Annotated in this window: 100 protein-coding genes and 1 riboswitch (1 of these 101 running past the window's edge); of the genes, 38 read left to right on the top strand and 62 right to left on the bottom strand. The window is 71.2% G+C overall.

Annotated features, from left to right (window positions below):
• From ACZ60E_RS38135 to ACZ60E_RS38090, 10 genes are all read right to left on the bottom strand, one after another.
• A protein-coding gene (locus ACZ60E_RS38135; protein WP_469446523.1) for an ABC transporter permease crosses the window boundary here: on the bottom strand, window positions 1-325 show its beginning. 938 nt of this gene lie to the left of the window's left edge; only the first 325 of its 1,263 coding nucleotides appear in the window; the start codon lies at window positions 323-325; its stop codon lies beyond the left edge, outside the window.
• On the bottom strand, window positions 322-1,449 hold the full coding sequence (locus tag ACZ60E_RS38130) for an ABC transporter permease (protein WP_384800163.1): 1,128 nt from the start codon (window positions 1,447-1,449) through the stop codon (window positions 322-324). Before ACZ60E_RS38130 ends, ACZ60E_RS38135 begins: the two co-directional genes overlap by 4 nt.
• On the bottom strand, window positions 1,446-3,110 hold the full coding sequence (locus ACZ60E_RS38125; protein ID WP_453791995.1) for an ABC transporter ATP-binding protein: 1,665 nt from the start codon (window positions 3,108-3,110) through the stop codon (window positions 1,446-1,448). The genes ACZ60E_RS38130 and ACZ60E_RS38125 overlap by 4 nt, the downstream gene beginning before the upstream one ends.
• A gap of 292 nt (window positions 3,111-3,402) precedes the next feature.
• On the bottom strand, window positions 3,403-4,452 hold the full coding sequence (locus ACZ60E_RS38120) for a BMP family lipoprotein (protein WP_384800170.1): 1,050 nt from the start codon (window positions 4,450-4,452) through the stop codon (window positions 3,403-3,405).
• A gap of 485 nt (window positions 4,453-4,937) precedes the next feature.
• Complete coding sequence (locus tag ACZ60E_RS38115; RefSeq protein ID WP_469446520.1) at window positions 4,938-6,017, bottom strand: BMP family lipoprotein; 1,080 nt, start codon at window positions 6,015-6,017, stop codon at window positions 4,938-4,940.
• Between the two features lie 234 nt (window positions 6,018-6,251).
• Window positions 6,252-7,502 (bottom strand): amidohydrolase, encoded by a 1,251-nt coding sequence (locus ACZ60E_RS38110; RefSeq protein WP_453791993.1) that lies wholly within the window; start codon window positions 7,500-7,502, stop codon window positions 6,252-6,254.
• A gap of 346 nt (window positions 7,503-7,848) precedes the next feature.
• Entirely contained in the window at window positions 7,849-9,090 is a 1,242-nt protein-coding gene (locus ACZ60E_RS38105) for a hypothetical protein (protein ID WP_469446518.1), read from the bottom strand.
• Between the two features lie 64 nt (window positions 9,091-9,154).
• Window positions 9,155-10,093 carry an N-acetylneuraminate synthase family protein gene (locus tag ACZ60E_RS38100; RefSeq protein WP_107015790.1) on the bottom strand — a complete coding sequence of 313 codons (939 nt, stop codon included), beginning with the start codon at window positions 10,091-10,093 and terminating at the stop codon, window positions 9,155-9,157.
• Window positions 10,094-10,107: 14 nt separating this feature from the next.
• Window positions 10,108-11,406 (bottom strand): cytidylyltransferase domain-containing protein, encoded by a 1,299-nt coding sequence (locus ACZ60E_RS38095; protein WP_469446516.1) that lies wholly within the window; start codon window positions 11,404-11,406, stop codon window positions 10,108-10,110.
• A 145-nt stretch (window positions 11,407-11,551) separates the two neighbouring features.
• Window positions 11,552-12,919, bottom strand: a complete 1,368-nt coding sequence (locus ACZ60E_RS38090) for a DUF6716 putative glycosyltransferase (protein ID WP_469446514.1) — start codon at window positions 12,917-12,919, stop codon at window positions 11,552-11,554.
• 198 nt (window positions 12,920-13,117) lie between these two features.
• On the opposite strand from ACZ60E_RS38090, the gene ACZ60E_RS38085 reads away from it, so the two are divergent.
• The 3 genes from ACZ60E_RS38085 to ACZ60E_RS38075 are packed head-to-tail and all read left to right on the top strand — an operon-like array spanning window position 13,118 to window position 16,604.
• Window positions 13,118-14,095, top strand: coding sequence for a glycosyltransferase family 2 protein (locus ACZ60E_RS38085; RefSeq protein ID WP_366784352.1), 978 nt, complete (start codon window positions 13,118-13,120; stop codon window positions 14,093-14,095).
• Entirely contained in the window at window positions 14,092-15,426 is a 1,335-nt protein-coding gene (locus tag ACZ60E_RS38080; protein ID WP_453791990.1) for an alpha-2,8-polysialyltransferase family protein, read from the top strand. The genes ACZ60E_RS38085 and ACZ60E_RS38080 overlap by 4 nt, the downstream gene beginning before the upstream one ends.
• Window positions 15,423-16,604, top strand: a complete 1,182-nt coding sequence (locus ACZ60E_RS38075; RefSeq protein ID WP_469446513.1) for an acyltransferase family protein — start codon at window positions 15,423-15,425, stop codon at window positions 16,602-16,604. Before ACZ60E_RS38080 ends, ACZ60E_RS38075 begins: the two co-directional genes overlap by 4 nt.
• Window positions 16,605-16,836: 232 nt before the next feature.
• Here the strand turns inward: ACZ60E_RS38075 and ACZ60E_RS38070 are convergent, their stop codons facing one another.
• Both ACZ60E_RS38070 and ACZ60E_RS38065 read right to left on the bottom strand, forming a co-directional pair.
• Window positions 16,837-17,076 (bottom strand): hypothetical protein, encoded by a 240-nt coding sequence (locus ACZ60E_RS38070; protein ID WP_469446511.1) that lies wholly within the window; start codon window positions 17,074-17,076, stop codon window positions 16,837-16,839.
• A complete protein-coding gene (locus tag ACZ60E_RS38065) occupies window positions 17,063-17,704 on the bottom strand; it encodes a TetR/AcrR family transcriptional regulator (RefSeq protein ID WP_469446510.1) in 642 nt (213 codons plus the stop codon). Before ACZ60E_RS38065 ends, ACZ60E_RS38070 begins: the two co-directional genes overlap by 14 nt.
• A gap of 93 nt (window positions 17,705-17,797) precedes the next feature.
• Between ACZ60E_RS38065 and ACZ60E_RS38060 the strand changes: the two genes are divergently transcribed.
• Window positions 17,798-19,303 (top strand): FAD-dependent oxidoreductase, encoded by a 1,506-nt coding sequence (locus tag ACZ60E_RS38060; RefSeq protein ID WP_469446508.1) that lies wholly within the window; start codon window positions 17,798-17,800, stop codon window positions 19,301-19,303.
• A 35-nt stretch (window positions 19,304-19,338) separates the two neighbouring features.
• Here ACZ60E_RS38060 and leuE read toward each other — a convergent pair whose 3' ends face one another.
• The gene (gene leuE, locus ACZ60E_RS38055; RefSeq protein ID WP_469446507.1) at window positions 19,339-19,992 is read right to left on the bottom strand and encodes a leucine efflux protein LeuE; all 654 of its coding nucleotides are present in this window, start codon (window positions 19,990-19,992) and stop codon (window positions 19,339-19,341) included.
• A 119-nt stretch (window positions 19,993-20,111) separates the two neighbouring features.
• Here leuE and ACZ60E_RS38050 point away from each other — a divergent pair, with 119 nt between their 5' ends.
• Complete coding sequence (locus ACZ60E_RS38050) at window positions 20,112-20,960, top strand: L,D-transpeptidase family protein (RefSeq protein ID WP_384800206.1); 849 nt, start codon at window positions 20,112-20,114, stop codon at window positions 20,958-20,960.
• A 209-nt stretch (window positions 20,961-21,169) separates the two neighbouring features.
• Here ACZ60E_RS38050 and ACZ60E_RS38045 read toward each other — a convergent pair whose 3' ends face one another.
• Both ACZ60E_RS38045 and ACZ60E_RS38040 read right to left on the bottom strand, forming a co-directional pair.
• Window positions 21,170-22,342 (bottom strand): hypothetical protein, encoded by a 1,173-nt coding sequence (locus ACZ60E_RS38045; RefSeq protein ID WP_469446505.1) that lies wholly within the window; start codon window positions 22,340-22,342, stop codon window positions 21,170-21,172.
• Window positions 22,342-23,031, bottom strand: a complete 690-nt coding sequence (locus tag ACZ60E_RS38040; protein ID WP_384800212.1) for an RNA polymerase sigma factor — start codon at window positions 23,029-23,031, stop codon at window positions 22,342-22,344. The genes ACZ60E_RS38045 and ACZ60E_RS38040 overlap by 1 nt, the downstream gene beginning before the upstream one ends.
• Window positions 23,032-24,257: 1,226 nt before the next feature.
• On the opposite strand from ACZ60E_RS38040, the gene ACZ60E_RS38035 reads away from it, so the two are divergent.
• The gene (locus ACZ60E_RS38035; protein WP_469446503.1) at window positions 24,258-25,154 is read left to right on the top strand and encodes an S-4TM family putative pore-forming effector; all 897 of its coding nucleotides are present in this window, start codon (window positions 24,258-24,260) and stop codon (window positions 25,152-25,154) included.
• The gene (locus ACZ60E_RS38030) at window positions 25,151-28,756 is read left to right on the top strand and encodes an ATP-binding protein (protein ID WP_469446501.1); all 3,606 of its coding nucleotides are present in this window, start codon (window positions 25,151-25,153) and stop codon (window positions 28,754-28,756) included. The genes ACZ60E_RS38035 and ACZ60E_RS38030 overlap by 4 nt, the downstream gene beginning before the upstream one ends.
• On the opposite strand, the gene ACZ60E_RS38025 is transcribed toward ACZ60E_RS38030, so the two are convergent.
• The 5 genes from ACZ60E_RS38025 to ACZ60E_RS38005 form a co-directional block, all read right to left on the bottom strand.
• The gene (locus ACZ60E_RS38025; RefSeq protein WP_469446500.1) at window positions 28,753-29,040 is read right to left on the bottom strand and encodes a helix-turn-helix domain-containing protein; all 288 of its coding nucleotides are present in this window, start codon (window positions 29,038-29,040) and stop codon (window positions 28,753-28,755) included. The two genes, ACZ60E_RS38030 and ACZ60E_RS38025, sit on opposite strands and share 4 nt — an antisense overlap.
• An 871-nt stretch (window positions 29,041-29,911) precedes the next feature.
• Window positions 29,912-31,417 (bottom strand): AAA family ATPase, encoded by a 1,506-nt coding sequence (locus tag ACZ60E_RS38020; RefSeq protein ID WP_469446498.1) that lies wholly within the window; start codon window positions 31,415-31,417, stop codon window positions 29,912-29,914.
• 369 nt (window positions 31,418-31,786) lie between these two features.
• On the bottom strand, window positions 31,787-32,530 hold the full coding sequence (locus tag ACZ60E_RS38015; protein WP_469446496.1) for a hypothetical protein: 744 nt from the start codon (window positions 32,528-32,530) through the stop codon (window positions 31,787-31,789).
• A gap of 39 nt (window positions 32,531-32,569) precedes the next feature.
• A complete protein-coding gene (locus ACZ60E_RS38010) occupies window positions 32,570-33,187 on the bottom strand; it encodes an RNA polymerase sigma factor (RefSeq protein WP_469446495.1) in 618 nt (205 codons plus the stop codon).
• A gap of 128 nt (window positions 33,188-33,315) precedes the next feature.
• Window positions 33,316-33,855: a hypothetical protein gene (locus tag ACZ60E_RS38005; protein WP_469446493.1), complete on the bottom strand. Its 540-nt coding sequence runs from the start codon at window positions 33,853-33,855 to the stop codon at window positions 33,316-33,318.
• 279 nt (window positions 33,856-34,134) lie between these two features.
• On the opposite strand from ACZ60E_RS38005, the gene ACZ60E_RS38000 reads away from it, so the two are divergent.
• A complete protein-coding gene (locus tag ACZ60E_RS38000) occupies window positions 34,135-36,915 on the top strand; it encodes an FG-GAP-like repeat-containing protein (RefSeq protein WP_469446492.1) in 2,781 nt (926 codons plus the stop codon).
• A gap of 117 nt (window positions 36,916-37,032) precedes the next feature.
• Here the strand turns inward: ACZ60E_RS38000 and ACZ60E_RS37995 are convergent, their stop codons facing one another.
• From ACZ60E_RS37995 to ACZ60E_RS37985, 3 genes are all read right to left on the bottom strand, one after another.
• Entirely contained in the window at window positions 37,033-37,623 is a 591-nt protein-coding gene (locus tag ACZ60E_RS37995; RefSeq protein WP_385834268.1) for a hypothetical protein, read from the bottom strand.
• Window positions 37,624-37,721: 98 nt separating this feature from the next.
• Entirely contained in the window at window positions 37,722-38,237 is a 516-nt protein-coding gene (locus ACZ60E_RS37990) for a hypothetical protein (protein ID WP_469446579.1), read from the bottom strand.
• 153 nt (window positions 38,238-38,390) lie between these two features.
• Window positions 38,391-40,022: a beta-N-acetylhexosaminidase gene (locus ACZ60E_RS37985; protein WP_469446490.1), complete on the bottom strand. Its 1,632-nt coding sequence runs from the start codon at window positions 40,020-40,022 to the stop codon at window positions 38,391-38,393.
• Between the two features lie 383 nt (window positions 40,023-40,405).
• Between ACZ60E_RS37985 and ACZ60E_RS37980 the strand changes: the two genes are divergently transcribed.
• The 5 genes from ACZ60E_RS37980 to ACZ60E_RS37960 all read left to right on the top strand — a co-directional run bounded on the left by ACZ60E_RS37980 (window position 40,406) and on the right by ACZ60E_RS37960 (window position 44,584).
• Window positions 40,406-40,870 carry a 2-oxo-4-hydroxy-4-carboxy-5-ureidoimidazoline decarboxylase gene (locus tag ACZ60E_RS37980; RefSeq protein WP_469446489.1) on the top strand — a complete coding sequence of 155 codons (465 nt, stop codon included), beginning with the start codon at window positions 40,406-40,408 and terminating at the stop codon, window positions 40,868-40,870.
• 277 nt (window positions 40,871-41,147) lie between these two features.
• The gene (sdhC, locus tag ACZ60E_RS37975) at window positions 41,148-41,528 is read left to right on the top strand and encodes a succinate dehydrogenase, cytochrome b556 subunit (protein WP_210880708.1); all 381 of its coding nucleotides are present in this window, start codon (window positions 41,148-41,150) and stop codon (window positions 41,526-41,528) included.
• An 8-nt stretch (window positions 41,529-41,536) separates the two neighbouring features.
• Window positions 41,537-42,031 (top strand): succinate dehydrogenase hydrophobic membrane anchor subunit, encoded by a 495-nt coding sequence (locus tag ACZ60E_RS37970; protein ID WP_107015771.1) that lies wholly within the window; start codon window positions 41,537-41,539, stop codon window positions 42,029-42,031.
• A gap of 19 nt (window positions 42,032-42,050) precedes the next feature.
• Entirely contained in the window at window positions 42,051-43,805 is a 1,755-nt protein-coding gene (gene sdhA, locus ACZ60E_RS37965) for a succinate dehydrogenase flavoprotein subunit (RefSeq protein WP_469446487.1), read from the top strand.
• On the top strand, window positions 43,805-44,584 hold the full coding sequence (locus ACZ60E_RS37960) for a succinate dehydrogenase iron-sulfur subunit (RefSeq protein WP_210880711.1): 780 nt from the start codon (window positions 43,805-43,807) through the stop codon (window positions 44,582-44,584). The genes sdhA and ACZ60E_RS37960 overlap by 1 nt, the downstream gene beginning before the upstream one ends.
• A gap of 93 nt (window positions 44,585-44,677) precedes the next feature.
• On the opposite strand, the gene ACZ60E_RS37955 is transcribed toward ACZ60E_RS37960, so the two are convergent.
• From ACZ60E_RS37955 to ACZ60E_RS37940, 4 genes are all read right to left on the bottom strand, one after another.
• The gene (locus tag ACZ60E_RS37955) at window positions 44,678-44,938 is read right to left on the bottom strand and encodes a TM2 domain-containing protein (protein WP_210880712.1); all 261 of its coding nucleotides are present in this window, start codon (window positions 44,936-44,938) and stop codon (window positions 44,678-44,680) included.
• Window positions 44,939-45,197: 259 nt separating this feature from the next.
• On the bottom strand, window positions 45,198-45,608 hold the full coding sequence (locus ACZ60E_RS37950; RefSeq protein ID WP_469446485.1) for a DUF2752 domain-containing protein: 411 nt from the start codon (window positions 45,606-45,608) through the stop codon (window positions 45,198-45,200).
• Entirely contained in the window at window positions 45,601-46,116 is a 516-nt protein-coding gene (locus tag ACZ60E_RS37945) for a TM2 domain-containing protein (protein ID WP_384800238.1), read from the bottom strand. Before ACZ60E_RS37945 ends, ACZ60E_RS37950 begins: the two co-directional genes overlap by 8 nt.
• Before the next feature lie 146 nt (window positions 46,117-46,262).
• Window positions 46,263-46,718, bottom strand: a complete 456-nt coding sequence (locus ACZ60E_RS37940; protein ID WP_469446482.1) for an ATP-binding protein — start codon at window positions 46,716-46,718, stop codon at window positions 46,263-46,265.
• A 190-nt stretch (window positions 46,719-46,908) separates the two neighbouring features.
• On the opposite strand from ACZ60E_RS37940, the gene ACZ60E_RS37935 reads away from it, so the two are divergent.
• From ACZ60E_RS37935 to ACZ60E_RS37920, 4 genes are all read left to right on the top strand, one after another.
• Window positions 46,909-47,775, top strand: coding sequence for a helix-turn-helix domain-containing protein (locus ACZ60E_RS37935; protein ID WP_469446481.1), 867 nt, complete (start codon window positions 46,909-46,911; stop codon window positions 47,773-47,775).
• Complete coding sequence (locus ACZ60E_RS37930; protein WP_469446479.1) at window positions 47,772-47,969, top strand: DUF397 domain-containing protein; 198 nt, start codon at window positions 47,772-47,774, stop codon at window positions 47,967-47,969. Before ACZ60E_RS37935 ends, ACZ60E_RS37930 begins: the two co-directional genes overlap by 4 nt.
• 136 nt (window positions 47,970-48,105) lie before the next feature.
• On the top strand, window positions 48,106-48,435 hold the full coding sequence (locus tag ACZ60E_RS37925) for a hypothetical protein (protein ID WP_469446477.1): 330 nt from the start codon (window positions 48,106-48,108) through the stop codon (window positions 48,433-48,435).
• A 30-nt stretch (window positions 48,436-48,465) separates the two neighbouring features.
• Entirely contained in the window at window positions 48,466-49,404 is a 939-nt protein-coding gene (locus ACZ60E_RS37920) for a M48 family metallopeptidase (protein WP_469446475.1), read from the top strand.
• Window positions 49,405-49,425: 21 nt separating this feature from the next.
• On the opposite strand, the gene ACZ60E_RS37915 is transcribed toward ACZ60E_RS37920, so the two are convergent.
• On the bottom strand, window positions 49,426-50,064 hold the full coding sequence (locus tag ACZ60E_RS37915) for a Uma2 family endonuclease (protein ID WP_469446473.1): 639 nt from the start codon (window positions 50,062-50,064) through the stop codon (window positions 49,426-49,428).
• Window positions 50,065-50,227: 163 nt separating this feature from the next.
• Here ACZ60E_RS37915 and ACZ60E_RS37910 point away from each other — a divergent pair, with 163 nt between their 5' ends.
• The 4 genes from ACZ60E_RS37910 (at window position 50,228) to ACZ60E_RS37895 (ending at window position 52,556) form a co-directional block, all read left to right on the top strand.
• Window positions 50,228-50,638, top strand: a complete 411-nt coding sequence (locus tag ACZ60E_RS37910; RefSeq protein WP_469446471.1) for a VOC family protein — start codon at window positions 50,228-50,230, stop codon at window positions 50,636-50,638.
• Between the two features lie 130 nt (window positions 50,639-50,768).
• Window positions 50,769-51,176, top strand: coding sequence for a hypothetical protein (locus tag ACZ60E_RS37905; protein ID WP_469446469.1), 408 nt, complete (start codon window positions 50,769-50,771; stop codon window positions 51,174-51,176).
• Window positions 51,173-51,715 (top strand): thiol-disulfide oxidoreductase DCC family protein, encoded by a 543-nt coding sequence (locus ACZ60E_RS37900; RefSeq protein ID WP_469446467.1) that lies wholly within the window; start codon window positions 51,173-51,175, stop codon window positions 51,713-51,715. The genes ACZ60E_RS37905 and ACZ60E_RS37900 overlap by 4 nt, the downstream gene beginning before the upstream one ends.
• Before the next feature lie 73 nt (window positions 51,716-51,788).
• On the top strand, window positions 51,789-52,556 hold the full coding sequence (locus tag ACZ60E_RS37895; protein ID WP_469446577.1) for a TetR/AcrR family transcriptional regulator: 768 nt from the start codon (window positions 51,789-51,791) through the stop codon (window positions 52,554-52,556).
• 12 nt (window positions 52,557-52,568) lie between these two features.
• On the opposite strand, the gene ACZ60E_RS37890 is transcribed toward ACZ60E_RS37895, so the two are convergent.
• Window positions 52,569-55,031, bottom strand: a complete 2,463-nt coding sequence (locus tag ACZ60E_RS37890) for an MMPL family transporter (protein WP_469446575.1) — start codon at window positions 55,029-55,031, stop codon at window positions 52,569-52,571.
• 186 nt (window positions 55,032-55,217) lie between these two features.
• On the opposite strand from ACZ60E_RS37890, the gene ACZ60E_RS37885 reads away from it, so the two are divergent.
• On the top strand, window positions 55,218-55,907 hold the full coding sequence (locus ACZ60E_RS37885) for a response regulator transcription factor (protein ID WP_384800265.1): 690 nt from the start codon (window positions 55,218-55,220) through the stop codon (window positions 55,905-55,907).
• Window positions 55,904-57,355 carry a sensor histidine kinase gene (locus ACZ60E_RS37880; RefSeq protein ID WP_469446465.1) on the top strand — a complete coding sequence of 484 codons (1,452 nt, stop codon included), beginning with the start codon at window positions 55,904-55,906 and terminating at the stop codon, window positions 57,353-57,355. Before ACZ60E_RS37885 ends, ACZ60E_RS37880 begins: the two co-directional genes overlap by 4 nt.
• A gap of 568 nt (window positions 57,356-57,923) precedes the next feature.
• Here the strand turns inward: ACZ60E_RS37880 and ACZ60E_RS37875 are convergent.
• From ACZ60E_RS37875 to ACZ60E_RS37865, 3 genes are all read right to left on the bottom strand, one after another.
• On the bottom strand, window positions 57,924-58,358 hold the full coding sequence (locus ACZ60E_RS37875) for an ATP-binding protein (RefSeq protein WP_385834252.1): 435 nt from the start codon (window positions 58,356-58,358) through the stop codon (window positions 57,924-57,926).
• Between the two features lie 345 nt (window positions 58,359-58,703).
• Entirely contained in the window at window positions 58,704-60,029 is a 1,326-nt protein-coding gene (locus ACZ60E_RS37870) for a metallophosphoesterase (protein ID WP_469446464.1), read from the bottom strand.
• 53 nt (window positions 60,030-60,082) lie between these two features.
• A complete protein-coding gene (locus ACZ60E_RS37865) occupies window positions 60,083-60,331 on the bottom strand; it encodes an SCO4848 family membrane protein (RefSeq protein ID WP_384800277.1) in 249 nt (82 codons plus the stop codon).
• Window positions 60,332-60,482: 151 nt separating this feature from the next.
• Here ACZ60E_RS37865 and ACZ60E_RS37860 point away from each other — a divergent pair, with 151 nt between their 5' ends.
• On the top strand, window positions 60,483-61,799 hold the full coding sequence (locus ACZ60E_RS37860) for a D-alanyl-D-alanine carboxypeptidase family protein (RefSeq protein WP_385834249.1): 1,317 nt from the start codon (window positions 60,483-60,485) through the stop codon (window positions 61,797-61,799).
• Here ACZ60E_RS37860 and ACZ60E_RS37855 read toward each other — a convergent pair.
• From ACZ60E_RS37855 to ACZ60E_RS37840, 4 genes are read right to left on the bottom strand one after another with little or no spacing between them, the layout of a single operon-like run.
• Entirely contained in the window at window positions 61,753-62,685 is a 933-nt protein-coding gene (locus ACZ60E_RS37855; RefSeq protein WP_384800283.1) for a YihY/virulence factor BrkB family protein, read from the bottom strand. The two genes, ACZ60E_RS37860 and ACZ60E_RS37855, sit on opposite strands and share 47 nt — an antisense overlap.
• Window positions 62,673-63,134, bottom strand: a complete 462-nt coding sequence (locus ACZ60E_RS37850; RefSeq protein WP_385834247.1) for a GtrA family protein — start codon at window positions 63,132-63,134, stop codon at window positions 62,673-62,675. Before ACZ60E_RS37850 ends, ACZ60E_RS37855 begins: the two co-directional genes overlap by 13 nt.
• Window positions 63,095-64,069 (bottom strand): decaprenyl-phosphate phosphoribosyltransferase, encoded by a 975-nt coding sequence (locus ACZ60E_RS37845; protein WP_453791970.1) that lies wholly within the window; start codon window positions 64,067-64,069, stop codon window positions 63,095-63,097. Before ACZ60E_RS37845 ends, ACZ60E_RS37850 begins: the two co-directional genes overlap by 40 nt.
• On the bottom strand, window positions 64,062-64,583 hold the full coding sequence (locus tag ACZ60E_RS37840) for a phosphatase PAP2 family protein (RefSeq protein WP_384800290.1): 522 nt from the start codon (window positions 64,581-64,583) through the stop codon (window positions 64,062-64,064). The genes ACZ60E_RS37845 and ACZ60E_RS37840 overlap by 8 nt, the downstream gene beginning before the upstream one ends.
• Window positions 64,584-64,725: 142 nt before the next feature.
• Here ACZ60E_RS37840 and ACZ60E_RS37835 point away from each other — a divergent pair, with 142 nt between their 5' ends.
• Complete coding sequence (locus ACZ60E_RS37835) at window positions 64,726-66,081, top strand: FAD-binding protein (RefSeq protein WP_385834245.1); 1,356 nt, start codon at window positions 64,726-64,728, stop codon at window positions 66,079-66,081.
• Window positions 66,082-66,129: 48 nt separating this feature from the next.
• Window positions 66,130-66,885 carry a decaprenylphospho-beta-D-erythro-pentofuranosid-2-ulose 2-reductase gene (locus ACZ60E_RS37830; RefSeq protein ID WP_384800296.1) on the top strand — a complete coding sequence of 252 codons (756 nt, stop codon included), beginning with the start codon at window positions 66,130-66,132 and terminating at the stop codon, window positions 66,883-66,885.
• 129 nt (window positions 66,886-67,014) lie between these two features.
• Here ACZ60E_RS37830 and ACZ60E_RS37825 read toward each other — a convergent pair whose 3' ends face one another.
• Both ACZ60E_RS37825 and trpS read right to left on the bottom strand, forming a co-directional pair.
• Window positions 67,015-67,593, bottom strand: a complete 579-nt coding sequence (locus ACZ60E_RS37825; protein WP_384800304.1) for a 2'-5' RNA ligase family protein — start codon at window positions 67,591-67,593, stop codon at window positions 67,015-67,017.
• A 149-nt stretch (window positions 67,594-67,742) separates the two neighbouring features.
• Complete coding sequence (gene trpS / locus ACZ60E_RS37820; RefSeq protein WP_469446460.1) at window positions 67,743-68,735, bottom strand: tryptophan--tRNA ligase; 993 nt, start codon at window positions 68,733-68,735, stop codon at window positions 67,743-67,745.
• Between the two features lie 176 nt (window positions 68,736-68,911).
• Here trpS and ACZ60E_RS37815 point away from each other — a divergent pair, with 176 nt between their 5' ends.
• The 3 genes from ACZ60E_RS37815 to ACZ60E_RS37805 all read left to right on the top strand — a co-directional run bounded on the left by ACZ60E_RS37815 (window position 68,912) and on the right by ACZ60E_RS37805 (window position 71,601).
• On the top strand, window positions 68,912-69,607 hold the full coding sequence (locus tag ACZ60E_RS37815) for an RNA polymerase sigma factor (RefSeq protein WP_469446458.1): 696 nt from the start codon (window positions 68,912-68,914) through the stop codon (window positions 69,605-69,607).
• On the top strand, window positions 69,600-70,571 hold the full coding sequence (locus tag ACZ60E_RS37810; protein ID WP_469446457.1) for a hypothetical protein: 972 nt from the start codon (window positions 69,600-69,602) through the stop codon (window positions 70,569-70,571). The genes ACZ60E_RS37815 and ACZ60E_RS37810 overlap by 8 nt, the downstream gene beginning before the upstream one ends.
• 388 nt (window positions 70,572-70,959) lie before the next feature.
• The gene (locus ACZ60E_RS37805; protein WP_469446574.1) at window positions 70,960-71,601 is read left to right on the top strand and encodes a hypothetical protein; all 642 of its coding nucleotides are present in this window, start codon (window positions 70,960-70,962) and stop codon (window positions 71,599-71,601) included.
• Window positions 71,602-71,670: 69 nt separating this feature from the next.
• On the opposite strand, the gene ACZ60E_RS37800 is transcribed toward ACZ60E_RS37805, so the two are convergent.
• The 3 genes from ACZ60E_RS37800 to ACZ60E_RS37790 form a co-directional block, all read right to left on the bottom strand.
• On the bottom strand, window positions 71,671-73,116 hold the full coding sequence (locus ACZ60E_RS37800; protein WP_469446455.1) for a glycine hydroxymethyltransferase: 1,446 nt from the start codon (window positions 73,114-73,116) through the stop codon (window positions 71,671-71,673).
• A 31-nt stretch (window positions 73,117-73,147) separates the two neighbouring features.
• Window positions 73,148-73,234: riboswitch (ZMP/ZTP riboswitch) on the bottom strand.
• 90 nt (window positions 73,235-73,324) lie between these two features.
• A complete protein-coding gene (locus ACZ60E_RS37795; protein WP_469446454.1) occupies window positions 73,325-74,512 on the bottom strand; it encodes a glutathionylspermidine synthase family protein in 1,188 nt (395 codons plus the stop codon).
• A gap of 60 nt (window positions 74,513-74,572) precedes the next feature.
• Window positions 74,573-74,929, bottom strand: coding sequence for a hypothetical protein (locus tag ACZ60E_RS37790; protein ID WP_384800323.1), 357 nt, complete (start codon window positions 74,927-74,929; stop codon window positions 74,573-74,575).
• Between the two features lie 124 nt (window positions 74,930-75,053).
• On the opposite strand from ACZ60E_RS37790, the gene ACZ60E_RS37785 reads away from it, so the two are divergent.
• The gene (locus ACZ60E_RS37785) at window positions 75,054-75,935 is read left to right on the top strand and encodes a DMT family protein (RefSeq protein WP_469446452.1); all 882 of its coding nucleotides are present in this window, start codon (window positions 75,054-75,056) and stop codon (window positions 75,933-75,935) included.
• A 118-nt stretch (window positions 75,936-76,053) separates the two neighbouring features.
• Here ACZ60E_RS37785 and pdxR read toward each other — a convergent pair whose 3' ends face one another.
• Window positions 76,054-77,463, bottom strand: coding sequence for a MocR-like pyridoxine biosynthesis transcription factor PdxR (gene pdxR / locus ACZ60E_RS37780; protein WP_469446450.1), 1,410 nt, complete (start codon window positions 77,461-77,463; stop codon window positions 76,054-76,056).
• A gap of 47 nt (window positions 77,464-77,510) precedes the next feature.
• Here pdxR and ACZ60E_RS37775 point away from each other — a divergent pair, with 47 nt between their 5' ends.
• Entirely contained in the window at window positions 77,511-78,008 is a 498-nt protein-coding gene (locus ACZ60E_RS37775) for a carboxymuconolactone decarboxylase family protein (protein WP_384800332.1), read from the top strand.
• A 258-nt stretch (window positions 78,009-78,266) separates the two neighbouring features.
• Here the strand turns inward: ACZ60E_RS37775 and ACZ60E_RS37770 are convergent, their stop codons facing one another.
• From ACZ60E_RS37770 to ACZ60E_RS37750, 5 genes are all read right to left on the bottom strand, one after another.
• Window positions 78,267-79,238 carry an ABC transporter substrate-binding protein gene (locus ACZ60E_RS37770; protein WP_469446448.1) on the bottom strand — a complete coding sequence of 324 codons (972 nt, stop codon included), beginning with the start codon at window positions 79,236-79,238 and terminating at the stop codon, window positions 78,267-78,269.
• Window position 79,239: 1 nt separating this feature from the next.
• Window positions 79,240-81,237, bottom strand: a complete 1,998-nt coding sequence (locus tag ACZ60E_RS37765; RefSeq protein ID WP_469446446.1) for an ABC transporter permease — start codon at window positions 81,235-81,237, stop codon at window positions 79,240-79,242.
• The gene (locus ACZ60E_RS37760) at window positions 81,237-82,442 is read right to left on the bottom strand and encodes a quaternary amine ABC transporter ATP-binding protein (RefSeq protein WP_469446444.1); all 1,206 of its coding nucleotides are present in this window, start codon (window positions 82,440-82,442) and stop codon (window positions 81,237-81,239) included. The genes ACZ60E_RS37765 and ACZ60E_RS37760 overlap by 1 nt, the downstream gene beginning before the upstream one ends.
• Complete coding sequence (locus tag ACZ60E_RS37755; protein ID WP_469446442.1) at window positions 82,442-84,013, bottom strand: GMC family oxidoreductase; 1,572 nt, start codon at window positions 84,011-84,013, stop codon at window positions 82,442-82,444. Before ACZ60E_RS37755 ends, ACZ60E_RS37760 begins: the two co-directional genes overlap by 1 nt.
• 68 nt (window positions 84,014-84,081) lie before the next feature.
• A complete protein-coding gene (locus tag ACZ60E_RS37750; RefSeq protein ID WP_384800347.1) occupies window positions 84,082-85,593 on the bottom strand; it encodes an aldehyde dehydrogenase family protein in 1,512 nt (503 codons plus the stop codon).
• 170 nt (window positions 85,594-85,763) lie between these two features.
• Here ACZ60E_RS37750 and ACZ60E_RS37745 point away from each other — a divergent pair, with 170 nt between their 5' ends.
• Complete coding sequence (locus ACZ60E_RS37745) at window positions 85,764-86,681, top strand: GNAT family N-acetyltransferase (protein WP_469446440.1); 918 nt, start codon at window positions 85,764-85,766, stop codon at window positions 86,679-86,681.
• Window positions 86,682-86,932: 251 nt separating this feature from the next.
• Here the strand turns inward: ACZ60E_RS37745 and ACZ60E_RS37740 are convergent, their stop codons facing one another.
• The 4 genes from ACZ60E_RS37740 to ACZ60E_RS37725 form a co-directional block, all read right to left on the bottom strand.
• Window positions 86,933-87,922, bottom strand: coding sequence for a malate dehydrogenase (locus ACZ60E_RS37740; protein ID WP_384800353.1), 990 nt, complete (start codon window positions 87,920-87,922; stop codon window positions 86,933-86,935).
• Window positions 87,923-88,583: 661 nt separating this feature from the next.
• Window positions 88,584-89,789, bottom strand: coding sequence for a helix-turn-helix domain-containing protein (locus tag ACZ60E_RS37735; protein WP_469446439.1), 1,206 nt, complete (start codon window positions 89,787-89,789; stop codon window positions 88,584-88,586).
• A gap of 732 nt (window positions 89,790-90,521) precedes the next feature.
• Complete coding sequence (locus ACZ60E_RS37730) at window positions 90,522-91,160, bottom strand: DUF3017 domain-containing protein (protein WP_469446572.1); 639 nt, start codon at window positions 91,158-91,160, stop codon at window positions 90,522-90,524.
• A 220-nt stretch (window positions 91,161-91,380) separates the two neighbouring features.
• The gene (locus ACZ60E_RS37725) at window positions 91,381-92,235 is read right to left on the bottom strand and encodes a bifunctional methylenetetrahydrofolate dehydrogenase/methenyltetrahydrofolate cyclohydrolase (RefSeq protein ID WP_384800359.1); all 855 of its coding nucleotides are present in this window, start codon (window positions 92,233-92,235) and stop codon (window positions 91,381-91,383) included.
• A 297-nt stretch (window positions 92,236-92,532) separates the two neighbouring features.
• Between ACZ60E_RS37725 and ACZ60E_RS37720 the strand changes: the two genes are divergently transcribed.
• Window positions 92,533-93,180: a hypothetical protein gene (locus ACZ60E_RS37720; protein ID WP_384800362.1), complete on the top strand. Its 648-nt coding sequence runs from the start codon at window positions 92,533-92,535 to the stop codon at window positions 93,178-93,180.
• A 124-nt stretch (window positions 93,181-93,304) separates the two neighbouring features.
• Here the strand turns inward: ACZ60E_RS37720 and purH are convergent, their stop codons facing one another.
• Window positions 93,305-94,912, bottom strand: a complete 1,608-nt coding sequence (gene purH / locus ACZ60E_RS37715; protein ID WP_385837984.1) for a bifunctional phosphoribosylaminoimidazolecarboxamide formyltransferase/IMP cyclohydrolase — start codon at window positions 94,910-94,912, stop codon at window positions 93,305-93,307.
• The gene (gene purN / locus ACZ60E_RS37710) at window positions 94,909-95,538 is read right to left on the bottom strand and encodes a phosphoribosylglycinamide formyltransferase (RefSeq protein WP_384800368.1); all 630 of its coding nucleotides are present in this window, start codon (window positions 95,536-95,538) and stop codon (window positions 94,909-94,911) included. The genes purH and purN overlap by 4 nt, the downstream gene beginning before the upstream one ends.
• 341 nt (window positions 95,539-95,879) lie before the next feature.
• Between purN and ACZ60E_RS37705 the strand changes: the two genes are divergently transcribed.
• Window positions 95,880-96,674, top strand: a complete 795-nt coding sequence (locus tag ACZ60E_RS37705; RefSeq protein WP_469446437.1) for a hypothetical protein — start codon at window positions 95,880-95,882, stop codon at window positions 96,672-96,674.
• 24 nt (window positions 96,675-96,698) lie between these two features.
• Here ACZ60E_RS37705 and ACZ60E_RS37700 read toward each other — a convergent pair whose 3' ends face one another.
• Window positions 96,699-99,050 (bottom strand): cell division protein PerM, encoded by a 2,352-nt coding sequence (locus ACZ60E_RS37700; RefSeq protein WP_469446435.1) that lies wholly within the window; start codon window positions 99,048-99,050, stop codon window positions 96,699-96,701.
• A 114-nt stretch (window positions 99,051-99,164) separates the two neighbouring features.
• On the opposite strand from ACZ60E_RS37700, the gene ACZ60E_RS37695 reads away from it, so the two are divergent.
• Window positions 99,165-100,043: a SigE family RNA polymerase sigma factor gene (locus ACZ60E_RS37695; RefSeq protein ID WP_469446434.1), complete on the top strand. Its 879-nt coding sequence runs from the start codon at window positions 99,165-99,167 to the stop codon at window positions 100,041-100,043.
• An 84-nt stretch (window positions 100,044-100,127) separates the two neighbouring features.
• Here ACZ60E_RS37695 and sucD read toward each other — a convergent pair whose 3' ends face one another.
• The 7 genes from sucD to ACZ60E_RS37660 form a co-directional block, all read right to left on the bottom strand.
• Window positions 100,128-101,012: a succinate--CoA ligase subunit alpha gene (sucD, locus tag ACZ60E_RS37690; RefSeq protein ID WP_107015729.1), complete on the bottom strand. Its 885-nt coding sequence runs from the start codon at window positions 101,010-101,012 to the stop codon at window positions 100,128-100,130.
• Window positions 101,013-101,033: 21 nt separating this feature from the next.
• A complete protein-coding gene (gene sucC / locus ACZ60E_RS37685; protein WP_384800380.1) occupies window positions 101,034-102,212 on the bottom strand; it encodes an ADP-forming succinate--CoA ligase subunit beta in 1,179 nt (392 codons plus the stop codon).
• A gap of 457 nt (window positions 102,213-102,669) precedes the next feature.
• Window positions 102,670-102,867, bottom strand: a complete 198-nt coding sequence (locus tag ACZ60E_RS37680; RefSeq protein WP_469446431.1) for a hypothetical protein — start codon at window positions 102,865-102,867, stop codon at window positions 102,670-102,672.
• 30 nt (window positions 102,868-102,897) lie between these two features.
• Complete coding sequence (locus ACZ60E_RS37675) at window positions 102,898-103,893, bottom strand: hypothetical protein (protein WP_469446429.1); 996 nt, start codon at window positions 103,891-103,893, stop codon at window positions 102,898-102,900.
• 310 nt (window positions 103,894-104,203) lie between these two features.
• Complete coding sequence (locus ACZ60E_RS37670) at window positions 104,204-105,490, bottom strand: vWA domain-containing protein (RefSeq protein WP_469446427.1); 1,287 nt, start codon at window positions 105,488-105,490, stop codon at window positions 104,204-104,206.
• On the bottom strand, window positions 105,487-107,997 hold the full coding sequence (locus tag ACZ60E_RS37665) for a DUF5682 family protein (protein ID WP_469446426.1): 2,511 nt from the start codon (window positions 107,995-107,997) through the stop codon (window positions 105,487-105,489). Before ACZ60E_RS37665 ends, ACZ60E_RS37670 begins: the two co-directional genes overlap by 4 nt.
• Entirely contained in the window at window positions 107,994-109,184 is a 1,191-nt protein-coding gene (locus ACZ60E_RS37660; RefSeq protein WP_384800392.1) for an ATP-binding protein, read from the bottom strand. Before ACZ60E_RS37660 ends, ACZ60E_RS37665 begins: the two co-directional genes overlap by 4 nt.
• A gap of 134 nt (window positions 109,185-109,318) precedes the next feature.
• Here ACZ60E_RS37660 and ACZ60E_RS37655 point away from each other — a divergent pair, with 134 nt between their 5' ends.
• Window positions 109,319-110,671, top strand: a complete 1,353-nt coding sequence (locus tag ACZ60E_RS37655; RefSeq protein WP_469446425.1) for an SWIM zinc finger family protein — start codon at window positions 109,319-109,321, stop codon at window positions 110,669-110,671.
• A gap of 97 nt (window positions 110,672-110,768) precedes the next feature.
• Window positions 110,769-112,427 (top strand): DUF5691 domain-containing protein, encoded by a 1,659-nt coding sequence (locus ACZ60E_RS37650; RefSeq protein ID WP_469446423.1) that lies wholly within the window; start codon window positions 110,769-110,771, stop codon window positions 112,425-112,427.
• A gap of 149 nt (window positions 112,428-112,576) precedes the next feature.
• Here the strand turns inward: ACZ60E_RS37650 and ACZ60E_RS37645 are convergent, their stop codons facing one another.
• The gene (locus ACZ60E_RS37645) at window positions 112,577-112,987 is read right to left on the bottom strand and encodes a cobalamin B12-binding domain-containing protein (protein WP_469446422.1); all 411 of its coding nucleotides are present in this window, start codon (window positions 112,985-112,987) and stop codon (window positions 112,577-112,579) included.
• A gap of 531 nt (window positions 112,988-113,518) precedes the next feature.
• On the opposite strand from ACZ60E_RS37645, the gene ACZ60E_RS37640 reads away from it, so the two are divergent.
• On the top strand, window positions 113,519-114,433 hold the full coding sequence (locus ACZ60E_RS37640; protein ID WP_384800404.1) for a lipase family alpha/beta hydrolase: 915 nt from the start codon (window positions 113,519-113,521) through the stop codon (window positions 114,431-114,433).
• The last annotated feature ends 214 nt before the right edge of the window (window positions 114,434-114,647 follow it).

The raw sequence follows: 114,647 nt of genomic DNA, 5'->3' as shown, positions 1-114,647 counted from the left end.
CACCGGTCCACGGGCCCCACTGGAAGCCGGCCCAGGCACCGAACCAGGTGCCGAGGATCATCATGCCTTCGAGGCCGATGTTGACGACGCCCGCGCGCTCGGCCCACAGTCCGCCGAGTCCGGCGAGGCCGATCGGTACGGCCAGGCGCAGCGCGGTGGACATCTGGCCGGTGGAGGTGATGCCGTTCGCGTCGGTGACGAGGCGGACGACGGAGACGAGGACCAGCAGGCCCGCGACGAGCAGGAGCAGGACCGGGAGCGAGATACGGCGGCGGCCCCGGGCGGGCTTCGGCGCCTGCGGCTTGGCGACGGTCGAGGTGCTCATCGGGCAGCCACCTCCTTCTTGGAGTTGTCGTTGGCGGCTGCGGCGGCGGCCAGTTCGGCGCCGACTCGGCGCTGCTGGCGGCGCAGGCCCCAGACGCGTACGGCCTCGTAGGAGACGACGACCGCGATCACGATGAGACCCTGCATGATCACCGCGATCTCCTTGTCGTACGCCACCGGGGTCGCGTAGTCGAGGGCGGGCGAGGCCTTGTCGAGGAAGGCGACCAGCAGGGCGGCGAAGGCGATGCCGACCGGGTTGTTGCGGCCGAGCAGCGCGATGGTGATGCCGGTGAAGCCGAGGCCCGTCGGGAAGGACAGGCTGTAGGTGTGGGCGTCGCCGAGGAGGATCGGCAGGCCCGCGAGGCCCGCCATGCCGCCGGAGATCAGCATCGCGGTGAGGACCATGCGCTTGGCGTCCACGCCGGAGGCGGCGGCAGCGGTCTCGGAGGCGCCGGTGGCACGCAGGTCGAAGCCGAAGCGGGTGCGGTTGAGGACCAGCCAGTACAGGACACCGGCGAGTACGGCGATCAGGGTGAAGCCGTAGATCTCGCCCGCGTCGCCCATGTCGAAGCCGGGGAACCAGCCCGACTCCTTCATCACGCCGGTGGTCTGGTTGTTGCCGAGCGGCTGGCCCCAGACCTCGGTGAGGGTGAGGTAGCCGATGAGGCTGGTGGCGATGGCGTTGAGCATGATCGTCGCGACGACCTCGCTCACTCCGCGGGTCACCTTGAGGACACCCGCGATGCCGGCCCAGAAGGCGCCGGTGAGCACGGCGATCAGCATCAGGAACGGGATCTGCAGGGCGGCGGGCAGCGAGACGTGCGCGCCGACGACCGCGGTCATCATGGCGGCGAGGCGGTACTGGCCGTCGACGCCGATGTTGAAGAGGTTCATGCGGAAGCCGACGGCGACCGCGAGGGCGGCGAGGTAGTAGACGCCGGCCTGGTTGATGATCAGGACCTGGACGTCGGCGAAACCGGCCTGCTCGAACATCAGGGTGTACGGCTCGATCGGGCTCTTGCCCGAGGCGAGCAGCACGAACGAGGTCAGCACCACGGCCGCCACGAGCGCGATGACCGGTCCGGCCACCGCGAGGAGCACTCGCTCCTTGTCGAACTTCTTCATCGGGCCTCGTCCTCCGGGGCTTCCACTGCCTGCGCTGGGTGCTCTTCGCTCGCTGCCTGCTCCACGTGCTCCAGGTGACCGGAGGCGGCGCCCGTCATGGCCGAACCCAGCTCCTCCGGAGTGATGGTCGCCGGGTCGGCGTCCGCGACGAGCCGGCCGTTGTAGATCACCCGGAGGGTGTCGGAGAGGCCGATCAGCTCGTCCAGGTCGGCGGAGATCAGCAGCACCGCCAGGCCCTCACGGCGGGCCTCGCGGATCTGGTCCCAGATCGCGGCCTGCGCGCCGACGTCCACACCGCGGGTGGGGTGGGCGGCGATCAGGAAGCGCGGCTTGTGGCTCATCTCGCGGCCGACGATCAGCTTCTGCTGGTTGCCGCCGGACAGGGAGGCCGCCGTGACGTCGATGCCGGGCGTCCGGACGTCGTACTCCTCGACGATGCGGCGGGTGTCGGCCTGGGCGCCCTTGATGTCGAGCCACATACCGCGTGTGCCCCGCGTGTTGGGCTTCTCGGTGACGTGGCCCAGGATGCGGTTCTCCCACAGCGGGGCTTCGAGGAGCAGGCCGTGCCGGTGGCGGTCCTCGGGGATGTAGCCGACGCCCTGCTCGCGGCGCTTGCGGGTGGGCCAGGAGGTCATCTCCTCGCCGATGAAGCGGATGGTGCCCGAGTCGGCGTTCTTGAGGCCGATCAGGGCGTCGACCAGTTCGGTCTGGCCGTTGCCCTCGACCCCGGCGATGCCCATGACCTCACCGGCGTGGATGGTGAAGGTGACGTCGTCCAGGACGCGCTTGGCGTCGCCGCCGGCCGCGTCGCCCGCGAGGGATCCGGCGGCCGGGGTGTCTCCGACGGTGCCGGTCTCGCCGAGCGAGGCGCCGCCCGCGGCGTACACGGTGAGGCCCTCGACCTGGATGACGGGCTTGTCGGTGACCGTCGACTCGGCGGTCTCGGGGGTGGGCAGTTCGCTGCCGACCATCATCTCGGCGAGCTGCCGGGAGGTGGTCTCGGCGGGAACGGCCGTGCCGACCGTGGTGCCGCGGCGGATGACAGTGATCTCGTCGGCGACCGACAGGACCTCGCCCAGCTTGTGGGAGATGAAGATGACGGACAGGCCCTCGGCCTTCAGCTCGCGGAGGTTGTCGAAGAGCGCGTCGACCTCCTGCGGCACGAGGACGGCGGTGGGCTCGTCGAGGATCAGGATGCGGGCGCCGCGGTAGAGGACCTTGAGGATCTCCACGCGCTGGCGGTCGGCGACACCGAGGTCCTCGACGAGGGCGTCCGGGCGGACCCCGAGGCCGTACCGCTCGGAGATCTCCCTGATCTTGTCTCGGGCGCCGCCGCCGATCCCGTACAGCTTCTCGCTGCCGAGGACGACGTTCTCCAGGACGGTGAGGTAGTCGGCCAGCATGAAGTGCTGGTGGACCATGCCGATGCCGCGCGCGATGGCGTCGGCGGGGCTGGCGAAGGTGACCTGGTCGCCGTCGACCGCGATGGTGCCCTCGTCCGGCTTCTGCATGCCGTAGAGGATCTTCATCAGGGTGGACTTGCCTGCCCCGTTCTCGCCGACGAGGGCGTGCACGGTGCCCTTGCGGACGGACAGGTGGATGTCGTGGTTGGCGACGACACCGGGGAAGCGCTTGGTGATCCCCGCGAGTTCGACCGACACGGGCGACTGCGACGGGGACGGTGACTGTGCGGCGAGCGGCGGGCTGCTGGACGCGTCGATGGCGTACTCCTTGGAAAAGGGGCCGATCTACGCGCGTAGCGCCCCTGCTTCGACTACTACTGCGGAGTCGGATGTTCCGGGCACATCCAGGCATATCCATGCCTCCCGGACAGACCCGGGTCATCCGCCGCGCGAACGGGGCGCGGGAAGGCCATCCTTCCCACACCCCGTTTTCGCGACCGTAACGCTGCCATTACAGCGCCCGATTGACCATGGTTACCGCGGACGGTTACTACGAGGTCTTGACCTTGATGGTGCCGTCGTTGATGCCCGTGGTGGCCTTCTCCAGGGCCGCCTGCAGCTTGGCGTTGCCCTTGAAGTCGGGGTTCGAGTCCGCGAGGCCGACACCACCGGTCTTGAGGGAGGCACGCACGACACCCGTCTCGGGCTTGCCGTCCTGGACCGACTTGGCGAGGTTGTAGACCGCGCCCGCGACGTCCTTGGTGGCCGAGGTGAGGATGAACTGCTTGTACGCCTTGAGGGCGTCCTGGCTGTACTGGTCGGAGTCGACGCCGATCGCCCACACCTTGGCGGCGGAGGCGGCCTCGATGACGCCCTGACCGGACAGGCCCGCGGCGTGGTAGACCACGTCGGCGCCGTCCTCGATCTGGCCCTCGGCGGCCGTCTTGCCCTTGTCGGGGCTGGCGAAGCCGCCGTCCTCGGCCTTCTCGGTGAGGAACTGCGAGACGACCTTGACCTTCGGGTTCGTGTCCGCGACGCCCTGTTTGTAGCCCGCCTCGAACTTGTGGATCAGCGGGATGTCCACGCCACCGACGAAGCCGACGGTGTTGGACTTGGTGGTGAGGGCCGCGGTGACGCCCGCGAGGTACGAGGACTGCTCCTCGTGGAAGACCATGTCGGCGACGTTCTTCTTGTCGATCGTCTCGTCGTCGACGATGCCGAACGTGATCTTCGGGAACTTGGCGGCGACCTCGGCGACGGCCGGCGCGTAGGCGTAGCCCACGCCGACGACCGGGTTGTAGCCCGCCTTGGCCAGCGTCTGCAGGCGCTGCACCTTGTCGGCGTCGGACTCGCCGTCGGTGGGCTCGACGGCCTTGGAGCCGTACTTGAACTCCGCGGCGGCCTTCTCCATTCCGGCGGTCGCGGCGTCGTTGAAGGACTGGTCGCCCTTGCCGCCGACGTCGTACGCGAGGGCGATGCCCTTGCTCTTGCCGTCGCCGCTGTCAGCGGCGTCGTTGGACGTGCCGCCGCAAGCAGCGAGGGCGGCGGTGAGGGTAGCGGTCGCAACGCCCGCGACAGCGATTCGGGACACCCGGCGCATGGAACGTGACTCCTTTGTGCAAGCGCCCATACCAGGCGCTGGTTCCGCCGCAGCGTAACGCGCGTAGACCAGACGGAAAACCCCTTCTGTCCGGTCCGTTATCGAGCTGTGGCCACAGATGCCGTACAGACTACGGAACGTGGTACACCCCTTGCGGGAGGCAAGGGGTGTACGTGTCCCTCAGCGGGGGCGGGGTGGTGGGGGCGCATGGTCGGCTGCGGCCCGGTGGGGGCCGTTCGCGCAGTTCCCCGCGCCCCTCCGGAGCGGGGCTACGCCCCGACCCCGGCCACCGGCCGTCGACCGACGACGCACGCCCGCCACCCCAAGGGGCGCGAGGAACTGCGCGGCCGACCCCCACCGGCCGTCAGCCGACCATGCCACCGTCGCCAGGGCAGGGGCGCAGCCCGGCCCTGAAGGGGCGCGGGGAACTGCGCGGCCCACCCCCGCCGGGCCGCAGGCGGGAGCGCACCCCACAGGTCAGGACGTCAGTCGGTCTTGACCGTGACCGTGCCGCTCACGATGTCCTCCTTCGCCTTCTCCACCGCCTCGACGACGTCCGTCATCTCCTTGTACTTCGGGTTGGAGTCCGCGAAGCCCACCCCGCCCGACTTCAGGTCACCCCGGTGCTCACCGGACAGCGGCTTCCCGTCCACGACGGACTTCGTGACCTCGTACACCGCGCCGCCGACGTCCTTGAGCGCGGAGCCGAGGATCCAGTCCTTCGACGCGGCGAGCGCCTTCTGCTGGTACTGGTCCGAGTCGACCCCGATCGCCCAGACCTTCTGCGCCGCGGCCTCCTGGATGACGCCCTGGCCGGACAGGCCGGCCGCGTGGTAGATCACGTCGGCGCCGGCCTCGACCTGCCCGCTGGCGGCCTCCTTGCCCATGCTCGGGTTGGAGAACCCGCCGTCCTCGGGCTTCTCGGTGAGGTACCGCTTCTCGATCTCGATCTTCGGGTCGACCGACTTGACCCCCTGGACGAAGCCGTCCTCAAACTTGTGGATGAGCGGGATGTCGACCCCGCCGATGAAGCCCACGTGGTCCTTCTTCGTGGCCTTGGCGGCGGCGACACCGGCCAGGTAGGAGGCCTGCTCCTCGGCGAACACCATGTCGGCGACGTTCTTCGCCTGCACCTGGGCGTCGTCGATGACGGCGAAGGTGATCTTCGGGTACTTGGCGGCGACCTCCTTGACCGCCGGGGCGTAGATGTAGCCGACGCCGACGATGGGGTTGTAGCCGGCCTTGGCCATCTGGGTCAGCCGCTGCACCTTGTCGGCGTCCGACTCGCCGTCGCTCGGCTCGATGTCGTTCCCGCCGATCTTGAATTCCTTGCGGGCCTTCTCGTACCCGGCGTACGCGGCGTCGTTGAAGGACTGGTCTCCACGGCCGCCGATGTCGTAGGCGAGCCCGATGCCCTTGCCCTTGTAGCCGGAGCCTGAGCCGGACTCGGTGTCGCTGCCCGAGGAGTCGCTGCTGGTCTCACCGCAGCCGGCGGCCGCGACGACGACGACCGCGACGGCGACAGCGGCTTGAGAAAGCCTGGTTCTCCGAGAAATCCGACGCATGAGAGAGCACCCCTTACATTCCCCAACGGCGCCGTTGCCGACGCTGACTGCGGCGCACAGTAACGCGCGTAGAAGGGGAGGGGAACGGGGTTCTTCACTGCCGTTATCGATTCGTGCCGACGGCCCGTTACGAACGCCCGCCGCCGGTTACGTACGAGTGACACAAGGGGACGAAGGGGTGCCGAACGGGGCACCCCTTCGTCCGTGGATCACCGGCTGCCCGGCGTCGCCTCGTCAGCCGCGGGCGTGCAGCAGGGCGGCGGCGGTGAACATCTCGACGCCCACCGTGATGGCCGACTCGTCGGCGTCGAAGTCCCCCTGGTGCAGGTCCCGCACGGTGCGCTCGCCCGGCGTGCGCACCCCGAGCCGGGCCATGGCGCCGGGCACGTGCTCCAGGTACCAGGAGAAGTCCTCCCCGCCGAGGCTCTGCTCGGTGTCCTCCACGGAGTTCGCCCCGAGCCGGGCGGTCATCGCCGCGCGCAGCAGATCGGTGGCGCCCGGCTCGTTGACGACCGGCGGCACCCCGCGTACGTAGCTGATCTCGGACTTCGCCCGGTGGAGCGTGGCGACCTCGTCGATCGCGGCGTGCACCAGGTCGGGGGCGGCGTGCCAGGCGGCGAGGTCCAGGCACCGTACGGTCCCGGAGAGTTCGGCGTGCTGCGGGATCACGTTGCAGGCGTGCCCCGACTCGATGCGCCCCCAGGTCAGGGAGAGTCCGGAGCGGGCGTCGACCCGCCGGGCGACGACGGCCGGCACGTCGACGGCGACCCGGGCGGCGGCGGTGACCAGGTCGGTGGTGAGGTGCGGCCGGGCGGTGTGTCCGCCGGGTCCGTCCAGGGAGACCTCGACCCGGTCGCAGGCGGAGGTGATGGGCCCGTACCGCAGGCCGATGCGCCCGGCGTCGACCCGCGGGTCGCAGTGGACGGCGACGATGCGGCCGACGCCGTCGAGGCCGCCGCTCTTGATGACGTCGGGGGCGCCGCCGGGCAGTACTTCCTCGGCGGGCTGGAAGATCAGGCGTACGGCCCGGTCGAGCAGGCCCCGCTCGTGGAGGTCGGCGAGGACGAGGGCGGCGCCCAGGACGACGGTCGTGTGCACGTCGTGTCCGCAGGCGTGGGCGCGGTCGGGCACGGTCGAGCGGTAGGCGCAGCCGCTCTTCATGTCCGGGATGGGCAGGCCGTCGATGTCGGCGCGCAGGGCGAGCATCGGAAGTGCGGGGTCCGGTACGCCGATGTCGCAGATGAGCCCGGTTCCGGTGTCGAGCACGCGGGGCCGCAGACCGGCCCGTTCCAGCCGCTCCTTGATCGCGGCGGTGGTGCGGAACTCCTGGTTTCCCAGCTCGGGGTGCATGTGCAAGTCGCGGCGGAACGCGACGAGTTCGGCGCGGAGCGCCTCCGACAGCACGCCGGGAAGCGCTGCCCCCTCGGACAACTCCTCCCCGATCGACGCTTCCCCGGACGAATCGGCCTCGGACTCTTGCGACATCAGTTGGTTCACCCTCTGAAGGGTAGGGCGACGCGACGACCGACTGCCCTGAGATCAACAAAACTTCAACGCGTTCGGGACAGGAAATCTAGCCGCGTGGCGCATACAGATTGACTGGCTTGGGTACACTCGCCCGGCTTTCTGGACCGGCGGCTCCCACGCCTGCCCAGGCGGATACCGGATCCGGCCTTCCTTGTGGGAAAACCTCCGAGCGGCGACGCCCATTCCCGGGTCCCCGGAAACAGGCTCTCTACGCATACCACGCATACGGGCACCTGATCGGTTCCGTTCAGCTGCCGGACACCCTGCCGGACAGCACCACGGCAGGGCTCCGCCGCCCGTCCCCTCAGGTGGCCGTGATCGTCGACAGCCGGTGGGCGTCGCGGGCCGTGTCGGTGACGCCCGAGAGGAAGCCCTGGGCCCGGGGTGAGGCGTTCTCCGTGAGCCAGGACGGGTCGATGTCGAAGACGGCGACCTTGACGTCCGTGCCGGCCAGTGCGAGCGGCAGGGTGTGGACCACGGTGGAGGGGAAGCTGAGGATCATGCGGCCGATGGGGCCCCGGCGGGCGATCAGTTCCAGCGGGAGGTCCGGGCGGACGATCTCCAGGCCGGTCTCGACGGCCAGCCGGTGCAGCTTCTCGGGGCTCTCCCTGCGGTGGGCGAAGTAACGGGTGGCCCCGTAGGTGCCGGCCAGCCCCTTCACCGCTTCGACATAGCGGTCGGGGTCGACGACCCCGGTCTCCACCAGGGACGTGCCGACCAGGTCGGCGCCCTTCGTGATGCGGGGCGGGCCGAAGCGGGCCCGGGTCCACGCGAAGTCGTTGGCCGAGACGTCGACGCCCTCGGGCGTCTCGTCGATCGGCATGGAGGAGAAGATCTCCACCCGGCGTCCGGCGCCGGGGGTGAGCCGGCGGCGGGCCCGGGCCGAGACCGGTGCGAAGACCAGGTCCCGGGCCCCGGGGCGCCCGCCGCGCCGGTGCCAGCGCACCAGCCGTTCACCGCGCGCCAGTTGGGAGACGAACTCCATGGTCGCGGTCCCGTCGTCCACGACGACGAGGTCGCGGGCGCGGGTGATGGTCAGCAGCAGCTGCACGTACCGCGAGAAGGGGTCGCCCATCACGATGCGCCGTGCGCGCCGCAGCAGCGGCGCGAGTCCGCCGACCGTGTGGAAGGGCGCGGTCGTGCCGCCCCGCGCCTCCTCCCACCGCACGTCGTACCCCTCGTCCCTGGCCAGCTCGGCCATGCGTCTGAGCTGCCCGCGGGTCATCGGGTCGGTGGGCGACAGGACGACGAGGGTGAGGCCGGTACCGGCCTCTCCCGGCCTTGCGTCCTCAGTCCTGCCGGGCCCGCCGGGCCTGCCCGAACCGCCGGGCCTGCCGGAGCGCCCGAACCTGCCCGTTCCGCCGGGCCGGCCGGCTCCCAGTTCCGGACCCGGGGGTCCGGAGGTCTCGCCGGTGCTCCTGAGGGCCGCCGCCTTCAGGGCGTGCGCGTGCGCCCACTCCAGGACGTTCAGGAGCTGCACCGGGCTTTCCACGAAAGCCAGCGTGGCGGGTGACTGGGGGCCGGTGGACCCGGCACGGGGACTCATCGACGTACGACCGTCGCTTCCCTGGAATCGGAAGGGGTGGGAGTGACGAAGGGTGGGGAGTGGATCAGACGGCGACGGGCTCGCCCGCGGCGGCGGCGATCTCGGCCTCGGCGACGACGCCCGAGACGCGGCGCAGCTTCTTCATCGGGCCCAGCTCGGACTCGTAGACCTTCTTGACGCCGTCGCCGAGGGAGGCCTCGATGGTGCGGATGTCGCGCACCAGGCGGGTCAGGCCCTGCGGCTCGACGGAGGCGGCCTGGTCGGAGCCCCACATCGCGCGGTCGAGGGTGATGTGACGCTCGACGAAGGTGGCGCCGAGGGCGACCGCGGCGAGCGTGGTCTGCAGGCCCGTCTCGTGACCGGAGTAGCCGATCGGGACGTTCGGGTACTCGGCCTGGAGGGTGTTGATGACGCGGAGGTTGAGCTCCTCGGCCTGCGCCGGGTAGGTCGACGTGGCGTGGCACATCAGGATGTTGTCGCTGCCGAGGACCTCGACCGCGTGGCGGATCTGCTTCGGCGTCGACATGCCGGTGGAGAGGATGACCGTGCGGCCGGTGGCGCGCAGCGAGCGCAGCAGCTCGTCGTCGGTCAGGGAGGCGGAGGCGACCTTGTGGGCCGGGACGTCGAACTTCTCCAGGAAGGCGACGGCCTCGGTGTCCCACGGGGAGGCGAACCAGGCGATGTTCTTCGACTTGGAGTACTCGTCGATCTGGCGGTACTCGTCCTCGCCGAACTCCACGCGGTGGCGGTAGTCGATGTAGGTCATCCGGCCCCAGGGGGTGTCGCGCTCGATGTCCCACTGGTCGCGCGGGGTGCAGATCTCCGGGGTGCGCTTCTGGAACTTCACGGCGTCGCAGCCGGCTTCGGCGGCGGCGTCGATCAGCTTGAACGCGTTCTCCAGGTCGCCGTTGTGGTTGATGCCGATCTCACCGACGACGTAGACGGGGTGGCCGGGTCCTGCGGTCTTGGAACCGAAGGTGCGCAGACGGGAGTTGGAGCTCATGGTGGAGACGTTCCTTACTTGTCGAGGGAATCGAGAGAGGGGCCGAGGATCCAGCTGGCGATCTCCCGGATCGCGCCGTCGCCACCGGGGACGGTGGTGACCGCGCGTGCGGCGCCGCGTACGACGTCGTGGGCGCTCGCGACCGCCACGGGCCAGCCGACGAGGGCGAAGCACGGGAGGTCGTTGACGTCGTTGCCGACGTAGAGCACGCGCTCGGGCGCGATGCCCTGTTCCTCGCACCACTGCTTCAGTGCGAGGTCTTTCCGGTCGATGCCGTGCAGCACGGGGATCTTGAGCTTCCGTGCGCGGGCGGCGACGACCGGGTTCTGTTCCGTGGAAAGGATCAGCATCGACAGGCCGCTCCTGCGGAGGGCCGCGATACCGAGTCCGTCACCGCGGTGCACGGAGACGAACTCCTTTCCGTCGGAGTCGATCAGCACCCTGTCGTCGGTCTGGGTGCCGTCGAAGTCGAGGACGACCGCGTCGATGTCGGCGGCGGTCGGGAGCGTGCCGGGCCGGTTCGCGTCGAAGAGCGGCGCGAGGGCCCGGGCGCGGGCGAGGTCGTGCGGGTCGTCGATCTCCAGGACCCGCGCGGGGTCGGTGCGGACCAGTTCCGTCCGGCCGAAGAAGCGGTGCTTGTGCTCGCGCAGGCCAGCCGCGTTCATGGCGTAGGCGGCGCCGGTCTCCAGGAGGTCCTGGGGGCGGTCCTGGCGGCGCGGGCGGAAGGACTTGTCGTGGTTGACGCCGTAACCGCCGTCGGTGGCCGTGGCGTTGGCGAGGGCGGTGGCGCCGCCGACGGACCGGGTGCGCTCGGTGTCTACCGGCGCCGGGTCGTCGTCGGCGTCCCGCCACACGAACCCGTGGAAGGGCGCCACGGTCAGCGCGGTGTCCGCGCCGTTCTCCACGACCGCGCCGGCCACTCCGTCGATGTCCTCGCGGACGATGAAGGGGCTGGTGCACTGCACGAGGAGTACGGCGTCGACGGCGGAGCCGTGCAGGGCCTCGTGGGCGTCCATGGCGTGCAGGACGGCCGCCTCGGAGGTCGCCGTGTCACCGGCGATGGCGGCGGGCCGCAGCACGACCTCGGCGCCCGCCTCACGGGCGGCGGAGGCGATCGCCTGGTCGTCGGTGGAGACCACGACGTCCGTCACCAGCCGGGCCGCACGGCACTCGCGCACCGCACGGGCGACCAGCGGCACACCGCCGACGGGGAGGAGGTTCTTGGAGGGGACACCCTTGGAGCCGCCCCGCGCCGGAATCACCGCGAGCACACGGGGCACCGACTTCAGCCGTCCCGCTTCCGAGTTGGTCATTCGCTGTACTCCTTGGTTGGCAGTCGCGTGGAAGGGGCCCGCCGTACGGCGCCCCCGAAGGGGCGCGGGGAACGGCGCGCCCAGCCACGACGAACCCGCAGGTTCAAGACGGCAGTGGGCCGCTGGGCCTCCGGCGTGGAGGAGCTCACAACTCCCCCATCCGCCGGATGACCGGAGCCACTCGCTGCACCCCGTGTCGGTAGGCACCGCGTGCGGCGCGCCGCACGATCTGCCGCACGGGCCCCGGCTCCCGTTCGGCGTCGGGCGCGCCGGGCAGCGGGCTGCCGTCCGGGGCGAGGTGGTGGCGGGCGAGGATGCCGGGCAGGTAGCCGGGCGCGGTGACGGGCGTGTAGTAGGGGGCGAGGTCGGGCAGCGTGCCCCCGGCGAGCAGCCCGGCGATCCGCTCGCGGGCCGCGTCGAAGGCCGTCTCGTACGAGCCGCCCTCGGCCGGTGAACTCCCGGCGTCGGACCCTCCGGCGGCGACACCCTGCCGGGCGACCCACCGTTCGTCGGGCGACGGGATGTGTCCGTCGTCCAGCTGGTCCCAGGAGGCGAGGCAGCCGGAGCCCACGAAGTGGTGGTTGCCGAGCGACTCGCGCACCCCGAGGTCGGTGAGGACCACGGTGGGGATCCGCCGGTGCAGTGATTCGAGCGCCGCCGTGGAACTGACGGTGACCAGCAGGTCCGTACGGTCGAGGACCTCGCCCATGTGCCCGTACACGAGGCGGAAGTTGGCGGGCAGGCCGCCGGGGATCCGCTCCGCGAGGCGCTGGTAGGGCTGCTCCTCGATGTGGGTGGTGTGCTCGCCCGGCTTGGACCGCAGCTTCAGCAGGACCTCGCGGTCCGGGTGCAGCCTGGCGTGCTGGACGAGCCGGTTCAGCAGGTACGTACGGTCCTTGCGGCTCTCCGGCACGGAGGGCTGCGCGGCGAAGACGACCGTGCAGGGGTCGTGCTTCTCGTACGGGTCGCCGCCGAGGAACGGCAGGGCGACCTCGGTCACCGAGGAGGCGTCGGCGCCCACTCCCTCGTACACGGCGGTGAAACGGTCCGCGTCCTGGCGGGAGTTGGCGAGGACGAGGTCCGCGCCGTGCCGCAGGAGCAGTCCGTCGGCGAGCTTCTCGTAGACGACGCCGACATAGCCGGTGACGACCACGGGCCGCTTCGTGCTGCCCGTCGCCGCGCGCTCCCGCCACTGGTGGGAGAGCCCGTGCAGCATCGCCTGGACACCGCCCCCGACGAGGGACAGCACGAGGACGTCGTACGCGGACTCCTCGCGGGCCATCTCCCTGAGGAACTCGACGGCGGTGACCTCGCGGAGGGAGTCGGCGCGTACGCCGACCTCTTCGAGCTGACGGGCGGTGGGGGTCGCACGGCCCCTCAGGAGGTAGCCGTCGAGCCTGATGTCCGAATCGGCCGGTGCGATACGGTTCGCGGTGAGCGCGCCCCATTTCCACCGGGTGTCGGAATCGGCGAGGACGGCCACTCGCAGGGACTTCGTGGTACTTGCTGGCACACCGAAGACGCTAGGAAGCGATTCCGATCACCGGCCCAACCGGAATACAACAAAGGGTTAACAGCACACCGCCGAATGGCGATGCGACCCCCGATCCGCCCGCAATAAGGCCCGGTTCACCATTCCGCCACGTGTCGTTCACCTGACATCTCACCGGCGGTCAAGACGAATGCCGGGCCGCCGCCTAACGTCACGTGGGTGGTCAAGCTCTCCGTCATCGTGCCGTTCTACAACGTGCAGCAATATGCGCCCGACACCCTGAAGAGTCTGCGTGCGAACGCACGCGACGACTTCGAGTTCATTCTCGTCGACGACTGTTCCCGCGACGAGACGCCGGACATCCTCGCGCGCGCGGAGCGCGAGCTCCCGGGCGCGGTGCATGTCAGACACGAGCAGAACGGAGGACTGGCCACCGCGCGCAACACCGGCATCGACGCGGCACAGGGCGAGTACCTCACGTTCCTCGACGGGGACGACTGGCTCGCCCCCGGCTATTACGAGCAACTGCTCGCCTCCATCGAGGGGTTGGGCTGCGACTTCGTGCGCACGGACCATGTCCAGTGCACCGCGCGGGCCCGCACCATCCACCGCGTGCCGTACGGCAGGCGCGGTGTCGTCCTCGATCCGCGCGAGGCGATCCTGCCCGCCGACCGCTCCACCTCCGTCGACTACGCGTACGCGTGGGCCGGCATCTACCACCGCAGACTGGCCGACCGGGGCCTGCTGCACTTCACCGACGGGCTGCGCACGGCCGAGGACCGGCCGTGGATCTGGAAGCTGCACCGGGAGGCGGAATCGTTCGCCACGGTGGGCCTGCTCGGGGTGTTCTACCGGCGCGGTGTCGCCTCCTCACTGACGCAGATCGGTGACGTACGGCAGCTGGATTTCATTCGCGCGTTCGACCAGGTGGTAAGCGAAACGGCACAGGACCGGGACGCCGATAAACTCCTGCCGAAGGCCGTGCGGACCTACTGTGCGATTATTTCCCATCACCTGGGATCCATCGAAAGGTTCGAGCCGCCAGTGGCACGAAAACTGAAGTCGATGAGTGCCGTCGCATTGCGGCGTATGCCGCAGGACGTCCTCGATGACGCCCTCGACTCCATGGACATACAGCGCGCGACGCGACTGCGTCGGCTGCGTCGCCGGCCGGCGGCCGCGGGGGTGTCCGCGTGACCACCCAGATCTTCATGGCGTCGACGCTGTACGGCACGGCGACGCTCGCCGCCGCCGTCGACGCCGAATGCTTCCGCCCCGCGGACCGGCGTGTCCTGCTGGTCTCCAACAACGCGGCGACACCCGAGACGACACCCGGCGTCGACGAGATGCCCGGCTTCACGCAGCTGCGCGGCCGGTTCGACGACGTGATCTCGTGGAACGAGACCATCTCCCCGTTCCACCCGGGCGGTTGGGCCCCGCGGCTCGACGACGTACCGCTGTGGGAGCGGCATCTGCGGCTCGCCTGGGGGCTCGGCGACGACGACGTCGAGCTGATCGTCGAGTCGATCCAGGTGAACCCGGCGCTCGGCCTCACCCAGATCTTCACGGGCGCCCCCGTCACCGTCTACGCCGACGGCCTGATGAGCTACGGCCCGACCCGCAACAAGATCGACCCGCTGGTCGGCACACGGATCGACCGGCTCCTCCACCTCGACCTGGTGCCGGGCCTCACTCCGCTGCTGCTCACGGAGTTCGGTGTCGGACCGGAGATCGTGCCGACCGAGGTCTTCACCGACGTCCTGGCCGAACTCGTCAAGACGGGCGACGAGTTGCCCGCAATCGACGAACCGGCCCTGCTGCTCGGCCAGTACCTCTCCGCCCTCGGCATCCTCACCGCCGAGGAGGAGGAGGACCTGCACGTACGGATGCTCAAGGGCGCCGTCGCACTCGGGCACGCCCGGATCGTCTTCAAGCCGCACCCCAGCGCGCCGGCCCGCTGGTCGCGCGCCCTGGAGAAGGAGGCCGAGCGGATCGGCGCCGACCTCACGGTGCTCGACACCCCGGTCCTCGCCGAGGTGCTCTACCAGCGGATGCGTCCCGCGCTGGTGGTGGGCTGCTTCTCCACCGCACTGCTCACGGCCTCCGCGCTGTACGGCCTCCCGGTCGCCCGCATCGGCACCGAACCCCTCCTGGAACGCCTCACCCCGTACGAGAACAGCAACCGCGTCCCCGTCACGATCGTGGACGCGCTGCTGCCGGAGCTGACGGACAGCGCGGCCGTCACCGGACAGCGCCAGGGCATGACCGCCGAGGAACTGTCCGAACTGGTACGGGCCGTGGGCTTCGCGATGCAGCCCAAGATCTACCCGGACACCCGGCCGGGCGCCGAGCAGTATCTGACCCGGCGTCTGAACGCCCACACCTGGCGTTACTTCAAGCGGCGGCGCCTCACCTCGCTGGGACTGCCCGGCGCGGTACCGGCGCAGCTCGCCTTCATCCCGCGCAACGCGACGGTACGTCGTGTGGCCAAGCGCGCCCGATCCCTGAAGAGGGCCACTCTCGGATGAGCACCGTGGATTCTTCGCCCGCCCTCACGTCCTCTCCGGGGACGGACTCCTCTCCCGGGGCGGGTGCCTCCACCGAGGCGGGCGACAGCGCTCCTGTCCCACCCCGGATAGTCCCCAAGAAGCACGCCCCGCGCCTGCGCGCGCTGGACGGGCTTCGGCTGATCGCCGCCCTCATGGTCGCCGCGTACCACTACGGCGGCCGGGACGGCGAGGTGACAGGGGCCTGGGGCACCTCGCCCCAGCTCCAGTTCCCCACGCTCCACACCTGGTTCGCGTACGGCTGCCTGGGCGTCCAGATCTTCTTCGTGATCAGCGGCTTCGTGATCTGCATGAGCGGCTGGGGACGGAGTCTGCGCTCGTTCTTCGCCTCGCGGGTCTCCCGGCTGATGCCGGCGTACTGGGCGGCGATCGTCATCGTCACGGCCGTCTTCGCGCTGCCGGTGGTCGCCTACCACGCCGTCTCGCCCAGTGACGCGCTGGTGAACCTGACGCTGCTGCAGCAACCGCTGGGCGTCGACCGGGTGCTCGGCGTCTGCTGGACGCTCTGGGCCGAGGTCCGCTTCTACGCCCTGTTCGCGCTCTGCGTGGTCCTGCCCGGGGCGACCCGGCGGCGCGTGATCCTGTTCTGCGCGAGCTGGACCCTGGCCGCGGCGATCGCCCAGGCGGCGCACGAGCCGCTGCTCGACCTGATCCTGATGCCCGAGTACGCGCCGTTCTTCATCGGCGGCATCGGCCTCTACCTCGTGCACCGCGACCGGCGCGACGCGTACGCGTGGGGCATCGTGCTCGTGAGCTGGCTGATCGGCCAGCACTACGCGGTGGCGCGGCTGTGGCACGCGCCCGACCCGCAGTTCTTCTCCAACCGCAGCTCGACCGGGATCGTCCTCGTCGTCACCCTGGGCTTCGTGGCGGTCGCCGCGGTCGCGCTGGGCTGGCTGAACCGGGCGAACTGGTCCTGGCTGACGGTGGCCGGGGCGCTGACGTACCCCTTCTACCTGGTCCACGAGCACCTGGGCTGGGTCGCCATCAAGGCCTACCACCAGAGCCTGGGCCTGCCGTCGTACGCGACGGCGCTGCTGACGGTCGTGACGATGCTGGCCCTGGCCTGGCTGCTGAACCGGCTCGTCGAGGACCGGCTGACCCCACGGCTGCGCTCGTCCCTGTCAAACCCACGCTGAACTTCACACGCCTGCCGCGCCTGCCGCGCCTGCCAGGGCCTGTCTGACCATTCCCGTCGTCGCCCGCAGGGCGGCCGGGCGGCGTCAGGTGCGTGCTCTGGGGGTCCCCCCGGCCGGAGGCTGGGGGAGTGCCGGGCGCAGAGCCTCGTACTGGACGTACTTGGCTCTGTGCCCGGTGCGGCGAGAGTGCGTGCATGGCGTCGCCAGGCAGACGGGAATGGTCAGACAGGCCCTAGTCCCGCCGCAGCCGCTGAACGTCCTGGAGGATCTCGCCGAGCGCGTCGCCGGCCTCGTCGATGAGGTCGGCGAGCTCGGACATCCGGCGGGCGAGTTCGGCACGGGCGGCGGGGTCGGGGACGAAGTCGACGAGGCCCTCGACGCGCTCGGGCACCTCGGCCGCCCCGCCGTCCTCGACCGCCCCCGTATCGGCCGGTTCCGGGCCGGGCCGGCCGCTCGGTTCAGCCGATTCCACAGCGTGCCTCGATCCCGGCCAGGAGCAGTTCGAGCCCTTCCTCGAACCCCTCGTCGTACCCCTCGAAGATCACCGAGCCCGCCGCCGCCGACAGGGGGTGGTCGGCGAGCATCTCGGCGCGCGCGTCCACGTCGTAGCCCTCGCGGCGCTCCCCCGGCAGCGGATACACGCCCTGCTCCTCGGTGACGAAGCCCAGCGTGTACAGATACGCGGTGGTGAAGGCGCGTACCCCCTGCCGGAGGGTGAACCCGGCGTCCACGAAGGCGCGCAGGTTCCCCTCCATCTGGGCGGCGTGCTCGGTGCCGGTGAAGCGTGAGCCGCTGAAGACCTTGGCCCCGTCGCGGTAGCTCAGCAGCGCGGCCCGCAGACCGCGGTTGGCCACGAGAAGCCGCTCGCGCCAGTCCGTGCCCGGCGGGATCGAGGTACTGGCGATCATCCGCCGGTACATCTCCGTCGCCATCTCGTCCAGCAGCGCCTGCTTGTCCTTGAAGTGCCAGTAGAGGGCGGGCGCCTTGACGTCCAGCTCCTTGGCGATGACGCGGAGGCTGAGGCCGTTGAGGCCGACCTCGTTCAGCAGGCGCAGCGCCGTGTCGGCCACCAGCGCTCGGTCGATCTTCCCTACAGCCACGGTCGCACCCTATCCGGAGGTCTCTCCTTGACAGCTTAACGGCGTTAAGTGCATCCTCGACCCAAGTAACTTAACGACGTTAAGGAGATCGCCGTGGACACCGAAACGCATGCCGCCGGGGACACCACCGTGGACACCGCCGCCGTACCAACCGAGACCGACGTCCTGATCGTGGGCGCCGGGCCCACCGGACTCGCCCTCGCGCTCGACCTCGCCCGGCACGGCGTACGCGCCCTCGTCGTGGAGCGGTCCGCCACCCTCTTCCCCGGCTCGCGCGGCAAGGGGATCCAGCCGCGCACCCAGGAGGTCTTCGACGACCTCGGCGTACTGGACGCGCTCCGGGCGGGCGGCGGCACGTACCCCGTCGGGATGGTCTGGAAGGACGGGCAGCGGCAGGGCGAGCACCGGATGTTCGACGAGGTCGAGGCGACGGAGGCCGACCCGTACGCGGGCTTCGCGCTGATGGTGCCGCAGTGGAGGACACAGGAGATCCTGTACGCGCGCCTGGCGGAGCTGGGCGGCGGCGTCGCCTTCGGCCGGGAACTGGTGGGCCTCGCCCAGGACACCGAAGGGGTGACGGCGAGCTTCGCCTCCGGCGCCCCGGTGCGCGCCCGCTACGCCGTCGCCGCGGACGGCGGCCGGTCGGCCGTGCGGCGCGCGCTGGGCATCGGGATGACCGGCGAGACCGTGGACCCGGCTCCGGCGCTGGTCGCGGACATCCGCGTCACCGGGCTCGACCGCGACAACTGGCACTTCTTCCCGCCCACCGAGGCCGGGCCCGGCCTCCAGGGCGGCTTCCTGGGGATCTGCCCCCTCCCGCACACCGAGGACTTCCAGCTGGCGGCCGGTTTCGCGGACCCGTCCGCCGAGCCGGACCTGTCCCTCGACGGCATCCGCAAGCTGGTCGCCACGCGCACGCATCTGTCCGCGGACGACGTGACCGAGGTCCGCTGGGCCTCCGAGTTCCGGCCGCGGGCCGCGATGGCGGACCGGTTCCGGGACGGTCGGGTCTTCCTTGCGGGTGACGCGGCCCACGTCCACTCGCCCGCGGGCGGCCAGGGCCTCAACACCAGCGTCCAGGACGCCTACAACCTGGGCTGGAAGTTCGCGGCCGTGCTGCGGGGGTCCGCCCCGGCCGCCCTCCTCGACTCGTACGAGGAGGAGCGGATGCCCATCGCCGCGCAGATGCTGGGCCTGTCCACCGGCGTCCACCGCGGCGAGGTGCGGCGCGGTGCGGCCACCCAGCAGCTCGGCCTCGGCTACCGGGGTTCGGCGCTGGCGGTGGAGACGCGTACGGACCTGCCCGAGGAGGCTCTCCGGGCAGGCGACCGCGCACCGGACGGCACCCGCGCCGGAACCCGCCTCTTCGACGCCTTCCGGGGCCCGCACTGGACCCTGCTCACGGTCGGCAGCACGGACAGCGGGGTGCCGGACCTCCCGGGCGTCCGCACGGTCCGCTTCCCCGCGTACGAGGCGTACGGAACCGGGGTGTTCCTGGTCCGCCCCGACGGTTACGTGGGCTGGGCGGGCGGATCGGGCGAACCGGGCGGGTCGGCGCAGGGCCTGGCGGAGTACGCGGCGCGCGTGGGCGCCCTCTAGGACCGCCAGGACTACCAGGGCTGCTTCAGGGGCCCTCAGACGGAGCTGGCGAGCGACAGCTTCACGGCGAAACCCAGGAAGAGCGCGCCGGCGGCGGAGGTGGCCCCCGCGGAGAGCCGCCTGCGCCGCGTGAAGGCCGCCGCCAGCTTCGTCCCGCCGAATATCAGCGCGCTGAGGTAGAGGAAGCTCGCGACCTGGGCGAAGGCGCCGAGCACGACGAACGACAGGGCCGGATACGCGTAGCCGGGGTCGACGAACTGCACGAAGAAGGCGACGAAGAACAGGATCGCCTTCGGGTTGAACAGGCTGATGACGAGCGCCCGCCGGAAGGGCCGCTCCTCGACGGCCTGCGGGACGGTCTCCTCGGCCTCGCCCCGCTCCCGCCGGGTCCGCCACATCTGCCACGCGGCCCGCAGCATCCCGAAGGCCAGCCAGGTGAGATACCCGGCGCCCGCGTACTTCACGATCCCGAACAGCAGGGCGTTGGCCTGCAACAGGGACGCGACACCGGCCGCGGACAGCGTCATCAGCACGGCGTCGCCGCACCAGACACCGGCGGAGGCCTGATATCCGGTCCTGACACCCCGCCGCGCGGCGACGGACAGCACATAGAGCGAGTTCGGCCCCGGCAGCAGAACAATCAGCACGAGGCCCACGAGATAGGTGGGGAGATCGGTTACGCCAAGCATGAGAGGCAGTGTCGCATCCGGGTATGACAGCGCAGGATGGAGTTCCGCGGGACGAGACGGCCGCTCGGATGTCACCACGGCACCTCGGTGACCGGATCGATGAGCGGCGGGGGGTTCAAATGCGTACACCAGGTGTGTGGAGATCGGTCGCGGCGGCGACGGCACTGGCAGCGCTCACCGTGGTGAGCGGGTGCACCATCCAGCCCGCGGGCCCGCCGGGCACCTCACCCTCCGGCTCGCCCGCCGCCGGTACGGCGCCGTCCTCCGGTGCGTCCTCACCGGCCGGCCGCTCCCCCGGTGACGCCAAGCCGCCGAGTTCCGCAGGGCGGTCCGCGGCCAAGGTCCTGTGGTCGCCGGGCGACCGGGGCGGGGACGTACGGGAGTTGCAGGCCCGGCTGCGACAGGTGCTGTGGCTCTACGAGGGGCCCACGGGCACGTACGACGCCTCGACGGTCTACGCGGTCAAGGGTTTCCAGGGCAAGCGCGGCCTGCCGAAGACGGGCACCACGGACGCGGTGACCTGGCAGCGGCTGCTGGGGATGACCCACGCGCCGGGCAAGTGGGACCTGTACGCGTCGGGCGGCCAGCCGGCCGCGAAACCGGACCCGCGCTGTATGACGGGCCGGGTGCTGTGCATCAGCAAGACCAGCCGCACCCTGCGCTGGATGATCGACGGCCGCACGGTCTCCGTGATGGAGGTGCGCTTCGGCGCGCAGTACACGCCCACCCGCGAAGGTGTCTTCGACGTCTACTTCAAGTCGCGTCATCATGTGTCGACGCTCTACGACTCACCCATGCCGTACGCGATGTTCTTCAGCGGCGGCCAGGCGGTCCACTACTCCGCGGACTTCGCGGGGACGGGCTACTACGGCGGCTCGCACGGCTGTGTGAACGTACGGGACGAGGGGAAGATCGCGGCGCTGTTCGCGCAGGTCAGGGACGGCGACAAGGTCGTCATCTACTGGTGAGCGCCGTACGGCGGAGAAGGTGTGCGGGCGCGGGCGGGACCGGGGGAACGTGTCCCGCCCGCGCCTTTTGTGCACTGAGCCGTGAGTACGGGGGGAACCCCGGCTCGTGCGACAGCCGATGACCAGTCGGCTCGCTTAGTACTGCGTCGGGGCGGCTGAAAACGTCACACCGGGACGGCACACGCGTGTAGACGGAACGGAATCGCAGGTCAGAGGCGACCGGTCGGCGCCGTGAGGGCACTGATCCCCGGGGTCGGGGCCGCCTTGCCCCCGTCGCCCCGGAACGTGCCCGTCCCTATGTGGCCGCGGTCGTCACCGCCGTGGCCGTCACCACCGCCGTTGCCGCCGCCGTCACCGCTGCCGCCGCCGTTTCCGCCGCCGTCGCCACCGTCGCCGCCGCGGTCGTCGCCCTTGCCGTTGTCGCCCTTGCCGGGATCGTTGTGCCCGGAACCGTCGCTCCAGTCGTCGTCGGAGTCGCCGTGGTTCCAGGTCCTCAGGATGCTCCTGCAGTACTTCTGCACCTGCTCGGCGCCCCGGGCCGCGTCCTCCAGGGTGCGTCTGCGCCCGTCGTCGAGGTCCTTGCCGTCGCGGATGTCACGGCAGGCCGAGGCGATCCTGGCCCAGCGCTGCGCCTGCCGGTTCTGGCGGCCGGTGTCGTCGGAGTCGGGCTGCGCGCCCGTACCCGTGTCCTCGGGGGTTTCGCCGCCCGGGGCCAGGTTCCCGCCGGTCGGTGCGCCCGCGCTGCCCTCGGGCCGCGGGTCGTCGCCGCGGCTGGTCGCCTCGGGGGACGGGGTGCGGAGCGGGTGGTCCCGGGTGGCGTCGGCCGTCGCGGAGGCGCCCGGTTCCGGTCCGCCCCCGCCGAAGGCCAGGACACCGGCGGTGGCGGCCACGGCGACCCCGCCGATCATCCCGGCGGCCAGCGCGGCGGCGAGGCCGAAGCGCACCGGGCGGCCCCACGGGGAACGGGTGCGGTGGTCCGGGGTGAAACGGCCCAGCCGGACGAGTCCCGCGTCCAGGGAGGCCCCCAGGGACGTGGAGGCCGACGGGGAGGGGAAGGGTGCCGAGGACCGCGTACGGGAGGGTCCGGCGAAGGCCGACTCCGCGCTCCGGCCGGAGCGCGCCGAACGGAAGGCGGCCAACGCGGCTTCCTCGCCCGGGAGTTCGGCACTCCGGTCACCGGCAGCGCCGGCCGGCGCGAACTCGGCACCGGTCGCGCCCAGTTCTTCGAGCGCCTCGGCGAGCCGGTCGGCCTGGGCGCGGATGTCGGCGTCGACGGCTTCGAGCGGTTCTCCGCGCAGCAGCCGTTCCGCCGCGTCGCGGTCCAGCCACCGGCCGGGCGGCGTGGGATCGTCCCCCGGGAAAACAGAGCGCTCGTCGGCCATCACATGTCCTTCTGCGTACGCGAAGGCGTATGCGTCACACCGGCCGACGTCACCGCACGGGTCCGCGGCTCCGTGTGCGGGGGTCTCTGCTGGGGTACCGAGGCCAGGGAGCCCACGGATTCCGGAGCAGCCGCCTCCGGGTCCGCGCCGAGCAGTTCCGCGAGGCGCTTGAGTCCGCGGTGGGCCGCCGTGCGGACGGCGCCGGGCCGTTTGCCGAGGGTGTCCGCGGCGGTCTTGGCGTCGAGGCCGACGACGACCCGCAGCACGACGGCTTCCGCCTGGTCCTGCGGGAGCTGGGCGATGAGGGAGAGGGTGCGGCCCGTGGCGAGCGCCTCCATGGCCTCACCCGCGGTGTCGGACTCGGCCGCCCTGCCGGTCAGTTCGCTCTCGTCGCCGCCTATCGCGGGGCGCCGCCCGCGCATGCGTATGTGGTCGAGCGCGCGGTTACGGGCTATCCGGGCCGCCCAGCCGCGGAAGCGGTCGGCGTCTCCGCTGAACCGTTCGAGGTCGCGGGCGATCTGCAGCCAGGCCTCGGACGTCACGTCCTCGGCGTCCGGGTCACCGACCAGCGTCCGCACATACCCCAGGAGCCGTGGATGCACGGCTCGGTACACAGTCCGGAACGCGGTCTCGTCTCCGTACTGTGCGGCAAGCACCGCGGCGGTCAGCTCCGCGTCGTCCCCCAGCACCGCGCCCCTTATTGCGCCCAGCCGGCGCCGCTCTCGCGGGCCGGGTCATCTCCGTCGTGGTCTCTCGGTCGATGGTTGCGGTCCTGCCCCGCATCCGGCGCGAAATGCACGTTACGGCTTGAAACCGGGGCGCGTCCATGTCCGTACAACATGCAACTAACTCGTTGCGGCCTCAGGTGTGACACAAAACGCACCGGCGGCGCTGAGGAGAGTACGGGCCGCCGCGCGGCCCGTGCCGCGCGACGGCCGGGGCCTCTCCTGTGGGGGGTGGCGGCCCCGGCCGTTGCCATCGGCGGAGCCGGTGCCTCTTCCCGTCAACCGTCCTCATTCTTCTTGCTCTTTGCGCTTTTCGCGCTCTTTGTGGCTGTGCGCCAAGTACCGGCTCAGACGCCGGTGCTGTGGGCCCCTCCAGCACAGTGCTCGCCTCACGGCCGCGGCGTAGCCTTCTGAGCAGCGCCTCACATTCACGGAGACCCTCACCGGATTCTCCAGCGAACACTCTTTCCAAAGGATCACGGCATGCGGGGGCATGTTCAGCGAGCACTACAGGCCGCAGGCGCCAGTCCGCCAAACCCGATCCACCACCCCCCGGATTTGGTGCTGCGCAACCACCCCATCGGCAGCCTGCTGCCGTGGGGCGCCACGGAACAACTCACAGCGAGGAAACCGCCGCCAGCTTGGCGAGGCCCGCCGCGTCCAAGTCGTCCTGTTGAGTACCTCCGCCATGGCCAACTAAGGCTCGCCGCCATCATCAGCGCGTTACACGGCGGCACCGGCTCCTGGGACACCGCCTACAACCTGGCAGAGGAGCGCTTTCCCCACGTACCCCGGCGAGCCCGGCCGGGAGTGCTTATCATCCCCATGCAGAAGGTGAGATCGGACCTTCGAGTGCGGCTGGGGGAGGCAGCCCCCGTCGTTTTCCCCGCCTAGCCGTCTCAACGTGAAGTTGCGCGCGGCGTACGTGACAAGCGCGACCAACACACTACCCGCGAACCGGACACGCACTGGTTCCCGTTCGGCACGATGCGCTGAACCGTCGCCGTCGATGGGCTCCCGGCCCCTTCCCTGCTCGACCACCCGCCGTACTGTGCCGACGTGACTCCTGTCGGCAACAGAGAGAGGGACAGCGGAAGGGCACACCTCAGCCGCGAATGCGACGGACAGTACCGCCAAGGCCGCAAGGCGTGTGACACTCATCACGCCGATGCGTACATGGGGGAGGGACGTTGACGAGGACGCATCCCATCGTAGATCAACAGGAAAGCGTTGCGGCCGTGCGTCTGCTCAAGGCCGTCGCCGTGTCCCACCTCCGCAACCAGCGAGCACAGACCCTGAGCGTGAGCGTCTCGGTCGTCTTCGCGGTGGCCGGCCTGCTGACCGCCCCTGGTTCGCGGTACGGCACCGCCGTCACCCTCGGCGGCACGTTGTGGGCTGCGCTCTACATAGCGGTGATGGCGCCTTGGGCCGAGCGATACCTGCGGACTGCCGCGACTCTTCAGGAAATGTTCGACGCCGACGTACTCGGCCTACCGTGGAACAACGTGGCGGTCGGAAACCGGATCGGCAACGACGAGGTGAGTCGACTCAGCAGAAGCTTCCGCGGCAGCGAGGTCCGGCTGCGAGGCTACTACCTGGTGGTGGAAGCCGCCGCACCGTACGACGTGCTTTTCTGCTTGGAACAGAACTTGGCCTGGGGATCACGAATACGGCTTCGCTACGCCCAGCTCATGCTGGGCGTACTGGTGCTCTGGTCCACAGCGGGCATCCTGCTGGCACTGACTACCGGTGGCACGGTGAGCCGACTGATGACCGGGTGGTTCATTCCCTCGCTCGGCCTGCTGCTCCTGTGTCTGCAGACCTATCGCACGCAGATGACAAGCATTCAGCAGCGGCTGCGAATCCTCAGTCTGGTGCGTTCAGTCATCGATGAGCCCGCGTCGCCGGTAATAACCGCACCGGACGCGCTGCCCCGCTTCGTCCGTCAGGTCCAGGACGCGCTCTTTCAAATGAGACGTCTCCAACCGCGCCTGCCGACCTGGTATTTCCGCCGCTACCACGACCAGGACAAGAGCGATTTCCAGATCAGAATGCACGAGCTGGAATCGAGGTTTCCCCCGCCATGACCGCTCTGGAGGAGCTGACTCACGAGTTCGGGGACGCCGCTGTCGCTTCTGCCATCATCGAGTCTCTGCGCGACAACGGGCGCAAGGTTCTCAGCGGCACCATCGGAGGACGCAGCCACGGCTACAGCGGGGCGCAACTGGTAAGGGCACAGATAGCACATGCCTCGGGACTGCCCCGACCGCATTGGTGTGTGATCAAATATTGTCCCTCGGCTCCGTCGAAGCACCAGCGGGAGAATCGACGGCACTCGGCGGCTCTGGAGGACGCGCCCAGTGAATTCCGTCACGAACACCTCACGGAAATCGCATTTCCGACGGTCCCATGTCCTCATGACGGCTACGTAGTAGGCCAGTTCCTGGCGGGCGGTGTCCCACTGGGGAATGTGGACCTCAACCGACTCGCCGACTGCTGCGAGACGGTCGGGTACGCGCTGCTCCATGAGTGGACCGGCAACGCATACCGCAGTGCGCAGGCGACGGTGGCCGAGTTGCTCATGTCCGAGTTGGGCGACGCCTTTCGCACCGACGGGTGGCTACGCGACTGGGCGCGATCGCGCGGTCTTCTGACAACCGACCTCCTCCAGTTGCCGGGCGAGCGCGAGCCGTTGCCCAACCCGTGGCGGCTGCTCGCCGAGGGCACGCTTGCGCCTCTGGAGAAAATCCATTACCTGGTGGGCCGGACACACGGCGATCTACACGGGGACAACGTTCTCGTGCCCGAGCGCAACAGGGTTCCCGATCCCGACCGCTTCCAGCTGATCGATCTGGCCACCTATGACGCGCAAGCACCCCTCAGCCGGGATCTCGCCACGCTGCTGATCTCGCTCTGCTGGCGGCACATCGGGGAGTCGTCCACGGACAGCCAGGAGACGTTCCTCGCCTATCTGGAGCACGACGAGCGCGACGAAGACCTTGCGGAAGGCATACCGGCCAGAGTGCGGAAGATCATCGACGCACTCAGGGAGCCGGCGCTCCGGTTCGTCGTCGACAAGCACGGCGACACAGATCACTGGCACAGGCAGTTGAAGATCTCACTGCTGGCCCAGGCGATGCTGCACAGTGCGTACGAACGCGGTACGCCGGACGCCCGTCGCTGGTGCGCGCGGCTGGCAGGGCGTCTCACCCGACTTCTTCTCGGATCCGCGCACTCGTGGGTGGCTGGGCCGAAGGCTTTCGACGCCGGGGAGGAACCGGGAAGGGCCGACACGGTGGCAGCACCGACGATCGGCCGGCCTGCCCGGGGCGGCTCTGCCTTCGTCGACCGCACCGTTCCACGGGGCCTCCTCCGGGCGGCGCTGGACGATCGGGTCACCGCTGTCGTCGTGGTCAGCGGCCCGGCCGGGATAGGCAAGACGGCTTTGGTGCGCGAGGTGCTCATGGACCTGTCCAGGGTTGATACGGACGACGAGACTGCGGCGCTCTTCTGGCACGATGCCACTCCGTACGGCGACATCGGCGTGGCAACCTTGGTGGAGGCCATCGAACCGACCGGGCTGGGCCAGGCGGCCGGACCCTACGCACGGGCCCGTCTCGAAATGGCCCTGGACGGCCACCACGCATCCGCCGGATCCCGGCCTGTCGTCGTGATCGACTCGGCGGAGAACCTGCTGAACGACGGCCATGCGTTGCACGACTCGGAGCTCGACCTGGCGTTGGACACCGTGCAAAGCCGACCCCACCCGGTCATCAAGGTCGTTCTCGTGACACAGCACGTGCCCAGGGCCACGACAGGCGTAGCGTGGCCGGAGACCGCCGTCCACATCAGACTGGAAGGACTTGAACCGCTCAGCTTGAAGGAGCATTTCGCCGCACTCGACCCGCGCGACATGTACGGGCTCGCCGCTCTGCCGGACGACGATCTGCGGCGCGTTCACGGCCGTCTGGCCGGCAACCCGCGCCTGGCCGAGTTGCTTTCCGCGATCACCAGCAGCAGATCGGCAAAACTGCAGGCCCACGAAGTCGGCTCGTGGCTGTCCTTCATGCCGGAGAGCGAGGTCCATCATCGCCTGGTGCGCAAATTCATCGACCACCTCCCCGCCGAACAGCAGCGAGTGGTGGAGGGACTGGCGGCACTGGGCATTCCGGCCGACACCGAGTCCGTCATCGGAGTAATGGAGCCTTACGTGCCGGCGCCCCGGGTCGAGCCGGTGTTGCGAGCGCTCGTGGAGGTCCGCCTCGTCCTGGAGCGCCGAGACGGCCGACGGTACGTGCGAAAGAGCGAGATCGATGCGGTTCTCAGCCGTCTGACGGACGGCGACCGGCAGATGGAGCGGGGCGAAGCACCGACCCGGCGTTCGCTCCTCCTGAGAGCGGTCGCGGCGTTGCAGGACATGCAGAAGGACAAAGCCGATATCCACGGCCTGGTCGACCTGGAAGCTCACTTCGCGCGCGTCGATGTCTGGCTTCGGGCAGGCTTGTACGACTACGCGCACTCCCTCATCGATTCGATGAACCTCCTGGTGTGCCGTTGGAGCAGTGGGGTCGAGTTGCGGACCCAGCGGGAAGCCGTGCGCGGGCGGCTCAGTGAGGACGGGGCCGAGATGGTGAATCTCGCCGGGCTGGGAAACATCTACTCTTTCGATGGTGACTTCACTGCTGCCAGGTCCGCGTACGAATGCGCGCTCACTATGGCCCAGCAAAAACAGGACCGTGAGGCGATACGTGGCATCCACATCGGCATGGGCGTCATGTTCGGGGAGCACAGTCATGTCGCGAAGGCCGAGCAGCACTACGCGTGGGCGTGGGCACTGGCCTGCGAGGACGACGCCGACGTAGACCGTGCGAACGCATTGACCGGACTGGCCGTCTGCCGACAGCGGCGCGGCGACTATCGGCAAGCGATCGAGAACGCGCTCTCAGCTTTTGGAGCCGCCCGCGACAGCGATGCCGAATGCGCGTTCGGCGCGGCCCTGCGGTTGGTCCGATGGTATGCCGAGTTGAACGAGATCCGATACGCGCGAACGATGCTGGCCAGGTGTGACGAACTGGTCATAGCCCACCCCGATCCCTCGATGCAGGCGGACCTGCTCTGCGCGAAGGCCGAGCTGTACCTCTGGCAGGACAGGTACGGCGAGGCACGGAGGACGGCCGAGCATGCAATCAGTGTCGCGCGCGACTACCGGTACCCGGTCAATCTACGGCGGTCACTCACCGTACTGGCCACCGCTCATGTGCACATGAGCGACCTCCCGGCGGCCCAGAAGGCGATAGAGGAGGCGGCCCGCTACCGAGTGGCGGGCAAGGAGACAGTGGAATTGGCATTGCGAGGAATCGTCGCACACCGCTCCGGGCTCCCGGGCACCGCGGGAGATCTCTTCCAGCAACTCCACGATGAGACCGGTCGGCGCACCGGAGCAGACGAGACCGACCTGATGGCTTGGGACTTCACCGGCATCGCCCGGTGTTACTCGGTACTCATCGACGAGGAGGAACCCGCGACGGCGCTGGAAGCGTTCAGGCAAGCTCGGCCTGAACACGCCACACAGACACCCGGGCTGGATGACCGGCTGAGATTCTTGCTAGAGATCTTGGCCAACGGTGACCCACGACTCGAACCGGTACTCAGGGAGCTGGCCCGCATGCGGCCAGGCCGCACGGGCTAGTCCCCGAGCCAGCCCATGTCGTACGCCAGCATCACGGCCTCCATGCGGGTACTGACGCCCATCCTCTGGTAAAACGCCCTGAGCAGTCGGTACATGGCCCGCTCCGAGTAGCCGGAGACCGAGGCCAGCCGGGACACGGTCCAACCGTCGGCCAGCCGACTGAGCCAAGCGATCTCGTCACCCGTGGGCTCCGGACCGCGCGGGGCTCGGCCGCCCCGGCCTGTCAGCAGGAGGTCGGCGACCTCGGTCGGCATCACCGCCTCGCCGTTCAACGTTGCGGACACCGCCCGCTGTAATGCAGGCGCTGTCGCCTCACGCGTCGCCACTGAGCGGGCACCGGCCCGCATCGCCCGGGCGCCTAGGGACGCGTCGTCGGCAGGCGACAGCGCAACTACGAGCGGGCGGGGTCGTAGGCGGCACAGAGCGGTCAACCGATCCAGGTCCTCCGCGCAGCACAGAGTCAGCAGCACAAGCCCTCCCGGACGCTCACGCAGCCAGGTTTCGGCGTTCGGAGGCTCTTCCACGAGGTGGCCCAAGCTGGACAACGACGCCGCAACGCCATGCCGGAACATCGGCAGGGGATCCAAGACCGCGACATGAACGGTTGCCGTGGCCTGCCCCTCTCTGTGACCGCCGCGCTATCGGTCGGAAAGCAGCCGACAGCTTAGAGCGTGACAGCAACCTGCCGACGAAGGGGCATGGTCACGCCACGATCCGTCGTGGACCTGCACCGTTGCGCTCACCTAGCTTCAGCTCATCCATCGACGTCAAGGGGGCGCGAGATGTATTCCGACAATCCCGGTCGCCGTATCCATCGGCCCGTCACGCTCCGCACCTCGTCAGTCGGCGGCGGGCCCCCCGAAGACGCCAAAACCCGATACATCCGTGAAGTCGCGGCACGCTACCCGAACCTCACGCCTGACGAGGTGCACGGCATGATCCACCTCGACTACAACCGCCATGACATATCGAAAGACATGGTGCGCGCGGTACTCGCCCCTCCCCGCCCCGAACTACAGCCCCGTCCCCGGTCGCAGGCTCGCCCCGAACCACAGCCTCGTTCGCAACGGCAACCTCGCCCCAGAATGTGACTGCTGTGCCTCGGCTCTTGCCGATCGCGCCGCCGTTGGGAATCCGGCGCGGGCTGCCCAGCTGTCAGTCGCCGTACAGCACGCGCAGATCGACCAGTAGTACGTCGCCACGCCGGTCGGCCAGTTCGACCAGGTCGGGATAGAAGCCGTGCAGGGAATACAGGGCCAGAGCAGTGGCCTCGGTGTCGTGCCCCTGATCCGTGAGCAGGGTACGAATACGGTCCAGTCGCTCCAGGTCACCGGTCCCACGGCGCGCGGCAGTCGCCTTGGCCTCGCCAAGCAGCGCGATCCTCGCGCGGGGAGCCTGCGGGCGCTCGCCGGCGGCCAGGGCGATGACATCTACCTCGTGCTTGGTCCTGGCGGCCTGGTCGGCGACCTCGGTGGTACCGACCGGGCCGGGCAGTCCACTGGGCAACAGGGTGTGAGCGTAACGACGGGTGAAGTCGCGGGCCAGGTCCTCGAAGTGCGGCCCGAGGATCTTGGAGTTGAAGGTCGGAGCGGCCTGCTGCCATACCTGCTCGGCGAAACCCTGCTCCACCGCGGCGGCCTGCGGGAGGGTGATGAGCTGATTGAAGCGGATCACTGGGTCGGCGAGGGTGATGACAGGGTGCTTGGAGCGGAGGATGTCCTGTTCACGCCGGATGTAGCCAGTGGATTCCAGGACTCCGAGAGGGTGGGCGACGGCGTTGCGCGGACGTTCAAGAGCGGCACCGATCTTGCTGGGTGTGGTGGCGCCGTTCGCAATCGCGGTGAGGGTGTCGTAGTACAGCGTGTGTTGCGTGATCCTCGGGTCTTCGCGCAGCAGGTATTCGGTCTCGGTACGCGAGAACACCGCCCGCCCCGGATCGAGCAGCGTCCGGCTGAGCCAGGTGTCGAAGCCGTCGTCCGGATGCGGCCGGGCAGCCACCGGCCGGTAGCCGGGAGCTCCCCCCAGGACCGCGTGCACCTTGAGCGCGGTCAGTGGGTCGGCGATCTGCCAGAAAGCCCGGCTTTCCCGATAGTCGAAAGCACCAAGCCGTAGATCGACCACGGCACGCCCCCTCAGCGGCTTGGTTCCAGAGAGCAGTTCATGCATGACGCTCATCGCCGAGCCGCACAGGATCAGACGCGGACCTGGCCCAGCACCGGGCCGGGCACCCCGCTGGCGCTCGTCGTAGAGCTGTTGCAGCAGCCCCGGGATTTCGGGCGAGTGCTGGAGCAGGTACGGCAACTCGTCGATCACAAGGAGCGGGTACGACGAACGGGCGGTCACCTCAAGGGCGTTGGACAGGACGTCACGCCAGTCGGTGAGACGCAGGCTGCCCTGCCGCAAGCCAGCATAGGCGGCGACCGCGTCACTGAATCGCTGGATCGCAGGCAGCCGCCCCTCTTCCCGTACAGCTGTGACGTACAGGCCACCGACCTGCTCGGATAGGGCCTGCAGAAGGTACGACTTCCCGTGCCGCCGCCGCCCCGACACAATGCCGAGCCGCATCGCCGGATCCGGGTCGGTGAGGAACTCCGCGAGCAGATCCCACTCCCGATCCCGGCCGACCACGTCGTCCGGCTTGATCAATAAGCTCTTCTTCACTCACCGCTCCTACACATCGACTGCGACAGTTTCCGTCTAAGTGTACTTCGACGGTATACGTCATACTCAGGCTCGTCGATGCCCTTGGCGTCCGAACCCAGGGGGCCCATCGGAATGCTTGGGCAGACGCACGATGACGCCCACCCCTTCGCGAACGGGTCCTTGTCACGCAGATCGCTGCACGCCGCAGCCCTCGGCCCGACGGGATATCCACTTCTGGCGCGACAGCCCGCCGGGCCGACCTCGACCGCTGGGCACATGACCGGTGCGTGTCCAGTGGCGGTCGGAAACAGCCGCAACACCTAGATGAGAGCCGATCTGGACAGAAAGAGAGGACCTGCTCCAGGAGAGCAAATGCGCTCCCTCCCCTCAGCTGCTCTCACCCTTCGCGCTCTTTGTGGCCTTCGGGCTTTTCGTGACGCCGTTGCCCGGCGCCTTCGACGGTTTGGCCGAATTACCACCCTCGGCCTTCGCCGCTTTCCCGGCCTTCCCGGCCTTCTCGGCTTCCTTGGCGCTCTTGCTGTTCTTGCTGTTCTTGCTGTTCTTCTTCTCCTTCGCCCCGGCCGACCGCGCCGCGCAGTACGCCGCCACCTCGTCCTCGCCGCCCGCGGCCCGGACCAGCCGCTGCCAGGCGGTCGGGTCGAGGGCCTTGCCCCGTTCCTTCGCGGAGTCGTACGCGCGGCAGTGGGCCTCGGTGTCCCGCGCGGTGGAGGGCCGGTCGGGCCCGGAGTCCGCGGGTCCGCCGACGCCGGCCGGGGCGCCGGGGTCGGCCGCCGCACTGCTCGACGGCCGCCGGGGGCCGTCCCGCTCGCCCCCGTCGTCCCGTCCGCCCACGCCCGAGCCGATGGCCGCCACGGCCACCCCGCCGAGCGTCACGCTCGCCGCCAGCGCGAGCAGCGTCGCCCGCAGCGACCAGCCGCGCCGTTCGCCCGCGGGCCGCCAGTCGTCCCGGCGCCGGGTGCGGACCGCCGCGTGCGCCCCCTCGTCCCGGGCGTCCCGGAACGCGGCGAGGGCCCGCTTCTCCGCGTCGGGGTCCGCTTCCCCGCCCCGTACGGCGGCGGCGAGGAGGACACCGAGGTCCGGGCGGGTGCTGTCGCCCTCTCGTTCAGCCATGTCCGCATCCACTTCCGCCGCCGGAGGACCGTCTGCCGTTCATCCCGACTCCCCCAGCGTCCGGGGCCCGTCTTCCGTCACACCTTCGGCGTCGAGACGGCGGGCCAGCCGCTTCAGACCCCGGTGGGCGGCGGTGCGTACCGCGCCGGGACGTTTACCGAGGACCCGCCCGGCCGCCGGGCCGTCGAGCCCGACGACGACCCGCAGCAGGACGGCCTCCGCCTGGTCGCGCGGCAGGGTCGCGAGGAGTTCGAGGGCGTACTGCGTGCCGAGGGACTCCAGGGCCTGGTCGTCCGTGCTCTGGGCGGCGGGCAGGTCGAGCACGTCCTGTTCCAGTTCGGACGCCCGCGGCCGTACCTTCTGCCGGCGCAGATGATCGAGCGCCCGGTGTCGGGCGATGGTCGCGGTCCAGCCGCGGAACCCCGCCCCGTCCCCGCGGAACCGGCCCAGATCCCGGGCGATCTCCAGCCACGCGTCCGAGGCCACGTCCTCCGCCTCGGCGCCGACCAGGCCCCGCAGATACCCGAGCAGTCCGGGCTGCGCGATCCTGTACGCGACCGCGAAGGCGTCCTCGTCCCCCTGCTGCGCCCGCGCGACGGCCAGGCCCAGCTCCCCGTCGGACGACCGCACGCGGCGGGACTCCCCTCCCTGGCCCAACACTGCCTCGTTCGCACCGGGTGCGGACCACCGTGGTGAACCTCTGTGGCGGACCTCCGTGGCGGACCTCTGCGGCCGCACGGGGTCGCACACCCTCAAGGCCATCTGCGCCGGGCGGCGCAGAAACGTCACAGCCCGTCGGTCGCGCCGCCCGCCTCCACGCATCCGGACCGCCCCGGCGGTCCGGGCGGTCCGGGCGGTCCGGGCGGTCCGGGCGGTCCGGTCCGCGCCCGCCCGTGCAACTGCAGATAGAACGTGCGCAGCGACTCCCGCTCGCCCGCCTCGAACCGCTTCACGACCTTGCCCAGCGGATTCCACACCCGCCCGTCCGGCATCCGTACGCCCACCGGCTGGCCGAACAACTCCCGCTGCCCCTGGTCGAAGTCGACCCACGCGGCGCCGGCCCGCCGCACCAGCACCTCTCCCGCGTACACCCCGAGCCCGTACAGCACCCGGCCCACGGCCGCGTGGTCCCGGCCGCTCCTGCGCAGCCCGTCGACGATGAAGTCGACGACGCGCAGGCTCGCGACGGAGTAGTCCAGCGGCAGCCGGTTGCGGGCCGTGACGTCCTGGACGAACCGGGCCGCGTGCTGCCGCATCCGCAGGTCGGCCGAGAGCCCGCGGGTCCCGCGCGGGGGCCCTCCCGACTCCGCGCTCGTCCCCGTCACGCCTGCGCCCCCTCACTCGGTCACGTCCGGGCCGCGCGAGCCGCGGCCGGTCCGCAACACCAAGCGGGCCGGGCGACCCGAACATCACACGTCCCCATGGTGACAAAGGTCACGCGGCAATTCACCGGAATCCGTACAACCATCTGCTCCCTCAAGCGTCCGGCCCGCCCCGAAGTGACGGACCGCACAGCCCCGTTGGGTGATGTTTCGTCCGGAGTTGGCGCTGAATTAAGAAGCCACTCTTGTGACGGGTGGGTTTTTTGTGCCGCTTTCCTAGGGGTGGGGTATTTGAGTCGCCGGACGACCCATGCGTACAAACCGCTGAGTCTGAAGCGGAGAGCGTGGCTGACGACAGGTGCCGTCGTACTGGCCGGGGCGGGCGCCGTGACGTACGCGGTCGCGAACCCGGGCGACGGCCCGTCGGCGGACGCCGCGCGCAGCAAGCGGCCCGTGAAGGTCCACGAGCTCGCGATGAGCAGCGACGGCACGGGCCGCCGTGAGGTGGAGCGGACGGGCACCGCCCAGTTCTCGCTGCTCGGCATCTCCTGGGCCGGCGCGAAGGCCGAACTCGACGGCACCGCCCAGGTACGGACGCGCGCGCTCGGCTCGGACGAGTGGACCGGCTGGCAGAACCTGGACCTGGAATTCCACCCGGTCGACAAGGCGGAACCGGGCGCCAAGGAGGCGCGCGGCGCGTCCGATCCGTTGTGGGTCGGCCCGAGCGACGGTGTCGAGGCGCGGGTGGTCGCAGCTGGGGGGTCGGCGAGTTCCGGGCTGCCCAAGGGACTTGAGCTGAGTCTCGTGGACCCGGGCGTGACCTCGGCCGAGGCGAAGAACGAGGCGCTGGGCACGGCCACCGGTCTCTCGTTGGACAGCGCGGCCTTCGTAGCCGAGGATCCGACCGGCTCCCCGTCCGACGCCGCCTCGGCGTCCGCGTCCCCGGCGGATTCGGCGGGCGCGGAGCCCACGGGTGCGGCCGACACGACCGGCGCTCCCGCGTCACCCGCCGAAAGCACGTCTCAAAGCGCCTCCGGGAGTGCGTCGGAGAGCGCTTCGGCCTCCCCGACGCCCGACCCGGTCCCGTCCCCGCCGCCGTCCACCGTGACGCAGCCGCCGATCGTCTCCCGCGCCCAGTGGGGTGCCGCCGAGTCGACGGTCAAGGATCCGCCGGAGTACATCGAGAAGGTCAGCGCGGTCTTCGTCCACCACACGGTCGGTACGAACGACTACAGCTGCGCCGAGTCCCCGGCGCTGGTGCGCGGCATCATGGCGTACCACGTGCAGACCGAGCTGTGGAACGACATCGGCTACAACTTCCTGGTCGACAAGTGCGGCCGGATCTTCGAGGGCCGCGCGGGCGGTGTCGATCTCCCGGTGCGCGGCGCGCACACCTACGGCTTCAACGGCGACTCGGCGGGCATCGCCGTCCTCGGTGACTTCGAGGGCGCCGCCGCCACCTCCACCACCGCGGCGAAGGCCGCGGGCAGGCCGACCCGGGCCGCCCTGGAGTCCGTGGCGCGCGTCGCCGCGTGGAAGCTCGGCCAGTACGACGGCAACCCGAGCGGCCAGGTCACCCTGACCGCCGCCGACGACACGGGTGTCTGGAAGGCGGGCCAGCAGGCCACGCTGAACACGATCTCCGGTCACCGCGACGGCTTCGCCACCGAGTGCCCCGGCAAGAACCTCTACTCGAAACTGAGCGAGATCCGCCGGTACGCCTCAAGCCCGGCCAGGAACTCCGCGGTCCCGACGGCCGACTTCAACGGCGACGGCATCAGCGACCTCGTCGCCGCCACGCCCAAGCAGGGCAGCGGCTGGCTCACCCTCGTGCCCGGCGGTGTCAACGGCCCCGTGTCCGCCGCGAAGGTGAAGCTCAACCAGGGCACCGCCAACGTTCCGGGCGCCGCCGAGTCGGGCGACCAGTGGGGCGCGGCCACGGCCCTCGGTGACATCAACGGCGACGGCTACGCGGACATCGCGATCGGCGCCCCCGGCGAGGACGACACGACCGGCCACGCGGACCGCGGGGCGGTGACGATCCTGTACGGCCCGAAGTTCGACCTCGGCGCGGACACCATGGCGCTGGGCGACGACTACGAGCCGTCCGGGGCACGGTTCGGCGCGACGGTCGCGGTCGGCGACTTCAACGCCGACGGCAGGGCGGACGTCTTCACGGCGGCCACCGGCACGGGCGGCAACTGGGCGGCCCGCTTCGACGACGGCCACGAGGTCGCCGGCGACCTCACCACCGCCTCCGGCGCCCTCGCGTACGCGGACGCCACGACCGGTGACTTCAACCGGGACGGCTACGCGGACGTGGCGCTCAACTACCGCGACGCGTCCGGCGCCGGCAAGGTCACCTGGTTCAAGGGGTCCAAGTCGCTGGGCCTGTCGAAGGTGTCCACGCTCTCCGTCAAGGGCGGCCGCTCGATCGCCGCGGGCGACGTGAACGGCAACGGCTACGACGACATCGTCATCGGCCAGCCGTACGCCTCCGAGTCCGGCGCGGTCTCCGGCGGCCAGGTCACGATGGTCCCGGGCACGTCCACGGGCTTCACCACCACCGGGCTGACGAAGATCACCCAGAGCACGGCCGGGGTCGAGGGCGCCAACGAGTCCGGTGACGCGATGGGCACCTCCGTCTCCGTGGGCGACTTCAACGCCGACGGCTTCGCGGACGTCCTCACCGGCGCCCCGAACGAGGACATCACCCGCAGCGGCGCCAACAAGGCCAACGCGGGCGCGGTCTGGCTCCTCAAGGGCGCCTCGACCGGCCTCACCGGCACCGGGTCGCTCTCCTTCTCCCAGGACACGACGGGGGTCCCCGGGTCCACGGAGAAGGACGACAAGCTGGGTTCGGCCGTCTCGCTGACGGACTTCTCCGGCCACGGCCGCGCGCACCTGCTCATCGGCGCGGAGGGCGAGGACGCGTACAACGGCACGCTGCTGTACCTCCCGAGCACCGCCTCGGGGGTCTCCGTCGCCAGGTCGGCGTACTACGGCGTCACCCAGCTGGGCACGGCGACGGCCATGCGACTGGGCCAGGTCCTGACCCCGTAGACAGCACGAGACACACGCACAAGGCCGGGACCCTGTACGGAACAGGGTCCCGGCCTTGCGCGTACGCGCGGGCGGTCGCGAGCGGGTTCAGGCTTGCGGGTTCGGGCCTGCGGGCGCTCAGGCGCGTCCGCGGGCCCGTCGGGAGACCACGGCGCGCAGGACGCGGCGGCCCTCGGTGGTGAGTTCGCGCGCCTGGCGCAGACCACCCGGACCGTGCGCCGACACCAGTTCCAGCACGCTGACCTGGCGGCGGAGTTCGGCGGCGACGAGCGGCGACATGTCCTGCGTACGGCCCTCGCGCCGGTCCCGTGCCGAGGCCGCGCCGTCGGACTCGGCACGGGCCGTGGCGTCCAGCAGGCCGTGGATCTGGAGTGCGGCGACCGAGCAGGCGTCGGCCCACTCCCGCAGGTTCGCGGCGGTCCGCTCCGCCGGGGCCCCGCCGAGCATGCGGTGCGCCAGCGCGACGGCCTCGCCCTCGGCCGACGCGGGGTTCTCCGGGCCGTCCGCCACATAGAGCTTGGCGCGCACCTGCTCGACGCACTCGCCCCAGTCGCGGAACCCCTCCTCGGACTCCGCGAGACTCGCCCACAGGGGGCGCAGGATCTCGTCGTCGCCGCCCAACAGGGGCACGCACCTGTCCAGGCACGCCAGACCGCCGGCCGCGAGACCCAGCTCGTCGGCCTCAGCGGTCAGTTCCACCAGGCTCATCACGCCTCCCTCGGTGGGCCGCCGCTGGTTGCGGAGCCCGCACTTCCCCTTACTGCGTGCACGGTGGCCGGAACGTCACAGTGCGAAGTGGCGGAAATCTACATGGGGATGACGCCCAGCCGGTCCAGGAACCGGAAGAACAGCATCTCGGCCGAGGGGCTCGCATCGGAACTGAGCACATCGAGGAGACGTTCCTCCGACGCGTCACGGCCCGACTCGGCGGCCCAGGCGAGGGCCCGTAGGACGGCGTCGCGCGGTTCCAGGAAGAAGTCGTCGACGGCCAGTCCGTCCTCGTTCCCGCCCAGGTACCCGGCCATCGCGTCCCTGGCCAGACAGGTCGTCCAGGCCCCGCTGTCGGGCGCCGCCGCCTCGACGACCACGCAGTCGCTGTCCATGACGTATCCGAAGAGCGCGGGCGCGCCCGTCTCCTCCGCGAGGTCGTTCATGTTCCCCACGTCCGAGGCGCCCCCGTCGGGAGCGTTCGGGTACTCCCAGACCTGCCAGCCGCCGTCCGCCGTCTCGTGCAGCGTCATGCCCGCCGCACCCGACAACGCGCGTAGCTCGGCAAGCGGCTGCTCGCTTCTGCCCACGACGAAATACCCCCAGTAGCCCATGCCGCTCCCCCCGGTGTATCGGTCGGCCAGCGCCGAATACACCACACGGGCACAGTAGTTCGCCACCGGAACACGCAAGCCGTCAGAAACTGCACAGTCACGGCCGGGGCGACTGCGCAGTCTCGGCCGGGGCGCCGCCACGGGCCGTCCCGCTCAGTCCAGCTTGCCCGCCAGCGCCTTGAAGTCGGCCCACGACGACGCGGGCTTGCGCGGGTCCCACAGCTTCTGTGTCAGCGCCCGCAGCGGCATCCGGATGCCCGCCGCCACCTGGGCCTGGGTCTGGGAGTTCGAGAGGTCGCACCAGACGGCGAAGGACGCGCCGAGGATCTGGTCGTCGTACTCCTTGGACACCGGGCTCGTGCCGCGTACGACGAGGGGCGTCCACTGCTCGTAGATGCGCTGCCCGGTCGGGTAGACGAAGGTGTTGGGCTGGCCGAGGACGTAGTACAGGTACTCGTCGTTGTAGTTGAGCAGCTCGCGGCCGGACCGCAGGTACTCCGTCGGCTGCCGCGCGCCGATCTCCTTGCCGGTCCAGTACGCGACCTTCAGGTCCTTGTCGGCCTGGACGGTGCCCCCGGCGAAGATCCCGTCGTTCCAGGCGCGCACGGTCCGGTCGTGGCCGCGCATGGTGTCGGCCCGGTCGTTGAGCCACCCGGTCGCCAGGTCGGCGATCCCGGCGCCGGATCCGTACGCCTTCGTCGCGGCGGTGGCCAGCTGCGGGTACGAGGCCGCCGGGTTCGCCACCGTCAGCGCCTGGTACTCGTCGGCGCCGAGGTGCCAGTACGGCCCGGGGAACAGGTCGGCGTACTCGTTCAGCAGTTCGTCGACGATCTTCGCGGCGGCGGGCTTCGAGATGTCGAGCGCGCCCTTGGAGGCGACACCCGCGGTGTTGCGGAGCTGGAGGTCCGGATGGGCGGCGATCACCGCGCCGAGGTGTCCCGGTGAGTCGATCTCGGGCACGACGGCTATGTGGCGGCTCTTCGCGAGGGCGAGGATGCGGCGCACCTCGGCCTTGGTCAGGTGTTCCTTCGAGACGATCTCGGGGTGCGAGTCGGAGGCTATCCGGAAGCCCTGGTCGTCGGAGAAGTGCAGCCCGAGCTGGTTGTACTTCAGATCGCCCAGCTCACGGATGCGGTCCTCGATCCAGGCGGCGGTGAAATGCTTGCGCGCGATGTCCAGCATGAACCCGCGCTGCGGTTTGGCCGGCGAGTCGCGTACGACCCCCTCGGGCGCCGTGGCGTTCCCGTGGACCTCCTGCTTGAGCGTGCGGGTGCCGTAGAAGACGCCCGCCTCCTCCGTACCGCTGATCCGCACCCGCCCGTCGGCCACCCGCAGCGTGTACGACTCGGCGTTCGCGTCCTCGTCCGTGAGGTTCAGCCCGACGTCCCCGGCGCGCGCCTCGCCCCGGCCCGCGTAGGACAGCCCCAGCTCCTCGGCCAGCAGCCGTCCCTCGTCGGCGAGCGCGTCGTCGCCCACGACCACCCGGCCGCCCTTCGCGGGCCGCCAGCCGGGTCCGCGGGCGGGGGTGTGCTCGCGGACCGCCGGAATCGTCCGGGGCGTCCGTGACATCGGATACGTCCGATCGGGTGACGGGGTCGGGGAGTCCGCCGGTGCCAGGGCGCTTCTCTCGCCGGAGGGCCGCCCGGTCGAGGGCCCGCCCGAATCGCCGCTCGGCCAGAGCCCGACGGTCAGCGCGGCGCCCGCCACGACCACCACGACACCCGCGCCGACCAGCAGGGGCTTCTTGTGGACCGATGCCGGCCCTTTGCGCCTACGCCCGCTCACCACAGACCACTCACTCTCCCGATCACTCCCCCGCGTCCGTCCCCGTACGCTGTACCTCCGCTGTGAACCTAAGCCCCGGCGCCCGGTGCCGCCGTCCACCATCTGTCCTGAAACTCTCCCTTACGGGTGAAGTTCGGGCATCTCTCGGACAGCTACCGCCAAGCCTCGATAGCGTGAAACCACACCTCTCACTTCATTCCCTTGTCTCTCATGTAGCTCCTCCTGATCCCCTGCCGAATCCCGCGTGGCGCGCCTCCCCGCGCCGCCGAACCGCCGAGGAACCCACGCTGCCCGCGCACCGTCCTTCCCGTCTCCCCGGCCAGGCCGTCGCCACACCGGAGCCGCCCGGACACCGCCCCACCGGCCTGGCCCGGTTCAACGCCATGCCCGCGGACGAGGCCGAGCGCGCGCTCCTGGCCTGCTGCGGCAGCTCCCACTGGGCCCGCCGGGTCGCCGCGCACCGCCCCTATCCCGACCTGGACGCCCTGCTGGCCGCGTCCGACGAGGCGGCGTACGACCTGACGTCGGCCGATGTCTCCGAGGCCCTGGCCTGCGAATCCCTCACGCTCCTCCCGGACGGCGCGTACTCCGCCGCGCACATGGCCCTGAGCGCCGCCCACGCCGCGTACGAGAGCCGTTTCGGCCATGTCTTCGTCATCTGCCTGGACGACACGCCCCAGGAGGAGTCCCCCGACCTGGTCCTGACCGAAATCAGCTCCCGCCTGGCCAACGACCCGGACAAAGAACTGACACTCGCGGCAGAAGAACTACGCCGCCTGACCAGAGGCCGCCTGACGAGATCCCTGGGAGCCGCCCCAAGGGGCGCGGGGAACGGCGCAGTCGTTTAGCGTTTCAGGGGCGCGGGAAACGGCGCAGTCTTTCGCCTTCAGGGGCGCGGGGAACTGCGCAATCCCTGAGGCCGGCCACGACGCACCCGCACCGGACCCCACCCGCAATAGCCCATACGTACCCCTTTGCCTGCCAGTTCGATCACATCGGTAGGCCCGCCGTAAACGTTCCGACAACACGTCGCTACGATGGCCAGGGCCGGTGGACCGTACCCGGCCGGGCCAGGTCGACATCGAAGCCGGCAGGCCCCAATCCCCGCTCCCGGAGGGTTCTTCCGTGCCGGCTGGAACGCTGTACCGCGGCCGGGAAGGAATGTGGTCCTGGGTGGCTCATCGAGTCACCGGCGTCCTCATCTTCTTCTTCCTGTTCGTACACGTGCTGGACACCGCTCTTGTCCGTGTCTCTCCCCAGGACTACGACAAGGTCGTAGCCACCTACAAGACGCCGATCGTCGCGCTGCTGGAGTACGGCCTCGTCGCCGCCATCCTCTTCCACGCGCTCAACGGCCTGCGGGTGATCGCCGTCGACTTCTGGTCGAAGGGCCCGCGCTACCAGAAGCAGATGCTCTGGACCGTTGTCGGCATCTGGGTCGTGCTGATGATCGGGGCCCTGTACCCCGTCCTCGGCCACGCCGCTCGTGAAGTCTTCGGGAGCTGACGCGCAAGATGTCGAACAACACAGGCACCACCGAGAAGACCGCGCCCGGCATCGGCCCCGTCGAGGGCGCGTCCCTCTACGACGTCGACAACCCGGCGCCCCTCATCGAAGCCCCGCGCAAGCGGACCAGGAAGACCCCGAAGTCCACCCGCGGCAACTTCGAGATGTACGGCTGGCTGTTCATGCGGCTGTCCGGCGTCGTCCTGGTCGTCCTGGTCCTCGGCCACCTGCTCATCCAGCTCGTCCTCGACGGCGGGGTCTCCAAGATCGGTTTCGCCTTCGTGGCGGGCCGCTGGGCCTCCCCGTTCTGGCAGGTCTGGGATCTGTTGATGCTGTGGCTGGCGATGCTGCACGGCGCCAACGGCCTGCGTACGGTCATCAACGACTACGCGGAGCGCGCGGACACCCGGCTGTGGCTCAAGGGCCTGCTCTACACCGCCACGGTGTTCACCATCCTGCTGGGCACGCTGGTGATCTTCACCTTCGACCCGAACATCCGCTAGGCACGGGGCTGCGAGAATCATGAAGATCCACAAGTACGACACCGTCATCGTCGGCGCCGGCGGCGCCGGAATGCGCGCGGCCATCGAGTCGACGAAGCGCAGCCGGACCGCCGTGCTGACGAAGCTCTACCCCACCCGCTCCCACACGGGCGCCGCGCAGGGCGGTATGGCCGCCGCGCTGGCGAACGTGGAGGAGGACAACTGGGAGTGGCACACCTTCGACACGATCAAGGGCGGCGACTACCTGGTCGACCAGGACGCCGCCGAGATCCTGGCGAAGGAGGCCATCGACGCGGTCCTCGACCTGGAGAAGATGGGCCTGCCGTTCAACCGGACCCCGGACGGCACCATCGACCAGCGCCGGTTCGGCGGGCACTCCCGCAACCACGGCGAGGCCCCGGTCCGCCGGTCCTGCTACGCGGCGGACCGCACCGGCCACATGATCCTCCAGACGCTCTACCAGAACTGCGTCAAGGAGGGTGTGGAGTTCTTCAACGAGTTCTACGTCCTCGACCAGCTGCTCGTGGAGGTCGACGGCGTCAAGAAGTCGGCCGGCGTCGTCGCCTACGAACTGGCGACCGGTGAGATCCACGTCTTCCAGGCGAAGGCCGTGATCTACGCGTCCGGCGGCACCGGCAAGTTCTTCAAGGTGACGTCGAACGCGCACACGCTGACCGGTGACGGCCAGGCCGCGGTCTACCGCCGTGGCCTGCCGCTGGAGGACATGGAGTTCTTCCAGTTCCACCCGACCGGCATCTGGCGCATGGGCATCCTGCTGACGGAGGGCGCCCGCGGTGAGGGCGGCATCCTCCGCAACAAGGACGGCGAGCGCTTCATGGAGAAGTACGCGCCGGTCATGAAGGACCTCGCGTCCCGTGACGTCGTGTCCCGCTCCATCTACACGGAGATCCGTGAGGGCCGCGGCTGCGGTCCCGAGGGCGACCACGTCTACCTCGACCTCACGCACCTGCCGCCGGAGCAGCTGGACGCCAAGCTCCCGGACATCACGGAGTTCGCGCGTACGTACCTCGGCATCGAGCCGTACACGGACCCGATCCCGATCCAGCCCACCGCGCACTACGCCATGGGCGGCATCCCGACGAACGTCGAGGGTGAGGTCCTGTCGGACAACACCACGGTCGTCCCGGGCCTGTACGCGGCCGGTGAGGTCGCGTGCGTCTCCGTGCACGGCGCGAACCGGCTGGGCACGAACTCGCTGCTCGACATCAACGTGTTCGGGAAGCGCGCGGGCATCGCGGCGGCGGAGTACTCGGCCACGGCCGCGCACGTCGAGCTGCCCGAGGACCCGGCCTCGCTGGTCGTCGGCCAGATCGAGCGGCTGCGGGCGGCCACGGGCAACGAGCGCGTGGCGGACATCCGCCGTGAGCTGCAGGAGTGCATGGACGCCAACGTCATGGTGTTCCGCACCGAGCAGACGATCAAGACGGCCGTCGAGAAGATCGCCGAGCTGCGCGAGCGCTACCTGAACGTGTCCGTCCAGGACAAGGGCAAGCGGTTCAACACCGACCTCCTCGAAGCCGTCGAGCTGGGCAACCTGCTCGACCTCGCCGAGGTCATGGCCGTGTCCGCGCTCGCCCGCAAGGAGTCCCGCGGCGGTCACTACCGCGAGGACTACCCCAACCGCGACGACGTCAACTTCATGCGCCACACCATGGCGTACCGCGAGGTCGGCGACGACGGCACCGAGTCGATCCGTCTCGACTACAAGCCGGTCGTGCAGACCCGCTACCAGCCGATGGAGCGTAAGTACTGATGGCAACCCCGACCCTGGACAAGGCCGACGCGGCCGGCACGGCCGAGCCCGGCTTCGCCGACTCCCCGTACATCACGGCCACGTTCCGCATCCGCCGCTTCAACCCCGAGAACTCGGCGGAAGCGGTCTGGGAAGACTTCCAGCTGGAGATCGACCCCAAGGAGCGTGTCCTCGACGCGCTGCACAAGATCAAGTGGGACCTGGACGGCACCCTGACGTTCCGCCGGTCCTGCGCGCACGGCATCTGCGGCTCGGACGCCATGCGGATCAACGGCAAGAACCGTCTCGCCTGCAAGACCCTGATCAAGGACATCAACCCGGCCAAGCCCATCACGGTCGAGCCCATCAAGGGCCTCACCGTGCTGAAGGACCTGGTCGTGGACATGGAGCCCTTCTTCCAGGCGTACCGCGACGTGATGCCGTTCCTCGTCACGAAGGAGACGAACGAGCCGACGCGCGAGCGTCTGCAGACGGCGGAGGACCGGGAGCGCTTCGACGACACGACGAAGTGCATCCTGTGCGCCGCGTGCACGTCCTCGTGCCCGGTGTTCTGGAACGACGGCCAGTACTTCGGCCCGGCGGCCATCGTGAACGCCCACCGCTTCATCTTCGACTCGCGTGACGACGCCGGAGAGCAGCGCCTGGAGATCCTCAACGACAAGGACGGCGTGTGGCGTTGCCGCACGACGTTCAACTGCACGGACGCCTGCCCGCGCGGTATCGAGGTCACGAAGGCGATCCAGGAAGTGAAGCGGGCGCTGATCACGCGCCGCTTCTGATCCTCCGGTACTCCGGTACCACCGCACGTACGCACACAAGAGGGGCCCCACTCCCGCCGGAGTGGGGCCCCTCTTGCCGTGCACCTGGCGACATCAGCCACGCAGTACGCGGCCCTGCTTGTCGGTGCGGTCGTTGCTGGTGAGGAACAGGATGCCGTCGATCAGCGCCCAGAAGCCCAGGCCACCGCAGGTGAGGAGCTGGGCGACACCGACGCCGACGGAGCCGACGTAGAAGCGGCCGATGCCGAGCGTGCCCAGGAAGATCTGGAGGATGCCCGCGACGATCTTCGACTTGTCCGAGTAGGGACGGCCCTGCGGGTCGACGCCGTACGGGGTGGCAGGGGGGACGGTCATGAGACGTGCTCCTGGATGACTGGATGAATCCGAATGCTTCATCTGAATGGCTTAGACAGACACCGGAGCGGGGGCGGCCCGCTCCGGGACATCACCAGGAGGGACCTCCGACGGAGAAAGAAGCCCGTCCGAGATCGCATAGCGGCATGGCCGCGTACACGTCATCCCCCCTGTGCCGTGTGAGCGTACGGAGAAGGGAGGGGCGGTTGGGAGGGTAAACAGTCTATTGTTCCCATCCCGTGATCAAGTTATACCTAAATCAGTTCCAAATATTGCGAACCACGGTCCACGCCACGGCCAGCGACAGGATCAACACCTGTACGCGGGGGCTGAGTTCGGGCCGCCAGCGACGCCCGCGCAGCCCCTCCACGATCCAGCGCGCCAACAGCGCGAGGGCGAACGGCGAGGCGAGCAGCAGCGCCCGGTTGTCGAGCCAGGCCGCACCGAACTGACCGTGCATCAGGTCGTACGTCATCCGGGTGCCGCCGCAGGCCGGGCAGAGCAGCCCGGTGACGAACCGGAACGGGCACGCGGGCAGCACGTGGCCGGGCTCGTGCGGGTCGGTGCCGTACAGATAGCCCGCGCCGACGGCCCCGGCGACGAGCACCGCGAGGGGTGCGGTCGCCGGGCGCCGCAGCAGTTCCGCGCGCACGGGGCCCGTCTCAGCCACGCAGGGGGCGGCCCTGGGCGTCCGTGGCGTTGTGCCCGGTCAGCAGCATGATGCCGTCGATGAGGGCCCAGATGCCGAGCCCACCGCAGGTGAAGAGCTGGGCGAGCCCGATCCCCACGCTGCCGATGTAGAACCGCCCGACACCGAGGCTCCCCAGGCAGAGCTGGAGGACACCGGCGACGATCTTCGACTTGTCGGAGTACGGGCGCCCGTAGGGGTCGTACCCGTACGGGGCGTTGGGGTCACCGGTGAAGGTACCGGGAGGGTACGCGCCGGCCGGGGCGTAACCGCCGGGGGGCGGATACCCCGGCCCCTGCTGATACCCGGACTGCGGAGGCCCGTACGGCTGCCCCGGCTGGCTGCCGCTCGCGTACGGGTTGCCGTCGCTGGGCGGGACGGAGCCCGGGTTCGGATAGCCGTAACCGGGAGGCGTCTCCCCGGAGTTCGGATAGCCGTAGCCGGGCGGCTGGTTCGGGGGCTGCTGCGGCTGAGACGGCTGCTCGCTCACGGTGACTGCTCCTGGGGACGGGGATGACGTATGAAAAGAATCAGGTCAGGACATCTTGCCGGAGAGGACGGCGGATAGAGAAGCCGGTTCGGCCGTGGTGTTGTGCACGGATGCGGCAAGTGTCACGAAGCGGGGCTCGGCCGAGCCTACGCACCGGGGGCGCGCCACTCGGCCCAGACCTCCTTGCCGCCGCCGTTGCGCCGCCCGTTGATCACGAGGTAGTGGCCCCACTCGTCGGCGCACGCCTGTGTCAGCCAGAGCCCGCGCCCGCTCTCGTCCTCGGGCCCCGCAACCGCCCCCGGCGGACGCGGTGGAGGATACGGGCTGCTGTCCCACACGCTGAGCCGCAACCGGCCGCCGGTGCGCATGAGACGCACGGCGACGGAGTCCCGCGTGCAGGAGAGGGAGTTGGTGACCAGCTCCGACGCGACGAGTTGGGCGTTGTCGAGGACGCCGGAGTCCACCTGGTACCGGGTGAGCACGGCCCGCACGTGGGCGCGGACGATGCCCGGCCCCAGGGGCGAGTGGGGGATGCGGAGCGCGTACTCCCAGTCGCCGTCGAGCGGCGAGTGGGCAGGGTGATGCAGGGCGAGTTCGGTCATGGCCGTAACTCCTCTGTGCGATACAGGGGTTGATGGATGCAGTCAGATGACGCGGGCGGTGGCTCTGTCGCTGGTGCGGTGCGCTTCCGATACTCCTGCGCCACTTTGAGTGACTGACCGCACACTGAAAGTAGAGCACTCGACTGCAATACTGCTACCGAACACGGCAACTTATTGGAGTGAAGCCGCAATGCCACCAAGGCCTACGGCCACCGTCAGGCAACAGCGCCTAGGCGCTGAACTGCGCAAACTCCGTGAGCGCGCGGGCCTCAACTCCCGCGAGGCGGGGCAGAAACTGGGTATCGATCCGGCTCGAATCAGCAACATCGAGTCCGGACGGTTCGGCGTCAGCGCGGATCGCGTTCGAGCATTCGCCCACGGGTACGAATGCTGCGATGAGCCCTACATCGACGCGCTCGCGGCCATGACGGCTGGACGCTCCCGCAACTGGTGGGACGACTACCGGGATCTCCTCCCGCCGGTCCTGCTGGACCTGTCGGAAATGGAGGAGCACGCGAAGGCGCTGCGTACGGTTCAGTTCACGCATCTGCCCGGGCTTCTCCAGACCGCGGACTACGCCCGCCTGGTCTTCCAGCAGAATGTGCCCAGCCTGCCGCCCCCGAAGATCGAGCACCGTCTGTCCCACCGCATCAAGCGCCAGGGAATTCTCTACAGCGGCACCCCGACGCAGTACGCCGGGATCATCCACGAGGCGGCTCTGCGGATGCGGTTCGGGGGCCCCGGCATCATGCGCGACCAGTTGGCGCACATTGCGCAGATGAGCGAACGCGAGAACGTGACGGTCCTCGTGCTCCCTTTCTCGGCCGGCATCTTCCCCGGCGCAGGCCAGACCGTGGTCATCGCCGACGGTCCGCACGCACAACTGGACACCGTGCAGCTGGACACGGAACACGGCTCCGAATTCCTGCACGCAGAAGCCCAGCTGGAGAAGTACCGAACAATCATGGGCCGCATGGAGCAGCTCTCACTCACCGCCGCAGAATCGCGCGACTTCATCCACGGACTGATCGCAGATCTACGAAAGGACCCGTCATGACCGAACTCCGCTGGCAGAAGTCCTCATTCAGCAGCGAGGCCAGCAACTGCCTGGAACTCGCCACCACCCCCGACGGCCAACTCCGCCTCCGCGAGTCCGACGATCCGGCCACCACGCTCTCCGTCCCCCCGGCGGGCCTCCGCTCGCTGTTGGCCGCCGTTCGTCAGGAGATAACCGGGCGCCCCTGCCGGTGAAGGCGTTCGCGCGCTCGTCGCGGTATCCGCACGTCAGGGGCCCAAAAAGGCTTTACGTGGTGGCCGTGGAGTGATCAGCTGTGGCGTCGCGAACGGAGCGGCCTCTGGGGAGGGGTCGGGGAGAGGGAGACGTCACGTGAGTACCAGCGTCGGGACCGCCGGGCAGACCGGAGAGACAACGCAGCCGTGTCCGCAGTGCGGGGCCGAGATCCGGGCGGACGCGCGGTTCACCACCTGGTGTGCCGGGTGCGACTGGAACGTGGATCCGGAGCGGCCCGGCGAGGAGCCGGGGCGGCTGGAGAGACGGCGGCGAAGACTCGCCCGCCGTCACGGCGAGCGCCTGGCCACCGAGGTGGCCGCCGGAGAGACGCTGCGCCCGCGCCGCGACGCCGCCGGCCTCGCGGCCTACCTGATCGCGCTCGCGGTGCACGGCGTCACCGTGGCCCTGGCCGTCGGCGCGGTGTGATTCCTCGTCACCGGATGGGGCGGCGCCGGGATGGTCCTCGGCCTGGTTCTCGCGGTGCTCACCTGGACGTTGCGGCCGCGCTTCTCCGAACTGCCCGACGACCAGCCCCTGCTGACCCGCACCGACGCGCCCGCGCTCTTCGCACTGATCGACGAGGTCGCCGTCGTCGCGGGCACCCGTGGGGTGGACACGGTCGCCGTCAGCGCCGAGCTGAACGCGAGCGTGACGACGTACGGGATACGCGGTCGCCGGCTGCTGACCATCGGCGTGCCGCTCTGGGAGATCCTCACCCCGCAGGAGCGGATCGCCCTGCTCGGCCATGAACTCGGCCACTACAGCAACGGGGACACCCGGCAGGGCCTGATCATCGGCAACGCGCTCCGCTCCCTCAGCACTTGGCGCTACTACGTCGGCCCCACGCCGAACCCGACGATCGTGGAGGCCTTCGTCAACCTGGTCTTCGTTCTGCCCCGCGCCCTGATCCAGGGGCTGTTGATGCTGCTGGACCGGCTGACCCTGCGGGCGACACAGCGTGCCGAGTACCTCGCCGACTCGACGGCCGCGCGCGCCGGGTCCACCGACGCGGCCGCGTCGATCATGAACCGTTTCCTCGTCCTCGACTCGGCCGAGACCATGCTGCGGCGCGAGGCCAACGCCCAGCAGGTCGGCCGGCGCGGCCCGGCGGGCCGGGAGCCCTGGCTGGGCCTGTGGGAACGCCTGGGCGCGCACATGGACTCCGTTCCGGCGAGCGAGTACGAACGCCAGCGCCGCGCGGCGGTCCTGCGAGGCCACAGCGTCGACACGACCCACCCCCCGACGCACCTGCGCCACCAGTGCCTCCTCGCCGTCCCGCCCCTCCCGGCGACCGTCACGACGGACGACGGCACGGAATCCCGAATCACCGCCGAACTGGCCACCCCGGCCCGGACGGTGGCCCAGCGCATCGTGAAGGAGGGGCTCGGTCACTGACCAGGGGGCGGCCTCCGGTGGTCAGCCGCGTGCCGCGTCCCCGGAAGTGCCCCGGCGTCGGCCTACCGCGTTGAGGTCGATCTCGATGTCGAAGGGTGCCGTGGTCTTGAGGCGGTCGTGGAAGATGCCGGTAAGCCCGTAGGACTTTGTGGCGGGGTCGAGTTCGTACACGTAGACGACGGGAAAATCCTTCTCCTGGTCCTTCTCGACCCGCCAGAAGTGCGGCACCCCGGCTTCCGCGTACTTGCGGGGCTTGACCTCGCGGTCCCGCTCCCGGGAATCGGGAGACACGACCTCGACCGCCAGGAGGACGTCCTGCGGTCGATACCAGGTCTGGTCCGTCCCGGTCACCGCTGATGCCTCGAAGACCAGGATGTCCGGCTCCAGCCGGTTCTTCGAATCAAGCTTGATCGTCATCTCTCGGTCGACGTCAAGGTGATCCGGCGCCTGATCCAGAAGGGCGTTGTCCAACAGACGCATCGTGCGTGAGTGGAAACGAGTCTGCGGACTCACGAAAACCAGGCTCCCGTCGATCAACTCCGTATGCGGCGGGAGGCCCGGAATCCGGTCGAGATCGTCCGCGGTCCAACCCTCCGGGGGCGGGATCGGCCAGCGGTACTCAGGCTCGTCGTCGAGCCCGTTCTCGAATGCGGCGCTCATCATTGCTCCCATGGGACGGAGTCTCGCCTGTGGGTTCAGCGTACCCAGGGGCAATATCGCCGTGCTCAGCCGAACGAGTGACCGGGGCGCCACACGGGTGACCGCCCCGCCCTCCCCCCGTCGCCTCCCCCGCCCCTCACCCCCGGAGACCTAATCTGACGACATGTCAGACGAAGAGTCGTACGAACTGCTCGGATTCGACAACGTCCTCCTCCCCGTCGGCAGTCTCGACGAGGCCGTGGACTTCTACCGGCGGGCCGGGTTCACGGTCGGGTTCCGGCTCGACGAGGCCGGGATCGCCGTGCTGAAGGTCGGCAAGGAGACGCCCGGCGTGCTGCTGCGGCTGGAGGACGAGCTGGGGCACCGGCCGCCCTCCTGGGCCTCGCCCCGGATCTGGCTGGAAGTGCGGGACGCCAGAGGCATGGCCGACACCCTCGCCGCCGCCGGTGTGCAGCCCCTCGACGCACCCCTCTCCGTCGCCACCGGCTGGACCGTCGAGGTCGCCGACCCCTGGGGCAACGTCATCGGGTTCACCGACTACACCAAGCGGCCGGAGCTGGCCCGCACCGGATGAGCCCCCCGCCCCCGCACGTCTGAGCCGCACGTCACACCCGTACCGCCGACGCTCTACTTGAACGTGTTCAAAAACAGGTCTACATTCTCTCTCGAAAGACTTTTGAACACGTTCAAGAAGGGGCGGGGACATGGACCTCACGGTCGTTGCGTATGTCATATATCTACTGATCAGCGTCGCGCTGACGGTCTGGGTGGCACGGACGCTCAGCCACAACGGGCGGATCTTCCTGGCCGATGTACTCCAGGGGAACGAAAAACTCGCGGACGCCGTCAACCACCTCCTGGTGGTCGGCTTCTACCTGGTGAACCTCGGCTTCGTGGCGCTCTATCTCAACCAGGACGACGAGATCGCCGACGCCCGCGGGGTCTTCGAGGCCCTGTCGACGAAGCTCGGCGTGGTGCTCCTGGTGCTCGGCGCCATGCACCTGGGGAACGTGTACGTGCTCAACAAGATCCGCCGCCGGGGCGTCATGGAGCGCGAGCAGCAGCCGCCCGTGCCGCCGCAGGGCTGGGTCGCGCCGACGGCCAGGGCGTGACCCCGGTGGCGACCGCCGCAGGCCCGGACCGGGACGCCGTACGCGTCCCGGTCCGCGGGCTCACCGTCCTGTACGACGCCCGGTGCTCGCTCTGTGCCTTCCTGCGCGACTGGCTCGTACGGCAGCGGCAGTTGGTGCCCCTGGAGCTGGTGGCCGCCGGATCGGCGGAGGCCACGCGCCGCTACCCCGGGCTCGACCACGCCGCGACGCTCGACGAGATCACCGTGATCGGGGACGCGGGCCAGATCTACCGGGGCACCGCCGCCTGGGTCGTCACCCTGTGGGCGCTCGCCGACCACCGCCCGATGGCCCACCGGCTCAGCACCCCGGCCGGGGCCCGGCTGGCCCGGGGCGCGGTGCTCGCCGCGGCCAGGTGGCGCGAGGGACAGCGGGCCCGCCGGGAGGGGTACTGGGACGGGCGGAACGGACAGTGGGGCGGGCGTACGTACGTCGCGGCCGACGGCTGGACGTACGACCAGACCGTGGGCTGGGTCCACGAGCCACCCGCCTGCGACAGCGGCACCTGTCCGCCTCGTTAGGCTCTGTCCCGTGCCAGCAGCGAACGACAGTGCCCCCAGCCCGGACGGTCCCGCGGTGCCCGAAGGCCACGCCGTGCCCGAGGGCGCCGCGGTGCCCGAAGGCCCCGGCGCCCCGCGAACGCCCGCCAAGAGCGAGCAGACCCGGGCCCTGATCCTGGAGACGGCCATGCGCCTGTTCCAGGAACGGGGTTACGAGAAGACGACGATGCGGGCCATCGCCAAGGAGGCCGGGGTCTCCGTAGGCAACGCGTACTACTACTTCGCAGGCAAGGAGCACCTGATCCAGGGCTTCTACGACCGCATGGCCGTGGAGCACCGCGCGGCGGTCCGTGAGGTCCTGGACCACGAGCGGGACCTGGAGAAACGGATCGCCGGGGTCCTGAAGGCGTGGCTGGACGTGGCGACGCCCTACCACGAGTTCGCCGTGCAGTTCTTCAAGAACGCCGCCGACCCGGACAGCCCGCTCAGCCCGTTCTCGCCCGAGTCGGAGCACGCGCGCGTGGAGGCCATCGGCGTCTGCAGCGAGGTGCTGAGCGGTTCGAAGGCGAAGATCCCGGAGGAGCTGCGGGAGGTGCTGCCCGAACTGCTGTGGCTCTCCCAGATGGGCCTGGTCCTGTACTGGATCTTCGACCGTACGGAGGGGCGCGAGCGCAGTTACCGGCTCGCCGAACGCGGCGCCCGCCTCACCTCGCTCGGCGTCTCGCTGGCCCGCTTCCGTGTGCTGCGGCCCCTGGTCCGTGAGGTGCACGAGCTGTTCACGGACTTCCTGCCGGGGATGACGAACGCGCTGCCCGATCCCGCCAAAGCCGCCAGGAAGTCCACGAAACAGTCCTCGGAATAGCGCCTCGCGCGGTCAGTTCACCGCGTCCACCTCGTCCTCCGCCAGCTCCACGTCGTACACCAGCGGTTCCGCGCCGACCGTTACATGGCGGGCCCGCGAGGGGTGCTCCCGGGCCGTCACTGCCAGCAGGTACGCGCCCGCGGACGGGACCGAGACGATGTACGAGCCGTCGGCCAGCGAGGTCACCCGGTCGAGCTGACGGCCGCCCTTCGAGAGCAGGGTCAGCGCGGCACCCTCGACGGGCGCGCCGTCCGGGGTGCGGACGAAGCCGTGGATCACGGTGGAACCGCCGCCGCCGGTGCCTGTGCCGGTACCAGTGCCGGTGCCGGTGCCGGTCCCGGCGTCGGCCACGCGCGCGTGGGGCTCGGCGACGGTCTCCTCGCGGGGCTCCACCGCCAGGTGCGGCAGCCGCTTCTCCAGGCCCGCGGGCAGCCACCAGTTGGAGTTGCCCAGGAGGTGCATCGCGGCCGGCACCAGGGCCGTACGCAGGATGAACGCGTCGAGCGCGACCGCCGCCGCGAGCCCGATGCCCGCCATCGCGCCCTCCATGTCACCGCTGAGCACGAACGCGGAGAACACACAGATCATGATCAGGGCCGCGCAGTTGATGACCCGGCTGGTCTCGGCGAGGCCGACCCGGACCGCGCGCGCGTTGTCCTTGGTGTGCACCCACTCCTCGTGCATACGGCTCACCAGGAACACCTGGTAGTCCATCGAGAGCCCGAAGAGCAGCGACAGCATGATGACCGGCAGGAAGGCGGTGATCGGCCCCTCCTTACCGATGCCGAGGAGTTCCGTGCCCCAGCCCCACTGGAAGATCGCGACGAGCACTCCGAAGGAGGCGGCTGCCGCGATGAGGTTCATCAGGGCCGCCGTCAGCGGCACCACCAGGGAGCGGAAGGCCACCATCAGCAGCAGGAAGCCGAGCGAGATGATCGCCGCGACGAAGTAGGGCAGCCGCTCCCCCGTGACGGCCGCGAAGTCCTTGAAGACGGCGGTCACACCGCCCACATGGGCCTGGGCCCCGGACTCCGGGATCACGTCGTCGCGCAGCCGGTCGATCAGCTGGTCCGTCTTCTCGGACTGCGGTGACGTGGTGGGCACCACCTGGATGACCGTGATGCCCTGCGCGGGCGGCGCGGCGGCCACCTGCGCGACGCCGTCGGTCGAGCGGATGGTGGAGACGAGCGCGTCGGCGTCCCCGCCGTCCACGACCACCTGGAGAGGGCCGTTGAAGCCGGGCCCGAACCCTTCGGCGAGCAGGTCGTACGCCTGCCGGGTGGTCGTGGAGTCCTGGTGGTTGCCCTGGTCGGTGGCGCCGAGCCGGATCGACAGGACGGGCAGCGCCAGGACCATCATCACGAGGAACGCCCCGGCGGCGATCGACCTCGGCCGCTTCTGTACGAAGGCGGACCAGCGGGCGGCGAGTCCGCTCGCCTCCTCCGACTCCGGTCCCTCGGCGGCGAGCCTGCGGCGCTGCTTGCGGCTGAGCACGCGCATACCGAGCAGTCCCAGGAGCGCGGGCAGCAGGGTGGTCGCGGCGAGCACGCTCAGCACGACCGTCAGCGAGGTGGCGACGACGACACCGTCCAGGAAGCGCATGTTCATCACCAGCATCCCGGCGAGCGCGATGCACACCGTGCCGCCGGCGAACAGGACCGCGCGGCCCGAGGTGTTGAGGGCCGTGACGGCGGACTCCTCGGGCTTCATGCCGCGCAGGATGCCCCGGCGGTGCCGCGTCACGATGAACAGGGCGTAGTCGATGCCGACGCCCAGGCCGATCAGCGAGCCGAGCAGCGGCGCCACTTCGGGCACGTCGGTGACATGGCTGAGCAGTGAGGTCGCCATCAGGCCGGTGCCGAGGGCCGCGATCGCGACGACGAGCGGCAGCAGCATCGCGAAGAGCGAGCCGAAGGCGAGGAAAAGGACGACCGCCGCGGCCAGGATGCCGACCATCTCGGCGATGCCGGTGGGCGGTTCCTGGGTGCGGGTGATCGCCTGGCCGCCCAGCTCCACCCGGAGCCCGGCGCGTTCGGCGTCCTGCGCCGTGTCGACGACGTCCTCCACGAGCGCCTTCGGCACACCGTTGGCCTGCTCGGTGAAGGTGATCTGGGCGTACGCGATCCGCCCGTTCCCGCTGATCTGCGTGGCCCCCTGGGCGGCGTACGGGCTGCTGACCTCGCCGACGCCCTTCATGCGCCCGATCTCCTCCAGGGCGGGCTCGATCCGGGAGCGTACGGACGCGTCCCGTACCGTCCCGTCGTCGACCTTCCACACCACCGTGTCCGTGTCGCCGGACCGCTCCGGGAAGGCCTTCTCCATCAGGTCGTACGCGCGCGTGGAGTCCGTGTTCGGAAGAGTGAAGGTGTCCGCGTAGTTCGTGCCCGCGGCGGAGCCCGCGAAGCCCAGCCCCAACAGCGCCCCCACCCACAGAATCAGGACCACCAGCCGGTGCCGATAGCACCACCGTGCCAATGTCGTCACGCCTCAACGCCCCTTAGTCGCTCGATTGTTCATCGGGTCGATCGGTTGGTCCCCCAGGTCCTGGGCCACAGCATCGGGCGCGGCGCGGGCCGCGGGACATGACCTGGCCATGACTCACAAGGAACTCCAAAGGGCGAGTCGGCCCCGTTGTCAGTGGTCGCGCCGATACTGGGAGGCATGACCGCTCACGAGGGGGCGACCGTGCTGGTCGTCGAGGACGAGCCGAGCATCGCGGACGTGCTGACCATCGCCCTGCGCTACCACCGCTTCGAGGTGATGACGGCCGGGACCGTCCGCCAGGCGCTGACGCTGGCCGAGCGCACGCGCCCGGACGCGGCGCTCCTCGACGTGATGCTCCCGGACGGCGACGGCCGGGCGCTGGGCCGCGAACTGCGCGTGAAGCAGCCCGACCTGGCGCTGGTCTTCCTCACCGCGCGGGACGCGCCCACGGAGATCGTCGGCGCGCTCTCCTTCGGCGACGACTACATCACCAAGCCGTTCAACATCGACGAGGTGATCGCCCGCATCACCGCCGTGCTGCGCCGCACCCGCCCCGCCGACGTCCTGCCCGAGCGCCCGCCGCTGCGCTACGGCGACCTGGAGCTGGACGAGACGACGTACTCGGTGCACCGCGCGGGCCGCACGGTCGAGCTGACCCCCACCGAGTACGCGCTGCTGCGCTTCCTCGTGCGCAACGGCGGCCGGATCGTGCCCAAGGAGCAGCTGCTGCGGCACGTCTGGCAGTACGAGCACCCGGCGGAGTCGACCGTCGTGGAGACGTACATCAGCTATCTGCGGCGCAAGCTCGACGCCCTCGGCGCCCCGGTGATCACGACCCGGCGCGGTGTCGGATACGGGCTCGCATGATCCTCCAGCGCTGCCGCGAGCACGGCATCCACTCCCTGCGCGGCAAGCTGACGGTCGCCAACGTGGGGCTGCTGGCGCTCGGCATCGTCGTGGCGACGGCGGTGAGCCTGATGGGCATGCGGTACTACCTCGTGGACCAGGTCGACTCGGAGCTCCTCAGGATGCGGGACTCCCTGGAGAGTACGCAGCTGACCGCGCGGCAGATCGACTCGCTGAGCGCGCTGGCCTTCGTCCGGGAGGGGCGGGCGCCGGAGACGCTGGGCCCGCCGGACGCGGACTCGCTGTTCGCGGTGGTCGACTCCGGGGGCCGGGCCCTCACGCTCGGCACGTTCGAACCGACCGCGAACCAGCGTGCGCTCGCCTCCGCGGTGGGCGATCCGCGCGCGCTGACCGGCGACGCGGACCCGCGCGACGTGTCGGTGGACGGTTCGCCGTTCCGGGTGATCGGCGCGTCCCTGCCCGACGGGTCCGTGATCCTGGTCGCCGGCTCGACCGACGCGCTGCACAAAGGCATGGCCAAGGCGCTCAAACTCGATCTGTTCTTCGGGGTGCTGCTGCTGGCACTGCTCGCCGTACTGACGATGCTGAGCGTGGGCCGGCGGCTGCGGCCGCTGGAGGACATGGTGGAGACGTCGTCGGCGATCGCCGAGGGGGATCTGGCCCGCCGGGTGCCGTCCAGCCACCACCCGACCCAGGAGGTCGAGCAGTTGCGGCTCGCCCTCAACTCGATGCTCCAGCAGGTCGAGGTGGCGTACCGGACGCGGGAGCGGAGCGCGGCCCAGCTGCGGCGGTTCGTCGCGGACGCCTCCCACGAGCTGCGTACGCCGCTGTCCGCGATACGCGGCTATCTCCAGCTGTACGACAAGGGCATGCTGCGGGAGCCTGCCGAACGCAAACGGGCCTGGGACCGGATGACCGGGGAGGCCGACCGGATGGGACGGCTCGTCGACGAGCTGCTCACCCTGGCGCGCCTCGACCAGCAGCCCGAACTGCGCTTCCGGAACGTCGACCTGAGCCGTCTTGTGCGGGACGCGGCGGAGGATCTGCGGGCCCAGCAGCCGGGCCGGCCGGTGTCGGTGAGCGCCGAAGGGGCTCTCCTCGTACGGGCCGACGAGTCGGGCCTGCGGCAGGTGCTGGGCAACCTCGTGGCGAACGTACGCACGCACACGCCCGCGGATGTCGCGGTCGCCCTCGATCTGGAGCGGGTCGACGGGGTGGTGCGGGTGCGGGTCGCCGACGAGGGGCCGGGGCTCGCGGAGGAGGACGCCGCCCGCATCTTCGACCGGTTCTTCCGGGCGGGCGGGGGTGCGGGGAGCGGGCTGGGGATGGCGATCGTGCAGGGGGTTGCGGCGGCGCACGGGGGTGAGGTGACGGTCCGCACGTCCCCGGGCTCGGGCCTGACGGTGACGCTGACGCTGCCGTCGGGGCTGTGCGAGATGTCTTCCTGACGGGAGGAGGACCGGGTGGTTGCCAGGGTGCGGGCCGGTGGGGGCTGGCCGCGCAGTTCCCCGCGCCCCTTACGGGGCTGGGCCCGCTGCTATCCGACCTGCGGGCCGGTGGGGGCTTGTCGCGCCGTTCCCCGCGCCCCTCAAAAGCGGGGCTGCGCCCCGGCTTTTGCCGCGCGAGAGGCGCAGCCGTCAGGGCCGCGGGCACGGCCGACGCCCGTCAGGGGTGCGGGAAACTGCGCCCCCCGAGCCCCTTCAGGGGCGCGGGGAACGGCGCGACAAGCCCCCACGGCCCCGCAGAGTCATACCCGACGGTCACCCCTTCCAGGGGCGCGAGGAACGGCGCGAGCAACCCCCACCGACCCGCAGACGAAGAACGGCGGACCCAGCCCCGTAAGGGGCGCGGGGAACGGCGCGAACAGCCCCCACCGACCCGCAGACGAAGAACGGCGGACCCAGCCCCGAAAGGGGCGCGGGGAACTGCGCGAACAGCCCCCACCGGCCCGCAGACAAAAACGGCGGGCCCAGGCCCGGAAGGGGCGCGGCGCGGTCGGCCCCAGCGGGCCGCACGTCACCCCGTCCACCCCCGCCCGGAGGGCTCCGGTGTCGGGGCCGGGACCAGCGCCCAGACCGTCTTGCCGTGGCGGCCCCGGCTCCAGACCCCCCACGCCGTGGTGAGGCTCTCGACCAGCCGCAACCCCCGCCCGGACTCCTCCTCGTACTCCCCGACCGACCGCAGCCGCGGCTGCGCGGCGCTCTCGTCGGAGACCTCTATGAGACACGACCCGTCCGCGAGCGTGGTCACCGCGACCTCGAACTCCCGTTCAAGCAACGGCGCATGCCGCACCGCGTTCGTCGCCAGTTCGGACACGAGCAGCACCACGTCCTCGAAGGCCTGCTCCCCCGAACTGTGCCCCCAGTTCGACAGATGATCCCGCACCCGGCGCCGCGCGAGCCCGACGGAAGCCGGGTGTCTGGGCAGCCGGAAGGAGTTGCGTCTCAACACGTTTGCTCCTCACCCCGCGCACGCCTCCGTCACATCATGCTGCGTGACGCGGCCCCGATGCGTCACTCGCGCAATTGCAACCCTGTATGAACGCGACAGGCCCTCGACGGGCCGATCCCGTGGGGGCTACACAACCGGAAGACCGCCCGCCGCCCGACGCGTACCCCGGCCCCTCGCGTCCGCACTGCTCAACCGGCGATTCATCCCCTGACGCCACACGCCGCCGGGCGCCCGCAGGTGACGGTTCACCGGATCATGTGAAGGTTCCCGGCCGTACGGCCACGGCAGGCGCCCCGCCGACTGACCAGAATCAGCTGTTCGACGCGCCGCGTCAGACGGCCCGCATCAGGCCTGCTTGGAGGCCAGCTCCACGACCGTGATGTCCGACGGCGCCCCCACCCGCGTGGGCGGCCCCCACGCACCGGCGCCCCGCGACACGTACAACTGCGTGTCCCCGTACCGCTCCAGACCCGCGAGCGTCGGATTCGCGAGGTCCGCGATGAAGTTGCCGGGCCACAACTGCCCGCCGTGGGTGTGTCCGGAGAGCTGGAGGTCCACCCCGTGGTCCACGGCGTCATGGATCTGTACGGGCTGGTGGGCGAGCAGGACACACGCCCGGGCGCGGTCCCGGTCGCCGAGGGCCTTCGCGAAGTCGGGCCCCTGGCCCTCGTCCTCCCCGGCGATGTCGTTGACGCCGGCGAGGTCGAAGTGGGCCAGTTCGGTGCGGGCGTTCTCCAGCGGGTTCAGCCCCAGTTCACGTACGCGCGCGACCCACTCCTCGGCGCCGGAGAAGTACTCGTGGTTCCCGGTGACGAAGAACGAGCCGTGCCGTGCCCGCAGTTGCGCGAGCGGCGCGGCGGCGGGCCCGAGGTCCTTCACACTGCCGTCGACGAGGTCGCCCACGACCGCGATCAGGTCGGGCTGCGTCGAGTTGATCGTGTCGACGACCTTCTGGGCGAAGCCGCGCCCCAGTACGGGCCCGAGGTGGATGTCGCTGACGACGGCGATCCGGTACCCGTGGGCGGCCCTCGGGAGCTTGGCCAGCGGCACGGTGACCCGCTTGACCTTGGGCCCGCTGAGGACGCCGTACGTCCCGTACCCCACGGTGCCCACGGCGGCGACTGCCGCGGCCCCGCCCACGACCCGGGAGATGAGGAGCCGTCGCGAGGGGCCGACGGACGCGGGCGCGGGTGTGGGTGCCGGTGCCTCCGGGGGCCGCTCGGCCTCCCGGGCCGGTGCCTCCCCGGCCGCGGACGCGCCCGCCGGGACATGCGCGGCCTCGCGCACCTCGGCCGGTTCGACCGCGGACCCGACCGCGGACGCGGCAACCGGCTCGGCCCCGGGCGCCGTACGCCGGTCCAGGACCTTCCGCAGCAGCGGCCGTACGGCCTCGCCGATCAGCAGCGCCAGCAGGAGGTAGATCGACAGCGCCATCCACAGGAAGCCGGGCCAGGCCAGCACCTGCTGCAGCCAGAACGGCGCGCCCGTCCGCTCGGACGTGACCGCGGCGAACATCAGCAGCGGCCCGCCGATGATCACGGCCGTGCCCACCCGCCGGGACACCCCGGGACGGGCCGTCGTGTCCCGCACCAGCCGGCGCCACAGGTACCAGTGCAGCCCCCCGAACACGGCCAGGGCCAGCACCACGACCACGACGAACACGATGACCACGCGACGACTCTCCCGTTATGACGTGATGACGTTGTGCGTTACGACGTTGTGCCTTACGACGACGGCGTGTGGCGCAAGGCCCGTACACCGCGCAACCCGATGCCCCCGACAACCGTCCCCAAGACAAAGGAGACAACGGCGAGCGTCAGGTGCACCCAGAAGTACCCGGTCGGATCGCCCGCGTCGTCGAAGGCGAGCCCGCTGCCGTCCTTCCAGAGATTTTTGATGAAAGTGACCCAAATGACCCAGCTCCACACCCCGAAGGCGAGCAGGAACCAGGAGACGGGACGGCTGAGCTTCATGGGTTCAGTATCGCCGTCCTCGAACGGAACCGGCGCCCGGGGTGGGTCCGACCACGGCACACGGCACGGTGGCGGAAAAGCCCCTGGCGGAAAGGGCCCCGATGAGGAGGCCCCGGCGACTTCCCTCCCCACGCCCTGTACGTTCTCGACCGTGCCCGCCATGAAAAAGACCGCCAAGTCCTCCTTGCTGGTCACCTCCGCCACCCTGTTGTCGTTCTCGCTCGCGCTCACGGCGACGGCCACCGCGCCCGCCGCCGCAGCCGCTGCCGCCTTCGCGGCGGACAAGCCGAAGCCGAGCCCGTCGGCCAGCCCCTCGGCCACCCCACCGGCGGACATGTCGTCCGTGGGCGGCGCCCTGCTCGCGCAGCCCGGGACGCAGGCGAACCTCGGCACCGGAGCGCCGGTCCTCCCGAAGGATCTGAGCGCCCGCTCCTGGATCGTCGCGGACGCCGAGTCCGGCGATGTCCTCGCCTCGCACAACGCGCACTGGCGGCTGCCTCCGGCGAGCACCCTGAAGATGCTGTTCGCCGACACCGTGCTGCCCAAGTTCCCCAAGAAGCAGAAGCACAAGGTCGTCCCGGCGGACCTGGCGGGCATCGGCTCGGGCTCCAGCATGGTGGGCGTCAAGGAGGACGAGACGTACACGGTCCACGATCTGTGGCTCGGTGTCTTCCTTCGCTCCGGCAACGACGCCGTGCACGTCCTGTCCGCGATGAACGGCGGCGTCGACCAGACCGTCGAGGACATGAACGCGCGCGCCGAGGAACTCCAGGCGCTCGACACGAACGTGGTCAGCCCGGACGGCTACGACGAGAAGCGCCAGGTGTCGTCGGCGTACGACCTGACCTTGTTCGCCCGCTCCGGCCTGCAGAACGAGGACTTCCGGGAGTACTGCTCGACGGTCCGCGCGAAGTTCCCCGGCGAGACCAGGAAGAACAAGAAGGGCAAGACCACCCGCGGGTCCTTCGAGATCCAGAACACCAACCGGCTACTGACGGGCGACTACGGCCTCGACGCCTACCAGGGCATTGCGGGTGTGAAGAACGGCAACACCACGAACGCGGGCGCGACCTTCACCGGGGTCGCCGAGCGCGACGGCCGGGTGCTGCTCGTCACGGTCATGAACCCGGAGAAGCAGGAGCACGACGAGGTCTACAAGGAGACCGCCAAGCTCCTCGACTGGGGCTTCAAGGCCTCGGGCAAGGTCACCCCGGTGGGCGAGCTGGTGCCGCCGAAGAGCGCGGACACGGGCGCGCAGCCGGGCGCGAACGCCTCCGGTGAGGCGGGCGGTTCGGGTGACGGCGGGGGCAAGTCGAAGACGGTGGCCGCCGCGTCGAAGGCGGACGGTTCGGGCGGTGTCGGGATCGCCCTGGCGATCACCGGCGGCGTCCTCGCCCTGCTCGCCGCCGGTGTCTTCCTGATCAACCGCCGCTGGCCGCTGCCGGAGCTGATGCGTCGCCGCCGTTGAGGTCCGCGGAGTCGTCCGTCCCGGCCGGCTCCGCCGTCTCCTTGTGCTCCGTCGCCGTCCAGGACGCGCAGAAGAGCAGCAGCTTGGACGTGAAGTTGATCCACAGCAGCAGCGCGACGGGCACCCCGAACGCCCCGTACATGCTCTTCGCCGCGACTCCCTGGATGTAGCCGCTGAGCAGCAGTTTCAGCAGCTCGAACCCGGCGGCGCCGATCAGCGCGGCGACGACGAGGCGGCGCCGCTCGGGCTGGACGCCGGGGAGCAGCGTCAGGACGTACAGGAGCAGCAGGAAGGCGGCGAGGACGGCCACGGCGAACGCGGCCACCCGCAGCAGCACCCCGCCCCAGCCGCCCTCGTCGATGCCGAGCTGCCGGGTGGTCCAGCCCACGGCGGTCGACGCGAGGGTGGACGCGGCGATCGTGACGAGCGCGGCGCCGCCGAGGCCGACGAGTACGCCGCCGTCCACGAGCTTGCGCAGGATCGGGTTCTCCTCCTCGTCCGGCAGCTCCCAGACCGCGCGCAGGCACTCGCGCATCGAGCCGACCCAGCCGATGCCGGTGAACAGCAGCAGGGCGCCCGCGATGAGTCCGACGGTGCCCGCGTTGTCGACGAGGGCACCGATGTCGAGCTGTTCGGCGATGCCGGGGATCTGCTCGGCGATCTTGTCCTCAAGCGTCTTCACCCCTTTCTCGTCGAGGGTCGCGGCGGCGATCGCGGCGGCCACGGTGATCAGCGGGAAGAGCGCGATGAAGCTGATGAAGGTCATCGCGGCGGCGAGCCGCGTCCACTTCACCCGGTCCAGCCGTTCGTACGAGCGCCAGGCGTGCGTGAGCATCAGCCGTGCGACCAACGGGCCCACGACGGGGAGCTTTTTCAGCCAGTCCATGATCCGACTCTGCCCTCGCCTCGGAAAACCAATGTCCTCGTACCCCAAAAGCGCAGGACCGTGGCGAGCGCCATGCCGATTCCCGCGCCCGACACGGTGTCCGCGCGCGGGGAGGTGAGCCCGAGTCCGTAGTGGCTCACGAGGATGCACAGCAGCTGTACCAGGGCGCCCGCGATGTTCACTCCGAAGAAGATCCCGTACTGGAGCAGGCTCGTGGTCGTGTGCCGGTACGTACCCAGCGCGTTGCCCGCGTACGCGACCGAGCAGCCCGCCACGAACGACAGGGCCTTGGCGGTCAGCGGGTCGAGCCCGGCCGGGCCGCGCAGCCAGAGGAAGAGGGCGAGGTCGGCGGCGTACGCGAGGAGGCCCGCGGCGGCGAAGCCGAGCAGTTCCCTGCGGTGCGGCCGGGTCACCAGTTGGCCACCGCCAGGCCGTACATGGCGAGCCATGCCACGCCGATGAGGGCGAGCGCGCGGTCGCGCAGGACCACGTCCTCGGGTTCGCCCGCGGTGCCCCGGTCGGCGAAGACCGCGTACCGCAGGACGGCGAGGATGAAGGCGACCATCGACAGCTGCCGCCAGGGCAGCACGCTGGTGTGCGGCAGGCCGCCCTCCTCCAGGGCCCACAGGCAGTAGCCGAGGACGGCTACGGAGGCGGCGAGCTGCCAGACGAAGCGCAGGTAGCCGACGGTGTACTCGGTGAGCAGCGCGCGCGTGGCGCCCGCTTTCCCGGCCATCTGGACGGCTTCGGAGTAGCGCTTGGCGGACACCATGAACAGCGCGCCGAAGCCGGTGGTGATCAGAAACCAGCGCGACAGCGGGATGCCGAGCGCGAGCCCGCCGATCATGGCCCGCATCAGGAACCCGGTGGTCACCACGGCGAGATCGACGACCAGGACGTGCTTGAGGCTGATGCAGTACGCGAACTGCATCCCCAGGTAGGCGGTGAGCAGCGCCGAGGTGAGCGGCGAGCACACGAAGGCGGCCACGGTCGGGGCGACGACGGCGAGAACGATCCCTACGGAGTAGGCGACCGGGACGGGCACCACGCCCGCGGCGACCGGCCGGTGGCGCTTGACCGGGTGGGCGCGGTCGGCGTCGGCGTCGCGTGCGTCGTTGACGAGGTAGACACTCGCCGCGCAGGCCGTGAACAGGACGAAGACCAGGGCGACCTGGATGAGGGCGTGCCGTGAGAAGAGTTCGCCGGCGGCGGCCGGGGCGGCGACGACGAGGACGTTCTTGACCCACTGTTTCGGACGGGCGGTCCTGATGATCCCCTTCAGGAGGCCACTTTTCGGCGGGGCGGGCCGCTCTCCCCGTGTCCCCTCCGCGGTACCCGGGCTCCCCGGACTCTTCGCACTCCCCAGAAGGACCGTCTCAGCCATGGTCACGGCCTCCTGTCATCCAGCGGGCGCCCAGCCGGGCCGTCACCGCGCCGAGGGCGGCGCCCGCGGCGACGTCCGAGGGGTAGTGGACGCCGACGACCACCCGCGACACGCACATCGCGGCGGCCAGCGCGGGCACCACGCGCGCGCCGAGCGCGCCGAAGGCCACGGCGGCGGCCACCGCGGACGTGGCGTGCGAGCTGGGGAAGGAGTGCCGGCCCGCGGTGCGGACCAGCGGCTCGACATGGCCGGGACGCGGACGGCGTACGAGCCGTTTCACGCCCATGCTGGCGAGGTGCGCGCCCGCGGTCAGGGCCGTGCCGCGCAGCCAGGCGCCGCGCCGCTCCCGGTCGGCGGCGGCTCCCGCGAGGCCCGCCGCGAGCCACAGCGCGCCGTGCTCGCCTACCAGGGACAGGGTCCGCGCGGCGGCGGCGACTCCGGGTCCCGTGCCGCGTGCGTGGAGGGCCGTGAGGATCCGGTGGTCCAGGTCAGGGCGCTCGTCGTGGTGGTCCATGGGGACTCACTGTTCACGTCAACAGGGCTACAGCTCCGGCAATATTGAGCGACATCCCATTAATCACCCATTTCGGGGAGGAAAGGGATGTAAGTGGATGTTAGGTAACTAAAGGCAACTTCCGCTCGATACGGTCACTGGTATGCCTACCGACACGGTTTCCGTCACGGGGTGGGGCCGCACCGCTCCCACCGCAGCCCGCCTGGTGCGCCCCCGTTCGTACGAGGAGGCCGTGGCGGCCGTCCGTGACTGCGGGGCCCGGGGAGGCATCGCCCGGGGCCTGGGACGGGCGTACGGGGACGCGGCGCAGAACGCGGGCGGGGCCGTGTTCGACATGACGGGGCTCGACAGCGTCCACGCGGTCGACGTGGACGGCGGGACCGTGCTGTGCGGCGCCGGTGTCTCCCTGCACCGCCTCATGGAAGTACTGCTGCCGCTGGGCTGGTTCGTGCCGGTGACGCCCGGGACCCGCTATGTGACGGTCGGCGGGGCGATCGGCGCGGACATCCACGGCAAGAACCACCATGTGTCCGGCTCGTTCGCCCGTCACGTCCTGTCCTTCGAACTGCTGACGGCCGACGGGCAGATCCGCATGGTGGACCGGGGAACGCCCCTGTTCGACGCCACGGCGGGCGGGATGGGCCTGACCGGCGTCATCCTGACGGCCACCGTCCGGCTGCAGCCCGTCGAGACGTCGTTGATGTCCGTCGACACGGAACGCGCCACGGACCTGGACGACTTGATGGCCCGCCTCACGGCCACCGACCACCGCTACCGCTACTCGGTCGCCTGGATCGACCTGCTGGCCCGGGGCGCGTCCATGGGCCGCTCGGTGCTGACCCGGGGCGACCATGCTCCCCTGGAGGCGCTGGACGGCCGCACACGCGCGCGTAGAGCCCCGCTGGAGTTCCGTCCGGGGCGTCTGCCCGCCGCGCCCTCCTTCGTCCCCGAGGGCCTGCTCGGCCGTACGACGGTGGGCCTCTTCAACGAGCTCTGGTACCGCAAGGCGCCCCGCGCGCGGGTGGGCGAACTCCAGCGGATGTCCACGTTCTTCCATCCGCTCGACGGCGTGCCGCACTGGAACCGCGTCTACGGACGCGGCGGTTTCGTGCAGTACCAGTTCGCCGTCGGCTACGGGCAGGAGGAGACCCTGCGCCGGATCGTGCAGCGCATCTCGCAGCGCCGCTGCCCGTCCTTCCTCGCCGTCCTCAAGCGGTTCGGCGAGGGCGACCCGGGCTGGCTGTCCTTCCCGATGCCCGGCTGGACCCTCGCCCTCGACATCCCCGCGAACCTGCCGGGACTCGGCGGCTTCCTCGACGAGCTGGACGCGGAGGTCGCCGCGGCCGACGGGCGGGTCTACCTCGCCAAGGACTCCCGGCTGCGGCCCGAACTGCTCACGGCGATGTATCCGCGGCTCGGCGAGTTCCGGGCGCTGCGCGAGGAGCTGGACCCGCGGTCCGTCTTCACCTCCGACCTGTCCCGGCGCCTCGGGCTCTGACGCCGGCCACCTGCCCTGTCGGCCCTCTTCCCATAGGAGTTCGGTCCCATGAAGGACGCCTTCGGCATCCCCCAGTCCCTGCTCGTCCTCGGCGGCACGTCCGAGATCGGGCTCGCCACCGCACGGCGGCTGATCACGCGCCGCACCCGCACGGTGTGGCTCGCCGGCCGCCCCTCCCCCGGCCTGGAATCGGCCGCCTCAGGGTTGCGGGAACTCGGCGCGGACGTCCGTACCGTCGACTTCGACGCGCTCGACCCGGACGCCCACGAGGCGGCCCTCGGCAAGGTGTTCGCCGAGGGCGACATCGACATGGTCCTGCTCGCGTTCGGCGTCCTGGGCGACCAGTCGCACGACGAGAACGAGCCCGGCGCCGCGGTCCGGGTCGCCCAGACCAACTACACGGGCGCCGTGTCGTCGGGACTGGTGTGCGCGCGGGCGCTCCAGACGCAGGGCCACGGCTCCCTGGTGGTGCTCTCCTCGGTGGCGGGCGAGCGGGCCCGCCGCGCCAACTTCATCTACGGCTCCAGCAAGGCGGGCCTCGACGCGTTCACCCAGGGCCTGGGGGACGCGCTGTACGGCACGGGCGTCCACGTGATGGTCGTACGCCCCGGCTTCGTCCGTTCCAAGATGACGGAGGGCCTGGAGGAGGCCCCCCTCGCGACAACCCCCGAGGCGGTCGCCACAGCCATCGAGACGGGCCTGCGCCGCCGCTCCGAAACGGTGTGGGTACCGGGGGCACTCCGGGTGGTCATGTCGGCACTGCGGCACATCCCGCGGGGGGTTTTCCGCCGCCTGCCGCTGTAGCGGACGGGTCCTTGTCGGGGCTGCGCCCCTGCGGGGGCACCCCTTCAGGGGCGCGGGGAACTGCGCGACCAGCCACGACGGGCCCGCGGACGAGAACCCGACCTCAGGCCCCCGCCCCCGAGCGCCCCGTCAGCACGCCGGGAGCGGGCCCCGTTCCACGTGGGTCGCCTGAGGCGGTACGACCGCGCCTCCGAAAACGTAGTCGCGCAGCCTGCGCCACACGCCGTCGGGCCCCTGCTCATAGAGCGCGAAGCCGGTGCACGGCCAGTGCGCCTCGTACTCCGCCAGTTCCTCGAAAGCCCGGTCCATCGCCTCGTCGTCGATGCCGTGCGCCACCGTCACATGGGGGTGGTACGGGAACTGCAGCTCGCGCGCCACGGGCCCGGAGGCGTCCCTGACCTGCTTCTGCAGCCAGGTGCAGGCCTCGGCACCCTCGACCACCTGCACGAACACGACCGGGGACAGCGGACGGAACGTTCCCGTGCCGTTCAGCCGCATCGAGAAGGGGCGGCCGGCCGCCGCGACCTCCACGAGATGCGTCTCGATCGCGGGCAGCGCCGACTGTTCGACCTCGGTCGGCGGCAGCAGCGTGACGTGGGTGGGAATGCCGGAAGCCGCGGGGTCGCCGAAGCCCGCGCGCCGCTCCTGGAGCAGGCTGCCGTGTGGCTCCGGGACCGCGATCGACACACCGATCGTTACGGTCCCCACGTCGTCTCCTGTCGTTGTGCCGGTGTTCTTTTCCACCGTGTCGGCGTTCCGGTCGGGCGAGGTCTGCCGCCGGTTCGGCTATCGACTGTACGGCGGTGCGGGCCCGTTCCGGATGTCGTGCCGGTGTTGTCCTGGTCTCGTCCCGGCGATCAGTGCTTGGCGGGGAGGAAACCCACCTTGTCGTACGCCTGGGCCAGCGTCTCCGCCGCGACCGCGCGAGCCTTCTCAGCTCCCTTGGCCAGGATCGAGTCGAGCGTCTCCGGGTCGTCCAGATACTGCTGGGTGCGCTCCCGGAAGGGCGTCACGAAGTCGACCATGACCTCCGCCAGGTCCGTCTTCAGCGCACCGTAGCCCTTGCCGACGTACTTCTGCTCCAGTTCCGCGATACCGGTGCCGGTGAGGGTGGAGTAGATGCTCAGCAGATTGCTGACGCCCGGCTTCTCCACGGGGTCGAACCTGATCACCGTGTCCGTGTCGGTGACCGCGCTCTTGACCTTCTTCGCGGTGGCCTTCGGCTCGTCGAGGAGGTTGATGAGGCCCTTCGGCGTCGACGCCGACTTGCTCATCTTGATCGCCGGGTCCTGAAGATCGAAGATCTTCGCCGTCTCCTTGAGGATGTACGGCTTCGGAACCGTGAACGTCTCCCCCAGGCGGCTGTTGAACCGCTCGGCGAGGTCACGCGTCAGCTCGATGTGCTGACGCTGGTCCTCGCCCACGGGGACCTCGTTGGCCTGGTACAGCAGGATGTCCGCGACCTGCAGGATCGGGTACGTGAAGAGGCCGACGGAGGCGCGGTCGGCGCCCTGCTTGGCGGACTTGTCCTTGAACTGGGTCATGCGGGCGGCCTCGCCGAAGCCGGTGAGGCAGTTCATGATCCACGCGAGCTGGGCGTGCTCGGGGACATGGCTCTGGACGAAGAGTGTGCAGCGCTCGGGGTCGAGCCCGGCGGCCAGCAGCTGAGCGGCGGCGAGCCGGGTGTTCGCGCGCAGGTCCGCGGGGTCCTGCGGGAGGGTGATCGCATGCAGGTCCACGACCATGTAGAAGGCGTCGTGGGACTCCTGCAGGGCCACCCACTGGCGGACGGCGCCGAGGTAGTTGCCGAGGTGGAACGAGCCTGCGGTGGGCTGGATTCCAGAGAGCACACGCAAATCAGACTGCGGCGCGGAGCCCCCCGTTTGAGGGCGGGGGTGGGAGACGGGCGGGCGGTCAGAAGCCATGCTCACCATTCTCTCAGGTGTCGGGGCCCACTCCGGAACTGGTCGGAAACAGGTGGGAACCGATCTGTCTCCGGCGGTGTAACAAGAGTGTGAGGACGAGCGTGGGGGCGCGGGAGGGGGGCCGCATCGTCGATGAGGACGCGGTCATCGCACGGGTGCGCGCCGGAGAGCCGGAGGCGTACGCGCAGCTGGTGCGTGCCCATACGGGCCTCGCGCTCAGGGCCGCCGCGGCGCTGGGTGCGGGGGCGGACGCGGAGGACGTGGTGCAGCAGGCCTTCTTCAAGGCCTACTGCTCGTTGGGGCGTTTTCGGGACGGCGCGGCGTTCAGGCCGTGGCTGCTCTCGATCGTCGCCAATGAGACGAGGAACACAGTGCGGACGGCGGTGCGCCAGCGGTCCCTGGCCGGCCGCGAGGCCGCGCTGGTGGAGGCCGAGCCGCTGATACCGGAATCGGCGGACCCGGCGACCGCGGCGCTGGAGACCGAGCGCAGGACGGCGCTGCTGACCGCCCTGGAGAGCCTCGGCGAGGAGCACCGCCTGGTCGTCACCTACCGCTATCTGCTGGAGATGGACGAGTCGGAGACGGCCCAGGCCCTGGGCTGGCCGCGCGGGACGGTGAAGTCCCGGCTCAACCGCGCCCTGAGAAAGCTGAGCAGACTCCTCCCGGACTTCGAACCACCCCGGGAACGGCCCGGGGACGAGGAGAGGCGGGAGGCGCTGGGGACGCGGCGGGGGCTGGGAAAGCAGCGGGCGCCGCAGGATCAGGGGTCACGGAGAGGAGGTGATGAGCATGAGTGAGCGGTACGAGGACGGGGGCGGCGAAGTCTCCGGTGACGGGGGGCGGCATGGGCAGGAGCAGGGGCAGGGGCAGGGGCAGCGCGACGGGTTCGGGAGTGGGAGTGGGCCCGGGATTGAGCGCGAGCGTGTCTCGCGGTTGACGGAGGAGTTGCGGGCGCTCGGGCGGTCGATGGACCGGCCCGGGGACCCGGGCGGCGAGTCGATGGTCGAGCGGGTGCTGGAGCAGATACTCGCCGAGCGGGTGCCGCCCCCGGTGACCGAGCCGCCGACCCCGGCCGAGCGGCTGCGGGTGATGCGCCGCTGGGTGCGGTCACGCGGGCGCGTGCTGAGCGCGGGTCTGTGCGGTCTGCTGACGGTCCTCGTGCTCACGCCTCCGGTGCGCGCCGCGGTCGTCGACTGGTTCGACTTCGCCGGGGTCGAGGTGCGGCACGACCCTTCGGTGAAGCCGTCGCCCGGCGCGGAGGTGCCCGGCTGCACAGGCCCGTCGCTCACGCTCGCCGAGGCCGGGCGGCGGGCCGGGTTCGCACCCCGCACGCCGCCCGCCCTCGGGCCTCCGGACGCGGTGACGGTGGCCCGGGAGCCGAAGGAGCGGTTCCTGGTGAGCCTGTGCTGGCGCAAGCGGGGGCACACGATCCGGCTCGACGAGTACGCGGCGTCCCTGAGCCCCGGCTTCGCGAAGGTCGTGCCGAAGCCGCCGGAGTACGTCCCGCTGGACGAGGACGCGGAATTCGCCGGCGGCCGGGCGCTGTGGTTCTCCGAGCCGCATCTGCTGCGGCTCTGGCTGGTGGACTCGGACGGCGACTTCACCCGCTCCGTCCGGACCGCCGGGCCCACGCTGCTGTGGACACACCGGGGTGACACGACGCTCCGGCTGGAGGGCGTGGCGTCGAAGACACGGGCGGTGGAGATCGCGCGGTCGTTGGAGCGGGAGCGGGAGCGGGGCCTCGAGCGGGAGCGGGAGTAAGGGTCTGCCGGGTCGGATTTTTGGTGGACGCGGAGTGGGAACCCCGGCGGGTCGGGCGGTGTACCAGAAGTGACAGACGGTCGCGGGCGGATCGCACCGGGCCGTGGGGGGTGGCGCTGGCGGGCGCGGGCGCCGGGGAGCTGGGGCGGGGCAGGGATGCGAGGAGGGGTGGGGATGCGAGGAGGAGTGGGCACAGGGTGGCCGGGGCCGGGGCCGGGGCCGGGGCCGGGGCCGGGGCTGGGGCTGGGGCTGGGGCTGAGCGATGGTTGAGGGGGCGGTCCGGCCGGGGACGGGGATGGCTGTCGTCGCCGCGTTCAGAGTGGTCGTGGCGGTCACCGCTGTCGGCGCGTTTGGCGCGGTCGCCGTCGTCGTCGGCGCCGCGCTCGCCATGGTCGTCGTGTTCGGGGCGGCTCGGGCTCAGGCGGCTGTCCCGGGCGCGGAAGGCGGCTCGCCGAATCTCGCGGTCGTCGTGGCGGGCGACGGTACGGGACGGACCACGAGCGTGCGGTCCGGGGAGCCGGACTTCGCCCGGCTCTGGCAGTTGACGGGGCCGACGGCCACCGGCACGGAGAAGGTCCCGCAGGACTGGCTCGAAGGGCGTTACCCCGCCGTGCGGGCCACGGTCGTCTGGGGGACGACCGGAGTGGGCGGCTGGCCGGAGACGGACCGTGCTCCCGGGGGCGACATCTTCATGGGCCGCCAGGACCAGGTGTTCCTCGCGAAGGACGGCACACCCTGGATCCGGTCCGACCCGGCACTCGATGTGAACGACGACGACATCCGCTGGCACCGGGCGCCCCGGTCGGTCTATGACCACTTGCGGCAACGGGAGTTGTTCGGCTCCGGACCCGTCGTGGGTGGAGGGTCCCGTTCCGGGGACCGGGCGTGGTGGGCGGCGCCGGGGGTCACGACGGGCCTGGCGGCGGGGATCGTCCTCGGCTCCGGCGGCACTCTGCTGATACGCCGCGCGGCGGCCGGGCGTGAGCCGGGGCCGCCGCGGGAGTCACGACAGGAACTGATCGACTTGTGAGTCGACCGGCCGGGGTCGGATGACCGGGGCCGGGTGGCCAGGGCCGGCCGGGCCCCGGTGGCCGGGGACTCAGCCGAGGTCGATCTCCGGGTACAGCGGGAAGCCGGTGAGGAGGTCGGTCGCGCGGTGGGAGATCTCGTCCGCGATCTTCGGGTCGAGGATGTGCTGGGCCTTGGAGGGGGCGCCCTTCTTGGTGGTGCCCGGTTCCGTGGTGGTGAGGACGCGGTCGATGAGGCCCGCGATCTCGTCCATCTCGGTGGCCCCGAGGCCCCGGGTGGTCAGCGCGGGCGTGCCGATCCGGATGCCCGAGGTGTACCAGGCGCCGTTCGGGTCGGCGGGGATCGCGTTGCGGTTGGTGACGATGCCCGAGTCGAGCAGGGCCGACTCGGCCTGGCGGCCGGTGAGGCCGTAGGAGGAGGCGACATCGATGAGGTTGAGGTGATTGTCCGTGCCGCCGGTGACCAGCGTGGCACCGCGCCGCATCAGGCCCTCGGCGAGGGCGCGGGCGTTGTCGACGACGGCCTGGGCGTAGTCGCGGAACTCGGGGCGGCGGGCCTCGGCGAGGGCGACGGCCTTGGCGGCCATGACGTGCGGAAGGGGGCCGCCGAGGACCATCGGGCAGCCGCGGTCGACCTGGTCGGCGAGCGAGGAGTCGCACAGGACCATGCCGCCGCGCGGGCCGCGCAGCGACTTGTGGGTGGTCGTGGTGACGATCTGGGCGTGCGGTACCGGGTCGAAGTCCCCGGTGAGGACCTTGCCGGCGACGAGACCGGCGAAGTGGGCCATGTCGACCATGAGCGTGGCACCGACCTCGTCGGCGATCTCGCGCATGATCCGGAAGTTCACGAGACGGGGGTAGGCGGAGTAGCCGGCGACGATGATCATCGGCTTGAACTCGCGGGCCGTGGCGCGCAGGGCCTCGTAGTCGATGAGGCCGGTGGTGGGGTCGGTGCTGTAGGAGCGCTGGTCGAACATCTTGCCGGAGATGTTCGGGCGGAAGCCGTGGGTGAGGTGGCCGCCGGCGTCCAGGGACATGCCGAGCATGCGCTGGTTGCCGAAGGCCTGGCGCAGCTCGGCCCAGTCGGCCTCGGAGAGGTCGTTGACGTTGCGGACGCCGGCCTTCTCCAGGGCGGGGGCCTCGATGCGCTGGGCGAGGACGGCCCAGAAGGCGACGAGGTTGGCGTCGATGCCGGAGTGCGGCTGGGCGTAGGCGTGCTCGGCGCCGAAGAGCTCGCGGGCGTGCTCGGCCGCGAGGGCCTCGACGGTGTCCACGTTGCGACAGCCGGCGTAGAAGCGGCGGCCGACGGTGCCTTCCGCGTACTTGTCGCTGAACCAGTTGCCCATCGCGAGGAGGGTGGCCGGAGAGGCGTAGTTCTCGGAGGCGATCAGCTTGAGCATCTCGCGCTGGTCGGCGACCTCCTGCCCGATGGCGTCGGCGATCCGGGGTTCGACGGCACGGATCACTTCGAGGGCACTGCGGAAGGCGGTGGATTCGGTGGAAAGGGGCTCTGGCATGACGGCCTCCGGACGTGGCGTTCGGCGTTCACGGTTCGGCCCAGGCGCACGGCACACACTTCCCGGGCCGCTCCCCGATGGTCGATCCCATCCCAGCGCGCCAGTCACGGCCCGTGGATCAGCGTACCGGGAGGGCCCGCGGGAGAGGTTCCGCCGTCCACCATGCGAGCGACGGCAGGGTCCGGCCGGGACCGATCCCTGCCGTGGGTCACAGGATCACGTGCGGCAGGAAGCGTGCGTATTCGTCCGTCACCAGGCCGGACGATTCGCGGATGCCGAGGCCGGCCGATTCATGTCCGACGACCCAGGCGCCGAGGACGACCCGGTTGCCGTCGAAGGACGGCAGGGGCGCCAGCTCCTGGTAGCAGCAGGCCTCCTCGCGGACGGCGACGGGTCCGGAGCCCGGTTCGTGGATGGTGACGCCTGCGCCCTCGCGGCCGAGGAGGGGCTTGGCCACGTATCCGCTGGTGGTGGCGAGTTCGCGGGGGCCGTCGAGGTAGGCGGGAAGGAGGTTGGGGTGGTCGGGGTACAGCTCCCAGAGGATCGCGAGGAGGGCTTTGTTGCTGAGCAGCATCTTCCAGGCGGGTTCGATCCACATCGTCGTGCCGGTGCCGCCGCCGTTGTCGAGGGTGGCGAGGACGTGCGGGGCGAAGCGGTCGGTGGTGAGCCATTCCCAGGGATAGAGCTTGAAGCAGCTGCGGATGAAGCGGAGCTGCTTGTCGACGAAGCGTCCGGAGAGGCGGTCCCAGCCGATCTCCTCCATCGCGATCCAGGCGGTGTCGAGGCCGGCCTGTTCAGCGGTCTCCTTCAGATAGCCGACCGTCATGAGGTCCTCGCCGAGTTCGTCGGCGGCGGAGTGCGCGAAGTAGAGGGGGCTGCCCGGTGGGAGGAGGGAGGCCTGCTTCCGCCAGGCTTCGACGAGCCGTTCGTGGAGGGAGTTCCACTGGTCGGCGCCGGGGAAGCGTTCCTCCATCCAGAACCACTGGGGGCTCGCGGCCTCGACGAGCGAGGTCGGGGTGTCGGCGTTGTACTCCAGGAGCTTCGCCGGGCCCGTGCCGTCGTAGCGGAGGTCGAAACGGCCGTACAGGGAGGGGAGTTCGGCGCGGCGGCGCCAGGCCTCGGCGACCGGCTCCGCCACGCGCGGGTCGGTGATCCCGAGGTCGGCGAGGCGGTTCCCGGTGACGATGTACTCGGCCGCGGCCAGGCACATCGTGTGGAGTTCCTCGACGACCTGCTCCAGGGCCTCGACCTCGGGCAGGGAGAAGACGTAGTGGGCGGACTCGTCCCAGTAGGGGCGCAGGGAGTCGTCCGGGTAGCGGGTGAGGGGGTAGATGAGGCCCTGGTCCTCGACCGTTCGCTGCCAGTCGGGGCGGGGTTCCATGGTTCGGCGTTCCACAGTAGGTGTCCGTAGATCCGTCAGTTGTCCGGAGAGCCGTCAGCGCGTTCCGTGTCCCGGTCAGCCGCCGCCGCTGCCCGAGTCCGAGCAGCCGAAGCCGTCCCGGTCGACGGCCTCGCTGCGGCTGAAGGTGCCGTCCTCGGCGCGGCCTCCGGCGACGTCGGCGTCGTAGTACCAGGCGGCGTCGACCGTGCCGCTCCCGCTGGTCCCGCGTTTCCTGCCCGACGACGTGGAGCCGGAGCCGGACGCGCAGTTCTTGTCGACGACGACCTTGTAGCCGCCCGCGTAGTCGTAGCTGTCGCGGTCCACGCAGCGGCGGTCGGGATCGGACCCGCATGAGGTGAGGGCTGTCGCGAGAATGCCCATGCCTCCGAGTACGACCGTGCTGGACCGTAGTCTTCTGCGCTGCTCCGCCATGTCTCTCCCCCGTCAGGCCCGTCGTCCGGGCTCGTCAGTCCGACAGCGTAAAGATCACGCGCCCCGGTTGTACAAGCGGCTACCCCAACTTTCCTTCCTCTAAAGTCACTTTGTGCTCTTTGGAATGCTGTGTGCCCTTGGTGCGTCGGTGTGCTTCGGGACCGCGACGGTGCTGCAGGCGATCGCCGCGCGGGCGGCCGGGCCGGGCACGGAGTCCTCTGGCCCGGCTTCCGGTGACGCGGCTTCCGGGGTGAACGCCGCCCTGTTCCTGCGGGCCGTGCGTGAGTGGCGGTATCTCGCCGGGCTCGCGCTCGACGGGGTCGGGTTCGTGCTGCAGATCGCGGCCCTGCGGTCGCTGCCGATCTACGCGGTGGGGGCGGCGCTCGCCGCGAGTCTCGCGGTGACGGCGGTGGTGGCGGCCTGGCTCCTCGGGGTGCGGCTGAGCGGGGTCGAGTGGAGTGCGGTCGCCGTGGTGTGCGCGGGGCTCGCGATGCTCGGGCTGGCGTCCGGCGAGGAGGGGGACAGGGCCGGTTCGACGGCGCTCAAGTACGCGATGCTGGCCACCGCCTTCGCCGTACTGCTCGTCGGAGCGCTCGCCGGGCGGCTGCCCGGACGGGCGCGGGCGCTCGCGCTCGGCCTGGGCGCCGGGTTCGGGTTCGGGGTGGTCGAGGTGTCGGTCCGGCTCATCGACGGCCTCGCGCCCTCGACGCTCGTCACCAATCCGGCGACGTACGCGCTGCTGCTGGGCGGGGGTGCCGCGTTCCTGCTGCTCACCTCGGCGCTCCAGCGCGGCTCGGTGACGACGGCGACGGCGGGGCTGGTCGTCGGCGAGACCATCGGGCCGGCCGTGGTGGGCGTGGTCTGGCTGGGCGACCGTACCCGCGAGGGTCTGGAGTGGCTGGCCGTCCTCGGTTTCGCGGTGGCGGTGGCGGGCGCGCTGGCGTTGGCGCGCTTCGGGGAGGCGCCGGCGGACGACGGGGCGAAGGCGGAACCGCGCACGACCTAGAGCTTGGGCCTGAGCTTGGGCCTGGGCCTGGGCCTGGGCCGACCCCCGCCGCTCGCCTCCCGCCTATCGCCGATCGCCACTCACCGCCCGCCGCCGCCAGCTCGCTGCCCAGGCGCGGCTAGGGCAGCGCCCCGCACAGTGTGTCCAGGGCTCCCGGCCAGCCGCTGTCCGACGGGGTTCCGTAGCCGACGACCAGGGCGTCCGCCGGAGGGTGCGTGGCGGCCGGGTGGCGGTAGCGGGTCAGGCCGTGGACGGCCAGGCCGTGCCAGGCCGCCGCGCGGACCACCGACTGCTCGGTGCCGGGCGGGAGCCGCAGCACGGCGTGGAATCCGGCCGCGATACCGGTGGCGGTGACCGACGGGGCGCGGGCCGCCAGGGCCGCGACGAGCTGGTCGCGGCGGCGGCGGTAACGGAGGCGGGAAGCCCGTACGTGACGGTCGTACGCGCCCGAGGTGATGAACTCCGCCAGGGTCAGCTGGTCCAGGACCCCGCACGACCAGTCCGCGCCGCCCTTCGCCGCCATGACCTCGGGCGCCACGTCCGGCGGCAGGACCAGCCAGCCGAGGCGCAGGCCGGGCGCGAGCGCCTTGCTGGCGGTGCCGAAGTACACCACGCGGTCCGGGTCGAGGCCCTGGAGCGCGCCCACGGGCTGGCGGTCGTAGCGGAACTCGCCGTCGTAGTCGTCCTCCAGGATCAGCCCGCCCGTGCGCCGCGCCCAGTCGACGACGGCGGCACGGCGGTCGGGGTGCAGCGGCACACCCATGGGGAACTGGTGGGCGGGCGTGAGCAGCACCCCGCCCAGGGCGCCGTCACCGGGCGCGCCCAAGTCGTCGGTCCGCGTGCCCAGTTCGTCGAACGGCAGCGGCAACGACTCCAGGCCCGCCCGTTCGATCAGGTCCCAGTGCACATCGAGGCCGTACGACTCCACCGCGAGCGTCCGTGCGCCCCGCCGCCGCAGCACCTCCCCGAGCAGCATCAGCCCGTGCACGAAACCCGAGCAGACGAGGATGTGGTCGGGGTCGGCGCGTACGCCACGGGCGCGGGCGAGGTAGCCGGCGAGGGCGGTGCGCAGTTCGACCCGGCCGCGCGGATCCCCGTAACCGAGGGCGTCGTTCGGTGCCGCCGTGAGGGCCCGGCGGTAGGCCCTGAGCCACTCGGCGCGCGGGAAGGAGGCGAGGTCCGGGGTGCCGGGGACCAGGTCGTACGCGGGTCCCCGGAGTGAACGGGGCCTGCGCGCGGGAGAGGCCGGGACCGGCACGTTCCGCTGCGCCACGCGTGTGCCCGAGCCCTGGCGTGCGGTGAGCCAGCCCTCGGCGACGAGGTCGGCGTAGGCGTCGGCGACCGTGTTGCGGGCGATGCCGAGGTCGGCGGCGAGGGAGCGTGAGGACGGCAGCCGGAGGCCCGGGGCGAGCCGTCCGCCCCGCACCGCCTCCCGCAGCGCGTCCGTGAGGCCTCTGCGCAGGCCGGAGCCGGTACGCGCCACGTCCACATGCAGATCCACTCCGAAAGTGGCCCAAGATCCAGCCATGGAAATGGACCATACTCCTGGGCTGGTTCGCTCGTAGGGTCGAGAACATGACGACGACGACACAGAGCACCACCGCCCCCGAGGAGAGCCCCCGGCTCCAGTGGGCCAAGTTCGCCCCCGAGGTCTACAAGGCCATGGTCAAGCTGGACGCGGCGGCCCGGCGGGGCGTCGACCCCGTGCTGCTGGAACTGGTGAAGATCCGCACCTCTCAGCTCAACCACTGCGCGTTCTGCCTCGACATGCACACGAAGGACGCGTTCGCGGCGGGCGAGAGTGTGGAGCGGATCGTCCAGCTCAGCGCGTGGGAGGAGTCCCGGCACTTCTACACGGAGAAGGAGCTTGCGGCGCTCGCGCTGACCGAGGCGGTGACGGTTCTGACGGACGGGTTCGTCCCGGACGAGGTGTTCGAGACGGCCGCGCGGTACTTCGACGAGACGGAGCTGTCCCAGCTGCTTGCGTCGATCACGGTGATCAACGCGTGGAATCGGTTCGGGGTGAGTTGCCGTCTTGTGCCGGGGCATTACACGGCGGGGCAGCACGGGTGAGTCTCCGGACCCGTTTTTCCGGACGGGTCCACGTGATCGCTTCGGCTGCGGGCCGTGGGGGTTGCCCGCGCACCCTAAAAGACTGCGCAGTTCCCCGCGCCCCTGAAAAGACCGGGCCGGTCGCCGCTGCCCCGTTCCGCTCAAAGCGAAAAGACTGCGCAGTTCCCCGCGCCCCTGATGGGGGCGCGGGGAACTGCGCGGGCAACCCCCATCGGCCCGCAGCCGACGGACAGCGCCAGCCGCCCCGCCCCGTCAGTGCTACTTGGTCAGCCAAGCCCTCCACGTGCGTTCATGGCCCCGTACCCACTTCTTCGCCGCCTCCTCCGGGGACAGTTTCTGGTCCGCGATCAGGAGGGAGACCTCGTTCTGGTCCTCGGTCGTCCACTTGAACTTCTTCAGGAACGCGGCGGCCCCGCCGTCGGACTTCGCGAAGTCCGCGTTGAGGTACTTGCGGAGCGGCGTGTGCGGATACGCGCAGGCGACCGCCTCCGGCTCCGCGTCGCAGCCCTCCTTGTACGCGGGCAGCTTCACCTCTGTCATCGGCACCTTCTTGAAGAGCCACTGCGGCGAGTACCAGTACGTGAGAAACGGCTTCTTCTCCTTGGCGAACTGCCGCATCTGCGTGATCTGCGCCGCCTCCGAACCGGCGAACACCACCTGGAAGTCGAGGTCCAGGTTCTTCACCAGCGCCTTGTCGTTCGTGACGTAGGAGGGTGAGCCGTCGAGCAGCTGCCCCTTGCCGCCGCTCTCGGCGGTGCGCAACTGGTCGGCGTACTTGTTGAGGTTCTTCCAGTTCGTCACGTCGGGGTGCTGCTTCGCGAAGTACGTCGGTACGAACCAGCCGATGTGCCCGGTGACGCCGAGGCCGCCGCCGTCCACGATCGTCTTCTTGTCCTCGACGTACCGCTGTTCCTGCTCGGGGTGGCCCCAGTCCTCCAGGATCGCGTCGACGCGGCCCTGGCTGAGCGCGTCCCACGCGGGCACCTCGTCGACCTGGACGGTGTCGACGCGATAGCCCAGTTCGTGCTCCAGCAGGTACTGCGCGACGGCCACGTTGGCCTGCGCGCCGACCCAGGACTGCGTGGAGAGGGTCACGGTCTTAGCGCCCTGCGCGTTGGCGAAGGGCGAGGACTGCTTGGTCATGTCGGCGGCTCCGCAGCCGGCCGTCAGCACCAGCAAGGAGCAGCCGACCGCGAGCGCACCGGTCGTACGTGTCACACGTGTACGCATCTCAGGCTCCCTTCTTCGTACGGCGCCGCGTCGGTTGCGTGACCCGGTCGAGCATCAGGCCGAGGCAGACGATCGCCGCGCCGGCCACCAGACCCGTGGCCAGGTCGCCCTGGGCGAGCCCGAACACGACGTCGTAACCGAGCGCGCCACCGCCGACCAGGCCGCCGATGATGACGACGGCGAGGACGAGGACGACGCCCTGGTTCACGGCGAGCAGCAGGGCGGGGCGGGCCAGCGGCAGCTGGACCTGGCGCAGTTGCTGCCAGCCGGTCGCGCCCATGGAGCGCGAGGACTCCATGGCCGCCGGGTCCACGTTGCGCAGGCCCTGCGTGGTGATGCGGACGACGGCGGGCAGCGCGTAGACGACCGCGGCGGCGACCGCGGGGGCACGGCCGACGCCGAAGAGCGCCACGACGGGTATGAGGTAGACGAACTGCGGCATGGTCTGGAAGACGTCCAGGACGGGGCGCAGGAGGCGTTCGCAGCGCTCGCTGCGGGCCGCCGCGACGGCCGTGCCGAAGCCGAGGACCAGCGTGACCGCGACCGCCGCGAGGACCTGCGAGAGCGTGTCGAGGGACGGCTGCCACACACCGAGCACCCCGATCGCGGCCATCGCGAGGACGGCGGTCAGGGCGGTGCGCCAGGTGCCGATCAGCCAGGCGAGCGCGGCGACGGTCAGCAGGACCGCCCACCAGGGCAGCCACTGCAGGCCGTCGCGCACCGGGTTCAGGACGCCGGTGGTGAAGTGGGCCGCCCAGTCGGCGGTGCCGCCCACGTAGGGGACGCCGGAGTAGAGGTGGTCGGTCATCCAGTCGACGGCGCGGTTCACCGGCTCGGCGATGTTCACGATCCAGGTCTCGGGCCAGTCGAGCCGGCCGGCCAGGCGTCCGGCGACCGCGACGGCCAGGGCGGCGACGGCGGCGAGGACCCAGCCGGTCCGGCCGGTCCGGCTCGCCCAGCGGGAGCCCGTCCCTTCGGACCACGCCTCCGCCGAACCCGCCGAATCCGCCGATCCCGCCGCTCCCGTCACCCGGTCCAGGACGACGGCGAGCAGCACGATCGGGATGCCGGCGGCGAGCGCGGCGCCCACGTCGACCGAGGCGAGTGCCTGGTAGACGCGGTCGCCGAGGCCGCCCGCGCCGATGACGGACGCGATGACGGCCATCGAAAGGGCCATCATGATGGTCTGGTTGAGGCCGAGCAGGAGTTCCTTGCGGGCGAGCGGCAGCCGGGCCGTGAACAGCCGCTGCCGTGCGGTGGTGCCCAGCGACTCGACGGCCTCCATCACGCCGGCGTCGGCGCCGCGCAGCCCGAGCGCGGTGAGGCGGGCCATGGGCGGGGCCGCGTACACGACGGTGGCGAGGACCGCGGCCGGGACGCCGATGCCGAAGACGAGGACGACCGGCAGGAGGTACGCGAAGGCCGGCAGCACCTGCATGGTGTCGAGGACGGGCCGCAGTGCGCGGTACGTACGGTCGGAGAGTCCGGCGGCGAGGCCCAGCAGCGCGCCCAGGGCGACGGACGCGAGGACCGCGACCACCATGAGCGCGAGGGTCTGCATGGTGGGCACCCACATACCGAGCAGCCCGCAGGTCAGGACCGCGGCGGCCGTGCCGAGCGCGAGCCGCACCCCGGCGACCCGCCAGGCGACCAGTGCCGCCGCGGCCGTGACGCCCGCCCAGCCCGCGGCGAGCAGGACGAGGTAGACGGCGCGTACGGCGAGGACGACCGCGTTCGAGACGTGCCCGAAGAAGTAGAGGAACAGCGGGTGGCTGTCGCGGTTGTCGATGATCCAGGTGCTGGCCCTGCCGAGGGGTTCGGTGAGGTCGACGGTGAGGGCGCCCGGCCAACTGCCGCTCGCCCAGCGGGAGTCGGCCAGCGGTACGAGGACGGCCGCGGCGACGGCGAGCAGGACGAGCTTGCCGACGGCCGGGCGCCGGAGAAAGCCGAGGAAGCCGGGCAGGGCCGTACGGGGAGCGTGCGCGGTGGCCGTGGCCATCAGGCCACCCCTTCGCGAGCCGACCCGAAGGACCCGGCGGACCCGGCGGACCCGGCCGCCTCAGCGGACCCGGTCGACCCGGTCGACCCGGCAGACTCGGTGGATCCGACCGACCGGGTGGCCGTCCCCGCCACCACCTCCAGCAGCGCGTCCGAGTCCACGACTCCGAGGCAGCGTCCCTGGTCCACCACGCGGGCGGTCTGTCCCGAGCGGGCGACCGCCTCGATGGCCTGCGAGACCGTGGCCTCCGGCGACAGGGCCGGACCCTCGCCCGCCTCCTGCGCCGACGCGGCCCGCATGGCTCTGCGGACCGTCATGACCTGCTCGCGCGGCACGTCCCGGACGAACTCCCGTACGTAGTCGTCGGCGGGCGAGCCCACGATCTCCTCGGGCGTGCCCAGCTGGACGATGCGGCCGTCGCGCATGAGGGCGATCCGGTCGCCCAGGCGCAGCGCCTCGTTCAGGTCGTGCGTGATGAAGACCATCGTGCGGCCCTCCTCGCCGTGCAACCGGATCACCTCCTCCTGCATGTCTCGTCGAATCATCGGATCGAGAGCACTGAACGGTTCGTCGAAGAGCAGGACTTCGGGATCCACCGCCAGCGCCCGGGCGAGTCCCACGCGCTGCTGCTGGCCGCCGGAGAGCTGACCGGGGCGGCGCTGCTCCATGCCTTCGAGGCCGACCTTCGCGACGACCTCCTGCGCCTTCGCGCGCCGCTCGCGCTTCGGCACCCCCTGGACCTCAAGGCCGTACGCCACGTTGTCGAGCACGGATCGGTGCGGGAGCAGGCCGAAGTGCTGGAAGACCATCGCGGCCCGGTGGCGGCGCAGTGCGCGCAGCCGCGCCCTGTCCATGGCCCGCACGTCCTCGCCGTCGATGGCGATCGTGCCGGCGGTCGGCTCGATGAGTCGGGTCAGACAGCGGACGAGGGTGGACTTGCCGGAGCCGGACAGGCCCATGACGACGAAGACCTCGCCCTTGCGCACATCGAAACTGACGTCCCGGACGGCGGCCGTGCAGCCGGTACGGGAGCGGAGTTCGGCGGCGGAGAGGGCGGCCAGCTCGGGGTCGGCAGGGACCCGGTCGGCCTTGGGGCCGAAGACCTTCCACAGGCCGTCCACGGAGAAGACGGGCTCGGCGCCCTTGGCGTCCTCGGCACCCGCGCGCTCGGCGGAGGCTTCCTGAACAGTGGTCGTCGTACTCATCACGCACCGCCTCCCAGCAGGTCCACGCACTTCTCGCCGACCATGAGGACCCCGATCATCGGGTTCACGGCGGGCATGGTCGGAAAGACGGACGCGTCGGCGATCCGGAGGCCGTCGAGGCCGCGGACCCGCAACTCGGGGTCCACGACGGCGAGCCGGTCGTCCGCCGCGCCCATCCGGCAGGTGCCCGCCGGGTGGTACACGGTGTGGGCGACCTTGCGCGCGTACTCGCTCAGTTCCTCGTCGCCGGTGACGTCGGGCCCGGGGCACACCTCGCGCGTGAGCCAGTGCGCGAGCGGTTCGCTCTTCGCGATCTCGCGGGCGATCCGGATGCCGTCGACGAGGGTACGGCCGTCGTAGTCGTCCTCGTCCGTGAAGTAGCGGAAGTCGAGGGCGGGCTTCTCGGCCGGGTCGGCGCTGGTCAGATACAGCCGGCCGCGGCTGCGCGGCTTGGGGATGTTCGGGGTCATCGAGACGCCGTGCTCGGGGCGTTCGTAGCCGAGGCGCTCCGGATTGTCCGTGAAAGGGATCTGGTAGAAGTGGAACATCAGGTCGGGGCCCGCCCGTTCGGGGTCCCGCCGTACGAACAGACCCGCGTCGGAGTCCATCGCGGAGTTCTCGGGGATCGGCCCGTCCGTCTCCCAGACGATGACCGACTCGGGGTGGTCGAGCAGGTTCTCGCCGACACCCGGCAGGTCGTGGACCACGGGTATGCCGAGCTTTTCGAGGTCCTCGCGCGGCCCGACGCCGGAGTGCAGCAGCAGCCGGGGCGAGTCGACGGCGCCGGCGCACAGCAGGACCTCACGACGGGCCCGTACGAGGAGTTCGTCGCCGTCCTTCGTCGTGACACGGACCCCGCGGGCCCGGGTGCCGTCCAGTTCCAGCTTGTGCGCCCAGGTCTCCAGGTACAGGTGGAGGTTGGGCCGCTCGTCCATGACGGGGTGCAGATACGCGACGGACGCGCTGGAGCGCTTGTTGGTCTCCGGGTGGTAGGCGAGGTCGAAGAAGCCGACGCCCTCGGTGAACGGCTTCTTGTTGAAGCCCTCCACGTGCGGCACGCCGAGCGTCGACTGCGCCGCGTCCACGAAGTCGCGGGCGATGGCGTTCCGGTCCTTCTCATCGACCGGGACGATGTTGTTGCGCAGGCGCGGGAAGTACGCCTCCATCGGAACCGAACCCCAGCCCTCGGCGCCCGCCGCCTCCCACTCGTCCCAGTCGGACGGCAGCGGCTTGAACGCGATGAGGGTGTTGTGCGAGGAACAGCCGCCGAGGACCCGGGCGCGGCTGTGCCGGATGTGCGAGTTGCCGCGCGGCTGCTCGGTCGTCGGGTAGTCGTAGTCGAGCTCCCCGCCGAGCAGGCCCATCCAGCGGCGCAGGGTCAGGACGTCGTCCCGGTCCACGTCACTGGGGCCGCCCTCGATGACGGCGACGGTGACCTCGGGGTTCTCGGTGAGCCGGGAGGCGATGACGGATCCGGCGGTACCGCCGCCGATGACGACGTAGTCGTACGTGTGCTCGTGCTCGGGCTCATACGTGTACGTGCTGTCGGGCTCGCGCTTGTTTTCGGGCATGCGGTGGCGCTCCAGGGGGCCTTGTGAGGTGGGGGGCGGCGTGAGGGCCGTTGAAGGGGTGCCGGGTGTCAGCCCGCGAACCAGCGGACCGGCTTCGGGGCGAGGTTCTGGTACACGTGCTTCGTCTCGCGGTACTCGGCGAGGCCCGCGGGCCCCAGCTCGCGGCCGACGCCGCTCTTGCCGAAGCCGCCCCACTCCGCCTGCGGAAGGTAGGGGTGGAAGTCGTTGATCCAGACGGTGCCGTGCCGCAGCCGTCCTGCCACGCGCCGGGCGCGCCCCGCGTCGGCGGTCCAGACGCCTCCCGCGAGTCCGTACTCCGTGTCGTTGGCGAGCGCCACGGCCTCGTCCTCCGTACGGAAGGTCTCGACCGTCAGGACGGGCCCGAAGACCTCTTCCCGTACGACGCGCATCTCGCGGTGGCACTGGTCGAGGACGGTCGGCTCGTAGAAGTAGCCGGTCGCGGGGAGCCGGTCGGACGGGTCGGGGCGGGCGCCGCCGGTCCGCAGCACCGCGCCCTCCGCCAGGGCGGCGGCCACGTACCCCTCGGTCTTCTCGCGCTGTTCGGCGGAGACGAGCGGGCCGCACTCGACGCCGTCCTCGGTGCCGCGGCCGAGCCGGATCAGCCCGGCGCGGCGCACCAGTTCGGTGACGAACCGGTCGCGCACCGACTCCTCGATGATCAGGCGGGAGCCCGCCGAGCAGACCTGGCCGCTGTGGATGAACGCGGCGTTCAGGGCCTGGTCGACGGCGGTGTCGAAGCCCTCCTCGGTGGCGCAGGAGTCGGCGAAGACGACGTTGGGGTTCTTGCCGCCGAGTTCGAGGGCGACCTTCTTCACCGTGAGGGCGGCGGCCTGCGCGACCTTCGTACCGCTGGCGAGTCCGCCGGTGAAGGAGACGAGGTCGACGCCGGGATGCTCGGCGAGCCGGGCGCCGACGCTGTGCCCGGGACCGGTGACGAGGTTGGCCACTCCGGCGGGCAGCCCGGCCTCCACCAGCAGCTCGATGAGGGCGACGGTGGTCAGCGGGGTGATCTCGCTGGGCTTGAGGACGAAGGTGTTGCCCGCGGCGAGGGCCGGGGCGACCTTCCAGCTGGCCTGGAGCAGCGGGTAGTTCCAGGGCGTGATCATCGCGCAGACGCCGACGGGCTCGTGCACGACGACGCTGTGGATGTCGTCCGAGCCGGCGTCGACGACCCGGCCGCCGCCCTCGCCGACGACGAGATCGGCGAAGTACCGGAAGGCGTCGGCGACGCAGTCGATGTCGACCCGCCCCTCCTCCAGCGTCTTGCCCGCGTCCCGGCTCTCCAGGAGGCCGAGCTTCTCGCGGTCGCGGACGAGGAGGTCGGCGACGCGGCGCAGGAGGGCGGCCCGCTCGGTGACGGGCGTGCGGGGCCACTCCCCGTGGTCGAAGGCGCGCCGGGCGGCCTCGACGGCGGCGTCCGTGTCCGGCACCCCGCCCTCGGCGACCTCGGCGAACGGCTTCGCGTCCGCCGGGTCGAGGATGTCCCGTACGGCTCCGGAGGCGGCGGCACGCCACTCGCCGTCCACATGAATCGTCTGCTGCGCCTGGTGTCCCGACATGATCCGGTGCTGCCTTCCGTTCCTGTTCCGTGCCCGTCACTCTCGGGGCCGGGAGCACCTGCCCCTCGGCCCCGATGTCATGCGCACCCCGTCGCCGAAGTGCGCGGGGTCACTGACAAGCCGCCCGAAACATGGACACCCCGACGAGTCTTTGACTAAAGTCAAAGATTATGAAGTCGGTGTCGGCATCAGTCCCCGGACCCGGGGTGTCCGCGGCGCACGTGACGGTCCTGCGTCGCTTCAACCGCTACTTCACGCGCCGGATCGGGGTGCTCGACGACCACTACCTCGGGCAGGACCGGCCCCTCGGCGAGGCACGGCTGCTGTACGAGATCGGAGCCGGCGCGTCCCTGCGGGAGCTGCGGACCCGGCTCGGTCTGGACGCCGGCTACCTGAGCCGGATGGTGCGCGCGCTGGAGAAGCAGGGACTCGTCCGGGTCACCGTGCACCCCGCGGACAGCAGACTGCGCCTCGCGGAGCCGACCCCGGCCGGGCGGGCCGAACTGGCGGAGCAGAACCGCCGCGCGGACGACCTCGCCGAGGGACTGCTGCGCGGGTTGACCGAGGCCCAGCGGGACCGGCTGACCGAGGCGGTCGCGGTCACCGAACGGCTGCTGCGGCTGGCCGCGATCACGGTACGGCCCGTCGACGCGGCCTCGCCCGACGCACGCGCCTGCCTCGCCGGTTACGCCGCCGAACTCGACGGACGCTTCCCCGAGGGGTACGCCGCCACCGACCTCGTACCCCCCGAACGGATCGCCGCGCTCCTCGTCGCGTACGAGGAGGAACGCGCCGTCGGCTGCGGGGCGCTGTGCGCGCTCGACGCGGGGACGGCCGAGATCCGGCATCTGTGGGTACGTCCGGAAGCGCGCGGGCTGGGCCTGGGGCGGCGGCTGCTCACCGAACTGGAGGGGGCCGCCGCCGGGCGCGGACACCGGACCGTACGCCTGGACACGCACAGGGTCCTCAAGGAGGCGGCGGCGATGTACCGGACCGGCGGGTACACCGAGATCCCGCCGTACGGCGACAACCCGCACGCCGGGTACTGGTTCGAGAAGCCGCTCACGACCGCCGGCGAGGGGCCTTGAACGCACCGATCCCCGGGCGGGCGCCCGGGGATCGGTGGTGAAACGGCTCAGAGGGTGAGCGGGCCTAGGTCCTGTCCGGTCGATCACGGCGAAGGGAAGCTGCGGTGCCTTGTGGGCGCCGGTGAGCGGGGTGTGGTGCGTGCAGCTGCAAGGCGGAGGAGGGCGTCGACGCGGAGCGTCGGCAACCGACGACAACGCCGCAGATGTGCGTGCCACACCCCGCGTCTTCGCCGTGATCGACCGGACAGGTCCTAGATGAGGCCGAGGGCGCGGACCGCCTCGCGCTCCTCCGTCAGCTCCTGCACCGACGCGTCGATACGCGCGCGGGAGAACTCGTTGATGTCGAGGCCCTGGACGATCTCGTACGAGCCGTCCTTCGTGGTGACGGGGAAGGAGGAGATGAGGCCCTCCGGAACGCCGTACGAGCCGTCGGACGGGATGCCCATCGAGGTCCAGTCGCCGTCCGCCGTGCCGTTGACCCACGTGTGGACGTGGTCGATGGCGGCGTTCGCGGCCGACGCGGCTGACGAGGCGCCACGGGCCTCGATGATGGCCGCGCCGCGCTTGGCGACGGTCGGGATGAACTCCTCGGCCAGCCACTTCTCGTCGTTCACGGTCTCGGCGGCGTTCTTGCCGGCGATCGTGGCGTGGAAGATGTCGGGGTACTGGGTGGCGGAGTGGTTGCCCCAGATGGTGAGGCGCTGGATGTCCGCGACCGTGGAGCCGGTCTTCTTCGCGAGCTGCGTGAGCGCGCGGTTGTGGTCCAGACGGGTCATCGCGGTGAAGCGCTCCGCCGGTACGTCCGGGGCGGCGGCCTGGGCGATGAGGGCGTTGGTGTTGGCCGGGTTGCCGACGACGAGGATCTTCACGTCGTCCGCGGCGTTGTCGTTGATGGCCTTGCCCTGGGGCTTGAAGATGCCGCCGTTGGCCTCCAGGAGGTCACCGCGCTCCATGCCCTTGGTACGGGGGCGGGCGCCGACGAGCAGACCGACGTTCGTGCCGTCGAAGGCCACGTTCGGGTCGTCGGTGATGTCGATGCCCTGAAGGAGCGGGAAGGCGCAGTCGTCGAGCTCCATGGCGGTGCCCTCGGCGGCCTTCAGCGCCGGCGTGATCTCCAGCAGACGCAGCTTGACCGGCACGTCCGCGCCGAGCAGCTGGCCGGAGGCGATGCGGAAGAGCAGGGCGTAACCGATCTGGCCGGCCGCGCCGGTGACGGTGACGTTCACGGGAGTGCGGGTCATGGCGTTCTCCGTATGGCAGCTGACGGTGGGGCGTCCCTGCCCCGGGGTGCGGGATCCCGGCCCTGGCGGCGCGATGATCGATCACCGGTGTCGATGATCGATCTCTCGGCGTCAAGAGAGATCCAGCGGTCAGGCTATCGCGCATCCGGGATCCCGGACGGCCGGGGCCCTGTGGGGCGCCCCACAGGGCCGTGCCCGGCGGGTTGGCAGAGCCGTCTGGGCTGCGGGCGGCGGGGCTGGTGCGCTGTGGGCTGCGCCCAGCGGGGCTGGTGCGTTGTCGGGTGCGGGGCGGTGGGGGCTGGTCGCGCCGTTCCCCGCGCCCCTTAAAAGCAAAAGATTGCGCCGTTCCCCGCGCCCCTGAAGGGCGCAAGGTTGCGCTGTTGGCTGCGGGCCTGGAGGGCGAAAAGACTGTGCCGTTCCCCGCGCCCCTGGGGGGGTAGGTGGCGGTCGTTGAACCGGGAGAGTGGGTCAACGGCCGCCACCAGGTGGGGGTGCCGGTCGGCAGCTCGGGGGCTGCCATCCTGCCGAAAACACTCCGGACTCCCGTGGGGGTACGGTCCGCCTGCCCCGAAGGACGTCCGCCATTCCTCCCTCACGCCAACGGGCGCCCGGCTCAAGGGAGTCGGGCGCCCGTCCGGGTCGCGTGCGGTGACGCGACCGGCTACTTCGTGCAGCCCTCCACGCCCGACGCGAGCGTCGCGCAGGCCTTCGCCCCGGTGGCGCTCTTCACCGCGACCATCGGGGTGTAGGCGTCGGTGTCCGTCTCGACCTCGGCGGTCTGCGCGGCAGCCGAGCCGGCCGATATCCGGACCGTGTCCCCCGCCCCGGCCGCGGTGATACGGGCCCAGGCGGCACCGCACGTCTCGCTGTACCGGACCTCGACCTGCGCGGTGCCGACCACGGCCTTCTCCACGGTCTGCGCCAGCGTCCCGCCGCAGCCCATGTTCTCCGGGTCCTTGCCCGCGCAGTCCGTGCCGTTGCACTCGACCCCGGCAGGCAGTTTCTTGCTCACCGTCGGGCTCGGGCTCGGTTTGGCCTCGTTCTTGCCCTCGTCACCGCCGGAGCTCGTGAGGTACACGGCCGCGGCCACCACCACGAGCGCGCCCACGACTCCGGCGAGGAACATGGTGAGCCGCCGCTTGCGCCGCTGCCCGTCGGGCGAACCGCCGGTTCCCGGCCGCGCGTCCTGCGGCGGACCCCCGGCCGGACCGCCGGCCCGCGCAGGACCGGCCGAACCGGACGGCCCGTACGCTCCCGCCGGACCGAAACCGGAGGCACCGGACGATCCCGGGGGCGAGGCGACGACTCCCCAACCGCCACCTCGCGCATCCGCACCGGTCCTCGCGCCCGCGCCCTCGGCGCCGCCGGTCCCGTACGGCGGCCTGCGCTCGTCCCCCTGCTCCGGGCTCTGCGGGGGCACGGTGGGTGACACCCCGGCCGGGCCCGCGATACCCGGCTTGGGCGCGGTCGTGCTTCCCCCGGCGCGCGCCTGCTTCCCGCTCTTTCCCCCCTTGGCCGGAGTCGGCCCGAACTCCCCCAGCGCGGCGCGCGCCTGGGAGATCCGGATCGCTTCCATGGTCATGTCGTGGCGCATCTCCGAACGGCTCCAGGCGCGCTCGGCAAGCTCCCACATGGTCGTCAGATGGACGGGATTGGTCCCGGTCACCTCGGCCAACGCCACGATCGCGCCCTTGGGCGCGAGCAGGCGGCCGTTCAGATACCGCTCCCAGGACGTCTTGCTGTATCCCGTGCGGTCGGCCACGGCGGCGATACTCAGCCCACCGCGGTCGACCAGTCGGCGCAACTGACTGGCGAACTCCCTTACCTGCGGATCGAGTTCATCCGGCAAGGGCCTCCAACGAGGCATTGGTACCCCCCTCTTCCCCCCGGTACGTGCTGGTCTTTTCCCGCGTGTGAAGCCCCTGCCGAGTCCCCGTTCCGGCTACCCACAGGGATGCGTTCGGTCAGGATCTCAGTTCCCGGGATGGGGGCGCACGGGAGCATTCGGGCCTGTGGGCATGCACCGTCGCATGCCCCCTGGTCTGCGGTCCAGTGTCCCACCGACTTGCCTCCCGGCTGACGAGCCGGCCGGGCCGCCGGGCAGGGACGTGCACGGCGTCGTGCGTCACTCGCTGTTTCAGGGGGATCACACGCACACCAGGGGCAGATCGGATCGTCGACCGCTCGCCTCCGTCACGATGAGGCGACGGCCGCGGTCGGTCCGCCAGGCTATCGACGGAAACGGTGGCGCGTACGGCGTCCTGGGCGACCGGTACCGGCGAGGACACGTTTTGCGCGCCCCGCGCGCGGGAGGTGCCGGAACGGTCACCGCCCTGCCACAGGCGACTGACAGGTATTGAACGGCCATTGGCACGTCCATGACCCTGGATTCCAGGCGGCGCCCCTCCGTACTTCGGGGGAACGGACGGGCGCCGCCGCTTCAAGCGCCCCACAGTCGAACGGCCCCCGAAGGGGCGCGGGGATTTGCGCGCTCAGTCAGGCGCCCCGAAGGGGCGCGGGGAACTGCGCGCTCAGCCACGGCGGACCGGCAGATCCCCACGACGCTCGGCACCGAAGGCACCGAGCGGAGCGCTCCCGTCTACGTCCTGATCGTGAAGTGCAGCGTGTCGTCCAGGAACGGAAGCTCCAGCCAGGGATTCGGCTGCGCCATCATCGCGAGCAGGGCGATGGTCGCCCCCAGGACGCCGTACGTGACGAGGTCCGTGAACCGGGAGCGGACGGCGAGCATGCCCACGTCGGGCAGCACCCAGCGCATGGCGGCACCCACGAGCAGGGCGACGCCGATCAGCAGGGTCCCCGCCTTGAACGCGTCGAGCGCGGTCAGCAGCAGTCCGAGCCCGACCAGGCCGGTGACCGCGAGGATCGGCCACTGCCGTGCGGGCGCGGGCGCGTCACGGCGGGCCGCCCTGCCGCCGCCCTCGGGCCGCGCGGTGTCCCGGGTGAACAGGGGGAACCGCCGCGTGGCCCGCCGGGGCTCCCCGTCGGGCCCGGGCGCACTGACGGCGTCACTGACGGTCAGCTCCTCGTCCTCGGCGGCTCCGGTCTCCGCATCCGGCTCCGAGGCAGAGTCCGAGTCCGGCGCCGTAGCCGTTTCCGAGGCCGATCCCGCAGCCGGGGCCGATCCCGGTTCCGGGTCCGAGGCGGAGGCTGCGGTTGCAGTTGCGGTTGCGGTTGCGGCTGATGCCGAGGTCGGTTCCGCAGCCGGGGCTGAGCCCAGGTCCGAAGCCGGGCTCGGCGCCGGAGCCGGGCCGGACTCCGATTGAACGGCGTCCTTCCGAGCCGGGCCTCCGTCATCGGCCGGAGCCGACGTCGTCGCCTGAGCCGGGGCCGTCGTCGTCACCGGAGACGGGCTCGGCGTCGGCGCGTCGCCCGCCCCCCGGGCATCGTTCTTCGCCGGGCTCACAGCCCCCTCCTCCGCCGGGATCGCCGGCTCGCGGTCAGACGGCACTGCGTTCCGCCGCCTCGACCACGTTGACGAGGAGCTGGGCGCGGGTCATCGGGCCCACTCCGCCCGGGTTCGGCGAGATCCACGCGGCGACCTCGGCCACCCCGGGGTGGACGTCGCCCACGATCTTGCCCTCGGCGTTGCGGGAGACGCCGACGTCGAGGACGGCCGCCCCCGGCTTGACGTCCTCGGGGCGGATCAGGTGCGCGGACCCCGCCGCGGCCACGATGATGTCGGCCTTCCGCAGATGCGCGGCCAGATCGCGCGTACCGGTGTGGCACTGCGTGACCGTCGCGTTCTCCGAGCGCCGCGTGAGCAGCAGCGGCATCGACCGGCCGATGGTCACACCGCGGCCGACGACCACGACCTCGGCGCCCTTGATCTCCACTCCGTACTGCCGGAGCAGGGTGAGGACGCCGTTCGGGGTGCAGGGCAGCGGGGCCGGCTCGTTCAGGACGAGACGGCCGAGGTTCATCGGGTGGAGCCCGTCGGCGTCCTTGTCCGGGTCCATCAGTTCGAGGATGCGGTTCTCGTCGATGCCCTTGGGGAGCGGCAGCTGGACGATGTACCCGGTGCAGGCCGGGTCCTCGTTGAGCTCGCGGACGACCGCCTCGATCTCCTCCTGCGTGGCGGTCGCGGGCAGTTCACGCTGGATGGAGGCGATACCGACCTGCGCGCAGTCGCGGTGCTTGCCCGCGACGTACTTCTGGCTGCCGGGGTCCTCACCGACCAGGACGGTCCCGAGTCCGGGCGTGATGCCCCTCTCCTTCAGGGCCGCCACGCGGACGGTCAGATCGGACTTGATCGCGGCTGCGGTGGCCTTGCCATCGAGAATCTGGGCGGTCATGGGCCCATCCTCGCGGATGACGGGGCCCCGGTTCCAATCCGGCCCCCCGCCCACGGCCCCCGGCCTCCCCCGACACCCCGCCCGACCCCGTCGCTGTCCCGCTTCGCCCCATGATCGACGAGGTTGCACTTGCACAACGCAGCCGGTATCCGGCTGGACAAATAAGTGACGCGTTAAGGACGATGAATGACACAGTGCCGCGGACAGTACCGGGGGGACGAACCGCATCTGTAGAACTTTCCTCCGAAATGTGCCGCGTCGTCCCCGCACTTGACGCAACGACGGAGGAAAGACGCCATGAGTTTCGGCGATCCGAACAACCCCTACGGCCCGCCTCCCCAGGGCCAGCAGCCCGGATATCCGCCGCAGCAGCCCCAGGGGCAGCCCGGCTACCCGCCCCAGGGCCAGCCCGGTTACGGCTACCCGCAGGGCGCCCCGCAGCAGCAGCCCGGCTATGGCTACGGCTACCCGCAGCAGCCGGCGTATCCCGGTTACCCGGGCGGGAACCACATACCGATGGAGATGCCGGGTCTGATGAAGACCGCGCGCGTCCTGCTGTTCATCCTGGCGGGTCTGCAGATCCTGTTCGGGATCATCGCCGGCATAGCGGTCGGCGCCGCGCAGGACGCGTCGAACGGCTTCGGCAGCGGTGACGACACCGACACCCTCGCGGGCCTGGGCTTCGTGCTCGCGGCGTTCCTGGTCGGCATCGGCGCCCTGTCGATCTTCCTGGGCGTGAAGTTCAAGAACGGCGGCACCGGCATCCGCGTCACGACGATCGTGTACGCGTCGCTGATGATCCTCGGCGGTCTCGGCAACACCGTGCAGGGCGGCGGCGGTTCCGTCACCTTCGGCGGGATCATCTCCCTGGCCATCGCCGGCATCATCCTCGCCTCGATGGTGAACGGCGCCGCCACCGCCTGGTTCAAGCGCCCGCGGTACTGACCTCGGGAAACGGCCCGTGCACGTCGTACACGCGCCGTTCACACGCCAAGGGCCGTGTTCCGCCTCGTGAAGGGGAACACGGCCCTGGCGCGTACCGGGGTCCTGCCGGGGTCCTGCCGGAGTCTCAGTGGAAGAAGTGGCGCGTCCCCGTGAAGTACATGGTGACGCCCGCCTTCTTGGCCGCCTCGACGACCAGTTCGTCGCGGACCGAACCGCCGGGCTGGACCACTGCCTTGACGCCGGCCGCGGTCAGGATCTCCAGGCCGTCGGGGAACGGGAAGAAGGCGTCCGAGGCGGCGAAGGAGCCCCGGGCCCGCTCGGCGCCCGCGCGCTCGACGGCGAGCTTGGCGGAGTCGACGCGGTTGACCTGGCCCATGCCGACGCCGACGGAGGCGCCGTCCTTGGCGAGGAGGATCGCGTTCGACTTGACGGCCCGGCAGGCGCGCCACGCGAAGGCCAGCTCGTCCAGCTCGCCCTGGGAGAGGGCGTCGCCGGTCGCGAGCGTCCAGGAGGACGGGTCGTCGCCGTCGGCCTGGAGACGGTCGGTGACCTGCAGGAGCCGGCCGCCGTCGATCTGCTTGACCTCGACCTGCGCGGACGGACCCTGGTGGGCGCGCAGCACGCGGATGTTCTTCTTCTTGGCGAGGGCCTCCAGCGCGCCGTCCTCGTACTCGGGCGCGACGATGACCTCGGTGAAGATCTCCGCGACCTGCTCCGCCATCTCCTTGGAGACGGGGCGGTTGACGGCGATGACGCCACCGAACGCGGAGAGCGGGTCGCAGGCGTGCGCCTTGCGGTGCGCCTCGGCGACGTTGGCGCCGATCGCGATGCCGCACGGGTTGGCGTGCTTGATGATCGCGACGCACGGGTCGTCGTGGTCGTACGCGGCACGGCGCGCGGCGTCCGTGTCCGTGTAGTTGTTGAAGGACATCTCCTTGCCGTGCAGCTGCTCGGCGTCGGCCAGACCGCCCGTCCCGTCGACGTACAGCGCGGCGCCCTGGTGCGGGTTCTCCCCGTAGCGCAGGGTGTTGCGCTTCTCGAAGGTCGAGCCGATGAAATCGGGGAAGCCCGAGTCGTCGGCGGGCGCGTACTCGCTCGCGAACCAGGAGGCGACGGTGACGTCGTACGCGGCGGTGTGCTGGAAGGCCTCGGCGGCGAGCCGCTTGCGGGCGCGCAGGTCGAAGCCGCCGTCGCGGACCGCGGACAGCACGTCGGCGTACCGCTCGGGGCTGGTGACCACGGAGACGGACGGGTGGTTCTTGGCGGCGGCGCGGACCATCGAGGGGCCGCCGATGTCGATCTGCTCGACGCACTCGTCGGGGCCGGCGCCCGAGGCGACGGTCTCCCGGAACGGGTAGAGGTTCACGACGACCAGCTGGAACGGCTCGACGCCCAGCTCGCCGAGCTGCTCCCGGTGGGATTCGAGCCGCAGGTCGGCGAGGATGCCCGCGTGCACGCGCGGGTGCAGCGTCTTGACCCGGCCGTCCAGGCATTCGGGGAAGCCGGTGAGCTCCTCGACCTTGGTGACGGGAACCCCGGCGGCGGCGATCTTCGCGGCGGTGGAACCGGTGGAGACCAGCTCCACGCCTGCCGCGTGCAGGCCAAGGGCGAGCTCTTCGAGTCCGGTCTTGTCGTAGACGCTGACGAGCGCGCGCCGGATGACCCGCTTGCTGCCCTCGGCCGTGTCTGTGCTGCCGGCGCTGCCTGCGCTGCCTGTGCTCTCGGCGGTCACTGGATAACTACCTTTCGTCCCTCGATGCGATAGCCGTTGCGGGCGAGCCGCCCCACGACATCGACGAGCAGCCTTCGCTCGACTTCCTTGATGCGCTCATGGAGAGCGGACCCATCGTCTTCGTAGTCCTCGTTGCGGACCTCGACCACGCCCTGGGCGATGATCGGGCCGGTGTCGACGCCGTCGTCGACGAAGTGGACGGTGCACCCGGTGACCTTCGCGCCGTAGGCGAGGGCGTCACGGACGCCGTGCGCCCCCGGGAAGCTGGGCAGCAGGGCGGGGTGGGTGTTCACGCACCGGCCGCCGAAGCGGGCCAGGAACTCCTTGCCCACGATCTTCATGAACCCGGCCGAGACGACGAGATCCGGGGCGTACGCGGCGGTGGCCTCGGCCAGTGCCGCGTCCCACTCGTCACGGGTCCCGTAGTCCTTCACCCGGTGGACGAAGGTCGGCAGCCCGGCACGCTCGGCGCGCTCAAGCCCCGCGATGTTCTCGCGGTCCGCGCCGACCGCGACGATCTCGGCTCCGTAGCCGGCGACTCCCTGCGACGCGATCGCGTCGAGGAGGGCCTGCAGATTCGTACCTGATCCGGAGACCAGCACGACGAGGCGCTTGGCCTTGGCCACGGCGGGGCCCTTTCTCGGGGAGTGCCTTTGTATGGTCGTACGAATGCTTCGCGCCCCCGGATACGGGGAAGTCTACGAAGCGGCCGACCGCCAGCAACGATACCGGCACACCGGGCGGCCCCCACGGGACGGGGGCGTGGCCGGAAGGTAGCGTCTGGGGAGGAACCACCCCGGGAAGACGGTCCGCGCAGGGGAACGCCTTTTGCGCACGGGACGTTGACCAGGGAGAGGTACAGGTACGAATGTCCGGGAAGTGAGCCCCCGGAGGCGTAGCCGACTCTGTGGACAGTTGCCCGCCGATCACCACCGCCCGACACCACCAAGGGGAAGACGCACACCTGATGCCGGACCGAAGTCTCCGACGCCTTCCGCTCCTGCTGCGCGAGCGGCGCTCCTCTCCCACTCCACCGCGGGAGAGCGACGACGTGCCCGAGAACGGGCAGGGCTCCGGCACGCCGGGAAACCCCTCGGACGACAACCCCTTCGCCCCGCCGCCGGAGGGCACCCCCGACCGGCCGTGGCAGCCGCGGCGGCCCGCGGGCGGCCAGGGTCAGGACGGCAGGGGCGGCCAGGACGACGACAGCTCCCCCTGGGGCAGCCAGTGGAGCGACCGGCAGCCGGGCCCCGCACAGGGCGGCCGTTTCGGTGACAGGCCGGGCTCCGGCAACTCGGGCGGCCCCGGTGGCGGCCAGGGTGGTCCGGAGGGTTCCGGCGGCCCCGGCGCGGGCATGCGCTGGGACCCGACCGACCCCGCGCAGCGGCGCGCACGGTACGCGCTGCTGTCCGGCATGTGGGCGTTCTTCTTCGCCCTCTTCAGCTGGCCGTACGTGGCGTTGCTGCTCGGCGCGCTGGCCCTGTACTGGTCGATCAGCGCCCTGCGCGCCAAGCCCCGCTCGGCGGACCCGGACACCCCGGTGCCGTCCGGCCGGGACTCGAGGCCCCAGACCACCGCGGCGATCAGCGGCCTCGTCACGGCGTCCCTGGCGCTCGCCCTGGTCGCGATGACGTTCACGGCGCAGCTCGTGTACCGCGACTACTACACGTGTGTGAACGACTCCCTCACCAACACGGCGAAGAAGTCCTGCGACACGCTGCTGCCGGACGAGCTGCAGGGGTTCCTGGGCACCAGCGACTGACCCGGGAGCGGGTGCCCCCGCTCGTCAGTCCGGGGGGTCGACCCGGTCGACGGGGGTGGACGCCTTCTTCAGCGCCGCCCAACGGGTCTCGCGCGAGACGTCGTCGTGCCAGTCGTCCTGCCAGAGGGACCCGTAGGAGTCGGAGGGCGGCAGGAAGTCGTACGGCGCGAAGTCGGGGTCGGGGGCCGTGCGACTGCCGTCGGCCGAGCGGGGGTTCGTCTCCGCCCGCCGTCCGGTCCGGAACCGCGAGAACCAGCGGGTTCGCGAGGGCGGCTCCGGTTCGGCGGAGCCGGAGGGGCCTCGGAGCGAGGGCTCGGGCGAGAGCGTGGCTGGGGGCCGTACCGACGGCGCGGGTGACACGGACGGCCTCTGCGGCGCCTGAGCCGACGGCGCGTGGGCGGGCAGTCCATGCACTGGTGATGTCTGGGCCGACGGATCGCGCACCGAGGACTTGGGGGCCGGGGGCCCGCCCACCGGGGAGGCGGAGACCGCAGACCCGCCCGCCGAGGACGCGGGGGCCGGGGGCCCGTTCTCCGGGGACGGCGACCGCGGGGAATCGCCCGTTGGGGACACGGGCCCAAGGGACCCGTCCATCGGGAACACCGGGCGTGTGGCCCCCGGCAGCGGAGCCGGTGAGCCGGGAGACCCCTTGACCGGGGACACCGGACTCGAAACCCCGCTCACCGGAACCACCGGTCCCGGGGACCCGCTCGCCGGGGATACCGGGCCCGGAAACTTCGCCGGAGTCGCCGGAGGCGGTGGCGGAGGCGGTGGCGGAGGCTCGTGGACCAGGAACTCGTAGATCGAGTGCTCCCCGGTCGCCCGCTTCCCGGTCGGCTGTTCCTGGGACGCCTGCCCATCGGCGGACCGCTCGGGGTCCCGTGCGCGCCGAGCCCAGAGACCCCGTACGCCGAGGCCCCGGACCCCCCGTCCTCGTAGGCGGAAACCCCTCACCCGGCGCGCCCAACCCCGCACGCCGGCCGAGTCCGCGGAACGGACGCGAGGGGCCCGGGGCCTGCGCAGGCGCCAGGAACGCAGGGCCAGGCCCGTCGGCAGGCCCACCGCCGCGATCCAGAGCGCGGCGGCCGGCCCCGTCTGCCACCAGACCGGGCCGAAGTCGGCGAGCGCGGCGACTCCGAGGGGGCCGCCCGCCAGGGCTGCGAGGACCGCGAGGGCCAGGCCGCACAGGGCCGCCGCGAGCGCCAGGGTCCCGGCGGTACGTCCGGCCGACCAGGCCGCCGCGCGCCGGGCGGCTGCCGAGGCCGCGTCCTCTCCCCCGCCCGCACGCGTGCGGGCGGGCACTCCCGCCCCGACGGTGAACCACGCCACCACCACGCCGGCCACCAGGGGCACGGCTCCCGCCGACCAGTTCGGCGCTGTCCCCTGGCCCGCGTCCGGAAGGGCCGCCAGCAGGGGGAAGGGGGGCAGCCGCGAGCCGGGGTCCGACAGCAGCGGGCCCGCCGCATGCCCGGCCCCGAGCGTGAAACCGGGGCCGAGCGCGTACGCGGCCCCCCACACCGCCGCGTTCGGGATGAGCGCCAGCGCCAGCAGCAGCACCGCGAACCGGCCCGACCAGCTGTCCGTGAGCTGCAGGAACGACAGCCGCGCCGGACCTCCGTGCCACACCAGCGAGACACCGACGAGGACGACCCCGCCGCCCACCAGCACCGCGGCCCCGGCGACCGCGGCGCGTACGGCGGCCACGAGCCGCGGTACGGCGTCCGGAGACGTGACGGACCCGAGGCGCAGGCTGCCGAGAGCGTGGCGCACGGCCGGTGGCAGCGGCCCGAGCGGTCGCCCGTACGCCGTCCAGACGCCCGCTCCCGCCGCGGTCACCGCGAGCAGCGGCGGCCACAGGACGACGGACGTCCACGACGGGCTCGGTTCGCCGCCCGAGGCGTACACCGCGGCGGCGGCGCCGACCGTCAGATAGCCCACGACGGTTCCGGCCCACGCGGCCCGGACGGCGGGCGACGGCGCCCCGGACTCGTCGCCGTCGGCCGCCTTGCCGTCCGCCGCGTCGCGCGCCGCGCGGTGCAGCAGCCACACGGGCAGGGCGACGAGGAGCAGGGGAGTCACACCAATGGGTGCGGGTACGCCGGACAGCGTGTCCGTGCGGACGAGTTCCGCGCCGTGCGCCAGCAGCCACAGCGCGGCGGCGACGTGCAGGGCCCCGTCGGGACCGCTGTCCGGGTAAGGCGAACTGATCCACAGGACCGTCACGAGGACGGCGAGCGCCGCCAGCCCAAGGCCCGCCGCGAGCGCGCCGCCGGCCAGGCCCGCGGCCAGGCCGGGCGACCGTTCGCGCAGCCGGGCGAGCGGCGGCGGCAACGACGGGCTGCGGTCCGGCCTGCGATCGGGGCTGCGATCGGTCATCTGGGTCACACCGCCATGCTCCCAACGACACGCGCTTTCCCGTCGTAACAGGCGAACCTCGGATGTGTCGCTCAATATACGTTTTATGTACTTTTACGTACGAAAGGGCGCCCGGTGACGCAGACCGCTGCCCCCACCGACGCCGATACGGACACCGACACCGGCGGCACCGACACCGACGGCGCCGCCACCGACCTGACGCCCGCGCAGGCCTTCGACACCCTCTACGCGTACGCCGCCCCCGCCCTCGTACGGCAGGCGTATCTGCTCACCGGGCGGCGTGAGCTGGCGCGGGAGTCCGTGGAGCGGGCCTTCCAGCTGGCGTGGCAGCGCTGGCCCGAGGTGGCGGTCGACCGGGATCCGGCGGGCTGGGTGCGGGCGGCGGCGTACGAGTACGCGATGTCCCCCTGGCATCGGCTGCGGCTGCGCCACCGGTCCCCGGAGCCGCCGCCGGCCGCCCTGGACGACCGCCGGCTGTTGTCGACACTGCTGAATCTGCCGCCCGTGTACCGGCGGACCCTGCTCCTCTACGACGGTGTCGGGATCGGGCTGGCGGAGACCGCGGCCGAGACGGAGGCGAGCACTCCGGCGGCGGCGAACCGGCTGCTGTACGCACGCGCGACCGTCGCCCGGCGCCTGCCCGAACTGGCGGAGAAGGAGGAGCTGCGGCGGCGGCTCGCCGAGCTGGGCGGCACGGAACGGCTGCGGACCGCACCGAAGCCCGTCGTCGTGCGCTCCGGCAGCGAGCGCCGGGCCCGCCGCTGGACCCGCGCGGCCATCGCCTTCACGGTCCTGATCATCGGCTCCACCGCGTTCACGCTGCACACGGCCCCCGATCATTACGAGGCTCCGCAGGCCCCGGCCACGAAGGTGCCCGGCGTTCCGCCGCGTTCCGGCCCGGGCCCCCTGTCGGAGGAGGACCTGGAGCTGCGGGCCACCCTGCGCGGCATGTTCGGCAAGGGCCCGGAGAGACTCGTACCGCAGCTCCGCTGAGACCCGCCCGGCAACGCGGACGAGCCCGCACCCCCGGTGAGGGTGCGGGCCCGTCGGCGTACCGACAAACAGGGAACCGGCCGGTCAGCCGGCGAGGATGGCGCGGGCCAGCTTCGCCGTCTCGGTCGGCGTCTTGCCGACCTTGACACCGGCGGCCTCGAGGGCCTCCTTCTTGGCGGCGGCCGTGCCGGAGGAGCCGGAGACGATGGCGCCGGCGTGGCCCATGGTCTTGCCCTCGGGCGCGGTGAAGCCCGCGACGTAACCGACGACCGGCTTCGTCACGTTCTTCGCGATGTAGTCCGCCGCACGCTCCTCGGCGTCGCCGCCGATCTCACCGATCATGACGATCAGGTCGGTGTCGGGGTCGGCCTCGAACGCGGCGAGCGCGTCGATGTGCGTCGTACCGATGACCGGGTCGCCACCGATGCCGACGGCCGACGAGAAGCCGATGTCACGGAGCTCGTACATCATCTGGTACGTCAGCGTGCCGGACTTCGAGACCAGGCCGATACGGCCCGGCTTCGTGATGTCGCCCGGGATGATGCCGGCGTTGGACTGGCCCGGGGTGATGAGACCGGGGCAGTTCGGGCCGATGATGCGGGTCTTGTTGCCCTTCGACTTCGCGTACGCCCAGAAGGCGGCGGAGTCGTGGACGGCGATGCCCTCGGTGATGACGACCGCGAGGGGGATCTCGGCGTCGATGGCCTCGACGACGGCGGCCTTGGAGAAGGCCGGCGGCACGAAGAGGACGGACACGTTGGCGCCCGTCTTCTCGATGGCCTCGGCGACCGTGCCGAAGACGGGGATGTCGGTGCCGTCGAAGTCGACCGACGTGCCGGCCTTGCGCGGGTTCACGCCGCCGACGATGTTCGTGCCGTCAGCGAGCATGAGCTTGGTGTGCTTCATGCCCGTGGCGCCGGTCATGCCCTGGACGATGACCTTGCTGTCCTTGTTGAGGAAGATAGCCATGGCTGTTCTGTCCCTCGTCCCTTACTTCGCGGCCGCGAGCTCGGCGGCCTTGTCGGCCGCGCCGTCCATGGTGTCCACGCGCTGCACCAGCGGGTGGTTGGCGTCGGAGAGGATCTTGCGACCCAGCTCGGCGTTGTTGCCGTCGAGACGCACGACCAGCGGCTTGCTGACCTCTTCGCCCTTGTCGGCGAGCAGTTGCAGCGCCTGGACGATGCCGTTGGCGACCTCGTCACAGGCGGTGATGCCACCGAAGACGTTGACGAAAACGGACTTGACGTCCGGGTCGCCGAGGATGATCTCCAGGCCGTTCGCCATGACCGCGGCGGAGGCGCCGCCGCCGATGTCGAGGAAGTTGGCCGGCTTCACGCCGCCGTGGTTCTCACCGGCGTACGCGACGACGTCGAGGGTGCTCATGACGAGACCCGCGCCGTTGCCGATGATGCCGACCTCACCGTCGAGCTTGACGTAGTTGAGGTTCTTCTCCTTGGCGGCGGCCTCCAGCGGGTTGGCCGACTCCTTGTCCTCGAGAGCGGCGTGGTCCGCCTGGCGGAACTCGGCGTTCTCGTCCAGGGAGACCTTCCCGTCCAGCGCCAGCACGGCGCCGGAGGCGACCTTGGCGAGGGGGTTGACCTCCAGGAGGAGCGCGTCCTCCGCGACGAAGGTCTCCCACAGGGTCACGAGGATCTCGGCGACCTTCTCGGCCACCTCGGCCGGGAACTTCGCCAGGGCCACGATCTCGCGGGCCTTCTCGATCGAAACGCCCTCGACGGCGTCGACCGGGACCTTCGCGAGGGCCTCGGGGGTCTTCTCCGCGACCTCCTCGATGTCCATGCCGCCCTGTACGGACGCCATGGCGAGGAAGGTGCGGTTCGTGCGGTCGAGGAGGTACGAGACGTAGTACTCCTCAAGAATCTCCGGGGCCGTCTCGGCGATCATCACCTTGTGGACCGTGTGGCCCTTGATGTCCATGCCGAGAATGTCCGTCGCGCGAGCGACGGCCTCGTCCGGGGTGGCGGCCAGCTTCACGCCGCCGGCCTTGCCGCGGCCACCGACCTTGACCTGCGCCTTGACGACGGACTTGCCGCCAAGTCGCTCGGTCGCCGCGCGCGCCCCTTCAGGCGTGTCGATGACTTCACCGGCCAGCACCGGTACACCGTGCTTGGCGAAGAGGTCCCTCGCCTGGTACTCGAACAGGTCCACGCGCGTCCGTCCCTATCAGGTAATTCGCGGTTCGTTGTCTGCGTGGGCGTGCCGCGAGGGCAACGTGACTGCGCGGTCACAAGGAGGGCGTGAGCACGGTGGCCGACACGCGGCATGTCCGTCTCGCAGGTTATCTCCGCCGACCGTGGGGTCGTAAATCGCAGATCACACCTGGGCGGTGATTACGGTCACAGATTGCCAGAGTAAAGGGCCTCACCAGGCTGGGGTTTGCCTGGTGAGGCCCCGCGAACAGCCCCTGAATCCGGTCTCAGGGGCGTGAGCCGGCGGTCCTCACCCCAATGAGGAACGCCGGCCCGGACCGCGGGGTCGTGCCCGGACGAACCGAACGGATTTCGGCCGTACGGGCCTGCGCCCAGCGGAGTCGGATGCGGCTCGGAAGCCGTTCGGAGGGGTCCCGTACGGTCGGCCGCCTCGCTCGGCCGTACGACGGGGGTGGTCAGAGGCCGTACGCGGACCCGCCCCGGTCGGGCGTCAGCCGGCCCGGCGGGCCGGACCCGGTCATGCCCTGGACGCCACCGACCGCGTTCGCGGCCTGCGTGACGGCGGCGGACCCGACGGCTCCGGTCAGCCGGCGGGCGACGGAACCGGCCCGTCCGGCCGCGCCGTGCACGAACGGCCGGATGTCGCCCGTCACGCCGCACGCGAGTGCCGGCGGAGACAGGCCCTAGCCGGGGAACGCCGGAATGGCCCGGTGCCGGTCCCGGGGCCCGGCCGCGGTGACGTCCGCGGCGGCGCCGGGCACCAGCGTCGGCCGGACCCTCTCGTTCAAGGTGACGGCCTGCGCGTCGCCGTGCCTCGGCGACCCGCTGTCGACCGCGGAATGACGCGCCAACGCACCCTCGGGGTCACCGTCGGGCACTTGGTGCACGGGCGCCCGCACGACGCCCGTCACCTGGGTGTTCCGGGCGCTCCGGGCGTGCCCCTGGTGGCGCGCGTCGTCACCGGCCGCCGCGAGGCCACCGGCGAACCGCGGCCCGTACTCCGCCGCGCCGCTCTCGCCGCTCGACTGCTTCTCGTCCGCCTGCTGCGGGTCCGAAGTGTCGCCGGGCTGCTGCGGCTCCGCCGCCGAACCGGCCGGGAGGGTCTGGCCGGGGACCGCGGGCAGCGGCAGCACCGGCGATTCCGGCAGCTCGGGAACACCGGGGAGCGTGGGCAGCTGAGGCACCGACGGCCACCACTGGGGCGGGTCCGGCTGCTCGACTCCCCCGCCTATCCCGTCGGCTATCCCACCGACTATTCCGTCGGTGATCTGATCCACCAGATCACCGACGGGCTGGACGACGTGCCCCGCGGCCGGCGGTACGACCAGCTCGGTGACCGGCTGCACGACGTGCTCAGTGACCGGGCGAACGATCTTCTCGGTCACGGGTCGGAAACCCGGGTCCGGGTCCGGGTGCGAGTCCGCGTACGGGTCCGAGTGCGAGTACGGGTCCGAGTGCGGGGCTGGCGACTGCTCGCCGCCGGTCCGCTTCCGCGGCGTACCCGCGGCCAACCGCTCGGCCGAACTCGTCACCGAACGGACCAGCTCAGCAGGCTTCTTGGCCGGCACGACACCGTCCGCCGCGTGCGCCCGCCCACCGCAGAGAAGCCCCAGCACGAACAACCCGCCCACCAGCAACACCACGTGCAGCACACGCCGCCCCGCCGCTCCACGCGTCATACGCGGAGCGGGACCGGGCAGTACGGCTGACAGGGCCAAGGCGGGCAGAGCCTCCCGTGCGGAGGGACAGGACGCAGCTGGGTACGCCGACGTCATGGAGTGGAGTGAAGCGGGGAGGGGCGCGGCCGCAAGGCTGCACGCCCCCGAAGGCCCGCCGATCCTCGCACGCGACTCCCGAGGTAGCGCAAGCCCCCTGTTACCGATGGATACTCATGTCCGCTTTTTCCCTCGCTCCCCTCCCCCCGCCCTCTCCCTCGCCCTCTGCTTCCGCCTCTTCCGCCTCTTCCGCCGTCGGCTTCCCCTGCCGGCCCTACCGCGCCGGGCTGCCGGTGTCCGGTATCGGCAGGGGGCGCTTCTCGATCGCCGCCGCCATCACTTCCGGGAAGAGATCGGGCGTACAGGCGAACGCCGGTGCGCCCAGCCCCGCCAGGGCCGCCGCGTGTTCGCGGTCGTACGCCGGGGCCCCCTCGTCGGACAGCGCGAGCAACGTCACGAACTGCACCCCGGACGCCTTCATCGCGGCAACCCGCTTCAGCATCTCGTTCCGGATGCCGCCTTCGTAGAGGTCGCTGATGAGCACGACCACGGTGTCGGCGGGGCGCGTGATCTGCGACTGGCAGTACGCGAGGGCCCTGTTGATGTCCGTGCCGCCGCCGAGCTGCGTGCCGAAGAGGACGTCGACCGGGTCGTCGAGCTGGTCGGTGAGGTCGACGACCGCCGTGTCGAAGACGACGAGCCGGGTGTTGATGGACCGCATCGAGGCGAGGACCGCGCCGAACACCGACGCGTACACGACCGACGCCGCCATCGAGCCGGACTGGTCGATGCAGAGGACGACCTCCTTCTTCACCGACTGCGAGGCCCGTCCGTACCCGATGAGCCGCTCGGGCACGATCGTGCGGTACTCGGGCAGATAGTGCTTGAGGTTGGCCGCGATCGTGCGGTTCCAGTCGATGTCGTGATGGCGCGGCCGGCTGATACGCGCACTGCGGTCCAGGGCCCCCGTGAGAGTCGCCCGGGTGCGGGTCGCGAGCCGCTTCTCCAGGTCCTCGACCACCTTGCGCACGACCGCCCGCGCCGTTTCCTTGGTCGTCTCGGGCATCGCCTTGTTCAGCGACAGCAGGGTGCCGACCAGGTGGACGTCGGCCTCCACGGCCTCCAGCATCTCCGGCTCCAGGAGCAGGGTGGACAGGCCGAGGCGGTCGATGGCGTCCCGCTGCATGACCTGGACGACGGAGGACGGGAAGTACGTCCGAATGTCGCCCAGCCACCGGGCGACGGACGGCGCGGACGCTCCGAGCCCCGCCGAACGCTCCTGCCCCGCCCGCGCCCTGCCGCCCTTCCCGTTCCCGTACAGCGCGCCGAGCGCCCCGTCCATCGCGGCGTCCTGCCCCGTGAGCGCGCAGCCCGTACCGTCCGCGTCCTCCCCGCCGAGCACGAGCCGCCAGCGCCGCAGCCGTTCGTCGGCGACACCGGCCTGATCGGCCGCCCCCGTCCGGTCGGCCACCCCGGTCGGGTCGGTCGCGCCGGTCAGATCGGTCTGGTCGGTCTGGTCGGCCTGGTCGGTCGTTCCCGTGTTCACCGCTCCCCCGCTCATCGGCCCGCCCCCACAAGGTCGTTGTCCCCTGGACCGGTGCGGTCGCCGAGATCACCGACGCCGACGCCGACACCGACATCGGCGTCAGCGTCGTCGGCCTCGTCCAGCCCCAGCAGCATGCGCAGCACCGGCAGTACGGCGCCGGCACGGTCCTCGTCCAGGTCGGGTCCGAAGCCGGGTGTCCCGGAGACGGTGTCCGCGACGCTGCCGCGCGGACCCGGCCCGCGCCGGACCAGTTCGCCCAGGGTGCGGCGCACTCCGGGCTCGTACTCCGAGAAGGTGCGCCGCAGCAGCGGGAGTACGTCGGTGAACGCGTCCCCCGGCACACCGGTCAGCCAGGAGTCGACCAGGCCGAGCAGCCGTTCGTCGTGCACGAGCAGCATCCCGCCCCCCGATCCCCCGCCGACGAACCCCTCGATCCAGGCCGCCGCGTCGCCGGGCGCGGTCCCCGGTGACAGGACTAGCCCCATGAGCCGGGCCGCCTCCTCCTGCCCCAGCTCCCCGTCGTCCAGCAGCAACCGGACGGCCCGCCCCCGGACGACGCCCGGAACGGTGTCCCGCCCGGAGAGCGTCCTCAGCACGGAGTGCCACCGGCTGCGTATGCCGACGCGGGAGTCGACCGCGCCGCCCTCGGACTCCTTGGATCCCTCGGGCCCCTCCACACCCTCGGCCAGCAGTCCCACCGCGCCGTGCACCGCGTCGACGTGGCCCCGCATCTCCTCGGCGGCCTCCGCGTCGAGGGCGGCACAGGCCGGGGGCAGTCCGACGAAAACCCGCTCCGCGAGCCCGGCGGCGACCTCGGCCAGGGCCTGGGTGCCGGTGCCCCGTACGTCGCCGTACCGCAGGGAGCGGACGAGGGCGGGCAGTGCCTGGGCGAGATGGCCGACGTCGGCGTCCAGGGCGGCCCGGTCGGCGAGGATGCCCATGACCACGGGGAGGGCGTCCGGGAGTTCGGCGAGGAGGCAGCGCTCGGCGAGGCCCGTGACGTCGGCCAGGGACCGTGCGCCGATCGCGTCCGCCTCGGCCTTGGCGGTCGCGGCGGCGATCACCGTCGTACCCCACACGCCGGCCTCGGCGACGCGCACCGCGAGCTCCGGCTCCCAGTGCAGCCGCCAGGTCTCGCGGAACGTACCCGTGCTGCCGCGTGACGCGACCGGCTCCCCCCACCCGACGCCGAGGAGGCGCAGCCGGTGCAGCAGTCTGCTGCGTCCGCCGTCGGTCTCCTTGCGCAGGTCGAGCTCCAGCTCTCTCTCCTGTGCCTCCGGCTTGAGCCGCAGCCGCCGCTGCAGCCGGGCGAGGTCGCGCTGGAGCGGGACGGCGGGCGCCGCCTCGGGCACCTCGCCCAGGACGTCGCCGACGACGAGCCGGTCGTGCACGAGGGAGAGGGGGACGTCCGAGCCCTCGCACATCACGGCCCGTACGGCGTCGGTGGTCTCCGTGAGGCCCGGCAGGGGGCGGCCCCGCATCGCCGCGAGCGTGTCGGCGAGCCGCACCGCCTCGATGACGTGCGCGGAGGACACGGGCCGGTCCTCGTCGCGCAGCAGCCGGGCCACCTTCGTCATCCAGCGCTCGATGGGGCGGTCGGTGGCGGCGAACAGATGCCCGTACCAGCCGGGCGAGTCGATGCCCGCTCCGTAACCACTCATGCGGGAGAGCCGCCGGTGGGTCCAGGGCACCCAGGTCATGTCGGCCTTCACCTTGGGCAGTCCCTTGAGCAGGGCCCGGTCGGCGGCGACGGTGGTCCGCTGCCGCAGCGCGGGCACGTGCCAGGCGCCGCACACCACGGCCACGTCGTCCGCGAACTCCCGCTGGGCCGCCCGCACCTGGAGCCGCATGTACGCCTCGCGTACGAGATCCCGGTCGTTTCCCCCCGTCCCGTAGACCTCCCGCAGTGCCTCCATGGCCTCGCCGAGCACGTCGAACGGTGCGAACGCGTCCTCCCCGCGCGCTCCCCGGTGCTCGATTCCCCGTGTCCCCCGGTGCTCGATCACGTCCTCCCACCACCGCTCGGGGTCGTCGTATCCGGCGGTCTCGGCGAGTACGGCGAGCGGGTCGATCCGTACGGCCCGGGCGGGTTCGGAAAGGGCCCCGTCCGGCTCCCCCTCGCCCTTCCCCTCTTCCTTCTCCGCTTCTTCCTGCTCGTCCCGGGCGAGCGTGTGCGTGGCCGGGAGGTCGATGAAGCGGGCCGGCACGTCGTGCTCCAGGGCCCAGCGGATGGCCACCCACTCGGGTGAGAACTCGGCGAGCGGCCAGAACGCCGACCGTCCCGGCTCGTCCACGACATGCGCGAGGAGCGCGACGGGCGGCCGCATGTCCTCCTCGGCGGCGAGCGCGATCAACGCATCGGCCTCCGGCGGCCCTTCGATGAGCACCACGCGGGGGTTCGCCGCGTCGAGTGCCGCCCTTACGGCTCGCGCCGAGCCGGGCCCGTGGTGGCGCACCCCGAGCAGCAGAGGCCCGGGCGGCCGGCGCACCCCGGCCCCACTCCTCCCGGCGTGCTCGCTCACGCGCTCACCTCCCGGCACGCCCGGTAGAAGTCCTTCCAGCCGTCGCGCTCACGGACGACCGCCTCCAAGTACTCCTGCCAGATGACACGGTCGGCCGCCGGGTCGCGGACGACGGCCCCGAGGATGCCCGCCGCCACGTCCCCGGCACGCAGGACGCCGTCCCCGAAGTGGGCCGCCAGGGCGAGGCCGCTGGTGACGACGGAGATCGCCTCGGCGGTGGACAGCGTGCCGCTGGGCGACTTGAGCTTCGTACGCCCGTCGGCCGTGACGCCGTCGCGCAGCTCGCGGAAGACGGTGACGACGCGGCGGATCTCGTCGATGCCGTCGGGCACGGCGGGCAGGTCCAGGGAGCGGCCGATCTGGTCGACGCGGCGCGAGACGATGTCGACCTCGGCGTCGGCGCTCTCCGGCAGGGGCAGGACCACCGTGTTGAAGCGGCGGCGCAGGGCGCTCGACAGGTCGTTCACCCCGCGGTCGCGGTCGTTGGCCGTCGCGATGAGGTTGAAGCCCCGGACGGCCTGCACCTCCGAGCCCAACTCCGGGATGGGCAGGTTCTTCTCCGACAGGATCGTGATGAGCGTGTCCTGGACGTCGGCGGGGATGCGGGTCAGCTCCTCGACCCGGGCCGTCATCCCGTCGGCCATGGCCCGCATGACCGGGCTGGGCACCAGGGCGTCCCGGCTCGGGCCGTGGGCGAGCAGCTGCGCGTAGTTCCAGCCGTACCGGATCGCCTCCTCCGGCGTGCCGGCCGTGCCCTGCACGAGAAGGGTGGAGTCGCCGCTGACCGCCGCGGCCAGATGCTCCGACACCCATGTCTTCGCCGTGCCGGGTACGCCGAGCAGGAGCAGCGCCCGGTCGGTGGCGAGCGTGGTCACGGCCACTTCGACGATGCGGCGCGGTCCCACGTACTTCGGCGTGATCACCGTGCCGTCCGGCAGCGTGCCGCCCAGCAGGTACGTCGCGACGGCCCACGGTGACATCCGCCAGCGGGCGGGCCGCGGGCGGTCGTCCTGCGCGGCCAGCGCGGCGAGTTCGGAGGCGAACGCGTCCTCGGCGTGCGGCCGCAGCTCCTCACCCTTGTCCGGGCCCGTGCCCCTGTCCGGCGCGGGCGGGGCCGCGGGCGCGGGCACGCCTTCGGACTGGTGGTGGTTCGGGTCGACGGACGTCGGGTCGACGGACACGGACATGGAGCGGTCCCCCTTGCGGCTCGGCCGGTTCGGATCTGGTACCACCGTGCACCACGCCACTGACAATCGGCTCTGACCTGCGCAAACGCATCCGTCACAGGCGATTGTCAGTGGTGGGACCTACCTTCGATCCCATGACTCAGCAGGGGGTGCGCTGGACTGCGGATCAGGTGCTGGCACTGGCGCCTGACACCGCGTCACGCAAGGCGGGCAGCAAGCTCGGCGCGGCCGGGCCGTGGTCGGAGGCGGGCAGTTCCGAGGAGGGGACGGTATGGGGCCTGTGCAGGGGAAGCGGCAGCAAGCCGTACCGGACGGTGATCGACATCGCGGACTCCACCGGGCCCGCGTACAAGTGCAGTTGCCCGAGCCGCAAGTTCCCGTGCAAGCACGCGCTGGGGCTGCTGCTGCTCTGGGCCGGCGAGGACGGCGCGGTGCCGCAGGGGCAGGCGCCGGACTGGGCGGACGAGTGGATCGAGGGCAGGAGGAAGCGCGCGGACGGCAAGCGGGCGGAGGGCGCGGCCGGTTCTGCGTCCGCGGGTGATCCGGAGGCGGCGCGGCGCAGGGCGGAGCGGCGGGCCGAGTGGATCACCGCGGGGGCGACGGAGCTGGAGCAGCGGCTGACCGATCTGCTGCGGGGCGGTCTGGCCTCGGCGGAGCAGCGGGGGTACGGGCTGTGGGAGGAGACGGCGGCCCGCATGGTCGACGCGCAGGCGCCGGGACTTGCCGCGCGGGTGCGGGAGTTGGGGGCGATACCGTCGTCGGGGCCCGGCTGGCCCGTGCGGTTGCTGGAGGAGTGCGCGCTGCTCCACCTCCTCGACCAGGGGTGGCTGCGCCGTGCGGCGCTGCCCGACGGGCTGGCCGCGACGGTGCGTTCCCGGATCGGGCTGCCCGGTTCGGCGGACGGCCCGCCGGTGCGCGACCGCTGGCTGGTCCTGGCCCAGTACGACACCGCGGACAGCCGCCTCACCACCCGCCGGATCTGGCTGTACGGGGCCGAGTCGGGGCGTACGGCCCTGCTCCTCTCCTACGGGGCCGCCGGGCGTGCACCGGAGCTGACGTTGCCCGTCGGGCTGACGGTGGAAGCGGAGCTGTCCGCGTATCCGGGTGCGGGGCAGTTGCGGGCGGCGCTGGGCGAGCGGTTCGCCGCTCCGGCGCCCACGGGGCTCCGGCCGCCCGGGGTGGGTGTGGCGCAGGCCGCTGCCCAGTACGGCGAGGCGCTCCGGGACGACCCGTGGCTGGAATCGCGGCCCGTGACCCTGGCCCGCGTCATACCGACTCCGGACGGCGACGACTGGCAGCTGGCTGACGCCGACGGAGAGTTCGCGCTGCCGCTCACCCCGGCCGCCCGGTCCCGCTCCGGTCTGTGGCGACTGGTCGCCCTCTCCGGCGGCGCTCCGGTGACGGTCTTCGGAGAGTGCGGCCACCGCGGCTTCTCCCCGCTCACTGCCTGGCCGGAAGGTCCGGGCGAGGCGGTGACCCTGTGCTGACGGCAGCGCGCTCCAGCCTTCTCGACTCCCTTACGACTCGCCGCCCACCACGCCTTCTACGACGTCTTCTACGAGGCCTTCTACGAGAGGGACGCCCATGACGAGCACCCCTGTCCCCGCTTCCGCTCCTGCCCCCACTCCCTCTCCCGCTTCCACGGAGGCGTCGGCCGGGAGCCACTGGGAGGAGCTGGTGACCGTGGCGCTGCTGGGGACCACGCGGCGTACGCCCTCGGGGGTCACGTCCCGGCGTGACGCACCGACGGCGCTGCTCGACGCGGCGGCGGTGGAGACCGTGCGGAGACGGGCCGGGATGCGGCCGGGCCGGGCGGCTGCCCGCATCGAGCCCGCGGCGGAGGATTCCCGTCCCGCGCTCCCCCCGGCGGCGGCACGCCGGCTGACGATGCTGCTCGCCGACCGCCCGGGGGCGGGGAGCGGTGGCCGCCGGGGAACGGCCCCCGACCTCATGGAGCTGCTGCCGCAGTGGCTCGCCACGGCGAACCGGCAGGGTTTCGCGGCTCCTCCCCAGGCGCTGCCGGCTCTGCTGGACGCGGCCAGGGGGCGTACGGACCTCCGGCCGGCGGTGCTGGCGTTCGCGGGGCCGCGCGCGCTGTGGCTGGCCCGGCTGAACACGGACTGGCGGTTCGCGCTGCGGGCGGCTCCGGGCGGCGGCGCCGTACTGCCCGGTCCCGAGGAGCCGGAGCGGATGCGCGCGTTGTGGGAGGAGGGGCTGTTCGCCGAGCGGGTCGCGCTGCTGGCGGCGGTCCGGGCGCGGGACGCGGAGGCCGCGCGGGATCTGCTCGCCGGGACGTGGGCGTCGGAGCGGGCCGAGGACCGGTTGATGTTCCTCGACTCGTTGCGGACGGGGCTGTGCGCGGCGGACGAGCCTTTCCTGGAACGGGCGTTGGCCGACCGGAGCCGCAATGTGCGGGCCACGGCGGCGGAGTTGCTGTCCGCACTGCCCGGCTCGGCGCTCGCCGGGCGGATGGCGGAGCGGGCGGGGTCCTGCGTCGCGGTCGACCATACGCACAGCACGCCGACGATAGCGGTGGAGGCGCCGCACGAGTGCGATTCCGGCATGGAGCGCGACGGCGTGGTGGCCAAGGCTCCGGCCGGCCGGGGCGAACGGTCGTGGTGGCTGGGCCAGTTGGTGGAGGCTGCCCCGCTCGACACCTGGTCGCGGCGGCTCGGGGGGCGCACGCCGGAGGAGATCGTGGCGCTGCCCGTGGCCGATGACTGGCAGGACGAGCTGCATGCCGCGTGGTGCCGGGCGGCGGTGCGGCAGCGGGACCCTTCCTGGTCCAGAGCGCTGCTGGGGACACCGGCGGCGCCGGAGGCGGGCGGGCCGGGAGCGGTTTCCCTGGCCGAGCGGGCGAAGCTGCTCGGCACGTTGGGCGCCGAGGAGCGGGCGGAGTGGGTGGCGGGCTTCATAGCCGTGCACGGACTGTCGGAGGCGTTTCAGCTGCTCGGGGTGTGCGCGGTGCCCTGGGCCGGCCCGTTGGGGCGGGCGGTGGTGGACGCGCTCAACATCGCGCGGGACGCGGGGAGTTATCCATGGAGTTTCAGCGGGGTCATGGGACTGGCCGAGCGCTGTCTGGATCCGGCGGAGGCCGTCCGCCTCGAAACGCTCACAGCCGTCCCCGACGAGTCGGAGAACGCGGCGCCGGGTGCGGGAGGCTACTGGGCCGAATCCTTCCAACGCCTGGTCACGACCCTGCGCCTAAGAGCAGCAATCCAAACGGAACTCACGCACCCGTAACCCCACTAGCCAGGAGCGCCCCGCACCAAACCACACACCAGCACCCCTACTGCCCAGGGGCGCGGGGAACGGCGCGACCAGCCACAACGGACCCGCACCCACCCACGCACACCAGGCCCCCACCCCCGGCCAACCCGCCGGGCGCAGCCCTACACAGGCCGGCGCACGTTCACCCGCACCCAGTCCACGATGACCGCGCTCGTCACCCCGGCGGGGAAGACCTCCGCGACACCCATCTCCTTGAGCGACACGACATCCGCCTCGGGGATGACCCCGCCGCCGAACACCGTGATGTCCGCGGCGTCGCGCTCCTTCAGGAGCTCGATGACCGCGGCGAACAGCGTGTGGTGCGCGCCGGAGGGGACGGACAGCCCGATCGCATCGGCGTCCTCCTGGATCGCCGTGCCCACGACGTGCTCGGGCGTCTGCCGGAGGCCGGTGTAGATGACCTCCATACCCGCGTCCCGCAGCGCCCGCGCGATCACCTTCGCCCCGCGATCGTGTCCGTCGAGCCCCGGTTCGGCCACCACCACGCGGATCGGACCGGTTGCCGAACCCATCACTGCCTCCATCAACCGACTGCACCGATCTGCAGAGATCTGTCTCGCCCAGCAACGATCACCACACCACGACGGCGCCCCGCCACCGCGCCTGCGCCGACGCCCGCGCCCGCGCCCGCGCCCGGCATGCATCCCGGACATGCCCGGCACAGCCGCCCCGCACCGCACGGTCCGGATAAGTGAACGAACGTTATCTCCACCATCCCGTAACCGGCAGTTTCGCGGTGGAGACCGAGGGGGAAATCACACGGTGGGACAAGTTCGCAGCGCATCGATCCCGCACACCGCGACACACGGTTCGCACCCGGGACGGGCGCAAGGGAAACCGCTACGAGGTCTCCGCACCTCCGCGCCGTCAGCCGCGCGACGGGGTGGTGCGGCGCATCGGCGATCGCACGACGACGGACACCCCGTCGCTCCACCGGCGTCACCCACGCCGCACGTGCACCGTCGCCGTCCTCACCCATCGGCTTCCCACGAGGGCACACGGGGGACAGAGGGTTCCTGCCGTGCGCCGACGGGAGGTCGGCCATGAAGGTCACCAGGGCACTGCTGCCCCTTCTTCCACTCTGTCAGCGCCTGCTCCCCACCAGACTGGCCGGGCTCTCACTGACCCTGCTGAAGGCGACGGCCCTGGAGATCGCGATTCTCGCCGGCCATCTCGTCCTCTATCCGTCCGGCATCACCCCGGAGCGCCGCCGGTCCCCGATCCCGACCCAGTCCCTGGCCGACCTGCCCGATCCGGACCTCGACGCGGACGGCACGGGCCGCACCGCCGACGCGGCCCGGCTGCCCACTCCGGACAAGCCCCCGGTCGTCCTGCTGCACGGCTTCATAGACAACCGCTCGGTCTTCGTGCTGCTGCGGCGTTCGCTGGCCCAGCACGGCCGGCAGCAGATCGAGTCGCTCAACTACTCCCCGCTGACCTGCGACATACGGACGGCCGCCGAGCTGCTCGGCCGGCACATCGAGGAGATCTGCGAGCGCACCGGCCGCCAGGAGGTGGACATCGTCGGGCACAGTCTCGGCGGGCTGATCGCGCGCTACTACGTGCAGCGCCTGGGCGGTGACATCCGCGTCCGGACGCTGGTCACCCTGGGCACCCCGCACGCGGGCACCCGCGTCGTACCGCTGATGAACGCGCACCCGATCGTCCGGCAGATGCGCCCGGGCTCCGGCGTACTCGAAGAACTGCGCAAGCCCGCCCCGCACTGCCGTACGCGGTTCGTGAGTTTCTGGAGCGACCTCGACCAGCTGATGGACCCGCTGGAGACGGCGTGCGTCGAGCACCCGGATCTGCTCGCCCAGAACGTGCGCGTGAGCGGAATCGGACATCTCGCCCTGCCGGTGCACCCGGCGGTCGCGGCCGGCATCCGCCAGGCCCTGGACGCCGAGGAGGACACCGCCCGCGCCGCCGCTCACACCGGCGGCCTGACAGTGGCGTGACCGGGAGGGCGTGACCAAGAGGGCCCGATGGGGAGGACGTATCCGCAGGGGCTCAACCGGAAGCGGACGTCTGGAGGCGATCCGCCCCGAACCGGGGCAACGGGGAGCGGCCGGAAGCGCCTAAGGGCTCGTAAAGAATCAACACGGTGGTTTTGTCTCTGTCGTGAGAGCGATGCCGTGCGCGGTTGCGTAGACGTGGAGGCCGGTGAGGGTG

The sequence above is a fragment of the Streptomyces sp. NPDC102514 genome, from assembly GCF_055584525.1.
The sequence above is the reverse complement of the archived record's forward strand: the minus strand, read 5'-3'. Positions and strand labels throughout refer to the sequence as shown.

Coding starts and splice junctions, on each gene's coding strand:
- ACZ60E_RS37865 (WP_384800277.1), bottom strand. CDS start 60,331: ATGAAGCTCAGCCGTCCCGTCTCCTGGTTCCTGCTCGCCTTCGGGGTG.
- ACZ60E_RS37805 (WP_469446574.1), top strand. CDS start 70,960: ATGGTCGTCGTGTTCGGGGCGGCTCGGGCTCAGGCGGCTGTCCCGGGC.
- ACZ60E_RS37760 (WP_469446444.1), bottom strand. CDS start 82,442: ATGAGTACGACGACCACTGTTCAGGAAGCCTCCGCCGAGCGCGCGGGT.
- ACZ60E_RS37955 (WP_210880712.1), bottom strand. CDS start 44,938: ATGACCGTCCCCCCTGCCACCCCGTACGGCGTCGACCCGCAGGGCCGT.
- ACZ60E_RS37655 (WP_469446425.1), top strand. CDS start 109,319: ATGACTCAGCAGGGGGTGCGCTGGACTGCGGATCAGGTGCTGGCACTG.
- ACZ60E_RS37840 (WP_384800290.1), bottom strand. CDS start 64,583: ATGGACCACCACGACGAGCGCCCTGACCTGGACCACCGGATCCTCACG.
- ACZ60E_RS37745 (WP_469446440.1), top strand. CDS start 85,764: ATGAAGTCGGTGTCGGCATCAGTCCCCGGACCCGGGGTGTCCGCGGCG.
- ACZ60E_RS37735 (WP_469446439.1), bottom strand. CDS start 89,789: ATGCCTCGTTGGAGGCCCTTGCCGGATGAACTCGATCCGCAGGTAAGG.
- ACZ60E_RS37740 (WP_384800353.1), bottom strand. CDS start 87,922: ATGACCCGCACTCCCGTGAACGTCACCGTCACCGGCGCGGCCGGCCAG.
- ACZ60E_RS37810 (WP_469446457.1), top strand. CDS start 69,600: ATGAGTGAGCGGTACGAGGACGGGGGCGGCGAAGTCTCCGGTGACGGG.
- ACZ60E_RS37750 (WP_384800347.1), bottom strand. CDS start 85,593: ATGTCGGGACACCAGGCGCAGCAGACGATTCATGTGGACGGCGAGTGG.
- ACZ60E_RS37770 (WP_469446448.1), bottom strand. CDS start 79,238: ATGCGTACACGTGTGACACGTACGACCGGTGCGCTCGCGGTCGGCTGC.
- ACZ60E_RS37855 (WP_384800283.1), bottom strand. CDS start 62,685: ATGGACTGGCTGAAAAAGCTCCCCGTCGTGGGCCCGTTGGTCGCACGG.
- ACZ60E_RS37720 (WP_384800362.1), top strand. CDS start 92,533: ATGAGTTTCGGCGATCCGAACAACCCCTACGGCCCGCCTCCCCAGGGC.
- ACZ60E_RS38015 (WP_469446496.1), bottom strand. CDS start 32,530: ATGGCTGAACGAGAGGGCGACAGCACCCGCCCGGACCTCGGTGTCCTC.
- ACZ60E_RS37960 (WP_210880711.1), top strand. CDS start 43,805: ATGGCAACCCCGACCCTGGACAAGGCCGACGCGGCCGGCACGGCCGAG.
- ACZ60E_RS37905 (WP_469446469.1), top strand. CDS start 50,769: ATGGACCTCACGGTCGTTGCGTATGTCATATATCTACTGATCAGCGTC.
- ACZ60E_RS37670 (WP_469446427.1), bottom strand. CDS start 105,490: ATGAGCGGGGGAGCGGTGAACACGGGAACGACCGACCAGGCCGACCAG.
- ACZ60E_RS37785 (WP_469446452.1), top strand. CDS start 75,054: ATGCTGTGTGCCCTTGGTGCGTCGGTGTGCTTCGGGACCGCGACGGTG.
- ACZ60E_RS37775 (WP_384800332.1), top strand. CDS start 77,511: ATGACGACGACGACACAGAGCACCACCGCCCCCGAGGAGAGCCCCCGG.
- ACZ60E_RS37800 (WP_469446455.1), bottom strand. CDS start 73,116: ATGCCAGAGCCCCTTTCCACCGAATCCACCGCCTTCCGCAGTGCCCTC.
- sdhA (WP_469446487.1), top strand. CDS start 42,051: ATGAAGATCCACAAGTACGACACCGTCATCGTCGGCGCCGGCGGCGCC.
- ACZ60E_RS37920 (WP_469446475.1), top strand. CDS start 48,466: ATGGTCCTCGGCCTGGTTCTCGCGGTGCTCACCTGGACGTTGCGGCCG.
- ACZ60E_RS37675 (WP_469446429.1), bottom strand. CDS start 103,893: ATGACGCGTGGAGCGGCGGGGCGGCGTGTGCTGCACGTGGTGTTGCTG.
- ACZ60E_RS37700 (WP_469446435.1), bottom strand. CDS start 99,050: ATGACCGATCGCAGCCCCGATCGCAGGCCGGACCGCAGCCCGTCGTTG.
- ACZ60E_RS38130 (WP_384800163.1), bottom strand. CDS start 1,449: ATGAAGAAGTTCGACAAGGAGCGAGTGCTCCTCGCGGTGGCCGGACCG.
- ACZ60E_RS37995 (WP_385834268.1), bottom strand. CDS start 37,623: ATGAGCCTGGTGGAACTGACCGCTGAGGCCGACGAGCTGGGTCTCGCG.
- ACZ60E_RS37935 (WP_469446481.1), top strand. CDS start 46,909: ATGCCACCAAGGCCTACGGCCACCGTCAGGCAACAGCGCCTAGGCGCT.
- ACZ60E_RS37645 (WP_469446422.1), bottom strand. CDS start 112,987: ATGGGTTCGGCAACCGGTCCGATCCGCGTGGTGGTGGCCGAACCGGGG.
- ACZ60E_RS37650 (WP_469446423.1), top strand. CDS start 110,769: ATGACGAGCACCCCTGTCCCCGCTTCCGCTCCTGCCCCCACTCCCTCT.
- leuE (WP_469446507.1), bottom strand. CDS start 19,992: ATGCTTGGCGTAACCGATCTCCCCACCTATCTCGTGGGCCTCGTGCTG.
- ACZ60E_RS38110 (WP_453791993.1), bottom strand. CDS start 7,502: ATGTCGCAAGAGTCCGAGGCCGATTCGTCCGGGGAAGCGTCGATCGGG.
- ACZ60E_RS38095 (WP_469446516.1), bottom strand. CDS start 11,406: ATGACCAACTCGGAAGCGGGACGGCTGAAGTCGGTGCCCCGTGTGCTC.
- ACZ60E_RS37910 (WP_469446471.1), top strand. CDS start 50,228: ATGTCAGACGAAGAGTCGTACGAACTGCTCGGATTCGACAACGTCCTC.
- ACZ60E_RS37640 (WP_384800404.1), top strand. CDS start 113,519: ATGAAGGTCACCAGGGCACTGCTGCCCCTTCTTCCACTCTGTCAGCGC.
- ACZ60E_RS38045 (WP_469446505.1), bottom strand. CDS start 22,342: ATGGCCGACGAGCGCTCTGTTTTCCCGGGGGACGATCCCACGCCGCCC.
- ACZ60E_RS37845 (WP_453791970.1), bottom strand. CDS start 64,069: ATGGCTGAGACGGTCCTTCTGGGGAGTGCGAAGAGTCCGGGGAGCCCG.
- ACZ60E_RS37725 (WP_384800359.1), bottom strand. CDS start 92,235: ATGACCGCCCAGATTCTCGATGGCAAGGCCACCGCAGCCGCGATCAAG.
- ACZ60E_RS37790 (WP_384800323.1), bottom strand. CDS start 74,929: ATGGCGGAGCAGCGCAGAAGACTACGGTCCAGCACGGTCGTACTCGGA.
- pdxR (WP_469446450.1), bottom strand. CDS start 77,463: ATGGCTGGATCTTGGGCCACTTTCGGAGTGGATCTGCATGTGGACGTG.
- ACZ60E_RS37915 (WP_469446473.1), bottom strand. CDS start 50,064: ATGAGCGCCGCATTCGAGAACGGGCTCGACGACGAGCCTGAGTACCGC.
- ACZ60E_RS38100 (WP_107015790.1), bottom strand. CDS start 10,093: ATGAGCTCCAACTCCCGTCTGCGCACCTTCGGTTCCAAGACCGCAGGA.
- ACZ60E_RS37880 (WP_469446465.1), top strand. CDS start 55,904: ATGATCCTCCAGCGCTGCCGCGAGCACGGCATCCACTCCCTGCGCGGC.
- sucD (WP_107015729.1), bottom strand. CDS start 101,012: ATGGCTATCTTCCTCAACAAGGACAGCAAGGTCATCGTCCAGGGCATG.
- ACZ60E_RS38075 (WP_469446513.1), top strand. CDS start 15,423: ATGAGCACCGTGGATTCTTCGCCCGCCCTCACGTCCTCTCCGGGGACG.
- ACZ60E_RS37940 (WP_469446482.1), bottom strand. CDS start 46,718: ATGACCGAACTCGCCCTGCATCACCCTGCCCACTCGCCGCTCGACGGC.
- ACZ60E_RS37885 (WP_384800265.1), top strand. CDS start 55,218: ATGACCGCTCACGAGGGGGCGACCGTGCTGGTCGTCGAGGACGAGCCG.
- ACZ60E_RS37660 (WP_384800392.1), bottom strand. CDS start 109,184: ATGTCCGTGTCCGTCGACCCGACGTCCGTCGACCCGAACCACCACCAG.
- ACZ60E_RS37705 (WP_469446437.1), top strand. CDS start 95,880: ATGCCGGACCGAAGTCTCCGACGCCTTCCGCTCCTGCTGCGCGAGCGG.
- ACZ60E_RS38030 (WP_469446501.1), top strand. CDS start 25,151: ATGACCGCTCTGGAGGAGCTGACTCACGAGTTCGGGGACGCCGCTGTC.
- ACZ60E_RS37765 (WP_469446446.1), bottom strand. CDS start 81,237: ATGGCCACGGCCACCGCGCACGCTCCCCGTACGGCCCTGCCCGGCTTC.
- ACZ60E_RS38115 (WP_469446520.1), bottom strand. CDS start 6,017: ATGCGTCGGATTTCTCGGAGAACCAGGCTTTCTCAAGCCGCTGTCGCC.
- ACZ60E_RS38120 (WP_384800170.1), bottom strand. CDS start 4,452: ATGCGCCGGGTGTCCCGAATCGCTGTCGCGGGCGTTGCGACCGCTACC.
- ACZ60E_RS37835 (WP_385834245.1), top strand. CDS start 64,726: ATGCCTACCGACACGGTTTCCGTCACGGGGTGGGGCCGCACCGCTCCC.
- ACZ60E_RS37990 (WP_469446579.1), bottom strand. CDS start 38,237: ATGGGCTACTGGGGGTATTTCGTCGTGGGCAGAAGCGAGCAGCCGCTT.
- ACZ60E_RS37830 (WP_384800296.1), top strand. CDS start 66,130: ATGAAGGACGCCTTCGGCATCCCCCAGTCCCTGCTCGTCCTCGGCGGC.
- ACZ60E_RS38105 (WP_469446518.1), bottom strand. CDS start 9,090: ATGAGTCCCCGTGCCGGGTCCACCGGCCCCCAGTCACCCGCCACGCTG.
- ACZ60E_RS38050 (WP_384800206.1), top strand. CDS start 20,112: ATGCGTACACCAGGTGTGTGGAGATCGGTCGCGGCGGCGACGGCACTG.
- ACZ60E_RS37970 (WP_107015771.1), top strand. CDS start 41,537: ATGTCGAACAACACAGGCACCACCGAGAAGACCGCGCCCGGCATCGGC.
- ACZ60E_RS37850 (WP_385834247.1), bottom strand. CDS start 63,134: ATGGCTCGCCATGTACGGCCTGGCGGTGGCCAACTGGTGACCCGGCCG.
- ACZ60E_RS37980 (WP_469446489.1), top strand. CDS start 40,406: ATGCCCGCGGACGAGGCCGAGCGCGCGCTCCTGGCCTGCTGCGGCAGC.
- ACZ60E_RS37930 (WP_469446479.1), top strand. CDS start 47,772: ATGACCGAACTCCGCTGGCAGAAGTCCTCATTCAGCAGCGAGGCCAGC.
- ACZ60E_RS37755 (WP_469446442.1), bottom strand. CDS start 84,013: ATGCCCGAAAACAAGCGCGAGCCCGACAGCACGTACACGTATGAGCCC.